Genomic DNA, 113095 nt, shown 5'->3' with positions numbered 1-113095 from the left:
CAAGCGCTATATAGAAGGCAAGCGTGGCGAGGTGCAGTGGATAGATGCGGGCGAGGCGACGCCAGAGGAAGCGGCCGATCGATGCGGCGTCGTTGACGCGGCCGAAATACTGCCGGGCGATGACAAAGCCGGAGACGACAAAGAACAGGTCCACGAACAGGTTGAAATGCCAGGTGCGCGCGACCATGAATTGGCCGACGCCCGCGTCCTTGAAGTAATCGGAATAGTGAAGGATCACCACGGCGCTGGCCGCAATGATGCGCAACCCGTCCTGATGCCTTGTGGCGCTGGTGTCATGCAAGGCTGCGGTACTCCGGACCTGAATTTCCTGGAACGCGAGTGTCAGGCGGCAAGGCTGGCGATCAGGCTGATGACCGTGTCGCGGTCGCCGCGCGCCAGGTCGTTCCAGCGCGCCAGATTCCGCACCGCCAGCGCCACGTATCGGGCACGCCAGTCTTCGTTCGACAGGGCAGCCGCGATCCGCGCGGCCGCGCTGGAAGGATCGGCGGGATCGACATGGATGCCGGACTCGCCGAGCACCTCGCGGAAAATGGCGGCGTCGGGGGCGATGATCGGCAGGCCGGCGTATTGCGCCTCCAGCAGCGGCAGTCCCAGCCCTTCGTCATGGGAGGTGCAGATGAACAGGTCGGCGGCGTCAAGTAACTGATTGACCCGTTCAGCGGACTGATATCCGTGCAGCGTGACGCCCGGTTGGCTCTCAAGCGCTTGCCAGTCGTCGCTCCATCCCGGTCTACCGACGATGTCCAGCGTCGCTTCCGGAAATCCCTGCACGCGCAACGCATCGAGGATTTTCGCCGCGGCCCTGAAATTCTTGCGCGGCTCCACCGTGCCCAGCGCGATCAGTCGAAGCGGTTGCGGCTGCGCACTGCGTTCGCCGCGTTGTCCGGTGTCGAGGCCGAACACGTTGCGGACCGAAGGCCGATAGAGCGTCACCTCGGCATCTGGCCGGCAATGCGCGGCAAGTTTGCGTCTTGTGTCGCCGGAATTTGCCAGAAAGCGCGGGTAGTGGCGCAACGCGAGCTTGAAGGGCCCGGCCATATAGAGCCGCGCCCGCATATTGAGCTCGGCGCGCCGCGTGATCAGAAAGTCATCGTGGATATAGGGCAGCACCCGCGATGCGAACGGCCGTAGCAGCGGACTGGGCGGAAAGCCGGGGCATAGCAGGATGGAGGACGAAGCGGCGAGCCGCATCGGCAATCCCAGGGTCTGCGTCGTCACCATCTGGCGAACACCCTGCGCCCTCACCGGAACGACGTCGAGCGGCGCCAGCGCGGCCTCGGAGAACAGCTCGAGCGTGATGCGTTCGAGACCGGTGACGTGACGTCCGAGATGGGTGTTGTCGACATAGATGGTCATGCGAAAGGGAATCCCGAGTTATGCCGGAACGGACCGGTAGCTGATGGGGGTGCGGACTTGCGCGGGCGCGGCGCCGCGCCGCGGCTCGCGCGGCAGCAAGACCGAAATGAGGATCACGAACTGCGCGAGTTGAATGTTCTTCGACGAGAAGCTCACCGAACTGGCGGCGATGATGACGATCAGCAGCACGATCGCCCATGCCGCGGGGTTCGAGCGGCGCAGCAACTCGACGAAGAAACAGACCAGTCCGACCGTCAGCAGGATGGTGTGGACGAGACCGAACTGGACGACGGAGGCAATCCAGAAGTTTTCGATGCCGTAGTTGAGGCCGAGCTGCGACTGCAGCGCATTCACCCGAACCGGGTTGGGGCCGAGGATCAGTTCATGCCAGTCGAAATGCGAGAGCAGGCTGAAGGTGGCATAGCGCGCCAGCGTGCTGCCCTTGTCGGAAGAGAAGCGCAGCAGCATCTTGTCGAAAATGCCGAGGTCGAGCGCGGCGAATACGATGGCGCCTGCGGCAAACAGCACGCAGATTGCCAGTATTGCCGCGGGAAGCGGCATTCGCCTTCCCCGCATCAGGCGGAACGCCTCAAAGGCCCCGAGCAGCCCGATCATCGCCAGCACGGTGACCAGCGACGTTCTGCCACCAAAGGCCATCAGCGATCCGAGGCTGAATGCGATCAGCGGCAGCCGCAGCAGGATCGGCGGACAAATCGCCGGACGAAGCACCAGCGCCAGAACATAGGCGCCGACAACGCCGGATGCCGTGAGCGGGTGGCCCAGCAGCGCCGCGGAGCGCCATTCCCCCACCACCACGACGTCGCCGAGCGTCAACGGGATCAGCCGATGGCCGGAGAAATACTCGTAGTAGCCGATCACGACGTTCAGCAGGATGGTGAAATGAACGGCCCAGGCCAGCGAATGTTTTCGCGACGCTGACAGTTGCCACATCACCATTGCGATCAGGATCGGCAGCAGAAACGTGTCGATGATGACCGTGAACGGGCGTTCGAGCACGAACACCTGGATCAAGAGAAACAGCCAGCAGAGCAGATACGCCAGCAGCAGTTTCGATTCGGAAAACATCCGGTTGATCTCGCCGACCGGGCCGCGGCTGCGCAGCAACAGCAGAGAGAATGCAAGCAAGCTGAAATAGGTTGCGGGGTGCAGTTTTTCGTAAAAATTGCCGCCTGCCGTCAAATAGTGGATTTTCCAGTTGGTCAGAACGGAGGAGGAGAGCGTGAACGTTGCAATCACGGCCAGCAGCAACAGGCCGGCTGCGATCCGTTCGATGAATGCGTCGGCATTCGCCATGCGCCCATGCGCATAGGAAGCCGGCCGCACTGCCGGTGACGCAAGGGGGCGGCGATGCACCTGTGCGATGCCGGCCGGTCCGTGCAACGGTCCACGCACTCTCACCGCGCCGCTCCGGCATGGAGGCTCGCGGCGCCGTATGGCTTGAGATAGGCCGAGCTGCGGTAATAGTCGTAGAACTGCAGGCGGCTGAGATCCACTCGTGTGAGCACCGTCCCCATGATCCGGTCGCTGACCGGGGACAGCAAGTCCATGGCATGGGACAGCACTTCGCCGGGGGTCTGATCCCATGCCAGCGCCAGGATGATGCGATCTGCGAGTTCGGCGAGCGCGCGGCCATCGACCAAAGGCACCAGCGGCGGCGAGTCGATCACGATCAATTCGTAGCGGTGACGGAAGTGATCGAGAACGTCGACGATCCGGTCGGAGAACATCAACTCCGTGATGTATTCGACCTCCTTGATCCTGGTCGACGGCAGAATCGAAAGCCCGGTGCTGTGATCCACCAGAATGGCCTGTTCAGGCGCGGTCTGGCCGATTGCGACTTCGAGCAGCCCCGCGTCAGCGCGCGGACAGAGTGCGCGGGTCACTTGCGGGTTGCGGAGGTCGCCATCAATCAGGAGCGTTCGGATGCCGAGCATGGCCAGCGACTGCGCCAGGTTGATGGCCAGCGTGGTCTTGCCTTCGCTGTCGAGCGCGGAGGTGACCTGTACGACCTTTACCGGCTGCGATCGCATCGTCCGTTGCAGCGCAAGGCGAACGGCACGAATCGCTTCCGCGAAGAACGTGCCGGGCTCGTCGATTGCGTAGCGCGTCAAGGGTGGCTGTAGCGGCGCCGGCAGCAACTTCGTGCTCTTCGGATCGTAGCGGCCGAGTTCGTTGCGTCCGCGCCGGGCGAGGCGGGCGAGCTCGCGCGCACCGACTAATGGAACCGCCGCAAGCACGGGCACGCCCGATATGGCTTCGGCCTGTTCGAGCGTCTTGACGCGGCCGTCGAGATAGTCGACGAGGAACGCCAGCACGCTGCCGGCGCCGAGCCCGAGCATCACCGCAAGACCCAGGATCAGCATCGTCTTGGGAGACGACGGCCTGATCGGAATGCTGGCCTTGGTCACGATCCGGGAATCCGGCATCTCGAGGCTCTCTTGCGCCGTCGTTTCCTTGGACCGCGCCAGATAGGATTCATACTGCGTGCGGTTGGCCTCGGCCTCGCGCTGCAGTTCGCGCAAGCGCACCTGCGCCTGGCCAGAGGAAGTGGACACGCCCTGAAGCTTGTCGAGGCTTTGCTGCAGCGACGTCTCGCGGGAACGCGCCACGTCGTAGTCGTGCTTGGTGCTCTCCAGTATCCGCCGGATTTCCTCGTTGATCAGTCTTTGGGTATCACGCCGCTGCGCCCGCACATTGGCGACGAGGGGGTGACGCGCGCCATACTTGCTCGACAAATCGGCTTCGTTCTTGGCGATGTCGGCATATTGGGTACGCAGTTTGGTGATCATTTCCGAGGAAATGGCCGCGTTGATGCCGCCGGGATCGCCGCCGGATTTCGCGATGTCCTGGATCTGCTCATACTTGGCCCGCGCCTCCGCGGTTTGCGCGCGCGCGGCGATCAGCTTGCCGTTGAGGTCGGTGATCTGCTGGTCGTTGAGCGTGACGCCCTGCGACACCATCAGATTATTGGCGGAACGATAATCCTCGACCGCCTTTTCGGAGGCGACAACCTTCGACTTCAACTCGTCGATCTGGCTGTTGAGCCAGGTGGCGGCAATGCGCGTCGCATCGTATTTGGCGCGTACCTGTTCATTGAAATACGCATCCGCAATCGCGTTGGCGATGGTCGCGGCCTTCTGCGGCGATTGAGAACTGACGGCGACGTCGACGAGGAAAGTGGTGCCCTGCCGCGTCACTTTCATCCGCTTCTGAAGGATATCGACCGATCGAGACCTGGCGGCGTCCTCCGGGCTGGCTCCGTCGCTCGGCCCGCTGCTGCGGAATAGCCCCTTGATCGGATCGAGCAGGCCGGGCTTCGGTGTGAATTCCTCGTCTTCGGTCAGCTTCAGCTTGTCAACGACGCGCGTCAGAATCGCGACCGACTGGATCAGCAGCGTCTGGCTTTCGATCGTTGCATCATCCGTGCCGAAGTTTGACAGCACGGACTGGTTGGTCTCGACGACATTGGCACGGCGCGGATCGACCAGCACGGTCGATGTCGCTGTATAGAGAGTGGTGGCGAACATCAAATAGGTCAGCGCCAGCCCGAGCAGCGCCAAGGCCGGCAGCGCCAGCAGCCGGTAGCGACGGCGCAGGATGCGACCCATCTCGCGCAGATCGACGGTCGGATACTGCCAGCTTTCCGCGGCGGGGCGGGCAGGAGGTTCGTCGGGGATCACATAGGGCAGGTCAGAATTGCGCTGTAACATTCATTCCTACCAGGTGTTTGTCGAAGGTGAAGACGGGAATGTCGCTGTCGCGCTTGGTGTAGCGGTAGTAGGCGGAAACGGCCGCGAAACGATTGACGAGGTATTTGACGCGGGTGTCTGATGTCAGCACGTTGTCCTTGCGGAGCTGACCGAAGAACTTGTCGTTCTCGTAACCGCCGGCGAGCGAGACGATGATGTTGCGCCGCAGCTCGTAATCGAGGCCGAGCTGCACCGCGTTCGCGAGCACGCCGGTGGCGCTGGTGTCGGTGGTCTGCGTGACAAGCTGTTCGGCGTTGAAGTGCACGTCGAGCAGGCGCGTCGGCCGCCATGTCAGCCGTGCGCGGTAGGAAGGGCCTTCGATGTTGCCGATCGACGGGTCGTCGAAGCGCTGCTGAACATAGCCGGCGCCGAATTCGCCGGTCACCAGATTGCTTAAGCCGACCGTGATGCCGGTCAGCGCGCGATAGCCCTGCGAGTCCAGCGTATGGCCCGGCGTTCCCCTGATGTCGCGCTGATTGCCTTCCACGCCACCGAACCAGCCGAGGGTGGAAGAGATCGCATAGTCGATCCGGCTGTGCAGCGCGTAGACCTGCCCATCGCGGGCGTCCTGGTTGATGACGGTGCCGTCCTGCGCGCGCGTCGATCCGTAGTCGTAGGAATCGGTGCGGAAGCCGACCGATGTCGTCAGCCGGTTGAACTCCTTGCGCAGCGTGACGTCGCCGGACATCAAATTGTATGGCGTCGGCGATATGGCGTTGGCGGGGGAAGTGAGCGTGCCGACGCCTTCGTTCAGATGTGCGATCTGAAAGCTGCCGAGCAGCATCGTGTCGTTTGTGATGTCCAGCCAACCGTTGCCCTTCAGGCTGGCGTTGGTCTGGTTCAGGCTCGAAAACTGGTTATAGGTCGTCGACTGCGCGTCCAGTTTCAGGTCCAGGCCATGCCGTCCCCATAATGAGTGCGCACGCAGCGTCGGCTCGATCACCGCCGCGATGTCGGAACGCGGCGCGGTGTTCGAAGCAAAGATGTTGCTGTCGTAAAAAGTTCCGGCGGTCAGCGACGGGTTGAACATCCAGGAACCGGAGCGAATGCCGACGGGTTCATAGCCAGGCTGTTGTCGCTTCTTCACCGGCATGTCTTCGGGCGGGATCTCTTCGCGATTGTTCGGATCGGTCCGGTCCGGCAGCGATGACGGCTCAAAGATCTTCTGTGCGTTCCAGGGGGAGGCGAATTCTCCGCTGGTCCACGGAATGGCCTGGGCATTCGCCGACGATCCAAGACCGAGCAGGATGACAGCCGCCGGGGCGGGCAACAGGCTGAAGCGGCATCGGCCGGGCACGCGTATGGAGCGGAATCGTTCGCCGCTTCCTTCGGATGCATTCAGCGATGCAAGTGTTAACTCGAATCCCATCACCGATCCCTTGCGGGAACACGAAGGCGGCGAACACTTAACGGGCGAAGCCCATCGCTCAGAAAATGATCGTCGACTGCGCATAAGAAAGGCATGCCTCATACTCGGTACGCGGGCGCAAGTTTTTGAATTGTGAGATTGAAGTGATGCGCTCGCTTGCAACGCGCCTTGCCGGAAAAAGTTTTCCTCGCGCCGCAAAATATTTCGCAATGCAAAACGCTTGTGACGACAACGCAACACATACGTCGTCATCCGCACGCAAGCGGCATGCATCTCATCTGCGGTTCCGCGACGCTAGAAGTAGCGTTCCGGAATCCGAATGTTGTCGCCCGGGAAAACCGGAACAGGAGCATTGAGAGGCAAAATCTCTTCCGCACTGGCGCCTGAGCGGCGCAGAAAGACCTTGTTCTCATTGGCCCGGTACGTGAACCCGCCGGCGCTTGCGACCGCGTCCATCACCGTCAACCCATGACGATACGGGTATTCGCCGCTCTTCTTCACTTCGCCGAGGATGTAATACGGGCGATACTGCGCGATCTCGACGTTCACGCGCGGATCGCGCACGATTCCCTTTGCAAGGGCGGATGCGATCGATTTCTCGAGCTGCCGCGTCGTGGCGCCCGCAGCCTTTATATGGCCCGCGAGTGGAATCGAGACCTGACCGGTGTTGTCGATCTCATATTCGCCGGTGATGTCGCTCTCGCCGTAGACCTTCAGCCTGATTCGGTCGTTCGGGCCAAGGATGTAACTTTCCGCAGACGCTGCGGATGGAGGCGTCTGTGCTGAAGCATGAACCGAAAGGCCGGCACTGATGCCGGCGATCGCAAAGACGAAAAGAAGTAAGTGAAGCGTCAGGCCGGCGCTGGGCGACCGTTGCTGCATGGCTGCATCTCCATGAATGCACGTACAGCCGTCGATCATTGAGAAGAAAAAAAGGCGAAAGAATGTGATGCGCGAGTTCCACTTGATCAGGAGCACACGTTCGCACTTCACAAAAAGAGGATCGTCGATCCTTCGATCGCAATGCAGGTCAGGGTTCCCGTTCGCCACGCAGCGGTGTCGATATTGATCCGGTTGGAACGGATGTCGGGATGCGGCACCGGCGTATGGCCGTGCACGACGAATCGTTCGTGGTTCCGCGTGCAGTCGAGAAACTCATCTCGAATCCAGATCAGATCGTTGGGATCCTGATCATCGAGTGGAACGTCCGGACGAATGCCGGCGTGAACGAACAGAAAATCTCCGCAGCTGAACTGGTTACGCAAGCACTGCATGACCAGTTCGTGTTCACGCGGGAACGCATCGAGAAAGCGGCGATGCAGATCGTTCGCCGTCTCGGTTCCGTTGCGCAGCTCGACACCATAGGACGCAAGCGTCTGCATGCCGCCCAGTTGCTGCCAATATTGCAGGATGGCCGGATCCTGAAGGAATCCTTCCATCACAGCCTCGTGGTTGCCGCGCAGGCACACCGCGCGATTGGCGACGAGTCGAACCGCGAGCAAATCCATCACCGTCCTGGAGTGCGGTCCGCGGTCGATGTAGTCGCCGAGATAGATCTCGACCGTATGCGCGACCGGTCGGCGCCGGATGTCGTCATCGATGCGCGCCGTGATTTCGCTCAGCAGGTCGGCCCGGCCGTGGATGTCACCGACCGCATAGATGCGTGTAGCGGCGGGCGCTGAAGCGTTAACGGAGCGCGAGGGTGCCGCGGACATCTGGTGCATGGTGTGCGATGTCGATCATGGAACCGGGTGGCGGTCAATCCATCACGCAGTACGAAGGCGAGGTGTCTAGAAAAAGAGCAGAGCGATCAGGATAACGATCACCACCCACGCTATCACATTCCCGATGATGATTCGGTTCCTGAGCTTGCGGTCAGGCAGCACTCTGTCATGCGGCACCAGCGCGCGGCTGTGCAAACGTTCGGCCATCATGGGCGCCTCCCCGGAAGCGTTCCGCGAGGTGGACGGCTCGCGAATCGCTGCCGTCTCTGTTTTTCTTCGAAGCCTGGCGATCATCGCACCAGCTCGTGCGCTTCAATCTCCGTCTGTCGTCAGGCTGTGGTGGATCGCTAGCTTTCGATGAACGATCTCGTTCAAGACAACGGCGTGACGGCCATTTGTTGCCCTTATAGCGGCGCTGCATTGTTCAATTTTATGTCGAGAATCGAACAGACGATTTTGTTCCGCGATTTTCGAATATGCATAGCTGCGTCGAGTCACACGCAGCCCGTTAACCGGGCAAATCGAAACTAAGCGCTTCCGAACAAACCGGAATATCGCGTCGCACAAATCACGGTAAAGATTCCGTTGCGTTGTTCCACGCGACATTTTCGCTTTCGCGCCAAATTTCGCTCAAGATTGTGGAAAGTCTTACCGACCGGCGAGCGTTCGCGCTCGCGGAAAGTGCTGACGTTCGCTGCTGCGAAGTCGTCACGCGCGGTGCCGAGCGACTCTAATCGCTCGATCACAGTCCGGTTTCAGCAGAGAGGAGAGTCATGACCTCGATCGTGACAGCCAACTTCGATCGGAACAACGTCACGCCGATTCGGAGAGAGCGGACTCAGATTTCGGTCCGTCCTGTCGAGTTTGCCGGCGGCGGTACGCATCGTGCGTATCGAGGCCGCCGGCGTTCGCGCCGTGCCGCGCGGACTGAGCCGTCGTCGTCGATCGCAAAGCGCGTCTTCGATATCGCCGCGGCAGGCGGCGCATTGCTGTTTTTCGCGCCTCTCCTGATTGCGATTGCCGTGGCGATCAAGACGACGTCGCCGGGCCCGGTGCTGTTCTTTCAATACCGCTACGGCTATCGAAACCGCCGCTTCAAGATCTACAAGTTCCGCACCATGCGTAACGATGCCGGTGATGTGCGCGGCGTAAGGCAGACGGTCCAGGGCGATGCGCGCGTGACGCCGGTGGGGCGAATTCTGCGCAAGACCAGCCTCGACGAGATTCCGCAACTGATCAACGTGATCAAGGGCGACATGTCGCTGGTCGGGCCGCGGCCGCACGTTCCGGGAATGCTGGCCGCGGATCTGCCCTATGAAGACCTCGTGCCATATTATTTTCAGCGCCATACGGCGCGGCCCGGCATTACCGGGCTCGCGCAGGTCAGCGGCTGCAGGGGCAGCACGGCCGAGTTCGGGCCTGCGGTCTCGCGGATCGATTACGACCTGCATTACATCGAGCAGTGGTCACTGCGCATGGACGTCATGATCATCATCCGCACCATCCGCAAGGAATTCCTGTCGGGAAGCGGATTCTGACCAACGTCAAGACATCGAAGGACCATGCCATGGCGATGATCGAGCCGCGCGGCCGTATCGTACCCGTTCTCCTGTCAGGTGGCGCCGGCTCGCGGCTGTGGCCGCTGTCGCGCGAGACCTACCCCAAGCAATTGCTTTCGCTGCTCGGCGAGAACACCCTGCTGCAGCAAACGGCGCTGCGGGTCGATGATCGCTCGCTATTTACCGATCCGATGGTGATCGCCAACGCCGAGCATCGCTTTGCGATCGGCGAACAATTACGCGCGGTCGGCGTCGATTGTCCGACCATCGTGCTCGAACCGTTCGGAAGAAACACCGCGCCTGCGGTCGCGACTGCAGCGCTGCTCGCCAGTGAAAGCGATCCTGACGCCGTGATACTGGCGATGCCGGTGGATCACTGGGTGCGCGATCACGCCGCGTTTCGCGCCGCCATATCGGCGGGCGTCACGGCCGCGCGATACGGCCGATTCGTCCTGTTCGGCGTCCGGCCCTCATCGGCGGCGACCGGCTTCGGCTATATCCGGATGGGCGACGAGTGGGAGGCCGCTTCGTCGATTCGCAGTGTAGCCAGCTTCGTCGAGAAGCCGGATCTGGTGACGGTGGAGCGCCTGCTGGCCTGCGACCAGCATGTCTGGAACAGCGGTATATTTCTGCTGCCGGCCCGCCAGTTCATCGACGAGTTGGCGCAACGGGCGCCGGACGTGCTCGCCGCCTGCCGCAAGGCGTTGACCGGCGCGACCCGCGATCTCGATTTTCTTCGCCTCGAGGAACGGGCGTTCGAGGCCTGCCCGGCCATCTCGATGGACTACGCGATCATGGAAAAGACCGACAATGCCGTGGTCGTGCCCGCGACGTTCGACTGGAGCGATGTCGGAAGTTGGTCGGCCTTGTGGTCGATGGCGGAAAAGGATCCGTCGGGCAATGTGGTGATTGGCGATGCGGTGATGGAAGACACCTCGGGTTGCTATGTCCGCGGCGATGGGCCGCTGGTCGCGGCGCTCGGGGTCGAGGATCTCGTCATCGCTACCTCGCCAGATGTGGTGCTGGTGACCAGCCGCAAGCGCGACCAGGATGTCGGAAAGCTGGTGGAGCGCCTGAAGGCAAACGGCCACCGGTCGGCGACCCAGACTCACAGCGTCCATCGTCCCTGGGGCTACTATCAGTCGATCCATTCAGGCGACCGGTTTCAGGTCAAGCGGATCACGGTCAATCCCGGCGCCAAGCTGTCGCTGCAGAAACATTATCACCGCGCCGAGCATTGGGTCGTGGTGAACGGCACCGCGATCGTCACGCGCGACGACGAGGAAATCCTCTTGCGCGAGAACGAGTCGATCTTCGTGCCCCTGGGATGCATACATCGTCTGGAAAATCCCGGCAAGGTTCCGCTCAATCTGATCGAAGTCCAGTCGGGCGCCTATCTCGGCGAGGACGACATCGTTCGCGTGCAGGACATCTATGACCGTGTCTGAGGTGCGGCTGGGTGGGAGGCAGCATCCGCATCGAGGACGACGCACGCCGCGGCGAATTCTGTGCGTGCGACACCAAGGGAGGCGGCGATGAACGCAAAGCAACAGGTCAAGGAACTGGTGAAGGACGCGTTTCCCTCGATATGGCTGCAATGGCATTTCATGAAGCGGCCCAAATCGGCGGAGCGGGAACTGTCCTATCTCGAGAAGGTGATACCCGATGACGCGGTGACGGTCGACGTCGGCGCCAATTGCGGGCTGTACACACGGCGGCTGGCGCGCCTATCCAGGCAAGTTCATGCCTTCGAGCCTTCGCAGCAGATGGCAAGGCTGCTGCGCCGAACCTCGGCGCGGAATGTGAGCATCCACGAGATAGCGCTGTCGGATCATGACGGCGATGCCGAGCTGTTCATCCCGCAGGGCGATGACGGCCTGGTCTATGGGCTTGCCTCGCTGGAGGCGCGAAACGATTCATCGGCCAAGATAGTCTCGGCCCATGTGCCGATCGCGCGGCTCGACGCTGTCATCGACCAGGACGTGGCGTTCGTGAAGATCGACGTCGAAGGCCACGAGTTGAATGTCCTGAACGGCGCCGTCGAACTTCTGGAGCGGTGCCAGCCGGTATTTCTGGTGGAGGCGGAAGACCGCCATCGCGCCGAAGCGACGCGCCTGGTGTTCGAATTCTTCCGAGATAAATCCTATCGTGGCTTCTTCCTGAAAGACAACGAGGTGATCGGCGTAGAGCAGTTCGATTCCCGCAGGCTCCAGGATGCCGGCGCGCTGCGGCCGGATGGCGGCCGCAAGGACGGACGGTTCTACGTCAACAACTTCTTTTTCTTTCCCCGTCATCTCGATGGCGAATCGATATTGAGCAGTTAGCTCATCGTCTCACCGCCATCTTTTGTCGGCGCGGCCAACGCTGCGCGCGGCTTTTCAGACAGGAACCGTAATGCATATAGCGATGATTGGCGCCGGCTATGTCGGGCTGGTGTCAGGGGCGTGTTTTTCCGATTTCGGGCATCAGGTCGTCTGTATCGACAGCAACGCGGAAAAGGTTGACAGCCTCAACAACGGAGAGATGCCGATTCACGAGCCGGGGCTGGCCGAACTGGTGGCGCGAAATGTTGAACAAGGTCGCCTTTCATTCGCGAGCGATCTGAAGTCGGCCGTCAGCGAAGCGGAAGTGGTGTTCATCGCGGTCGGCACGCCGTCGCGCCGCGGCGACGGCCATGCCGATCTGTCCTATGTCTATGCGGCAGCGCGCGAGATCGCGGCCGTGCTTCCGGAGCGGGCGGTGGTGGTCACCAAGTCGACGGTTCCGGTCGGCACCGGCGACGAGGTCGAGCGCATCATTCGCGAAGAGAATCCCGCCGCCACGGTCGCCGTCGTCTCGAATCCCGAGTTCCTGCGCGAAGGCGCCGCGATCCGCGACTTCAAGCATCCGGACCGGATCGTGATCGGAACGGATGACGCGCGCGCCCGCGGCGTGATGGCCGAGGTCTACCGGCCGCTTCACCTCAACGCTTCGCCGATCCTCTATACTGATCGCCGCACGGCCGAGCTGACGAAATATGCCGCGAATTCCTTTCTCGCCACCAAGATCGCCTTCATCAACGAGATCGCGGACCTTGCAGAAAAGGTCGGTGCCAATGTGCAGGAAGTCGCGCGCGGCATCGGCCTCGACAACCGGATCGGTCAGAAATTCCTGCATGCGGGGCCGGGTTTTGGCGGATCCTGCTTTCCGAAGGATGCGATGGCGCTGATCAAGACCGGCCAGGACAATGAATCGCCGGTGCGAATCGTGGAAACGGTGGTCGCCGTCAACGATCAGCGCAAACGGGCGATGGCGCGCAAGGTCGCCAACGCGTTCGGCGGCAATCTGCGCGGAAAATCGATCGCGGTGCTTGGCGTAACCTTCAAGCCAGATACCGACGACATGCGCGACGCGCCGTCGATTCCGCTGATCACCGCGCTGCAGGACATGGGCGCCGAGGTTCGCGTTTTCGATCCCGTCGGCATGGAGCAGGCGAAGAAGGTGTTCGAGAACGTCACCTTTAGCGAAAACGCCTATCGTTGCGCCAAAGGATGTCACGCGCTCGTCATCGTCACGGAATGGGAGCAGTTTCGCGCGCTGGATCTGAAGGAATTGTCCACCATCATGGCCTGCCCGGTCATCGTCGATCTGCGCAACATCTACTCCCCGGAAGAGGTGGAGCGGAACGGCTTTCTGTACTGCGGCGTGGGTCGGCCGAAATCGGTGGCGTACTGATGCGTAGAGGCCGTCATGACATCGGATAGGGTGCGCGCATGATGTCGGATCAGGCAATTCTGGTAACGGGGGCGGCGGGGTTCATCGGATTCCACGTGGCGCAGCGGTTGCTGCAGTCCGGCCACCGCGTCGTCGGGGTCGACAATCTCAACACATACTACGATCCGCGGCTGAAGGCGGCCCGGCTCGATATCCTCCGCAACGACCCGCGCTTTCAGTTCGAAAGGCTTGACGTGGCGGATCGCGTGGCGATACCGGCGCTGTTTGCGCGGTATCGCTTTCCCGTCGTCATCCATCTGGCCGCGCAAGCCGGCGTACGATACTCGCTCAGGGATCCGCACGCCTATGTCGACGCCAATCTGGTCGGCTTCACCAATATTCTGGAGGGATGCCGGCACAATGGCTGCCGTCATCTGCTGTTCGCATCCTCGTCGTCCGTCTACGGGGCCAACAGGAAGCTGCCGTTTTCGGTGCACGACAACGTCGATCACCCGATCAGCCTTTATGCCGCGAGCAAGAAGGCGAACGAGTTGATGGCGCATTCGTACAGCCATCTTTACGGGATACCGTGCACCGGCTTGCGGTTCTTTACGGTGTACGGCCCCTGGTATCGTCCCGATATGGCGCTGTTCGTGTTTGCGGATGCGATCGTCCGCGGCGATCCGGTCAAGCTGTTCAACGGGGGGCGGATGCTTCGCGACTTCACCTATGTCGACGATGTGACGGAAGCGCTGGTCCGCCTGATCGAGCTCCCGCCGCAGGTTGGGCAAGTCGGGTTGAACGGAATTCAGGACCCGGGATCGAGCATTGCCCCTTGGCGCATCTATAATGTCGGCAACAACAAGCCGCAGGAATTGATGCTCGTGCTCGGTCTCCTCGAGCAGGAGCTGGGGCGCAAGGCCAACAAGGAACTGCTGCCGATGCAGCCGGGCGACGTGCCGACGACCTATGCCGATGTTGATGATCTCGTGCGTGACGTAGGCTTCCGCCCGGCAACTCCGATCGAGGACGGCATCCACCGGTTCGCCAGCTGGTATCGCAGCTATTGCGAGGCTTAGCCGGTTGGTGGGCTAGCGCGAAAATCCCGTGGCGTGGCGCCAAATCTGTCCTTGAACGTGCGCGTGGCGTGGGCGGCATCGGCGAAGCCGCATTGATGCGCAAGCCTTGCGATCGGAACGCTTGCCAGCGAAGCCTGCCGCAGCAGTTCTTTGAACGATTCGACACGCAGGTGAAGGACATGGCGTTCGAACGTGGTCGCGCGGTCGGCGAAGATGCGATGAAAGGTTCGCTCCGAAATGCCAAACTCGGCGGCAAGCGCCGGCGCCGGTCGGATCGTGGCGATGTTTGCCCTCAGGTAAGTGTCGATCAGCCTGAACAGGCCGGGGCGGCTCAGCTCATGGCTTGCGCCGGCGGCAAGGCGCAGTATCGCCGACAGATAAGCGACGATGTCAGGCTCGCTTTGTCTTGCCGGTGCGTCCGGCACGGAGATCGCGTCGCGTACCAGCGCGGCAATCGCGCGCGCAATCGTCCCGGACAAGGGGATAGGTTTCGCGCATAGTCGCGCCGCTTCGGGGACGGATCGCAACAGCGACGAGGCGGGGACGGTGGCGATCAGCAGCTCCACGCGCTGCTCGGGACCGAACAGCCGATCCTCGAACGGACGCCGCGCGTCGTAGAGCACGCCGTATCCCGGTTCGATCGTGCTTTCGTTTCCGGCTTGCACGATCGAGCTTCGGCCGCGCCGTTGGAAATCGAACATGAATTCGTCCGAACCGGCCATGTTCACGAGCCGGGCATCGCGGGTGTAGCATTGTGGACTGCTGTCGAAGCGGACCAGCTTCGCGCCGCCGATTTCGACGAATTCGAAATGACCGCTGACGACCGCAGAGCCGAGCGGCTTGGTTTCGACACTGGCGAATGACCGGCAGATCGCCTCGGTCCAATAGGCTGTTCGCTCGGCCGGGCGGATCGGGTCGGTGGAGACGCTGATCGGCATCGTGCGAACAAGATCCGGTTTGTGGTCCGCCAGCGTCGCCCAGGACCGGTCGCTCTGGCAAGGGCCAAACCGCCGGACGTGGCAGGTTCATTCAAGACGCAGCGGCTCGGGCCGCCGTAGCCTGCGGCCAAATTCTGGAGAATTCGGTCCGATATGGTACGCACAAAGCCATCCGCCGGCACAGATGCCGGCCATCCGCTCGATCCGCTCAGCGAGACCGAAGTCGCGCTGGCGTCCGAGATATTGAGGACGGAAAAGCGGCTCGGCCCGCACGCGCGATTTACGCACGTGCAGCTCGAAGAGCCGGCCAAGTCCGACGTCCTCGGATGGAAGCCGGCAGCCGGGCTCCTGCGACGGGCCGCCGTCACCCTGTTCGACAGCAAGACCGGCGCGACGCATGTCGCGACGGTAGATCTCGATTCCAAGCGCGTGACGGCGTGGCGCGAGTATCCGACCAAGCTCCATCCCTACGGCCAGCCGCCGATCACGATCGAGGAAGTGTTCAAGGTCGGCGACATCGTCAAGGCCGACGCGGACTGGCGGCGTGCGATGAAGCGGCGGGGCCTGAATGATGAGGACATCGAGCTGGTTCAGGTCGACCCGTTTTCGGCCGGCTATTTCGACCGCGAGGTGGAGAAGGGGCGCAGGCTGGTCAGCGCCGTTTCCTATTGGCGCAAGGATCTCAAGGACAACGGCTACGCGCACCCGATCGAAGGCGTGGTCGCGCTCGTCGACCTGATCGAGAACAGGATCGTCCATCTGGTCGATGAGCCCGACGTGATTCCGATCCCGAAGAAATCGCGCAACTACGACCGGGCATCGATCCCGCAGACGCGCAAGGACGTGAAGCCGCTGGATGTGGTGCAAAAGGACGGCCCGAGCTTTACGGTCGAGGGATGGAAGGTCAATTGGCAGAACTGGTCGTTCCGTGTCGGCTGGACCGCGCGCGAGGGACTGGTGCTGCACCAGATCTCGTTTCGCGATCGTGAGCGCGAACGGCCGATCATCTACCGGGCCAGCGTCACCGACATGATCGTTCCCTATGCCGATCCGACCGCGAATCATTTCTGGAAATGCGCGTTCGACGCCGGGGAGTATGGACTGGGCAAGCTCGCCAACGCACTCGAACTCGGCTGCGATTGCCTCGGCCATATCCATTATTTCGATGTGCCGGTCGCCGACGATTACGGCAAGCCGGCCGTCATGAGGAATGCGATCTGCCTGCACGAGGAGGATTACGGTATCCTCTGGAAGCATTACGAATTCCGCAACGAAACGTTCGAGGTGCGGCGGTCACGGCGGCTCGTCATCTCGTTCTTCACCACCGTCGGAAATTACGATTACGGGTTCTTCTGGTACTTCTACCAGGACGGCACCATTCAGCTCGAGGTCAAGCTTACCGGCATCATCCAGACGGCGGCGATCGCGCCGGGCAAGCCCTATCCGTGGGGCGGCATGGTCGCTGAAGATCTCGGCGGTCCGACCCACCAGCATTTCTTCAATGCCCGCCTCCACATGATGCTGGATGGTGAGGGCAATAGCGTCACCGAGCACGAGTTCCGGCCACGGCCATGGGGGACGGACAATCCCTACGGCAACGTGTTCGATACCACGTCGCGGGTTCTCTCACGCGAGCGCGACGCGGTCCGCGAGGCCGACGGGCGGACCGGACGCTACTGGAAGATCACCAATCCCAATCAAAAGAACAGCGTCGGCGGCGCGACGGCCTACAAGCTCCTGGCGCACAGCGCGCCCGTGATGCTTGCGCAGAAGGGCTGCTACATGACCGAGCGTGGCGGCTTTGCGACCAAGCATATCTGGGTGACGCGCTACGCGCCCGACGAGCGTTATGCGAGCGGCGAATTCCCAAACCAGCATGCCGGCGGCGACGGCCTGCCGAAATATGTTGCGAAAAACCGTTCGATCGAAAACCAGGATATCGTCGTCTGGCACAGTTTCGGGGCCACGCATGTCTGCCGTCCCGAAGATTTTCCGGTGATGCCGGTCGAATATGTCGGCTTCGCGCTGAAGCCGAACGGCTTCTTTGCCGAGAATCCGGCGATGGACCTGCCGCCCGACCGAAACAGCGCGAGCCGGGATAACCGCGGGCCATGCTGCGGCTGACGGTCCACGCGTTCGCTTCTCATCTCACTACGCAAGGAGACTGACCATGAATCGCAGGAAGCTCCTCAAGGCAGCCGGTGCCGCGGTCGCCACTGGCGCCGTCGCCGCACCCGCCATCGCGTAGTCCGCGCCCGCCGTGCGCTGGCGGCTCACGACATGCGAGGCCATCTACGACAATCACATGATCAGACGGATCCGCGCCTGATCGGCGTCTGAGCAGATTCGGGGGCTTGAATTGGACATTCGTACCGGCCGGCCCGTCACGCTTGCCTCGAACGGCATGGTGACGTCGCCGCATTCGCTCGCCTCCGCGGCCGGCCTTGACGTGCTTCGCGCCGGCGGCTCCGCCATCGACGCGGCGATCGCGGCCAGCGCGGTGCTGTCGGTTGTCTACCCGCACATGACCGGTCTCGGCGGCGATGCGTTCTGGCTCGTTCACGACGGCGCGAGCGGCGAGATCCGCTCCCTCAACGGCGGCGGCAAGGCGGCGGAGGGCGCCACGCTGTCGTCCTTTGAAGCGCGCGGGCTGAATGGAATCCCGCTACGGGGCATCGTGCCGGCGACCTTGACGGTGCCGGGTGGAGTAGCGAGCTGGATCGAGGCGCACGATGCCTATGGAAGGCTTCCGCTGCGGCGTGTTCTGGAAAGCGCTATCCGGTATGCAAGCGACGGCTTTCCGGTCACCGGCCGCCTTGCAAGCTTCATCGAGATGACGCGCGATGATCTGGCGCGAGATCAAGCGGCCGCGGCGCTTTTCTTTGCCGATGGGGCGGCAGCGCGGCCGGGCACCAAGCTTGCCAACGCAAACCTGGCGCGCACGTTGCAATCGATCGCGGATGACGGGTGGTCCGGCTTTTATGCTGGGCCGGTCGCCGCCGAGATGGCACGCTTCTCCAGGGAAAACGGCGGCCTGTTTCGCCTTGCCGATTTCGGCCGGCAAAGGGCCGTCTGGGCCGCTCCCCTTGTTGGCCGCTACCGCGACGTTACGGTCTTCAACACGCCGCCGCCGACGCAGGGTTTTACCGTGCTCGAAATGCTCAATCTCGTCGAGCCCCACCAACTGCACCGAAAGGATTTCCTCGGGCCCGACCATGTCCATTTGCTGGTACAGGCCAAGCAGATCGCCTACCACGACCGCGACCAGGTGCTCGCCGATCCCGCCTTTGCCGATGTGCCGGTCGAGCGGCTGATATCGAAAGAATACGCAGCCGAGCGCGGCCGGCTGATCGACGCGAGGTCGGCATTGAAGTGGGACATGGTGCCGTCTTTCGGCAGCCTGTCCGGCGATACGGTCTATGTCGCCGCTGTCGATTGCGACGGCAATGCGGCGTCGCTGATTCAAAGCCTGTATGGCGCCTTCGGCTCCTGCGTGGTTGCGGGAAACACCGGCGTCATCCTGCAAAACCGCGGCGCGTATTTCTCGCTCGATCGCAACCATCCCAATCGTCTCGAGCCGGGCAAGATCCCGATGCATACACTGATCGCCTCGATGGCCAAGCGCGACGGCAAGATCTGGAGCGTGCTCGGCTGCATGGGCGCGGACGGCCAGCCGCAAATCCAGATGCAGCTCTATTCGGCGATGATCGATTTCGGTCTCGATATCCAGGAGGCGATCGAGATGCCGCGGTTTCTTTCCGGCCGCTTCGCCCTCGGCGAAGCGCGCGACACGCTGCATATCGAGAGCCGCTTCCCCGAAGCTACGATCGACGCGCTCGCGCAACGCGGCCACGCGATCAACCGCTGGGACGCCTGGAACGAAATGGCCGGTCACGCGCACGGCATCACCATCGACCGGCGGAACGGCACATTGAGCGGCGGCTCGGATCCGCGCAGCGATGGGGCGGCTATCGGGTATTAGGTCATCGGGTATCAGGTCAATGGATCAACGGCCCGCTCGGTCGGGCACAGCCATTGGACGGAACGACCCGCTATCGCAATGAGGTCGTCAATGGTGGTTCGACAGGACGCCATTCGCCGCAGCGTCTCTTCTTCGTCATCGGCGACCAACCTGCCGTAGTCGGCGATGTGGGCTACCAGAATTGCGGCGATCTTGCGCCTCATGAAGATGGCATCCCGCATAACTCGGTCGCAGCAAAATGCTCCCAGGTTAGGACAACCGGGACGATTAAAATCCGGTCGGCGTCAAGCGAAGCCTATCTGCCGACCATCCAGGCCGCAATACCCAAACTTCCCGTAACGTGCCAGAATCCTTAACATTTGGACCGATTGGTCTAGCGGTCGCGGGTTCTGTCGCAGCCCGAACACGCCTCGAATAGGAGCAACGCCATGCCGCTGTGGACGTGCGAACAATGTGGTGCCCAGTTTCCCGAAAGCGCTGCGCCGCCGCGGGCCTGCCCGGTTTGCGAGGACGAGCGGCAATTTGTGAACTGGAAGGGCCAGGCGTGGCTCACGCGCGAGGAATTGGCGAAACGTTACAAGCTCGTCTGGCGTGACGACCTCGACATTCCCGGCATCAGCATGCAGCCGGGTTTTGCGATCGGGCAGCGCGCGCTCCTGGTGCGTGAAGCCGATGGCTGCGTGATGTGGGACTGTGTGCCGCTGGCCACCCGCGAAGCCATCGACTACGTCCGCTCGCTCGGCGGCCTGAAGGCGATTGCCGTCTCGCACCCGCATTACTATGGCGCGGTCGCCGATTGGAGTGAGGCGTTCGGTGGCGCGCCGGTCTATCTGCATGGCGACGATCGCGCTCTTGTCACACGGCCGCATTCGGCCATCGTGCCATGGACCGGCGACAGCCACCGGCTCTCCGACGACATTGTTCTGGTGCGAACCGGCGGACATTTCGCCGGCGGCACGATCCTGCACTGGCGCGCGGGCGCGGCGGGCAGGGGTGCATTGCTTACCGGCGATGTCGCGATGGTGGCGATGGACCGCCGCTCGCTCAGCTTCATGTACAGTTTTCCGAACTACATTCCGCTCAATGCGTCAGCCGTGCGGCGGATCTGGGCTGCGGTCGAGCCGCTGGCGTTCGACCGCATCTATGGCGCATGGTGGGGCCGCAACATCGCCGACAATGCAAAGGCGGCGTTCGAGATGTCCGTCCAGCGCTATATCGCGGCGATCTCCGGCTGAGGAATAGGGCAAGCTCGACTGCGCCGCGCGGCAAGCGTGTCGTCGATCATCGCAGACACCGGATGCGAGAGCCTGCTGGCTCCCGCAGCCGCAGCATGACCATGAACTAGAGCGGGATGACTTTTCTTCGAATCGTCATCCCACTCTATCTCTTTGATTTACGCATGATCTTTTCGGAAAACCGGTACCCACTTTTCCGGATCATGCTCTAGCTAGCGGTTGCCGGCGCCGACTGCGGCTACGCCTCGGGTCATGGGCGCCGCCTTTCGCGCCGGCTGCGGCGGAATAGTTCCGCTTTTGGACTCGTTGAGCCAGCCGCTGAGGCGCGACATCAACCCTGATTGTTCGGCAGTCCGCGGCTCCTGCACGAAGGGGTCGGTGTAGCACCTTGCGCCCGCGGCCTTGGCAATCCGCGCCACCGCGTCGGTCATCGCCGGCGCGCCCGCGGTATAAACCACATCGTCCGGCGACAGCTTTGGCAAATGATCGGTCGGCCGGCCGCTCTGAATCGCGTGCGAGATTTGCTGCGGCTCCGACACCATCGGGATCAGCCTGACATTGGGAAACAGCGCCAGGCGGCACAGCGCGGCATGCATGTAGAGCGAGCGGATGCTGCGGGCCTGCACGATGAAGACCATTTCGCGCTGCGGCTGCTCCATGATCGCGGCGACCGCGACCGACCACATCGGGGCGAAGCCGGTACCGCTGGCGACGAGAACGATGCGGCCTGCGTGGCCTTGCCTGAAAAAGGCGCGGCCATACGGTCCCGTCAGCTTGACGCGGTGCCCGGGGCGGATTTCCTGGCCGAGCGCCGAGGATACCAGCCCGTCCGTAACCTTTCGGATGTGAAAGTGCAGCATGTGATCGTGGGGAGCGCCTTCCAGCGGAAAAGTCGGGCTGTAGGACCTCGCCGGAAAGCCCTGAAACTGCAGCTTGCAATATTGGCCGGGAAGATAGTCGAGCGGCTTCGGCAGTTCGATGTCGACGCCCACCACGTCGGGCGCGAGCTGCACGGTCTGCGCCACTTCCGCCGACAGCGCCACCGGTTCGGGAGCGGCCTCGATCGCAATCTCGAGATCGGAAACGATCCGGGCCTGGCAGGCATGGATCATGTCGTCGCCGCGGCTGTGGCCGCCGAACACCTGGCCGTCGACCAGGCGCACGCGGCAGGCGCCGCAGATTCCGGCGCGGCAATCGTGCGGAAGATCGACGCCGTTCATCAATGCCCAATCGAGCAGAAGCTCGCCGCGATTCGCCAGAAACGGCTCGTCGTTGATCGTGACTTTGCAAATCTTTGACATTTATTCCACCTCGATACGAATCGGCCGAACGTGCCGTGTATGTCTGATCTGGCTGTGGTCGAAAGCGGCGACCCGCATGAAGACGCCGGTCTTGATCGGCACGTCAAACTGGCTTGTGGTGTCAAGCCGGCGTCGCACCTCGAGCGCCCAGAGGCCGGAGGCCCAGCGGGCTGCGCATCGAACGTCGGCACGGTCGCCGGAAAATTCGCCGCCCACGATGACGCCCGGGATCACGGTTCCGGTCGGGATGCGGGCGTCGACATCGGTCGAATAGGCAACTGAATCCTTCTCGGGCATGAACCAGCGCGCGCCGTCGCTCTCGCCATGATTGGGATCGAGGTCGATATCGCCCATCGCGTCCGTCGTGGCGGCGACGACTTTGGGCAGGCGCAGCGGGGCGATCAGGCGGCTGCGGCGCGGGCCGCCTGACACGTCGGCCTCGATGGTGAAGTTGTCCCGGTAGTTTGCCGTTCCAGGGTCGGCTGCGAAGCCGCCCTTGTAGGGAACGACGTTGGCCGCCTGCATCGGGGTCGGATTCAACGGAGGCCCGAAATGGGCGTCGTCCATCCATCCGGTCGCGCCGCTTGTGGCCTTCCACTGCCAGACGTCGGCGTAGCCGGACGCCGTGTAATGCAGTCCACGGCCGCTCATGGTGGCCGGCGCGCCGGCAACCGGCTGCGGCCCCGGATGAAAGGTTCGGCCGCCGGCCAGCGTGACATCCGATGTGGTCAGCAGCACCGAAAACTTGTCTTCGTTGTATTGATGCTCGTCGCCGAGCTGAAAGCCGGAATGGAGCAGATGCCATCCATCGGCTTCCTTGACGAGCGGGAGGTGCTTCAGCGAGCGCGTCGAATCCTGCCAGGTGAATAGGAAGTACGCATAGGTGCCGTCATGCACCGCGCGGACCTCGATTCTGGCTTCGCCTTTGCCGTCGAAGTTTCCGCCTTCTCCGGTCAGCAGCGAAAACGGCTTGACGCCACGCCAGGCCCGATCGGACGTGTCGCCGTCGAGGGTCGGTGCGTCGGCGGCGTTGATGCGGCGAATCTGCACACTGTCCACCGCCAGCCGGTCGGTAGCTACGATGAGCGAGGCGCCAGTGATCGCGGCGGCGGCCGCGACCACGAACGCATTGGCCTGCAGGGTCGGGTTTCGCGATCGCGCAGGCCCGGCCGGGGGGCGGGGCGCCGGATCCGGCTCAGCCGTTCGACCGCGGCGCATCTCTGCGCGCGGCTGCAGCGGGTGGGACGAGGCATCGGGCGGCGCGTCCGGGTTTTCAGGTCCTTGCGAACGCGCCGACTGCTCGGCCAGCATGCCCAGCAGTTCGACGGCATCGAGCCGCGGCGGCGGCGCAGGCAGCGGGGCGGGACGAAAAATGCGCAGCAGTTGCGAAGCGCCGCCGCTTTTGAACTGGGTCAAGACATGCAGGACGACAAAGGCGAGGATCACCCAGGTCCCCACCCAGTGCAGCATCGCCACGTCATAGCCGGAGTAGAAACCGAAATAGAGCGCGCCGCCGCTGACCAATAGCCCGGCCATCGTGACAAAGAAAATCCAGTACATCAGGGCGATCACGGCGCTCAACCTCGCCTGCCCGCGGCAGACAAACAGCCCGCGCAGGCGAACTTTGTCGATCTGAACGCGGCGGCCGAGTCCGGAGCGGAGCATGTAGACGATGTAGCCGATCGCCACCGCGACCAGGACGATGGCGGCCTGCATATGGGCGATCCATACGCTGTCACGCGGCAGAACGGCGTCGAACCAGTTGATCCAGGTACGGTCGGGTGTTTCGGTCGCGATACGCAAGCCGGTAACGAGCGCAACGGCGAAGGCTGCCACGAACGTCCAGTGTAGAATGATGGTCCCATAGTCCGTCTTACGCTGCCTCACGCATACGCCCCGCTACTTCACTTCCGAGGCAGCAACCGCGCCGATTTCCTCCAAACCGCCGATGTCGCCGCCGTACTAATGATGGTCCCCAGAGCCGTCATTGAGGCCATCGTCTAAAGATTTGCGGCGCAGGCCGGCTAAAACCTGTTCTCTGCGCCCGCTGCGTGCGCCGGATCGGCGAACGCGTTCTTTGCTCGATGTGTCGGCCTCCAGCATCCCCGGGACATGGGGACGGCTGGAGGCCGCGCCGCGCGCCGCTATCCCCACGTGTGATGTAAATGATGTGTCAATTCGGGCATGCCCGATTGGCTGTGATCGACGACGGTCGTGGGGGCTTCCGTCGTAACAATGGTGACCGGCACATCGCCGGTCGCGATGGTGGAAACTGGCGGCGAGGCCTGGGTTTCGCTGGCGCCGACGATGTTGACGGCCTGCTGTCCAGGCGAGTTCGGCGGGCCCTGCGCAGTCATGCTTGCCAGATCGATATCCCCCGTAACGATATCGGTGATATCGCCACTGATGTGCTGTGCCGCACCAGGAGGGACCTCCCCCTTGTGGATATGGCTGAGTTCGAGCTGGATCTGCTGCACGATCTCGTCGGCATCGTCGACGGTCAACCCAACGAACAGATCGGGGTTTGCAGCTATCAACGCTTCCATCTCCGCTATCGCAGCATCGAGGTTCTCGTCGATCTGCGCCGTGTTTTCGGCATCGCCGGCCTCCGCCAGATGGGTGGTCTCCGCCGAATTGGCGTCCGGCGCGGTGGCCTCCGTCTTGTCAGCGGGGGCATCCTCGCGCGCCGGGATTGGTTCGGTTACCCCGTTCTGCGTCCCCGGATTCGCCAGCACGGGATCGGTATTGACGGTGTTGAGAATACTGAGATGGCTGGCGCGGAGCGTTTGTTCTGCGCCGGGCATGCCTCCTCCACTCACCGAGGCGTTGGCTGCCGAGATGGCGGTGGTGATGTCGGACAAGATCGCCTGAACATGGCCGAGCGCGGCGCCGGAAAACTGCCCCGCATTGATCCCGGCCAGCAATCCGCTCTGAGCCGCCGCGAGATCGTTCGTATGGGGCGTCACGCTTCCGGATACCTTGCCGCCCTCCTCGGGGCCGTTCTGCCAAACGTCGCCGACCAGCGACCGCGTCGTACCATTGAAGGTCGTGCCGAGGTCGAGAAGATTCGGAGGGGTTGAGGAGCCGGGCGCATGCCTGGCAGGCGGCGTTTCGTCGGGAGGGGGCACGGCGGACGGCGATTCCGGAGCGGCTTGCGGACTCGCGACCTCATCGATCGGCAAATCGGCGTCGCGAAGATACTCCTTGTCAGCGAAGCCCGCCATCATTCGTCCCCTGCTATTCACTCAGTTTCATGACGTATGGGCGCAATCCTCCGCCAGAAAGCAGGATGTGCGCACGATGAAGGATCACGGAGCTTCGTGGCGTCATTCGGCCGACACAGCGACCAATGAGCGCCGAAGCAAGGTTATAGACGGACGAATCCATGACGCGCGGCGCGCCGAAAAACGGCGAATTAGACGCGTTCGAAAGAGGGATATCGCAGCCCATGTCGGCGTCCATCGCGCAAATCCGGGACGCTGTCCCTCCCGTGCCGGAATTTTGCTCGGCCGCGCACACCGGATAGGCGACAACGAGGCCTTTGCCACCGTTCTACCCAGGAGCGAACTTGAACAATCGGCATTCGTCGCATTCTCGCCGAAAAATGGTCTGCATCGCGCGTCAAGGAGACTTGCAGGGAGACCCGCTCGAGCGGGTCGAAGGGCAGTTCAATGAGTATCGCTCAGGGTCAGGCACAGAGCCGAGCGCGGGCAGCACCGACGCCCCGCGCAATTTCCGGCCTGTTATCGACGCTGGCTGCCGACGATCCCGTCGCGACCGCGATGCGCGCGAGCGCGCGCCGCATGATCGGCGTCGCCGTCTTCAGCGGCGTCATCAACATCCTGATGCTGTCAGGCTCGCTTTATATGTTGCAGGTGTACGATCGGGTGATTCCGAGCCGTAACCTCGCGACCCTGTTCGGCCTGTCCTTGATGGTGCTGATCGCCTACGTGGTGCAGGGATATTTCGATGCGATGCGGTCGCGGATGCTTTGCCGGATCGCAACGCTGTTCGATGGCGCGCTGCAGGGGTCGATCCATTGGGCGCTCGCCACCTTGCCGCTGCGCGGGGTGAAGCCGGTCTTGATGCAGCAGCCGCTGCGCGATCTCGATCAGGTGCGCACCTTCATGTCGGGCCTGGGGCCGACGGCGTTCCTGGACATGCCGTGGATCCCGGTCTTCCTGATCGGGCTGTTTCTGTTTCATCCGCTGATCGGCTTCACGGCGCTGCTTGGCACCGCGGCGATCATTGCCATGACGTTGGTGACCGAGCGGATCTCGCGCGGCGCGACCAAGGCGGCAATGGACCTGAACGCGCAGCGGCAGGTGCTGGCGGATGCGACTCAGCGCAACGCGGAAATCGTGCGCGCCCTCGGCATGACGGATCGCCTGACGGCGCGCTGGTCGCAAGCCAACGAGCGGTACCTGCAGGAAAACATCCGCGCGACCGACGTCTATGCCAATCTCGGCTCGAGCGCGAAAGTGCTGCGCTACGTCCTGCAATCGGGAATGCTGGGCATGGGCGCCTATCTCGTCATCGCCGACAAGGCGTCGGGCGGCATCATGATCGCGTCCTCGATCCTGATGGGGCGCGCGCTCGCGCCTGTCGAAATCGCGCTTGGCACCTGGAAGCAACTGTCCGCAGCCCGCCAGGGCCTGGCGCGCCTGCGCGACATCTGCAAGGCGACCGCTCAGCCTCCGGCGCCGCCGGTCATGCTGCCGCGTCCCGTCCGCGAATTGTCCGTGCAGAATCTCGCGGTGGCAGCACCGGGCTTCGACATGCCGATCGTGTCGGGTGTCACGTTTTCGCTCAAGGCCGGCTCCGGGCTGGCGCTGTTGGGCGCGAGTGCGTCAGGCAAGACCTCGCTCTCGAAGGCGCTGGTTGGAATCTGGCCGGCGCATCGGGGCGCCGTGCGGCTCGACGGCGCGTCGCTCGATCAATGGCGCAACGAAGATCTCGGCCGGCACATCGGCTATCTCCCGCAGGATGTTGGCCTGTTCGACGGTACCGTGGCGGAGAACATCTGCCGCTTCGACGAGCACGCGAGTTCGGATGCCATCCTGAAGGCCGCGCAGATCGCAGGTGTCCATGACATCATCCTGCGCCTGCCGGAGGGCTATGCGACGCGAATAGGGCAGGGCGGCATGTCGCTGTCGGCTGGCCAGAAGCAGCGGGTAGGGCTGGCGCGGGCGGTGTTCGGCGATCCCTTCCTGCTCGTGCTCGACGAACCCAACGCCAATCTGGATGCCGACGGTGAGAACGCCTTGACGCGCGCTATCGGGATCATGCGCCAGAACAAATCCATCGTCGTCGTCATCTCGCATCGCCCGAGCGCGCTCTCCGCGCTCGATATGACGATGGTGCTCTACGAAGGCAAGGCGATCGCGTTCGGCCCGAGCGCAGAAGTGTTCGCTCGCGTCCGCAACGCTGGCGGCAAGGGGCCGTCGGGATCGCCGCAGCCCCCGCCGCAGGCCAAGGCAGAACAGCGCGCATCGCTTGCCGAGAGTGTTTCATCATGAGGGGTTTTGACCACGTGCATGCCGATGAAAGAGTTGCGCGCCAGCGGTTCGGCGGAACGGATGACGACGTCGCGGCGCCGCAAGGCCAGGCGCTGATCCTCGAACTGCAACGATTGCGACAGGCTTTCGAGCAAGACCAGCGGCCGCCGCTTCGCCGCCCGGCGAATGACGAACCAGGTCCGGGCGCGCGGCGTTCGCGCCAGGCCCGGCCGAAGCGGTCGAAGAAAAAGGGCAAGATGGGACGGGTGCTGGATTGGCTCGGCCCCTTCGGATCCCAGTCCGAGGTTCTCGATCCCGAGCCTCCGGCGCCGCGGGGCGGACGCAGCGCGCGCGAGCCGCAGTTCATGGCCCCGCCACCGGCGAGCGGCATGCGCGGCCCCGCGGGCAATGCTCCCTCAAGCAATGCTCCTTTAGGCAATGCTCCCTCAAGCAATTCCTGGCGGAATGAACGGCAGGCGCGCGGTCCGATCATCGCGCCCGATGATCCGTCGCTCATGAACATGCCGAGGTCGCGGCCGGAGGTTTTGTCGATCGACGACACACGGCTGCCACCGCGCATCGAGGCTCCCCAATTGGCGCCGCCGAGCCCGGCGGGCCCGGTGCCGCGCGAACGTTCCGTGACGGGGGTCGTCCGCAATGGCCTGACCGCCGGCGTCGCATTCCTTGCCAATCGCGATGGATCGGCGGATGTGGCGGGCGCGCCCGGCGAAAGTATCGTAGTCCGGGCGGCGCGCGCCTTTGAGGGCGAATTGCGCACCGGCTTGCGGGCGCTGATCGTTGTCGGCGGGTTGGCAGGTGGCTGGATGGCGCTGGTGCCGTTGTCGGGCGCCGTCGTGGTGCCGGGCAATCTGGTGGTGCAGTCCAACGTCAAGGCCATCCAGCATCCGACCGGCGGCGTGGTCGCGCAGATCCCGGTCCATAACGGCATGCGGGTCACCGCCGGCGATCTGCTGCTGCGGCTGGACGCGACGCAGGCGCAGGCCAGCCTTCAGGTGGTCAGCAAGCAGCTCGACGATATGCGGGCGAAGATCGCGCGGCTGGTCGCCGAGCGCGACGGTCAGCCCCGGCCGGCGATTCCGCCGGAAATGTCGGCGCGGCTGGACGACCCCAATGTCAAGACGCTGCTTGCTTCGGAGGCGTCGCTGTTCAGGGCGCGGGTGACGGCACGCGAGAGTCAGAAGGAGCTGCTCAAGAGCAAGGTATCGCAGCTTGGCGAGGAGATCGTGGGCCTGGAGGCGCAGGTCGCATCCAAGGCCAAGCAACTGGAACTGATCACCGGCGAACTCACGGGCGTGCAGGAGCTGTTCGACAAGCGCCTCGTGCCAATCGCGCGGCTCACCGCCTTGCAGCGCGAGAGCGCCAGGATAGAAGGTGAACGTGGCCAGTTGATCTCAACCATCGCCGAGACCAAAACAAAGGTCGACGAGGCGAAGCTTCAGATGGTCAGGCTCGACCAGGATGTGCGGACGGAAGTGGTCAAGGAGCTCGGCGAGGCGCAGGGCAAGGAAGCAGAACTCAGCGAACGAAGCGTCGCAGCGCGCGATGTCCTCGAGCGCATCGAGATGCGCGCGCCGACGTCGGGTGTGATCCATCAGCTAAACGCGCACACCATCGGCGGCGTCATTCGCGCCGGCGACACCGTCATGGAGGTGGTGCCGGATTCCGATGATCTGCAGATCGAGGCGCGGTTGCAGCCGAACGACATCGACCAGGTGCGGAAAGGCCAGCAGGCTTTCGTCCGCTTCTCGGCCTTCAACCAGCGGGTAACGCCGCAGTTGATCGGTCAGGTGTCGTATGTCTCGCCCGACACCACCCGCGACCAGCAGACCAGCATGTCCTATTTCACGGTCCGGATCATGCTGCCGGAAGAAGAGCGCCGGCGGCTGGCCGGGCTGCAGCTCTCCTCGGGCATGCCCGCGGAAGTGTTCATGCAGACCGGCAGCCGGACCATGCTGAGCTATCTGTTCAAGCCGATTCTAGATCAATTCCAACGCGCTTTTATCGAGCGGTAAGGGGGCGGGCACAGGCGTCTGGCGGGGCCCGGCAAAGCTTGCCACCCCGGATGGCATCGTTATATCAGGGCTTTCCTTTGGCCCTGTTCCCTGCGAGCCCCGTATGACCACCACCACTGCGCCCGAATCCCAGCCGTTCCAGGCCGAGGTCGCCGAGCTTCTGAATCTGATGGTGCACTCGGTCTATTCGGAGACCGACATCTTCCTGCGTGAGCTGATTTCAAACGCATCGGATGCCTGCGACAAGCTGCGCTATGAGGCGATATCGGCGCCTGAGCTGATCACGGACGGCGCGCCGCCCAAAATCCGCATCGCGCCGGACAAGAAGGCCAATACGCTTTCCGTCGTCGACAGCGGCATAGGCATGGACCGGCAGGAACTGATCGACAATCTCGGCACCATCGCACGCTCCGGCACAAAATCCTTTCTCTCCCGCCTGACCGAGGCCAAGGACGGCACCAATCTGATCGGCCAGTTCGGCGTCGGCTTCTATGCGGCGTTCATGGTCGCCGAGCGCATCGTCGTCACCAGCCGCCGCGCCGGTTCCGATCAAGTTTTTGTCTGGTCGTCCTCGGGCGGCAGCGGGTTTGAAATCGCGCCGGCCAGCGACGAGGAAGCCGCCCGCGTCACGCGCGGAACCGAGATCGTCCTGCATCTGAAGAAGGATGCAGCGAAATATCTCGAGACGCACGAGATCGAGCGCATCGTCCGCGCCTGGTCCGACAACATCCAGTTCCCGATCGAACTGGTGCCGGAGGAGGGCGAGCCGCGCCAGATCAACTCGGCCAGCGCGCTATGGCAGCGGCCGAAATCGGAGCTCTCGCCGGAGGACTACAAGCAGGCCTATCAACAGATCGCCGGCGCCTTCGACGAGCCGGCGATGACGCTGCATTATCGCGCCGAGGGTCGGCAGTCCTATGCGGTGCTGCTGTTCGCGCCGTCGACCAAGCCGTTCGATCTGTTCGATCAGGCGCGCAAGGGCAAGGTCAAGCTTTATGTCCGCCGTGTCTTCATCGCCGACGACGCCGATGTCTTGCCGGCTTATTTGCGCTTCATCCGCGGCGTGATCGACAGCGAGGATCTGCCGCTCAACATCTCCAGAGAGATGCTGCAGAACAATCCGCAACTCACCCAGATCCGCAAAGCCGTCACCGGCCGCGTGATATCGGAGCTGGAAAGCCTCGGTGAAAAGGAGCCGGAAGCGTTCGTCAAAATCTGGGACGCGTTCGGCCCCGTGATCAAGGAAGGCATCTGGGAGGATTTTGAGCGCCGCGAGAAATTGTTGGGCTTGTCGCGCTTCACCACGACCAAGGGCGAGAAGCGCGCGCTCAAGCAATATGTCGAAGATCTCAAGCCGAACCAGACCGACATCTATTACCTGACCGGCGACAGCATCGAACGGCTGAAGGCGAACCCGAAACTGGAGTCGGCAACCGCCCGCGGCATCGAGGTGCTGCTGCTGACCGATCCGGTCGATGCGTTCTGGACCTCAGGCCAGCTCGATTTCGGCGGCAAGCCGCTGAAGTCGCTGAGCCAGGGCGATATCGATTTCGCCCTGATCCCGCTATTGGATGACAAGGCCGAGGACAAGAAGGAAGATTCCGGCGCAGATGAAGCCACGACGATTGCGCTGATCAAGGACGCGCTCGGCGAGCGCGTCTCCGACGTGCGCGCCTCGCAGCGGCTGACGGCGAGCGCGTCGTGTCTCGTTGCCGGCGGCGACGCGCATGACCGCATGCTCGAACGGCTGCTGGCGATGCAGAACAAGGCGCCCACCACCAGGCCGATCCTGGAGATCAACATGCGCCATCCCCTGGTCGCGGCGATTGCCGGCGACAAGGAGGCGGCCAAAGATCTGTCGTTCCTGCTGTTGGAGCAGGCGCAGATCCTCGACGGCGAGTTGCCGGAAGACCCGGCCGCGTTTGCCAGCCGGCTCAATCAGCTGGTGCTGCGGGGGCTGGCGAAGGGGTAGGACGATCTGTCGCGAACCGGATTTCAAAATCGACCGTATCTGCTGGAAAGCTGGAACCCCGGGGGGTCTCACTGCCATGACGACGCCTGACGGCACCGACATTTTCTACGGCGCGATCCCGGTCTTTCGCGGCTTTGGCAGCCTGATGGACCCGGCGATGTACTCGCCATTGCCTGATGACTGGACCGTCGGCGTCGCCGACATCGTGGAATCGACCAAGGCGATCGCGAACCAGCGCTACAAGGCGGTCAACATGGCCGGCGCCGCCGTCATCGCGGCCGTCACCAACGCGCTTGACGGGCGCGAATTTCCGTTCGTGTTCGGCGGCGATGGCGCCAGCTTTGCGGTGTCGCCCTCAGACCTCGCGCGCGCCCGCGACGCGCTGGCGGCGACGGCGGCATGGGTCAGCCACGATCTCGATCTGGTGATGCGGGTGGCGCTGGTGCCGGTCAAGGACATCCGCGCGCAGGGCCTCGATATCAAGGTCGCCCGCTTCGGCCCGTCGGCCAATCTGTCCTATGCGATGTTTTCCGGCGGCGGGCTTGGCTGGGCAGATGCCGCGATGAAGCGCGGCGAGTTTGCGGTGCCGGCGGCGGCGCCGGGCACGCAGCCCGATCTGTCCGGGCTTTCTTGCCGGTTCGAGGAAATTCCCTCCGCGCGCGGGCTCATTCTGTCCGTGCTGGTGGTACCGGCCAGGGGCGCCGATCCGCTCGCCTTCCGCAAGGTGATCGAGGACATCATCAGGCGGGTCGAACAGTCGCCGGATGCCGGGCGGCCGGTGCCGCCGGGCGGGCCGCCGCTGCGCTGGCCGCCGGCCGGCGTCGAGTTTGAAGCGCGCGCGGCGCGCGGCGGGCCGCTGTTGAAGCGGCGCACCGTCGTGCTCGCGGTGACGCTGTGGGCCTATGTCGTGATGCGCTTCGGCATCAAGGTCGGCAATTTCGTACCGAAGAATTATGTACAGCAGGTGGTGGAGAATTCCGACTTCCGCAAATATGACGACGGCCTGCGGATGATCCTCGATTGCACGGAGGAGCTGGAGCGCGCGCTGGCGGAGCTTCTGGCCAACGCAGCTTCAGAGCGGATCGTGCGCTACGGCCTGCACCGGCAGGACGCGGCGATGATGACCTGCTTCACGCCCTCGGTGATGCGCAGCGATCACGTCCACTTCATCGACGGCGCCCGCGGCGGCTACGCCTCCGCGGCGACGGCGCTCAAGGCGATGGCGGCTTAAGCGAAGATCTGTAGGGTGGGCAAAGCCACCGGGTCGCGCGAATGCGCGCCCGATGACAGGCTCCGCGTGCCCACCATTCAAAGCAACGGTCTGGAGAGATGGTGGCCACGCTGCGCTTTGCCCACCCTACGGAACGGCGATTGATCGAGCCTACCGCCCCACACGCGTCCAGTTTTCGCTGCCGCAGAGTGCGCCGACGCAGCCTTCGACTTTCAGCGTATCCGTCCCCGTCACCGAGACGCTGCTCGCGTAGGTGCCGCCGTCATCGGCGTTGTAGATCTGGCCCGACCATTTGTTGGGCGCTACCGGCTGCATGCCGCTGAACAGCGGCAGGCCGATCATCGGACGCTTCTTCAGCGCCGGATTGGGATTTTTGTCATCGACCTGGGGCTTGCCGGTTGATGGATCGATCGGGTCTTTCAACCCAACGATCACGCCGCAGATGCCGCCGCCGCATTTGCTGACTTTCACCCGCGCGTCGCCGGCCTGGGTCTGCCAGACGCCGGTCGGCTCGCCGGCGCCCTGTGCGCGAGCCGATGGGGCGGCCAGCAATGCCGTCGAGATCGCGATGATGAAAGCCGTTCTGCAAGCCATGAATCATTTCCCCAAAAAAGCAGGCCTGCATAACAACAAATCAGATTTGTGCAATGTCGGATTGCGCGAACACGATCATTTGCTCCAGCGGGTGAGGCGGATCGACAATGCCGTACCGAGGCCGTAAACGACCATCGCCGCGCCCACCAGCGCGAACAATGTCCATGCCGGCGCGCCCGCGGAGGCCAGCCACGCGCCGCCGCCGCCGACGATCAGCAATCGCGCGGTGCCGGCCATCACGGGGCCGCCGACCTTTGCAGCCCCCTGCGACGAGAAATAGAGGCAGGCGCCCATCCCGAAAAAGGCGAACGCCGGGCCTGCCCAGACCAGATAGGAAGAAGCCGCGGCGGTGACGCCGGGATCGCTGGTGAACAGCGAAACCCAGAGCGACGGCATCGCGGCGACGATCAGTCCGATGGCGCCCACGGCGATGCCGGCAGCTATGCCCGCGGTCCACGCCACCTGCCGCGCGCGCGTCACCAGCCCCGCGCCAACAGCCATGCCGACCATCGGCACCGAGGCGACGCCGAAGGCGAACGCGATAGGCGTCAGCAGAAATTCCAGCCGCGAGCCCATGCCATAGCCGGCCAATGTCGCGGTGCCGTAGCCGGCCAGGATTTTGGTGAAGATCAGCACCGTCAGCACGGTCTGCAGCGGCGACAGGCAGGCCACCGCACCGACCCTGAGAATGTCGAAGAACATGTCGCGCTGGAATTTAAAGCCCTTGAAGTTCAGCGCCAGCCGGCTGCGGCCGCTGACGAGATACCAGATCAGAAAGATCGCCCCGAGCGTGAAGGCGGTGAGCTGACCTGCGGCAACGCCAGCCATGCCGAGCCTGGGCAGGCCGAACAGCCCAAGGCCCAGCGCGCCGCCGACCGCGATCTGCACCAGCGCGGTGCCGATCAGCGTCACCGACGGAATCCGCATGTCGCCGGTACCGCGCACCACCGAGGCCAGTGTGTTAACCAGCCAGATCGCCATCGCGCCGGAGAACAGCACGTGCGAATATTGCATGGCCTGTTCGAGCACGCCGCCGCGCCCGCCGAGCAGCGTGTAGAACGCGCGGCCGAAAATCAGCATCGTAACCGTGAAAAAGATTCCGGCGCAGGCACCGATCATTGCCGCATGCAGCGCCAGATCAGCGGCGCGGTCGCGATTCCCCGCGCCGATCGCGCGGCTGATCGCAGACGATACGCCGCCGCCCATCGCACCCGCCGACATCATCTGCGTCAGCATCACGAAGGGAAACACCAGCGCGATGCCGGCGAGCGGCTCGGTGCCGAGCCGGCCGATATAGGCAGTTTCGGCGACGGCAACCAACGTCGTGCCCACCATGGCGATCGCATTGGGCAGCGCCAGGTTCAGCAGCGTCGGCAGGATCGGCGAGGTCAGCAGGCCGTTGGCCGGCGCGGGCGGAACTGCGGTGGTAGGACGCATGTCGAGCGGGGCGTCAATGGTCATGCGTCACGATCATCCAAATCGAATAAATTATGGATGACATATTATCCGGCTAGACCAGCGCTAGCCACCCGCGTCCCGTGCAGGGGTCACCACGGCAGGCCGCATAGGTCGATGATTCCGTCGCGCGGCTTGCGGGTAAAATCGAACACGAACGGCGCCATCGCCTCGAAACGCACGCGCCCCTCCGGCTGTTCGGCATAGACCTCGCCCAGGAAGCGTTGCCAGCCGCGCGCCTGGTAGAACGCTTCATTGTGCGGCTCGCAGAACAGCATCGCAAACCGCACCGCTTCGTGGTCGCGCATGGTCCTGATGGCGGCGTTCAGCGCCAGCGAGGCATAGCCGCGCCCCCGGCAGTCCGGGCGCGTCGAGACGCCGCCAACGCCGCCGATATGGACCTTGCGCCCGTCCCAGGTCGCGTCGCGGAAGAAGATGCCGACATGGCAGGCGAGACCCGGCTGAGCTGCGTCCTCCGGCGCGTCGATCAGCACGCGCAGATCGGCATGGGCCCATTTGACGTGACCCCACGACAGCTTTTCAACCACATGCGCCGGCCACACCGCCTGCATCAGCGGTTCGGCCCGTGGCCATGATGCGTCCCCGTTCAGAACGTCGATCTCGATGCTCATTTCATTACCTCATCGCGCCAAAAACCGTCGGCACCATATCCGTCATACGCTGGACGCGGAGGGGCGTTACCCAGAACCTTGCGCGTTCTTGCCAAATTGCGATGTTTATGCGCATTGGAACCTTCTATAAGAGTTCCCGTTAGACCAGACCAAGTCTCCCATCAGTTCGGACATCACCCCATGACCTTCACGCTACCCAATCTGCCCTATTCCCACGACGCCCTTGCGCCCCACATGTCCAAGGAAACGCTGGAATACCACCACGACAAGCATCACCAGGCTTACGTGACCAACGGAAACAACGCGATCAAGGGGACCGAATTCGAAGGCAAGTCCCTGGAGGAGATCGTCAAGGGTTCGTTCGGCAAGAATCCGGCCGTGTTCAACAATGCCGGCCAGCACTACAATCACCTGCATTTCTGGAACTGGATGAAGCCGAACGGCGGCGGCAGCAAGCTGCCCGGCCGTCTGGAAAAGAAGATCACCGAAGACCTCGGCGGTCTCGACAAGTTCAAGGCCGATTTCGCCGCCGCCGGCGTCGGTCAGTTCGGCTCCGGCTGGTGCTGGCTGTCGGTCAAGAACGGCAAGCTCGAAATCTCCAAGACCGCGAACGGCGAAAGCCCGCTGGTCCATGGCGCCACGCCGATCCTCGGCTGCGACGTCTGGGAGCACTCCTACTACATCGACTACCGCAACCGCCGTCCCGACTATCTGAAGGCGTTCTGCGATAATCTGATCAACTGGGACTATGTCGACGAGCTGTTCGGCAAGGCTGGTTGATCTGTCGACGCCATACGACTCTTCACCCTCCCCTGGAGGGGGAGGGTCGGTTCGCATGCAGCGAAGCGGAATGCGAACGGGGTGGGGTGATCTCTCAACTCTGGCACTGTTCGGGTGGAGAGACTTTCACCCCGCCCCGCCGCTCATTTCATTCGCGTCGACCCTCCCCCTCCAGGGGAGGGTGAGCACGGGGCAACAGTGGGTAACGCGGCAAGCTATCTACTCGTCTTTCTCGGTGGGGGGCTTGGCGCGAGTCTCCGCCATCTCATCAATCTCACCTGCGCCCGCGCTTTCGGCACCGGCTTTCCCTGGGGCACCTTCATCATCAACATCACGGGCTCGACCGTGATGGGGCTGATCGCGGGCTATCTCGCCTTCAAGGGCGAGGCGTCGCAGCCCTGGCGGCTGTTTTTGATGACCGGCATCCTCGGCGGTTACACGACGTTTTCGGCCTACTCGCTCGATGCGGCGCTGCTCTACGAGCGCGGCGAACTCACATCCGCGGCGCTCTACGTCGTTGGCTCGGTGGTGCTCTCGATTGCCGGGTTGTTTGCCGGCCTTGCGCTGGTCCGCCAGTTCGCCTGAACGAATGGCCCGGGGCGGGCAGGGCTGCGTGACGCCCTCACATGGGCATGCCTGAGATGCGCATGGCTATCGTTGCGTCGCCACCATGGCGGGACTAAGCAGGATGGATTCGTATCACCCGCCGAACCCATCGTCCTTGTCAGAAGATCAGATAAAAGACCCGGCGCCTGCCGATGACGCCGAGCCGAAGCCCCGGCGCGCCCGCAAGCCGGTCGGCTGGTCGATGATCGTGATCGGCGCGCTGGTTGCGGTTTGCGCAGGCCTGGTCTGGCGGCGCGACGGCATCGACGGCGTGCTCAGGATCCTCACGCATGATCTCTGGCTGTTTGGTGAGATCATGCCGCGCGTGCTGGCCGGCTGCCTGCTCGGCGGCTTCATTGCGGAAATTCTGCCGCACGACAAAGTCTCGCGAGCGCTCGGGCCGAACTCGGGCCTGAAGGGCCTTTTGATCGGAACGGCGTTCGGCGCGATCCTGCCGGGCGGTCCCTTCACCGCCTATCCGGTGGCGGCGGCGCTGCTCACGGTCGGCGCCGATTTCGGCGCCACCATCGCCATGGTCGTGAGCTGGACGCTGATCGGCTACGGCCGCGCGGTCGCCTGGGAGCTGCCGATCCTGGGCACGGAGTTCACGCTGTGGCGGATCGTGATCTCGCTGCCGATCCCGGTGCTGGCCGGCGCGCTCGGCCGCTTCGTCTTCGTGCGGATGTACCCGAAGGGCGAGCCGGAGCCGCCGGCATGACCCTCTCCGCGCTGATCATCGACATCACCTTGTGGGGCTCGGTCGCCATCCTCGGCTTCATGGCCTGGCAGCGCGGCCGCGTCGTGCTGGTGTCGTCAGTGCGCGAAGGTAGTATGGATTTCATCAACATCGTGCCGCGCATTGCGCTCGGCGTGATCGGCTCCGGCTACATCGCCGCCGTGATCCCGCCGGAAGTCATCACCGGCTGGCTCGGCCCTGATAGCGGCTGGTTCGGCGTCTTGACCGCGGTCATCGCCGGCGCAGCCACCCCCGGCGGCCCGGTGGTCGGTTTCTCGATCGGCGCGGTGGCGCTGAAGGTCGGCGGCGGCCCGCCGCAGGTGATCGCCTATGTCGTCGCCTGGGCGCTGTTCGCCTTCCAGCGCATGATCCTCTGGGAAATTCCGTTCATGCCGGCCCGGTTCGTCTGGTTTCGCGCGGCGGTGTCGGTGCCGTTTCCGTTCCTGGCTGCCGCGATCGCGATGGTGATCGGGAAGCCGTGAGATCAGGTGCACACGTCCGAGGTTGAATTTGGAGCTGTCCTCATTCAGTTTAGGTCCATGCAGCTTGAATCGACGCTGACCTGTCCCTCGTGCGGGAACGAAGCAACCGAGACGATGCCGACAAACGCCTGCCAGTTTTTCTACGACTGTCGGCGTTGCGGCACCCGGCTCAAGCCCAAGCCGGGCGATTGCTGCGTTTACTGCTCGTACGGAACCATGCGGTGCCCGCCGGTCCAGGACGGCAAGGGAATGTGTTGCACGTGATTGTGTAACGTTGCTGCCTGCGACTATCTTCCGGTCATGGCGGATCACTGCTGCGCACCACCACCGTTGAATCTCGGCCCGCGCCAGGACGTGAGCGCGTTCCGGCGCGTCTTATGGGCCGTGCTCGGCATCAATGCTGCGATGTTCATGGTCGAGATCGGCGCGGGCCTGGCTGCGGGCTCTGCCTCACTCCAGGCCGACGCGCTCGACTTTCTGGGCGATGCGGCGAACTACGCGATCAGCCTGTTCGTGGTCGGCATGGCCTTGCGCTATCGGGCCAGCGCTGCGCTTGCCAAGGGCGCCACGATGGGCGTCTTCGGGCTGTGGGTTATCGGCGTCACCGGCTGGCATGCCCTGCACGGCACGCTGCCGCAGGCCATCACCATGGGCAGCGTCGGCTTTGCCGCGCTGGTCGCCAACGCGCTGTCCTTTTACCTGTTGTGGCGGCACCGCACGGGTGACGCCAACATGCGGTCGGCCTGGATTTGCACGCGCAATGACGTGTTGGGCAATCTGGCTGTGCTGCTGGCTGCGCTTGGCGTGTTCGGCACCGGCACCGGCTGGCCCGACATTATCGTCGCCGCGATCATGGCCATGCTTGCGCTGCAAGGCGCAGTGACCGTCGTGCGGCACGCTCTGGCCGAATTGAAGCCGCCCGCCGCAGCGACGGCTTAAGCCGCGGCCTCACCTCGGGCCCGCGAATTGCACAACGCTACCTCCCAGCACCTGCTGCCATAGCCCCAACCGAACGAGCTGGGCGCTTGATCTATGTCAAAGGGCGCTCCACCGGCAAAAGCACGGTTTAAGCCGCGGGGATTAGCAATGGAGGAGATCATGAAAATGACTTTGAGAACGGTGGCCGTTGCTGCGTCGACGTTCGCATGCGCGGCGTTGTTTTCGCCTGGCTGGTCCGATCAAGGCGGGATATCGCTGTCGATCAATAAAGCCGAGGCGCAGAAGCGGGTCTATATCACGCGTGGTTACGCCGCGAGGGCTGTCTATGTCGAGCCGGGCTCCTGGTACGCCGTGAGGGCCTACTACTTCGGTGGCCCCTGGAGTGGGCGTGGGTACAGCTACACCGGCTGGTCTGACTACGCAGCGCGCAATGGTATTGGCTGCACGCCCGGTACTGCGACCAAGGGCGGCGACAGCATCATGTACGTCTGTCAGTAGGGTTTATTTTATACGTGGGGCCAGGTTGCGAGATGGCGACCTGGCCCAACACCTGTGTTGTTCAGCCGGCAAAGCACTGGTGAACGCGGTTATGTCTGCTGCGAGGGTAACCCGCACGATTGATCCGTCTCACCGCCTCGTCTCTCGCTGACAACCACGTTATCGCGACGCAGGCCCGGAACATGTTCCGTATCCTCATCGTTAATAATTTATGAAAGCAGTCACCGCCGCATTTGTTGCTGTGTTCGTTTTGTGGGTTGTTGATGTCAATTTCAACGGTGGCCGTTACACCGGCGCTGCCGTACAGATGATCCGGCTGGCGGCCTCATCGATGGGTATTCGAATTTGAGGCTGCCCCGGCCGGCGGCCGTGTTGAAGCGGCGGGTCCGAGAAGCCGCGGCGTACCGGATGCCCCGCCTTCGCGGCGCATGACGGGCCGGGTGTTTTGGGGAGGGCCGGTCTACGGCCGCGCCACCACGTGGACTCCCTTAATGTTATAATGTAACATTTTCCCATGCCTCGCGACCATTCCCACGATCCCGGCCATCACCACGGCCACGCCCATTCCCATGGCCCGGCGACGCCGCATCCGGCGCAGCCGGCCCCCTGGTCGATCCTGCGCATGACCGTGACCGCGCGCCTTGCCGCGGCGCTGGCCGTCAGCGCCGGGCTATGGGTCGTCGTGCTGGTGGCGATGAGGTGAGCATGGCGGCGCAGCTCAAGTTCCACAACGTTACGCTCGGCTACGACCGGCACCCGGCCGTGCATCACCTCAAGGGTGAGGTCGCGCAAGGCGCGCTGCTGGCGGTGATCGGACCGAACGGTGCCGGCAAGTCGACGCTGTTTCGCGGGCTCGCCGGCATTTTGAAACCGCTCTCGGGATCGATCGATCTCGGCGGCCTCGACATCCGCGACATCGCCTATCTGCCGCAGACCGTCGACATCGACCGGACTTTCCCGATTTCGGTGTTCGATCTGGTCGGCACCGGCCTGTGGCGCTCGACCGGGTTTTTCGGCGGCATGGGCAAATCAGCGCGGGACAAGATCACCAAGGCGCTCGCCGCCGTCGGCCTCAACGGTTTTGAAAACCGCTCGATCGGCACGCTGTCCGGCGGGCAGATGCAGCGCATGCTGTTCGCGCGCGTGCTGCTGCAGGACACGCGCCTGATCGTGCTCGACGAGCCGTTCAACGCCATCGACGCGAAAACCTCGGCCGACCTGCTGGCGCTGGTGAAGCGCTGGCACGGCGAGGGCCGCACGGTGCTGGCCGCCCTGCACGACATGGAGCTGGTGCGCGACCATTTCCCGGAAACCTTGCTGCTCGCGCGCGGACCGGTGGCCTGGGGCCCGACCGCGGAAGTGCTGACCGCCGAAAACCTGATGGTGGCCTTGCGGATGTGCGAGGCGTTCGACGATACCGCCGCCGCCTGCGCGGACGACATGCCATCGCGGGCCGCCTGATGCTGTACGACGCGCTGATCGCGCCCTTCACCGAATTCGAGTTCATGCGCCGCGCGCTCGCCGCCGTAATCGCGCTGGCGCTGGGCGCAGCACCGATTGGCGTATTTTTGATGCTGCGGCGGATGAGCCTCGTCGGCGACGCCATGGCGCATGCGATCCTGCCGGGGGCTGCGATCGGCTTCCTCGTATCGGGCCTCAATTTGTTCGCGATGACGACCGGCGGGCTGATCGCGGGCTTTACGGTCGCGCTGCTCGCGGGTCTCGTCGCGCGCAATACGGAGCTGAAGGAGGACGCTTCGCTTGCGACCTTCTATCTGGTGTCGCTCGCGCTCGGCGTCACCATCGTTTCCGTCAAGGGCACCAATATCGATCTGCTGCACGTGCTGTTCGGCAACATTCTCGCAATGGACGACCAGACGCTGCTCGTCATCGCCTTCAACGCCACCCTCACGCTGCTGGTGATGGCGGTGATCTTCCGGCCGCTGGTGATCGAATGCGTCGATCCGCTGTTCCTGCGCACGGTCTCTCGCGCCGGCGCGCCCGCGCATCTTGCGTTTCTGGCGCTGGTCGTGATCAACCTCGTCAACGGCTTTCATGCGCTCGGCACGCTGCTCGGCGTCGGGTTGATGATCCTGCCCGCCGGCATCGCGCGGTTCTGGTCGCGCGACATTACCGGTATGATCTGCATCGCGGTCGCCAGCGCCACTGTCTCCGGCTATGCCGGGCTGGTGCTGTCGTTCCAGACCCGGATTCCCTCGGGGCCGGCGATCATACTCGTGGCGGCAGGGCTCTATCTTGCGTCGCTGTTGTTCGGCAATGTCAGCGGACTGGTACGGCAATTGTTTCCCGGCCGTCACCTCGAGGCGTGAAGATGCGGCGACTGTGTTGGCTTATCTGTTTAGGATTGATCGCGGTCAGCGGCCCAGTGCAAGCGCAGGACCGGCTCAACGTCGTCGCCAGCTTCTCGATCCTCGGCGATTTCGTCCGCAATGTTGGCGGCGACCGGGTCAACGTCACCACGCTGGTCGGCCCCAACAGCGATGCACATGTCTATGTGCCGACGCCGGCGGATGCAAAGAGGGTGGCGGATGCGAAGCTCGTCTTCGTCAACGGCCTCGGGTTCGAGGGCTGGATGCAGCGGCTGGTGCAATCATCCGGCAGCAAGGCAACGGTTGTTGTTGCAAGCACCAACATTACGCCGCTCAAGCTCGGCTCCAGTACCGACCCGCATGCATGGCAAACAGTCACCAATGCCAAAACATACGTCTACAATATTCGTAATGCGCTCAGCGCAGCAGCTCCCGCAGATGCGGCGCTTTTCGAGGCCAATGCCGAAGCCTATCGGGTGAAGCTCGAAGCCCTTGAGGGCGAGATAAGCCCGTGGGTCGGGTCAATCCCGCCGGAGCATCGCAAGGTGATCTCGACCCATACTGCCTTTGGCTATTTCGCAAAAGCCTACGGTATCGAGTTCATCGCGCCGCGCGGCGTCTCAACCGAGTCCGAGCCGAGTGCCCGGGATATTGCCGGGATCATCACCCAGATCAAAACCAGGAAAATTCCGGCTGTTTTTCTGGAAAATATCAGCGATCCGCGCCTGATCGAGCGGATCTCCGCGGAGACAGGCGCCAGGGTCGGTGGCACCCTTTACTCGGACAGTTTGACTGACGAAAAGGGCGACGCCCCCACTTACATTGATATGGTAAGGCACAATATAAGGACCCTGAGGAACGGGATTGGGTATGGTCCTGGCCCAATACGCTGAATATCTCCGGAGCCGTTATGTCTGAACCTTCGTCCCAGAAAATTCCAGTGACCGTGCTGACGGGCTATCTCGGCGCCGGCAAGACCACGCTTTTGAACCGCATCCTGTCGGAAAACCACGGCAAGAAATACGCCGTCATCGTCAACGAATTCGGCGAGATCGGCATCGACAACGACCTCATCATCGGTGCGGACGAGGAAGTGTTCGAGATGAACAATGGCTGCGTCTGCTGCACGGTGCGCGGCGACCTTGTCCGCATCATGGACGGCCTGATGAAGCGCAAGGGCAAGTTCGACGCCATCATCGTCGAGACGACTGGGTTGGCGGACCCGGCCCCGGTGGCGCAGACCTTTTTCGTGGACGAGGACGTGCAGAAGAACGCCCGCCTCGACGCGGTGGTGACGGTGGCTGATGCAAAGTGGCTGAGCGACCGCCTGAAGGATGCGCCGGAAGCCAAGAACCAGATCGCATTCGCCGACGTGATCGTGCTGAACAAGACGGACCTCGTCTCCAAGCCAGAGCTGGCCGAAGTGGAGGCCCGCATCCGCGGCATCAACCCTTACGCAAAGCTGCACCGCACCGAGCGCTGCAAGGTGGCGCTGTCGGATGTGCTGGAACGCGGCGCGTTCGACCTGGATCGCATCCTGGAGATCGAGCCGGAATTCCTCGATGCCGGCAATGGCCATGATCATCACCACGACCACGATCATCATCATGGGCACGACCACCATGACCACAGCCACAGCCATGGCGGGTTGAAGCATTACCACGACGAGGACATGCAATCGCTGTCGCTGCGGTCGGACAAGCCGCTCGACCCGACCCTGTTCATGCCGTGGCTGCAGAACCTCGTCGCCACCGAGGGCCAGAAGATCCTGCGCTCGAAAGGCATCCTCGCCTTCACCGACGACGATGACCGCTACGTCTTCCAGGGCGTCCACATGATGCTGGAGGGCGATCACCAGCGGAAGTGGAAGGACGGCGAGGCGCGCGAAAGCCGCGTCGTCTTCATCGGCCGCGAATTGCCGGAGCAGATGATCCGCGACGGCTTTGAAAGCTGTATCGTCACGTGATGAAAGAGTTCGATCCGGGCGAAGCGCCCTCCATCGCTTCCATCACCGACCAGGTGCGGGCGTTGCCTGTCGGCATGCCCGTCAGCTCGATCTATTTCCTCGGCGATACCGCAGTGTTTGTCGGTGCCGAGGAGCACGCGGCGATGGTGGACCAGGCGGGCGAAGTCTCGAAAGTCGCCATCCATGGCGGTGCCATCCTATGTGCGGCCTCTGACGGCAAGCGCATCGTCACCGGCGGCGATGACGGCAAGGTCGTTGCGTTGAACGCAAAAGGCGAGACGTCGGTGCTGGTAACCGACGCAAAACGGCGCTGGATCGATAACGTCGCGCTGCATCCCGATGGCGCGGTGGCCTGGTCGGCCGGCAAGACCGCGTTCGTCCGCAGCGGCAAGGGCGAGGAAAAGAGTTTTGATGCACCGTCGACCGTCGGCGGTCTGGCCTTCGCGCCAAAAGGCCTGCGCGTGGCGGTCGCCCACTACAACGGCGTGACGCTGTGGTTTCCCAACATGGCGGCGAAGCCGGAATTTCTGGAATGGGCCGGCTCGCATCTCGCCGTCACCTTCAGCCCGGACAACAAATTCCTCGTCACCGCGATGCACGAGCCGGCGCTGCACGGCTGGCGGCTTGCCGATAACAGGCACATGCGGATGAGCGGCTATCCCGGCCGCGTCCGCTCGATGTCGTGGAGCACGGGCGGCAAGGGGCTCGCCACCTCGGGCGCCGACACCGTGATCATCTGGCCGTTCGCCAGCAAGGACGGCCCGATGGGCAAGGAGCCTGCGATGTTGGCACCGCTGCAGGCGCGCGTCTCCATGGTCGCCTGTCATCCGAAGCAGGACATCATGGCCGCAGGCTATGGCGACGGTACCGTGCTGATCGTGCGGCTCGAGGACGGCGCGGAAATCCTGGTGCGCCGCAATGGCAGCGAGCCGGTCTCGGCGCTGGCCTGGAACGCCAAGGGCACGCTGCTGGCCTTCGGCACCGAGGATGGCGACGCCGGGATGCTTGAGTTTTAATCGATCCGTCGTATTCAGCCGCTATGTGGGGCCATGCGGTTTCTAACGACCTTCCAGATTCACGATTTTCTCGACACGCTGGTCAGTTTGACCGCGGCGTTCGTGCTCGGCACCTTGATCGGTGCGGAGCGGCAATATCGGCAGCGCACCGCGGGCTTGCGTACCAATGTGCTGGTCGCCATTGGCGCAGCGGCCTTCGTCGACCCATGCACCTGACCGCTGCCGAGGGTGCGGTGCGCGTGATTGCCTACGTCGTGTCGGGGATCGGCTTCCTCGGCGCCGGCGTCATCATGAAGCAGGGCATGGACGTGCGCGGCCTCAACACCGCGGCGACGCTGTGGGCATCGGCCGCGGTCGGATCCTGCGCCGGCGCCGACATGGTCGCCCAGGCGGTGGCGCTGACGGTCTTCGTGATCGCCGGCAATACGTTGCTGCGTCCCCTCGTGAACGCGATCAATCGGATTCCGCTCAACGAGCAGTCGTCGGAAGCAACCTATTATTTCAAGCTCGCGGTCACCCCGGAAGCGCTGCCCGATATGCGCGATCGCCTGGTGGAGAGGCTGGAAGCCGCCAACTATCCGGTGGCCGATGTCAATGTGGTCGAACTCGGCGACGATCTCCTGGAGATCGTGGCACACTGGTCAGCACCAGAGAAGTGAGCACGACGGATTAGTTCCGCCATGCATGAGCCGGCACCGTGCTGATCGTGCGGCTCGAGGACGGCGCGGAAATCCCGGTGCGATGCTGGAATCCTCGAATTTTAGGTGTTTCGAGCGGGCGCTGGTTCCCCGCGGAACCATGCGCCCCGCTGGCCGTTGAAGCTTACGAACAAATTCGTGGGGTTGAACGATGCCTGCCGATGACCGCCAACGCGAATACCGACGGGAAATGTTGCTCGCGTCCCTGCTGATCGCGGCGGGACTGGCCGCCTCAGCGCTTGCACTGACCGCGCTCACCTCGCGCGATGCCCAGAAAATCGCGCAGGCGACGCCGCCTACGCAATCGACGCCGGGCGCGGAAACGAAGCCGCCTGCGCCGCCCGAGCCGGGCACGACCGGCCAACGGCCGTCAGGCGTGCCGCCGCAACCGGCCCGGCCCGACCCGGATGCGCAGAAGCAGGGCGCTCAGCCCGCGCTGCCGCCGGCGCCGGCGGAGAAGGTTGCGCCGCCGATCCGGGAGAAATGATCCCACTTGCGCGGTCCTGATTGTGCAATCGCAAAATCGTGGGCCGCCGAAATCTGCGGTGCGCTCTGACGCATCATTGTGCAGCCAAGCGCCCCCATCGCCTCGTATCAATTCGTAGGAGGGGGCGCACGCGCCACCTCCGAACGCCTTGTGTTGATCCCCAACAAGCGGTTAGGCTTGCTGCAATAACAGCCGGCGGGTCGAATAACCGCCGGCAGCTCAGGGAGTGACGCATGCGTGAGTTAACGCCTGAAACGATCACGGACGCCGTGCTCGACCAGATGGCGACAACGCCGGACCCGCGCCTGAAGACGATCATGGCGTCGGCGGTCAAGCACCTCCATGCCTTCGCCCGCGAGGTCAATCTGACGCCGGCGGAATGGATCAAGGGCATCGAATTCATGACCGCCGCCGGCAAGATGTGCTCGCCGGAACGGCAGGAATTCATCCTGCTGTCCGACACGCTCGGCCTTTCCGCGCTCGTTAACGGCCTGCACGATGCCACCGCGCTGGAGGAAGCCACCCATACCAGCCTGCTCGGCCCATTTTACCGCGAGGCCACGCCGACGCTGGCGGCCGGCAGCTCGATCGCCAAAAATCCGAAGCCGGGCAGCGAATGCGTGCTTTACGGCCGCGTCACCGATGCCACCGGCAAGCCGGTCGCCAACGCCACTGTCTCGATCTGGCAAACCGGCGCCGACGGCCTCTACGACATTCAGGCCAGCGCGACGTCGGTCGATTATCGCGGCGTGTTCGCAACCGATGCCGATGGGCTCTATGTGCTGCGCACCGTGAAACCACTCGGATATTCGATCCCGATGGATGGACCGGTCGGCACCATGGTGAAGGCGCAGGCACGGCATGGCATGCGGCCGGCGCATATTCACTTCCTGGTCGGCGCGCCCGGGTATCGTGAACTCGTCACCGCGCTCTATCTGCGCGACGATCCGCATCTCGCCGACGATGTCGTATTCGGCTCGTCGGGCGATCTCGCCGTCGACGTGGCGGCAAACGATCCGGACTGCCCGATCAAGGGGATGCCGAGCATCCGCTTCGACATGCGGGTTTCGCGCGAAAGCGAGGCCGACAAGACCAGCGGGCGCGTCGGCGCCGATCCGTCGGCGATCATGAAAAAATCCACCAAAAATGAACCCGCGCCGGTGGGAGCCAAATAGCCTCGGTCTGACCTAACCATTCGCAGCGACCGGACGGAGATCCGGCGGAGCCGTAATGACTGACAACAACGACAAATGAGGGGGATTCAATGAAGCGCAGGACGTTCCTTGGCGGCGCGATGGCCGTCGCGGTGGTTGGGCGGGGCTCGCGCGCGCTGGCGCAGCAGCCGCCCATCAAGATCGGCATGTCGATGCCGCAAACCGGCGGTCTCGCCGGCGGCGGCAAGGCTTCGCTGCTCGGCATCGAAATCTGGCGCGACGATATTAACGCCAAGGGCGGGCTGCTCGGCCGCAAGGTCGAACTGGTCGTCTATGACGACAAGTCGAGCGCATCAGAGACGCCGGCGATCTACGCCAAGCTGGTCGATGTCGACAAGGTCGACCTGCTGTTCGCGCCCTATGCAACGGTGCCTACTGCGCCAATCATGCCGTTCGTCAAGCAGCGCGGCCTGCTGCTGATGGGTAATTTCTCGTTCCAGGTGAACAGCAAGGTCGGCCACGACATGTGGTTCAACAATGCGCCCTGGGGTCCGGCCGATAGCTGGGCGGCCTCGTTCCTCGATCTGGCGCAGAAGGCCGGCGGCAAGAGCATGGCGCTGCTCACAGCGGATCAGGAATTCGCACAGAACCTCGCGCTGACCGCGCGCGACGTCGCCAAGAAGCGCAACATCCCGGTTGTCTTCGACCAGAGCTATCCGCCGAACACGGTGGAATTCGCTTCCATCATCCGCGCGCTCAAGGCCGCCAAGCCCGACATCGTCTATGTCGCGTCATATCCGCCCGACTCGGCCGGCATCCTGCGCGCCGTGAACGAGATCGGAATCGGCGACGACGTCAAGATTTTCGGCGGCGGCATGGTCGGCCTGCAGTTCGCGGCCGTGATGTCCAATCTCGGTTCGCTGCTCAACGGTGTCGTCAACTACAACACCTGGCTGCCGGAACCGAGCATGTATTTCGACGGCACCAAGGACTTTTTCGAGAAATACACCAAGCGCGCGGTGGAGGCCAAGGTCGATCCGCTCGGCTATTACCTGGCCCCGTTCGGCTATGCGATGGGCCAGATGATCGACGCGGCGGTCAATTCAACCAAGTCGCTCGACCAGAAGGGCATCGCCAAATATCTGCGCGAGAACGAGCACAAGACCATCGTCGGGCCGATCGCGTTTTCTGCCGATGGCGAGCGCAAGGAAACCGCGACGCTGCAGGCGCAGTTCCGCGGCGTGAAGGACAAGGATATCGAACAGTTCCGGTCCTCCGGCAAACAGGTGATCCTGTTCCCGGATAAACTGAAGACTGGAAATCTCATCAGTCCCTTCGAGGCGGCCCGCAAATAGGCTAGCGGCCTTTTTTTCCGGTCCAGAACGGGCCAAGGGGGATCTGAATTGTTTTCGATGGACCTGCTGCTAGGTGCTGTCGTGCTTGGGGTGCTGCTCGGCTGCTTCTATGCAGCCGTCAGCGTCGGGCTGTCCGTCTCGTTCGGACTGCTCGACGTTCCCCATGTCGCGCATCCGGCATTCCTGGTGCTCGCCTCCTACGGCGTGTACCAGCTCAACGAAAGCTACGACATCGATCCGTTGCTGGCGGGGCTCGCCATCACGCCGCTGTTTTTCCTGTTCGGCCTGCTCGCCTACCGCGTTTATTACGAGACCTTCGAGCGGCGCGGCAGCGACGCAGGCGTGCGCGGCATCGCGTTTTTCTTCGGCATCGCCTTCATCATCGAGGTGCTGATCATCCTTCAGTTCGGCGTCGACCAGCGCTCGGTCTCGGCGACCTATATCGGCAAGTCCTGGCGGTTCGGCGAGTTTCGGATCCCGATCCGGCAACTCGTCGCGTTCGCGGTCGCTCTGGCGCTGACGGTGCTGCTGGCGGTGTATCTGTCGAAAACCTTCATGGGCCGCGCGATCCGTGCCGTCGCGCAGGACGAGGAGGCGCTGCGGCTGATGGGCGCCAATCCGGTCCGTATCAAGCAATTTGCCTTCGGCATCGCTACCGCCGTGCTCGGGATCGCCGGCGCGCTCCTGATCATCGTTGCTCCCGTAGAGCCGACGCTCGACCGCGCCTATATCGGGCGGACCTTCTGCGTCGTCGTCATGGCCGGACTCGGCAGCATCAGCGGCACGCTGATCGCCGCCATCATCCTCGGCGTCGCCGAATCGATCGTGCTGACGATGTTCGGCGCTTCCTGGGCGCCGGCGATCTCGTTCGCGATGCTGCTCGGCGTGCTCGCCGTCCGGCCGCAAGGTCTGCTCGGCCGATGACGAAGCACCGCAACACCATCGTATTCTGCGCGGGCGTGGCCGTCTTCCTCGTCGCCGTGCTTTCGATGACCCAGATCGTCCGCAACGAATATCCGTTTTTCGCCGGCTACGTCATCCTGCAGTTCATCGCGCTCGCGGTCGCCTGGAGCATCCTCGGCGGCTATGCCGGCTACGTCAATTTCGGCACCAACGCCTTTTTCGGCGTCGGCGTCTACACGGCGGTCGCCTTGTTCAAGGCGACGGGCGCGCCGCTGGTGGTGCAGATCGGCGCTGCCGCTGTTATCGGAATGCTGCTTGGCTTTGGGGTCGGTCTCCTGACCCTGCGGATGCGGGGAATCTTTTTCTCGATCGCGACCATTGCGCTGGCGATCATCATCGAAACCTTCGTGATGAACTGGCGGTTCGTCGGCGGTGCGGCCGGCATCCAGTTGCAGCGACCGCCGGTGATGGCGCCGTTCGACAGTTATGTGAAGATGCTGTTTTTCGTGCAGGCGCTCTTGGTCGTCATTGCCGTTTCGATCGCGCGCTACATCCAGAATTCCCGGATCGGCCGCGGCCTGCAGGCGCTGAGGGACGACGAACTCGCCGCCGAATGCACGGGCGTGCCGACCCTGAAGCTGAAACTGGTCGCCTGCATGATATCGGGCGCGCTGATTTCCGCGGCCGGAGCGCCGGCGGCCATGTATCTGCAATATGCCGATCCCTCATCGGCATTCAATTTGAGCTACTCGGTGTCGGCGCTGGCGATGGCGCTGATCGGCGGAACCGCCCACTGGATCGGCCCGGTGCTCGGCGCCATCCTGCTCGGATCGACGCAGCAGCTTCTCGCCGTGACCATCTCCTCGGAAGTCAACGTGCTGGTGCTCGGCATCATGCTGGTGCTGTTTGTGGTCGGCGCGCCCAAGGGCATCATCGGGCTGCTGCGGCCGCGCTATCGTCTGCGCGCGGGAGGCAAGCCATGACGGTACCCGCCGCGCCGGACGCGCCCCCTGCTGCAGGTCGGAACCCTTACCAAGACCTTCGGCGGCTTCACCGCGCTCGACAATATCAGTGTCGATATCAGGAAAGGCGAACGCTTCGGCCTGATCGGGCCGAACGGCTCCGGCAAGACCACGCTGATCAACTGCATTTCCGGCGCGCTGCGTCCGCAGACCGGCAGCGTGGTGTTCTGCGGCGAGGACATCACCCAATTGCCGCCGCACTTACGCGCGCGCCGCGGCATCGCCCGCAGCTTCCAGATTCCGCGGCCGTTCAAGAGCATGACGGTGCTCGAAAACCTCATGGTCGGGCTCGATTTTGCCACCGTCGGTTCGAGCCTGCCGGAGGAAGACATAGCCATGTCGATCCTGACGCGGATGGGCCTTGCCGCCAAGGCCGGCGCGCCGACCGATACGCTGAGCCAGGTGGAATTACGCAAGATGGAGCTCGCGCGCGCGATGGCGGTGCGGCCAAAACTTTTGATTTCGGACGAGGCCATGGCGGGGCTGTCCTCTTCCGAGGTCGACGAGGTGCTGGATCTCCTGATCAGCCTCGGCGAGGAGGACATCACCATCATCATGATCGAGCACATCATGCAGGCGGTGATGCGCTTCTCGGAGCGGGTGATGTGCCTCGATGCCGGAAAGATCATCGCGATCGGCGCGCCGGCCGAAGTGATGGCCAACAAGCGGGTGCAGGAGGCCTATCTTGGCACTTAGCCTTGCCATCGAGGGCCTCGATGCCGGCTACGGCGCCGTCAAGGCGCTGCGCGGCGTGACGCTCCATGTCGAGGCCGGCGAGACCGTCGCCTTGCTCGGCACCAACGGCAACGGCAAGAGCACGCTGATGAAGTGCATCATGGGCCTGGTCCGCCCGGACCATGGCCGGCTGTCGCTTTCGATCGACGGGCAGGTGCACGATCTGACCAAACTCTCGCCCGAGATGATCGTCGATCTCGGCGTGGCGCTGGTGCCGGAGGGACGGCGGCTGTTTCCCAAGCTGACGGTGACGGAAAACCTGATGCTGGGCGCTTTCCGCAAATTGGCCCGCGGCGCCATCCGGCAAAATCTCGCGCTGGCATTCGAGACTTTTCCGGCCCTGAAGGAGCGCCGCAACCAGCTCGCCGGCACCATGTCCGGCGGACAGCAGCAGATGCTCGCGATTGCGCGCGCGCTGATGTCCTCGCCGCGCCTGCTGCTGATCGACGAGCCCTCGGTCGGGCTGTCGCCGCTATTGGTGTCGCAGACGATTACCAAGATCGGCGAGCTCAAGCAGCGCGTCGGACTTACGGTGCTGATGGCGGAGCAGAATTTCAACCAGGCGATCCGGATCGCCGACCGCGGCTACATCATCGTCCATGGCGAGATCGCGGTAGCGGCGCAGTCGGTCGACGAGTTGAAGGCCAACGACATCGTCAAGCGGCTCTATCTCGGCGGCGTCGTCTGAGGGAAATGACGGCATCGTGACGGTGTCTGCACCGTTCTGCCGGTTTTACAGCCTCGCCTGTTGCCGTTGGCTGCCCCATAATCTGTCATCGTGTCCGTGCAGATGACAGATGAGGCAAGCGATGAAGATCGATGACGTCAGGCGAACCGCCTATTCGATGCCGCTGACCAACCCGTCGTTCCCGCCGGGGCCGTATCGTTTCTTCAACCGCGAATATTTCATCATCACCTATCGCACCGACCCCGATGCGCTCGCCGCCGTGGTGCCCGAGCCGCTTGAGGCGACGGAGCCCGTCGTCAAATACGAATTTATCCGGATGCCCGACTCAACCGGCTTCGGCGATTACACCGAAACCGGGCAGGTGATCCCGGTCCGCTTCAAGGGCGAGGAGGGCGTCTACGTTCATTCGATGTATCTGGACGACGAGGGACCGATCGCCGGCGGCCGCGAGCTCTGGGGCTTTCCGAAGAAACTGGCTTCGCCGAAGATCGCCGTCGAGAGCGACGTGCTGGTCGGCACCTTGCACTACGGCTCGGTGCTGTGCGCCTCCGCGACCATGGGCTACAAGCACCGCCCGGTCGATCACGACGCGGTGCTAGAGGCGATGAAGGCGCCGAACTTCATGCTGAAGATCATCCCGCATGTCGACGGCAGCCCGCGGATCTGCGAACTGGTGCGCTATTATCTGGAAGACATCACGCTGAAGGAAGCATGGACCGGTCCCGCCGCGCTCGGCCTGTTTCCGCACGCGCTCGCTGACGTGGCACGGCTGCCGGTGCGCGAAGTGGTCTCCGCGCTGCATTTCAAGGCGGACCTGACGCTGGGGCTAGGCACGGTGGCGTTCGACTATATGACGAAGTGAGCACGGGCATTTGCCCGCGCTTACTGCGCGCCCCTCAGCGTGCAGGCGGTCGAGCAGGTCGTGGTCACGCCGCGCTCGCAGGCGATGCACACCGCGACGCACTGTTTCTTGTCCTTGGGATTGTACTGGCTGTAAAGCTTGCGGACGCAGTTGTCGATCGAGCCCGTGACGTCGTTGCTGCTCTCAGGCGTGCACGCAGCCAGGGCCGCGGCCGCCAGGACGATGGCAAGAATGACGCGCATGTTGGTCGCTCCAACCGGGAGCCCTCGCTCATAAAGCTGCGGGCGACGGCCCTGGGCCCTCGCAGAAAATTACCCTTTCAGGATGGCGCGATTGAATTAATCGAGTGTTACGCGGTCTCGAGGTTCCCTTGCGTAGTTCTACGCCCGGATTCGAGCCGCAGCTGTGCACTGCAGCGAGAACCGCCGGGACCGCGTGCCCTCTCTGGCTATGCCGTGTCGGCGCGGTTACCGCACCAGCACGTTGCGGAATTGCCAGGGATCCGACGTGTCGATGTCTTCCGGGAATAGTCCTGGCCGGTCCGACAGCGGCGTCCAGTCGGTGTAAAAACCCTTCACCGGGCCGAGATACGGCATTTGGATTTCGAGGCAGCGGCGGAAATCCATCTCGTCGGCCTCGACGATTCCTGCTTCGGGATTCTCCAGCGCCCACACCATGCCGGCGAGCACCGCTGACGACACCTGCATGCCGGTGGCGTTCTGGTAGGGGCAGATGCGCCGGGTTTCCTCGATCGAGAGCTGCGAGCCGTACCAATAGGCGTTCTTGCCGTGGCCGTAGACCAGCACGCCGAGCTCGTCGATGCCGTCCTCGATCTCGTTCTCATCCAGGATGTGCCACGAGGGCTGCATCTTGCCGGTCGCGCCGAAAATCTCGTGCAGCGACAGCACGGCGTCGTTGGCCGGGTGATAAGCGTAGTGGCAGGTCGGGCGGTAGACCACCTTCGACCCGTCGCGCACGGTGAAATAGTCCGCGATCGAGATCGACTCGTTATGGGTGACGAGGAAGCCATATTGCGCGCCCGGCGTCGGACACCAGGACCGCACGCGCGTGTTGGCGCCGGGCTGCAGCAGATAGATAGCTGCCCCACAGCCCTCGGTGTGCGCCCGGCCGTTCTCCGGCATCCACGTCTCGTGCGTGCCCCAGCCGAGTTCGGCCGGCTGCATGCCCTCGGAAACAAAGCCTTCAACCGACCAGGTGTTGACGAACACGTTCATCGGCTTCGGCTTCTTCGAGCGCTGGGTGTCGCGCTCGGCGATATGAATGCCCTTGACGCCGAGCTTGTGCGCGAGCTGGCCCCAGCCTTCGCGGCTCTTCGGCTCGTTGACCTCAACGCCCGTGTCGCGGGCGATGTCGAGCAGCGCCTGCTTGACGAACCACGACACCATGCCGGGATTGGCGCCGCAGGTGGAAACCGCCGTGGTTCCGCCAGGGCTCTTGTGCTTGGCCGCCAAGAGCGTCTCGCGCAGCGCGTAGTTGGAGCGCTTCTCGGGGCCGATGTTCTTGTCGAAATAGAAGCCGAGCCACGGCTCCACGACGGTGTCGATGTAGAGCGCGCCGATCTCGCGGCACAGCGTCATGATGTCGACCGACGAAGTATCGACCGAAAGGTTGACGCAAAAGCCCTGGCCGCCGCCTGCGGTGAGCAGCGGCACCAGCACCTCGCGGTAGTTCTCGCGGGTGATGCCCTCCTTGATGAAGCGCACGCCGTGCTGCCTGGCGAGCTCGCCATCCTCATGCGGGTCGATGATCACAAAGCGCGACTTGTCATAATCGAAGTGGCGTTCGATCAGGGGCAGCGTGCCTTTGCCGATCGAGCCGAAGCCGATCATGACAATGGGGCCGGAAATTTTCGCATGGATTTGCGCGGACGGGCTCATAAGTGGGTCTCCGGAAAAATACGATCTGTCGTGAAGGTGGGATCAGGCGGTGCGGCGCTTCGCGGTGACTTCAATCTCGACCTTCATCTCGGGTCTTGCGAGGCCAACGACGATCAGCAACGTCGCCGCGGGGCGAATGTCGCCAAGAACTTCACCACAGACGGCGAAGTGGGCATCCACGTCCTTGGCGTCAGTGACGTAGTAGGTCGCGCGGACGATATCGGCCATCGCGAAGCCGCCCTCTTTCAGGGCGGCCTCGATGGTCCTGAAGCAGTTCCGTGACTGGCTCGTGACATCCGCCGGCATCGTCATGGTGGCGTAATCGTAGCCGGTGGTGCCGGCGACGAAGGCGAAGTCGCCGTCGATGACGGCGCGGCTGTAGCCGACGGTCTTCTCAAGGGGCGAGCCGGTGGAGATCAGGCGACGGGGCATCGGAACCTCGATCATGGGAAGGACTGGGGATGATCCGGGCGGGGGTTGGCGCGGTTTAAGGGCTTTTCGCCCGTGCGCGCAACCCCTCGCGGGCCTAGCGGGATGGCCTGACAACGTCGGAGGCCGGGGGCGCGGAGCCGCCCCAACGGCGCACCAGGAAGTCCCGCACGATCAGGACCGAGATCACGATCAGGAGCACCGTGGTGATGACGCTGCGGAAGCGTGGGCGGGCGCCGGCGCTCGGCTTGGGAAGAGGGTTCTCCGGCATGGCATCAAGCCACGCGCGGCACGAGCAGCGACTTCCTGGCGCGGCCTGCCTTGGGTTTAGGCAGCGGCGCGCCAGTCGCGGCGATCATGCCCCAGGCGCTATCGAGCGCGCCCTCACACAGCTCCAGGCCGAGCAGCCGGTCGCGCTCGAATGCGCCCGGCAGCCGCAGCTCGCCGGTCTTGGCGGCCGAGAAGCCGAAGCGGGCGTAATAGGGCTCATCGCCCAGCAAAATTACCGCGCGATGGCCACGCGCCTTCGCCGCCGCGAGCGCGTGGTCCATCAGCGCAGCCCCGACGCCGAGCTGACGGGAGGATGCCTCCACCGCCAGCGGGCCGAGCATGAGCGCCGGGATGCCCCCGGCGCTGACGTGCCACAACCGCACAGACCCGATCACCCGGCCCTGGCGCACGGCCGACAAGGCAAGGCCTTCGGCGGGCGCGCGTCCGTCGCGCAGGCGCTGGCAGGTGCGCGTATGGCGGTTGTCGCCAAAGCAGGCATCCAGCAGCGCTTCACGCGCGGCGACGTCCGAGGCCCGCTCCGCACGGATCGCGAATGGAGCGGCATCGGAGATGAGGGCAGCAGTGGTCTTCCGCAAAGCAGTCATGACACGTCAGTCCCCGCTCGCAACGGCTGTATGCCGCGCCAAGCGTTGTCAGAAAATCGGCAAATGACGGGGAGGGAGCCGGCGCACCGGCTCCCGTTATTCGAGCCTCAAACGAGGCTGTTTAGATGTGGTAGGTCCGCAGCGGCGGGATGCCGTTAAACGCCACCGACGAGTAGGTCGACGTGTACGCCCCGGTGCCTTCGATCAGCAGCTTGTCGCCGATCTCGAGCGTCACCGGGAGCGGATACGGCAGCTTCTCGTACAGCACGTCGGCGCTATCGCAGGTGGGACCCGCGAGCACGCACGGCGTCATGTCCGCGCCGTCATGCGGCGTGCGGATGGCGTAGCGGATCGACTCGTCCATCGTCTCGGCGAGACCGCCGAACTTGCCGATGTCGAGATACACCCAGCGCACCTCGTCCTCGTCGCTCTTCCTGGAGATCAGGACGACTTCGGTCTCGATGACGCCCGCATTTCCGACCATGCCGCGGCCCGGCTCGATGATGGTCTCCGGGATCTGGTTGCCGAAATGCTTGCGCAGCGCACGGAAGATCGACCGGCCATATTGCAGGACCGGAGGAACGTCCTTGAGGTATTTGGTCGGGAAGCCGCCGCCCATGTTGACCATGGACAGGTTGATCCCGCGCTCGGCGCAGTCCCGGAACACCGTCGAGGCCATCGCCAGCGCGCGGTCCCACGCCTTCACCTTGCGCTGCTGCGAGCCGACATGGAACGAGATGCCGCACGGCTCCAGGCCCAGGCGCTTGGCGAGGTCGAGCACCTCGACCGCCATCTCCGGATCGCAGCCGAACTTGCGCGACAGCGGCCACTCGGCGCCTGCGCAGTCATAGAGAATGCGGCAGAACACCTTGGCGCCGGGGGCGGCACGAGCGACCTTTTCGACCTCTGCAGCGCAGTCGACCGCGAACAGGCGAATGCCGAGCGCGAAGGCGCGCGCGATGTCGCGCTCCTTCTTGATCGTATTGCCATAGGAGATGCGGTCAGCCGTCGCACCGGCAGCCAGCGCCATTTCGATCTCGGCGACGGTAGCCGTGTCGAAGCACGAGCCCATCGAGGCCAAAAGCGACAGCACTTCCGGCGCCGGGTTTGCCTTCACCGCGTAGAACACGCGGCTGTCCGGCAAGGCCTTCGCGAAGGTCTGGTAATTGTCGCGCACGACTTCGAGGTCGACCACGAGGCACGGCTCGGTGTCCTGGCCCTCGCTGCGGCGGTTGCGCAGGAATTCCTGAATACGTTCGGTCATAGCACCCTCCAAACGGCCCAGCGACGGGACCCGTTCAAATGTGATCTCGGACATGAGTTTGCTGGCGTTGCCGCACGATGGAGACGCGACAAGGCCTTGAACTCAGACCGAATTGTGCTGCCGTGGATTGGTCGGGAATTCTCCCGCCCGCACACCTGGCAATGAAGGACAAGCCTTTTCAGTAGCCCGCGCCGGCGTTGGAATGCCGGTAGAGACCAAAAAAGCCCGATCCGTCGTTGCTTTAAGTCGCGTCCCCCGTTGAGAGCGGGGTGCGCCGGTTCGCCTCCGGCTGCCAGTCACGGTTGCAAAGGATGGCGAGACCTTCGACGGCATCTCTTGAGAGAGATGCTGGCCGCTTATGGAGCGACCCTCGGTTCTTCCATCCCTTGGCGGCTGTCCGGCCTCTTGTCCGGATACCTACCGACTGACACACGACCACAGGCACGTGCGAAATTGGGCAAGGCTGGAAATAAGACTTTTGATTCTGCTTCGCAACAATTTTTTTAGGCTGGGGACAAATTTCCCCGACGTGTGCTTACAAATTGGTTCTCGGCGCGCGCGGCCGATCAACAAACATGAACGTACGTTAAGATTTCTGGAAAGATGCGCGAGCGCTTCAGCGCCTGTGCCGCAGCGCTTTCTTGAACGCGCGTCAGGCGCGCTTGAAGAACGGCTCGATGCGTTGCGCGGCGCGGATGAACGCCACCATGATCAGCACGCCGATCCCGAACAGCACCGCCTGGAGGATATGTGCGGCGGTGTCGTCGAGGCCGAACAGGATCGCGAGCGCCCAGCCGCCGGCAAACGCCGCGCCGAACACTTCGGCACCGATCAGGATCGCCGCCGAGATGACGGTGATGACGCTCGGCCAGACGATCGCGCGGGAGGAAGTGGAAGCGGGCTGTGGGCTCATGGAAAAGGTCCTGTTCAAGGGGCGCAATCTCTCCGAAAAGGGCCGATCTATCAAGCGCAAAAGGCCCAAAAATGCCGCATCGCGTGATATAGATTGCCGCATGTTCCAGAGCGTTTTTCGGGCGAAGTGGTGACCGGTTCGCGCTAAAGAAAACGCGTCAAACCAAAGTTGGAGCCCGGCCCTGATCAATCAGGGCCGAGAGGGCTCCAGAGGAAAAGACGGGATTTGTGATGTCAGAAACCCTGCAGACGGCAGCCGCTCCGGAAGCCGGAGCAAATCCGCTGCTCCAGCCGTGGCAGACGCCGTTCGAGACGCCGCCTTTCGCTGAGATCGAGCCGGAGCACTTCCTGCCCGCCTTCGAGCGGGCCTTTGCCGACCATGCCGCCGAGATCGCGGCGATCACCCATGATCCCACCCTGCCGGACTTCGCCAACACCATCACGGCGCTGGAGCGCTCCGGCAAGCTGCTCTCCAAGGTCGCGGCCGTGTTCTACGACCTGGTCTCGGCGCACTCCAATCCGGCGATCCTGGAGATCGACAAGGAAGTCTCCTTGCGGATGGCGCGGCACTGGAACCCGATCATGATGAACGCGGTGCTGTTCGGCCGCATCGCGATGCTGCACGAGAAGCGCGCCCAGCTCGGCCTGACGGCTGAACAGATGCGGCTGCTGGAGCGCACCTACACCAATTTCTACCGCGCCGGCGCCGGCCTCGACGAGGCCGCCAAGAAGCGGCGGGCCGAGATCAACGAGCGGCTGGCCCAGCTCGGCACCTCGTTCAGCCACCATCTGCTCGGCGACGAGCAGGACTGGTTCATGGAGCTCGGCGAGGACGACCGCGCCGGTCTCCCCGAAGCCTTCGTCGCCGCGGCCAAGGCGACCGCCGAAGAGCGGGGCATGGCAGGCAAGGCGATCGTGACGCTGTCGCGCTCCTCGGTGGAGCCGTTCTTGAAGAGCTCGTCGCGCCGCGACCTGCGCGAGAAGGTCTTCAAGGCCTTCACCGCGCGGGGCGACAATGGCAACGCCAACGACAACAACGCCACCATCGTGGAGATCCTCGCGCTCCGCGAGGAGGCCGCCAAGATCATGGGCTTTGCGACCTACGCCGCCTACCGGCTGGAGGATTCCATGGCCAAGACGCCGGAAGCGGTGCGCGGCCTGCTGGAGCGGGTCTGGAAGCCGGCCCGGGCGCGGGCGCTTGCCGACCGCGACGCCCTGCAGGAACTGATCACAGAGGAGGGCGGCAATTTCAGTCTCGCTCCCTGGGACTGGCGCTACTACGCCGAGAAGCTTCGCCAGCGCCGCGCCGATTTCGACGATGCGGCTATAAAACCCTATCTGGTCCTCGACCACATGATCGAGGCCGCCTTCGACTGCGCCACCCGCCTGTTCGGGATCACCTTCGCCGAGCGCAAGGACGTCCCGGTCTGGCATCCGGACGTCCGGGTCTGGGAGGTCAAGGACGCCGCCGGCCAGCACAAGGCGCTGTTCTACGGCGATTACTTTGCGAGGTCCTCAAAACGCTCCGGCGCCTGGATGACCTCGCTGCGCGACCAGCAGAAGCTCGACGGCGAGATCGCCCCGCTGATCATCAATGTCTGCAACTTCGCCCGGGGCGCCAATGGCGAGCCGTCGCTGCTGTCGCCGGACGATGCGCGGACGCTATTCCACGAATTCGGCCATGGCCTGCACGGCATGCTGTCCAACGTGACCTATCCCTCGCTGTCGGGGACCTCCGTGTTCACCGATTTCGTCGAACTGCCCTCGCAGCTCTACGAGCACTGGCAGGAGCAGCCGCAGGTGTTGCGGCAGTTCGCAAAGCACTACCAGACCGGCGAGCCGCTGCCGGACGACCTGCTGCAGCGCTTCCTCGCCGCCCGCAAGTTCAATCAGGGCTTCGCCACCGTGGAGTTCGTCTCCTCGGCGCTGATCGACCTCGAATTCCACACCCAGCCGGCCGAGGCCAGCCGCGACGTCGGCGCGTTCGAGAAGGCCGAACTGGAGAAGATCGGCATGCCCGCGGAAATCGCGCTGCGGCACCGGCCCACGCAATTCGGCCATATCTTCTCCGGCGATCACTATGCGTCCGGCTATTACAGCTATATGTGGTCGGAAGTGATGGACGCCGACGCCTTCGGCGCCTTTGAGGAGGCTGGCGACATCTTCGATCCCGCCACCGCCAAACGCCTGCATGACGACATCTATTCGTCGGGCGGTTCGCGCGACCCGGAGGATGCCTATGTCGCGTTCCGCGGTCGCGAGCCGGAGGCGGACGCGCTGTTGCGGCGGCGGGGACTGCTCGAAGCGACACCGGCGGCCTGAGGTGACATCAACGATGCACAGGTTATTCGGTTTGCTCCTCCTCGCTGCTGGCATCGCGCTTGGCACGGCCACCGCCGAGGCGCATCCGCACGTCTGGATTACTGCGAAGAGCGAAGTGGTCTATGCGCCCGATGGCTCGATCACGGGCGTCCGCCACGCCTGGACCTTTGACGAAATGTTCACGACCTACGCGCTGCAGGGGCTCGCGACCAAGACCAAGGGCGTCTACACCCGCGAAGAACTGGCGCCGCTGGCGCAGACCAATGTCGAATCGCTGAAGGAGTTCAACTTCTTCACCTTCGCCAAGGGCGACGGCAAGAAGGAGAAGTTTGTCGAGCCGGTGGACTATTTCCTCGAATACAAGGACAGCGAATTGACGCTGCATTTCATGCTGCCGGTCAAGACGCCGTTCAAGGCGAAGCAGACGGCGCTTGAAGTCTTCGATCCGTCCTACTTCATCGACTTCAAGTTCGACGACAAGGACCCGATCAAGCTCAACGGTGCGCCCGCCGCCTGCAAGATGCAATTCCAGCGGCCGAATGACGGCACCGCCAATGCCCAGCGCCTCAACGAAAACAATTTCATGAACGGCGACAATTCCAACTATGGCGCGATGTTCGCCAACAAGATCATGGTTGATTGCCCGTGAGGCGGGCGCCGGCACGCCTTGCGCAAGGCATAGCGATCACACTTGCCGCGCTTGCGGCCGTCATGGTGTTCGACGCCGCCGTGCACGCCTTGATGGCGCAAAATCCGTTCGGCGGCCCGCGGCCTCCTGCCGAGCCGCAGGTCGGCGGCATCATCGGATGGATCCTCGCCAAGCAAGCCGAATTCTATCGCGAGATGTCGGCGACGATACGCGCCGCGAAGTCGGACGGCAGCGCGGTCTGGACGCTGCTTGGGATTTCCTTTGCCTACGGCATCTTTCACGCCGCCGGCCCCGGCCACGGCAAGGCGGTGATTTCGTCCTATCTCGTCGCCAACGAGGAAACCGCGCGGCGCGGCATCGTGCTGTCGTTCGCCTCGGCGCTGCTGCAGGCGCTGGTGGCGGTGGCGCTGGTTGCGGTTCTCGCCTGGCTGCTTAGTTCTACCGCCAAGACGATGTGCTCCGCGGAGAAGGCGATCGAGATCGCAAGCTACGCCTTGATCGCGGCGTTCGGCGTCCGGCTGGTCTGGACCAAGGGCGGCGGTTTTATGCGGGCGTTGCAGGCAAAGCCACAGCCTGCGATGGCGGCTGCGCATCATCATGATCACAGCCACGATCATGGCCATCATCACCATGATCACTACCACGGCCCTGACCACGCTCACAGCCACGACCACTCTCACGGTCATGGTCACGTTCACGACGAGCATTGCGGCCATTCGCACGGGCCGACGCCGGATCAACTCGCCGGCCCCGGCGGCTGGCGGCGCGGCCTGGGCGCGATCTTCGCCGTCGGCATGCGGCCCTGCTCGGGCGCGATCCTGGTGCTGGTGTTTTCGCTGGCGCAGGGCCTGTTCCTGGCCGGCATCGCCGCGACGTTCGTGATGGGGCTCGGCACCGCCATCACGGTCGCAACCATCGCCGTGATCGCCGTATCCGCAAAGGGCCTCGCGCGGCGGCTCAGCGCCGGACGCGAAGGCGGCGGTGCGCTCATCATGCGCGGCATCGAGTTCGGCGCGGCTGGCCTCGTGCTGCTGTTCGGCCTCGGCCTGTTGTTCGGCTATCTCGCCGCCGAACGTGCGACGTGTTTGTGACTGTGTGGTCGTAGCCCGGATGGAGCGAAGCGTAATCCGGGGGCCGTAGAGCCCGCGGGCGCACCAGTCCCGGATTGCGCTGCGCTCCATCCGGGCTACAAGCGGCCAGCTTTATCATACAGGTTCGGTAAGCTATGCATGCAGCCGAACATGCATAGCCGGGAATCCCATGTCACGCGAACAATTCTGGTTCTTTCACCCGTTCCGGGTGCGCTATTCCGAGATCGACGGTCAGGGCGTCGTCTTCAACGCGCACTACCTGACCTATTTCGACACCACCATTACCGAGTATTTTCGGGCGCTCGGCTACGATCAATATGCCGACGCCAAGCAGACCGGCGAGGATTTCCACGTCGTCAAATCGGTCATTGAATACAAGGCGCCGGTCCGGTTCGACTGGGAATTGGACGTCGGCGCGCGCGTGGCACGGATCGGCAATTCAAGCCTCACCTTCGAACTCGCCATCTTCCTGAAGGGCGGCATGGAAGCGCTCGTGACCGCTGAGATCGTCTGGGTCAATACCAGCCAAGAAACCCATCGCCCGGTCCCGATATCGAAGGCGATCCGGGACCTGATCGCGACGCGCGAACATCATCTTGGAGCATGATGCTGCGGTTGATTTGCCGGCAGCGTCATTCGAATCTCGCCGTTGCAGTCTTGCCGTCCGGCGCTGTGAGCTGAACCGCACCTTTGGGATTGGCCGGCAGGGCCGTGGCCGCTGTTCCGCTCAGGCTACTCTTCTCCGAAGGCACGAGCGGGATGCGTTCGGCCTTTCCTCCCAGACTGAAAATAGCGACTGCCTTGAAGCCTTTCGGATCAACTGGCTTGTCGTTTTCGCCGAGGAGGAAGATTTCAATCGCCGTGCCCTTCGCGACCAGTTCCACATGGTATGGACCGGCTTCGGCGAGACGTCCGCCATGGGCAGCTTTCGGCTCGTGTGCGGAGGCGGGCAGACCGGCCAGCAAGGCAACGCCGAGAGTGAGATATCTGAACTTCATGCGTAGTCTCCTTTGGGAAGATAGGAACGATCAATAAGAATGCGAAGCAGCATGATCTGCGAGTTGCTCCTCGGATTGGCGTTGCATCAGTCGCATGAGCGGCTTCCTGCCGAACGTGAGGAACAGCACGGGCGTGATCAGGGCATCGAGCAATGTCGCGCTGACAAGTCCGCCGAAGATCGTCACGGCGACCGGGTGCAATATCTCCTTGCCCGGATCGTCAGCCGCGATCAGCAGCGGCAGCAGCGCCAGCCCCGCGGACAGCGCGGTCATCAGGACGGGGGTCATGCGCTCGAGGCTTCCGCGGATGACAAGCGCCGGCCCGAATTCCATTTGCTCCTGCAAGGCGAGATTGATGTAGTGGCTTATCTTGAGAATGCCGTTGCGTGTCGCGATTCCCGCCAGCGTGATGAAGCCAACCATGCTGGCGACAGACAGCGGCTGGTCGGCGAGCGCCAGTGCCGCGACCGAGCCGATCAGCGCCAGCGGCACCCCGCCCATGATGATCAAGGCGAGCACGGCAGAGCGGTAGCGGCTGTAGAGAATTGCGAAGATCAGCGCGAGAGAAATAACCGAAAGGATACCGATCCTGAGGCTGGCTTCCTCCTGCGCCTGGAATGTGCCTTCAAGGCTCGCAGTGACGCCCTGCGGCAGGCTCGCTGCATTCAGTTCCGCGCGAATGCGCCGCACGATCTCGGCCATGTCGGTCTTGCCATCCGAATTCGCGAGTACGACGATGCGCCTGCGGCCGTTCTCTCTGAGGATCTGATTTGGCCCATCGGTCTCCTTCACATCCGCGATCTGACGCGCCGGTATCCACCCCGATGGGGTCTTGATCAAGAGGTCGCCGAGCTTCTCGGTGGTGCGAAGCCGGTCGGGTAGCCTCATGACGACGTCGTAGCGCTTGTAGCCGTCGACCACGCGCGAGATGACGCGCCCGCTCGACAGGCGCGACAACTGATCGGTCACGGCGCCCGGCTGCACGCCGTACAAAGCGGCCCGCGTATAATCGACGCGGATCTCGAGTTGCGGAATCCGAACCTGCTTTTCGACCTGCAGGTCCTGGATGCCTTCGATTTTCGAGAGTCGCAGACGGAGTTCTTCCGCGCTGTTTCGCAGCGTATCGAGGTCGTCGCCGAACAGTTTCAGGGCGAGCTCGGCACGGACGCCCGAGAGCAGATGATCGAGCCTGTGCGATATCGGCTGCCCGACATTGACCGAGAGCGGCAGTACCGCAAGCCGGGAGCGTATATCCGCGATGATCTCGGGCTTGGGCCGCGGCGAGGGCTTGAGATCGACTTCGAGGTCGGACGAATGGACGCCTTCCGCATGCTCGTCCAGCTCCGCGCGCCCCGTGCGCCGCCCGACGCTGATCACTTCCGGCACATCGAGCAGAAGGCGTTCGGCGATCGACCCGACCCGGGTCGATTCGGAAAGCGAAACGCCGGGATTGAACGCAAGATTGATGGTGAATGTACCTTCGTTGAAGGCCGGAAGGAACGCGCGGTTCAGGCCGAACGCGCCCGCACCGGCGCCCAGCACCGCCAGCGCCGTGACGCCGAGCAGCAATCCCTTGTGAGCGAAGGCAAACCCGAGCGCCGCATGGTTCGCGGACTTGAGCTTGCGGACCAGCCAACTCTCTCGCTGCGCGAGGCGTTTCATCCCCGGCAGCAAGTAATAGGCCATCACGGGCGTGAGGGTGATCGAAACGAGCAGGCTGGCGAGGATCGAGATGATGTAGGCGTGACCGAGCGGTGCGAACAGCCGTCCCTCGATGCCCGAAAGCGCAAACAGCGGCACGAACACGAGAACGATGATCATCGTGGCGTAGACGATGCCCGACCGCACTTCGTTGGATGCCGAAACCACTACGTCGAACACGGATCGGGGGCTGCCTTGCTCCCTGTTTTCGCGCAGCCGGCGGAAGATGTTCTCGACATCGACCACCGCGTCATCGACCAGCTCGCCGATGGCGATCGCGAGGCCGCCGAGCGTCATCGTATTGATCGACAGGCCAAGCAGCTTGAAGATGATCGCCGTGGTCAGGATCGAGACCGGGATCGCCGTCAGCGAAATGGCCGTCGTGCGCCAGTTGAGGAGAAACGCGAACAGGATGACGGCCACGACGAGGGCTGCTTCGAGCAACACCCGCTCCACGTTCTGAATCGAGTTTTCGATGAAACTCGCCTGCCTGAATATGATCTCGTTGGCCTTGACGCCGGACGGCAGGCTGGGCTCCAGCTCCGCAAGCACCTGCGTGATCTGCTGCGTCAGTTGCACCGTGTCGACATTGGGCTGCTTCTCGACCGAGACGACCACGGCGGGCCTACTCATATAGCCGGCGTCGCCGCGCTTGACCTTGGGCGCGAAGTCGATGTTCGCCAGCTGGCGCAGCAGGATGGGGCGTCCTTCGATGGTGGTAACGACGATGTTGCGCAGGTCTTCCAGGCTCGTCGTGCGTCCGATATTGCGGATGAGAAACTCGCGGGCATTCTGATCAGTGAAACCGCCGCCGGTGTTGGTGCCGAACTGCCTTAGCGCCAGCTCTATTTGCTCATAGCCCACGCCGAGCGCGCGTAGCGCCGAAGGCAGCGGCGCGATCCGGTACTGACGAACCTCGCCGCCAATCGGGATCACTTGCGCGACACCCGGTATCGCGAGCAGCCGGGGCCTGATCGTGAAGTCGGCGATCTCGCGCACCTCCATCGGCGATGCGGTCTTTGACGTCACCGCGATCAGGAGAATCTGGCCCATGATCGAACTGATCGGGCCGATCTGCGGAGTGACGTTCAATGGGAGTTGGCTCTGCACTTGCGCGAGACGTTCCGCGACCAGCTGGCGGTTGCGGAAGATATCGGTTCCCCAATCGAACTCGACGTAGACGATCGAAAGTCCGATGCCCGAGACCGATCGAACCCGGCTGACGCCCGGCACGCCGTTCATCTGGGTTTCGATCGGGAAGCTGACGAGCTGCTCGACTTCCGGCGGGGCGTAACCTTCGGATTCCGTCATGATGGTAACGGTCGGACGGTTGAGGTCCGGGAACACATCGACGGGCAACTGGCGCGCGGTATAGGCGCCCAGAAGAACGAGGATACTCGCCATCGCAAGAACAAGGAGGCGATTGCGGAGCGAGGCGCTGACCAGGAATGTGAACATGAGCGTGCCTCCTCAGCGGACGTGATCGAGAAGGTCTGCGCCTTGCGACACGATCCGCTTGCCGGGCGTGAAGCCGGACACGATCAGCACACGATCGCCGTCGAGCGGCTCCGTGCGCACGCTCCTTGCCATGAACCGCTCGGGGGCTGTGTGCTCGTACACAAAATCCTGGCCGTTTGAGCCACGAACGACGCTGCTGCGCGGCACCGCAAGGCCGTCCTTGGTATCGTCGGTCGTGACCAGCACGGTCAGGAACTGGCCGGCCCTAAGCCCTGCCGTGTCGCCCGTCACGGCAAAATGCACCGGCACCGATTGGCTGCGATCGGCGAAGCCGGTGCCCTGATAAACAAGGTCGTAATTCCTGCCCGTATATGTCGACGCTCGCGCGCCGCGTGACGGTTCGAGGCTCTCGAAACTCAGCGCCTCGACCCACAGCCGCGAGGGATCGATGATGTTGAAGACGATGGAGCTCGGCTGAACGATCTGGCCAGCCACGGCGCTGCCTTCGGCGATCACGCCTGCAACCGGCGCGATCAGCGCTTCGGGATCGCGGCGCGATTTTTCGATCGATGCGCGCCGTTCGCGCAGCCCTTCAAGCTCGAGCCGCGTGTCCTCGAGTTGGGTCCGCGATATGGCGCCCGACGGCGCGAGTTGTTCATAGCGGGCGAATCTGCGTTCGACGATCGAGATCTGCTGATCCAGTTCGCCCTGGCGCTGCCGCATGTCGGAAACATCGATCGCCGCAATAGGTGGCGTGACATAGCCCAAGATGTCGCCTTGCTTCACCCGCGTGCCCAATCGGGGAAAGCCGCCCGACGGCGCGGAAAGACGGCCGCCGACTGCGGATTGCACATACCCGCTGGCGTTGGGATCGGGGATGATCCTCCCCGGCAGTTCAGTGATTTTCTTGTGCTCCGCGTTTTCGGCGACCAGCGTCCGCACCGCAAATATCCGTTGCACCGTCTTAGGCACAAAAACCGCGCCATCCGGAAGGCGCTGGGCGCGCTCGCCCGAGACGGTGTTGATCGCGACTTGCGCCTTTTCTTCCTCATGGCCATGGCCTTCATGCGCTTCCGGTTCGCGCGCACCCAAGAACATGGAAAAGATCGCAACAAGAGCTGCCGCCTTGCGCCCACCGCGCAGGGCAATGGCAGCAAGCAGCGCCCCGATGAGAGCGCCGCCCAGGACGAGAAGAACCGAAACCTTGCTGATATGCCCGCCGGCAGCCGCTTCCTGTTGTGCTACGCTTTGCGCGGCGTCTGGCGCCGTCTGAATCGTCAGCGGCAGAATGTCGGTGGTGTCTCCCGCCGTAACCGTGAAAATCAGGTCCGTGCGTCCGCTCTTTGCGAGCCACGGCGCTGCCACCCGGTATGTGCCGTCGGCACCCGCCGCGGCTTTTACGGGACCACCAGGGGATTCGACTTCAATCGTTGCGCCGGTTACCGGCTCATTCGTGGCGAACCGGTCGAGATAGATCTCGAGATTTTCGCCGCGGGCAATCGCAACGATCTCGAACGCGTCGGAATCGGCCTCGCCGCGTGGCAGCGCGCCTGCCGAGACGGGCGGCTGTTCCCCATGGTCATGGCCCTCGTGGGCGGAAGCGGGGGCAATCGCAGCGCATAGAACTGCGGTCACCGCGAGAGCACGCAGGGCACGCCCGAAATGGGAAAGCATACTGGTCGTCCTTCAATCTGAATTGCCGTCGCTCGCGGGCAGCCCGCGGCATGCCTCGCAAACACACTGTTCGGTTGGATTCAGACGAAGTGTTTGGGAGGCCGCCTGAGCGACTCAGGCTCGCGGTCCGGCCATACCTGTGACGGCACAAACGCAACACGCGTTATCGACCGGGGAAACGGGACGAACCCCACGGCGCTCGGCAACCCGGCCGCACAGCAGGCGGCACATGCGGACAAGCAGCAGTCGCCGGTACAATTCCGGTCCGAAGCCGGCGGCATCTTGTCCTGCTTCCATTGAGCCTGCTGCAACGATGCAGACCTGGCCGACCGTCCGTATTCATGAAGAACGGCTTGAGATGCGACCTGGCTCTGGCCGCCATGAACGGATGCCTGGTGCTGATGGCCGATATGGGCCTGGGCAACGGACGGTGCGAATGAAAGCGCGATCAGGACGATCGCCGCTCCCAGAATTCGCATGATCAGTTGCTTTGGCATGATGGCTCTATTGTAGCACAGGTATTCCCTAGATACCGCCGGGGAACCAGGAATTCAAGGTCCCCGAGAGAGCCCGGCCCAGGCCATCATATGACGACCTTACGCCGGCAGATAAGCTCTGATCGCCGGCAGAAAGAAAATCGCGATGTTGATCGCGAACCCGATGCTCCAGAGAATCGAGCGCAGCGTCGGGCGATTGCCGAGATAGGTGAAGACATAGGCGATCCGCACGATCAGGAAGAGCACCGCGAGCTCGTCGATCAGGTGCTGCGGCCCGAGACGGAATTCCGCCAGCAGGACGGCGACCGCAAAGAACGGAAACGCCTCGATGCCGTTCTGATGGGCGCCGAGCGCGCGGGCGCGGATCGCGTCCTCGTAGAAGGCGGGATCGCGCGGTCTGGCATTGTCGAAATGGCGATACCCGGCCCATTTGACCGAGGCGATCGTCAGCAAATAGAGCATCAGCGTTCCGAAAACGCACCATTCGGCGACCGTCATGGTTCCTCCCGCCCGCAGGATATGGGCAAAGCGTATCGAACCGGCCATTATCTTGACAAGGATAGTGCAACGCGCGAAGCCATCGAAATCATGACCGCGGTCGCCCCCATCGGACATCCCAGGCCGGCATCGGCAGCCCAGCCGCAACGCGTCGGCGTGCTGCTGGTCAATCTCGGCACGCCTGACACCGCCGACGCCCGGGGTGTGCGGGTTTATCTCAAGGAGTTTCTGTCCGATCCGCGCGTGATCGAGGATCAGGGCCTGCGCTGGCAGCTGATCCTCAACGGCATCATCCTGCGCGTGCGTCCCGGTCGCAAGGCGCGCGACTACCGGAAGATCTGGAATACCGAGAGAGACGAATCCCCGCTCAAGACGATTACGCGCGCCCAGGCCGAAAAGCTTGCAGACGCCATCGCCGATCACGACCACGTCGTGGTCGATTGGGCGATGCGCTACGGCAACCCGTCGATCCGCTCGCGCATCGATACGCTGACCGCGCAGGGCTGCGACCGGTTGCTGGTCGTGCCGCTCTATCCCCAATATTCCGCCGCTACCTCGGCAACCGTATGCGACGAGGTGTTTCGCGCGTTAGCTGACATGCGCGCGCAGCCGACGCTGCGGGTGAGCCCGCCTTATTACGACGATCCCGATTACATCGACGCGCTCGCCGTTTCCATGTCGGCGCATCTGGCGACCTTGCCGTTTCAGCCCGAACTGATCGTGGCGTCGTTTCACGGCATGCCGCAGAAATATGTCGACGAGGGCGATCCCTATTACGCCCAGTGCGTTGCAACAACGGAAAGCTTGCGCAAGCGCCTGGGGCTTGATGCCGCAAAGCTGATCCTTACGTTTCAGTCGCGCTTCGGCTTCGGCGCGTGGCTGCAGCCCTATACGGACAAGACCATCGAAAAGCTTGCGAAAGATGGGGTCAAGCGCATTGCCGTCGTGACCCCCGGCTTCTCCGCCGATTGCCTGGAGACGCTGGAGGAGATCGCGCAGGAAAACGCCGAGATCTTCAAGCACAATGGCGGTGAGCAATTTTCCGCCATTCCCTGCCTCAACGACAGCGATCCCGGCATGGACGTCATCCGCCAGCTCGTTTTGCGCGAGCTTCAAGGCTGGATATAGCCCTTCGAAAATTTGCCGATAGCTTGCCGCCGTTCGGACATGCGAACATCTGGCCGCCAAACCGTTGCCTGGCTATATAACCATAACTTGAGAACAGCCGGCTGAACCGGCGCCGCGGCCTTGCTGACAGAAAGATATATCGCGTCCGGTAACGCCCTTGCCGGCTTTGGAGGACTTCATGACGGGTTTCGACATTTTCGCGATCGCATTTGTTCTGCTCGTCATTGTCACGCTGTTTGCGGGCGTCAAGACGGTGCCGCAGGGCTATGACTGGACCATCGAGCGGTTCGGCAAATACACCCGCACGTTGGCGCCGGGGCTCAACCTCATCATTCCCTATTTCGACCGCGTCGGCCGCAAGATGAACATGATGGAGCAGGTGATCAACATTCCCGAGCAGGAGGTGATCACCAAGGACAACGCCACCGTGACCGTGGACGGCGTCGCGTTCTTCCAGGTGTTCGACGCGGCGAAAGCAAGTTACGAGGTTGCCAATCTCGAGCAGGCGATCATCGTCTTGACCATGACCAACATCCGCTCGGTGATGGGATCGATGGACCTCGACCAGGTGCTGTCGCATCGCGACGAGATCAACGAGCGCCTGTTGCGCGTGGTCGATGCCGCGGTGTCGCCGTGGGGGCTGAAGGTCAACCGCATCGAGATCAAGGATATCGTGCCGCCGGCCGATCTGGTCGAGGCAATGGGACGGCAGATGAAAGCCGAGCGCGTCAAGCGTGCCGACATCCTGCAGGCCGAGGGCCAGCGCCAGTCCGAGATTCTTCGTGCGGAAGGCGCCAAGCAGGGCCAGATTTTGCAGGCCGAAGGCCGCAAGGAAGCCGCGTTCCGTGACGCTGAAGCGCGCGAACGCTCGGCCGAAGCCGAGGCCAAGGCGACGCAGATGGTCTCCGAGGCCATCGCCAAGGGCGACGTCGCCGCGCTGAACTATTTTATCGCCGACAAATACATCAAGGCGTTCGGGCAGCTTGCGGATTCGCCGAACCAGAAGATCATCATGCTGCCGATTGAAGCGATGAGCATTTTGGGGTCGCTTGCCGGCATCGGCGAGATCGCCAAGGCCACCTTTGGCGAAAGTGCGGCCTCCGCGGCAGCCGCCGCACGGCGGACGTCCTCGGTGCCGAACACCGGTCCGACGCCGCCGCCGGTCGCGCCGCAGCGGTAGGGGCGGGTCCGGAAGGTCATTCTGTTTGATTAGAGGTTCGTGTCATGGCCGAAATTTTCTCTACGTTAGGCACCTGGAACTGGCTGATCTTCGGCTTCATCCTGATGGCGCTGGAGCTGCTCGCGCCGGGCATTTTTCTGTTCTGGCTCGGGCTTGCGGCGCTGTTGGTCGGATTGCTCTCGTTTGTGATCAACCCGTCCTGGCAGACGCAACTCCTGTTGTTCGCCATCTTCACAGTCGCCGCCGTGCCGGCGTGGCGACACTTCGCGCGCAGCGCAGGAAGCCGCAGCCAGAGCAACCCATTTCTCAACAAGCGGACCGAGGCGCTGATCGGCCGGGAATTCACCCTGGAAAAGCCGATCGTCGACGGCACGGGCACAGTGCGGATCGACGACACGATCTGGCGTGTCGCCGGCCCCGACGCGCCGGCCGGTAGCCGCGTCAAGGTGGTGCAGGCCGATGGCGCGAGCCTGACGGTGGCGGCGGCTTAGCTCAAGGCTTCTCTTTTGACGCGTTTTCTTCACGCGAACCGGTATCCACTTCGCTCGAAAACGCTATGCCCCGCGCTTGCTCCATCGCTCGGCAAAGTGATGCAGGGGCAGGAAGCTTTCCATCAGCTCCCTGCCCAGCGGTGTAAGGCGATAGCCGTCGCCGGCCAGGAGTTCGACGAGACCGGCCTCGCGCAGCTCCGACAGCCGGGCCTGCATCACGGTCGGCGAGGCGTCGTCGCAGGCGGTGCGCAGCGCGCGCGAGGTCAGCGGGCCGTCGCGCAGCTCCCAGATGATCCGCAAGGTCCAGCGGCGGCCGAGCAGATCGAGCAGCGCCATGACCGGCCGGCCGGTTCTAGAGCCGCGAACGGCAGTTTTCCCCGGGACGGCGGCCGGTTTCGGCATCGAAAGCCCTCTTGCATGGCGCTACAGATAATGTAGCATTTCGCTACGTTATTTGTAGCACAGGAGTTGGCCATGTCCCAGACCGCGCCGCGCATCGCGCCGCTTGAGCCGCCTTATGCACCTGACATTGCCGAGCAGTTCGACCGCATCATGCGCGGCGCGCCGCCGCTGGTGCTGTTTCGCGTCATGGCCGGCAACGCCCGGGCCTGGGAGAAATTCCGCGCCGGCAGTCTGCTGGATCGCGGGCCGCTGTCGTTGAGGGAGCGCGAGATCGTCATCGATCGCACCTGCGCGCGAACCGGATGCGAGTACGAATGGGGCGTGCACATCGCGGCGTTTGCGGCTGCTGCAAAACTGACCGATGAACAGGTCCGCGCCACCGTGCGCGGCGCGGTCACCGAGGCCTGCTGGTCGGAGGCCGAGCAGGCGCTGATCGCCGTCGTCGATGCGCTGCACGACCGCGCAACGCTGAGCGATGCCGAATTCGCGGCGCTGTCGGCGCATTACGACGAGGCGCAGATATTCGAGATCATCCTGCTCTGCGGATTCTATCACACCGTATCGTATCTCGCGAACGGACTGGCGCTGCCGCTGGAGGCGAAGGCGGCAAGGTTTCCGAAGGCCTGAACCGTCATTGCGAGGATTTGTAGGGTGGGCAAAGCGAAGCGTGCCCACCATTCCTGGCGGAGTGGGTGATGGTGGGCACGGCGCAAGTGCGCCTTTGCCCACCCTACGGGACCGTCCAGTCTACGCCACGCCTGCGCGCAAAAAATCGTGCAGATGCACGATGCCGACCGGCTTGCCGGCGTCGGTGACGATCAGCGTCGTGATCTTCGAGGAGTTGAGGATCTCCAGCGCCTCGCCGGCCAGCACGTCGCGGTCGATCGTCTTCGGATTTTTCGTCATCACCTCGTCGACGGTGGCCGCCATCAGATCGGGCCCCATGTCCATGTGGCGGCGCAAATCGCCGTCGGTGACGATGCCGACGATATGCCCGCGTGCGTCGACGATGCCGACGCAGCCAAAGCCCTTTGAGGTCATCTCGACCAGCGCGTCGGACATTTTGGTGCCCAGCGGCTTCAGCGGCACGGCGTCGCCCGCGTGCATGAGATCGCGGGTATATTTCAGCATTGCACCCAGCTTGCCGCCCGGATGCAGCACGCTGAAATCGACCGACGTAAAGCCGCGGCCTTCCAGCAGCGCGATCGCCAGCGTATCGCCGAGCGCCAGCATCATCAGCGAGGAGGTGGTCGGCGCGAGATTGTGCGGGCAGGCCTCGCGCGCCTTCGGCAGCGTCAGCGCGACGTCGGCAGCCTTGCTGAGCGAGGATTCCCGCTCCGCCGTCATCGCGATCACGGAAATCCGGAACCGCGCGGCGTAGCTGATCAGGTTTTTCATCTCCGGCTGCTCGCCGGACCAGGACAGCGCCAGGATGACGTCCTCGGCCGTGATCATGCCGAGGTCGCCATGGCTGGCTTCGGCGGCATGAACGAAGAACGCCGGCGTGCCGGTGGAGGCAAAGGTCGCGGCGATCTTGCGGCCGATATGGCCGGACTTGCCCAAGCCAGTGACGATCAGCCGTCCCTTGGCGTTCCGGATCAGGTCGGTGGCGGCAGTGAAGGGGGCGCGGAGATCGGACTGCAGTGCCGCCGATAGCGCGGCGATCCCGCCGGCCTCGGCGTCGAGCGTGCGCAGGGCCGATTGGACGGCAGCATCAGCGGGATCGGTGCCGGATGATTTTGCCATCAGCGGGTTCGGATTGGCCATATCTGTTTCCAGGGAAGAGGGGCGTTGCCCCCGGGCCTTTCCTTAGCATGACCCGTCCCGCGATGCGACGCGCATGGGGCGCTCTCAACGGCTCATTAACCATAATTGTTTTAACTCCTTAACGACGTGTTCCGCGAGGGCTCGGCGCGCGTCCATGAAGTATTTGTTTTTGTTGGGGTATTTTTTATCGTGATGGCGGGGCCAGCAGCCGGCCGGAACAGCCGCGCGCGCGTCTTTCGCGCGGCCTTGCCGTGCCTTGCGCTGATCGCTCTCGCGGGAACCGCGGCGCAAGCGCAGGTCGTCACGCCGGACCTGTTCAGCTCAAAGCGCACCAGCCAGGCGACGTCGCCGGATTCGCCGCTGCGCCGGACCGCGGCGGAGGCGAACGATCCGCTCAATAATCCGAAGCTGCAGGAACGTGACAAGCCCGCGCCGTCGCGGATCGGACAGATCCCGAAATACGGCCTGCCGGCCGCCAGCGGCGCCGCCGATTCCGGATACGACTCGCTCAATCGCAAGCGCAAGAAACCGAAATACTATCCCGGGCAGGCGAAGCCGAAGCCGCCGGTCGGTCCCGGCAGCCCGCCGCCGCCTATTGCGTCGAACACGCGGTTGCGGCTTTCGATTCCCCCGTCGGAATCGGCGCACAAAACGCCGATCCCGCCCGCAATGGCGGGCACGGTGGTGGGACAGCCGCCACGCAAGCGCCTGCGGATCGACGACGATCCGTTCGGCGCGGTCGGCGATTACGCCGGCAGTTTCCTGATCAAATCCGCGGTCGAATTCTCCGGCGGCTACGATACCAATCCCGGCCGGCTCGTCCCGGCGCAAGGCAAGCCGTTCTATGTGATCGCGCCGGAATTCGTTGCGTTCTCCGACTGGGAGCGTCACGCGCTGGTGGCCGATCTGCGCGGCTCCTTCACCGGCTATACCAGCAACCTCACGCCGAACGCCGACGGTACGCCGCTGTCGGCGCCGCTCGATATCGATCGGCCCAGCTTCATCGGCCATGTGGACGGCCGGCTCGATGTCAGCCGCGACACCAGGCTGTTGGCGCAAGGTCGGTTGTTTGTCTCGACCGACAATCCCGGCAGCCCGAACGTTCAGGCGGGCCTCGCCAGATATCCGATCTACACCACGGTCGGCGGCACCGTCGGCGTCGACCAGAGCTTCAACCGGCTGCAGGTTTCCGCCGGCGCCACCGTCGACCGCACCGACTACACCAACTCAAAACTCACCGACGGCACGTCGACCACCAACGACGACCGCAACTTCAGCCAATACGGTGGCGTCGGCCGCGTCAGCTATGATTTGAGGCCTGGCCTGAAGCCGTTCGTGGAAGTGCAGGGCGACAGCCGCGTGCATGACGTCAGGCTCGACCGCGCCGGCTTTGCGCGCGATTCCGCGGGCGGCTACGTCAAGGGCGGCACCAGCTTCGAATTCTCGCGGCTGTTGACCGGTGAGATCGGCGTCGGCTACGCCGCGCGCGATTATGTCGATCCGAGGCTGGACCGCCTGGAAGGCCTGCTCGTCTCGTCCTCGCTGGTCTGGACCGCGACGCCGCTCACGACGGCAAAGTTCTATTCGGATACCACGATCACGGAAACCACGCTGCCCGGCACGTCGGGCGTGCTGACGCACATCTACACCGTCGAAGTCGACCACGATTTCCGCCGCTGGCTGACCGCGATCGGCAAGTTCACCTGGGGGGATCTCGACTATCAGGGCAATCCCAGGCGCGACAAGATCTATGCGGTGTCGGGCGAAGCGATCTACAAGATGAACCGCAACGTCTGGCTCAGGGGCACGCTGCGCCGCGACTGGCTGGATTCGAATTTGCCGGGCAACAGCACGGTGTCGACGGTGATGATGCTGGGGGTGAGGTTGCAGCATTAAAGGCGGATGATCTTTTCCGATTGCGGGAAAGGCGACTCTTGGCCCACGGCGCCCCCAAACAAAAACCCCGGCACTTCGGCCGGGGTCCTGAAATATCGTGACAGACAGTCGTCTTCTACGGGCAGGAACGGCGGAGGCCGTCGCGGCCGAGATAGGTCATGCTCTCGGGATCGAACGAACGATAGCGCTGCATGCAATAGCTGACGGCATCGCGCCGCTGCTGCTCGGCGGCGCTCGCCGCAATCGCGCCGCCGATGATGGCCGCGCCGACCCCGATCCCGATTGCTGCGCCGACACCGTCACCTCGACCTCGGCCCCAGCCGCCGCCCCGGCCTCGCCCCCGGCCGCGTTGCGCGAAGGCCGGAGATACGCCCGCTGCAACAAAGGCGCCGGTCGTGGCAATCATGCCGAATGCGTACATGAATAGCAGAGCGCCGGCCGCCAATACGCGTGTGATGCGCTGGCGAACGGAATTGCCCGTTCCCTGAGTTCTCATATTGCCGCCTTTCCCTATGATTCCGGATAGTAATGCGCACCGGAGGAACGGTGAGCGCTGATCCGAACCAGGCGAGGTTGCGGGCAATACGATGAGGTGTCCATACACATCGCGGCATACGTGGGCTGACCCACGCTTCCATCGATCTTCGCCGGGATTCCCGTTCGCCGGGAGTGAGCCCGGCGATGGCGGCCGTTACCGCGGCAGCGTCGTCGTCCCCATCAGATACTGATCGATCGCCCGCGCGCACAGCCGGCCTTCGCGGATCGCCCAAACCACCAGCGACTGGCCGCGGCGCATGTCGCCGGCGGAGAAGACGTTGGGAAGCGAGGTCTGGTAGTCATGGGTGTTGGCGCGGACGTTGCCGCGCTGGTCGAGATCGACGCCGAGGTTCTTCAGCATGCCCTCGTGCACCGGATGCACGAAACCCATGGCGAGCAGCACGAGCTGCGCCTCGAGTTCGAATTCGGTACCGGCGATCGGCTTGAACTTGTCGTCGACCTGCACGCAATGCAGCTTTTGCACCTTGCCGTCGACGCCGGAGAATTTCTGCGTCAGCACCGCGAATTCGCGCTTGGCGCCTTCGGCCTGGCTCGACGAAGTCCGCATCTTCAAGGGCCAGTTCGGCCAGGTCAGGCCCTTGTTCTCGTGCTCGGGCGGCGCCGGCATGATTTCAAGTTGCGTGACGGATTTTGCGCCCTGCCGGAATGAAGTTCCGATGCAGTCCGAACCGGTGTCGCCGCCGCCGATCACGACGACATGCTTGCCTTCGGCGAGAATCTCCTTGGCGTCGCCGAGCGGCTCGGAGGAGACGCGGCGATTTTGTTGCGGCAGGAAATCCATCGCAAAGTGGATGCCGTCGAGGTCGCGGCCGGGGATCGGCAGATCGCGGCCGGCTTCGGCGCCGCCGGTCAATGCCACCGCGTCATACTGGTTGAGCAACTCGCGCGGATCGACAGAGCCCGGCGAAGTGCCGCCGACATGGACGCCGTAATGGAACGTCACGCCCTCGGCTTCCATCTGCGCCACGCGGCGGTCGATGATGTGCTTTTCCATCTTGAAGTCGGGGATGCCATAACGAAGCAAACCGCCGGCCTTGGCGAACTTTTCGTAGACATGGACGTCGTGGCCGGCGCGCGCGAGCTGCTGCGCGGCCGCTAATCCCGCCGGGCCGGAGCCGACGATCGCGACCTTCTTGCCGGTCCTGGCAGGCGCGATCTCCGGCTGCAGCCAGCCATTGTCCCAGGCGCGATCCACAATGGCGCATTCGATGGTCTTGATGGTGACCGGGTTGTCGTCGATGTTGAGCGTGCAGGATGCCTCGCACGGGGCGGGGCAGATGCGGCCGGTGAACTCGGGGAAATTGTTGGTCGAGTGCAGGTTGCGCGAGGCTTCTTCCCAGTTGCCCTGATAGACGAGGTCGTTGAAGTCTGGGATCTGGTTGTTGACCGGGCAGCCCGGCGTACCCGGCGCCACCGAACCGGTGCCGTGGCAATAGGGGATGCCGCAATTCATGCAGCGCGCGGCCTGATCGCGGGTGTCCTTCTCGCTCAGGGGAATGACGAATTCGCGATAATGCTTCAAACGCTCGGCGACCGGTGAGTACTTGCGCTCATTCCGGTCGATCTCGAGAAAACCTGTGATCTTGCCCATTTGAACCTGACGCCCTTGCATCTTCTTGGCCCTATGGTTCGAGACGGCCTCGCGCCTTCTCACCATGAGGAACGTTCAGTCTTTTCTCCTCATCCCGAGCGGCGGCGCGTTGCGCCGCGTCTCGAAGGATGAGGCCTCGATTCCCTAAGCCCCGATTGCGATTTTGGGTTCGGCGTCGGCGTTCGCCTTCAATTCCTTCAGTGCGCGGCGGTACTCCACCGGCATCACCTTGCGGAATTTCAGGAGCCACGTCTTCCAGTCGGCGAGGATCTCGGCCGCTTTCTTCGAGCCGGTCAGCTTGGCGTGGCGCGTGATCAGGATGTGCAGCCGCTCGATATCGGACTCCAGCAGATTGGCGAACACGTCGACCCGGCCATGCGCCTCGAGATCGCCGGAGTGGTTGTAAGTGCCCGCATTGATCAGCTCTTCCGACAATACCGGCTCGAGCTCGACCATCGCGAGGTTGCAGAGCTTTTCGAAGTCGCCGGCCTCGTCCAGCACATAGGCGACGCCGCCCGACATGCCGGCCGCGAAGTTGCGCCCGGTCTTGCCCAGCACCACGACGATGCCGCCGGTCATGTACTCGCAGCAATGATCGCCGGCGCCTTCGACGACCGCGACCGCACCTGAGTTACGCACCGCGAAGCGCTCGCCGGCGATGCCGCGGAAATAGCATTCGCCCTCGATCGCGCCGTACATCACCGTGTTGCCGACGATGATGGACTCTTCCGGCACGATGCCGGAATTCCTCGGCGGCTTGACGATGATGCGGCCGCCGGACAGGCCCTTGCCGACATAGTCGTTGCCTTCGCCTTCGAGATCGAAAGTGACGCCGCGCGCCAGCCACGCGCCGAACGCCTGCCCCGCGGTGCCCTTCAGGCTGACATGGATGCTGTCATGCGGCAGCCCGGCATGGCCGTAGATCTTTGCGACCTGACCCGACAGCATCGCACCCGCCGAGCGGTCGGTGTTGTTGATCTCTTCCTCGATTCTGACCGGCGCGCCGCGGTCGAGCGCGGCCTGCGCCTTCTCGATCAGGCGGCGGTCGAGCACCTTCTCCAGATGATGGTTCTGGGCCTCGGCGTGATAGATCTTCTGGCCCTTTTCTTCCTTCTGGCGGACGAAAAGCTTTGAGAAGTCGAGGCCCTTGGCCTTCCAGTGCGCCACCAGAGTGGATTGGTCGAGCATCTGGGTCTGGCCGACCATCTCGTCGAACTTCCTGTAACCGAGTTGCGCCATGATCTCGCGCACCTCTTCGGCAACGAAGAAGAAGTAGTTGATGACGTGCTCGGGCTGGCCGGTGAAGCGCTTGCGCAGCACCGGATCCTGCGTCGCGACGCCGACCGGGCAGGTGTTGAGGTGGCACTTGCGCATCATGATGCAGCCGGCCGCGATCAGCGGCGCGGTGGCAAAGCCGAACTCGTCGGCGCCCAGGAGCGCACCGATCACGACGTCGCGCCCGGTGCGGAAGCCGCCGTCGACCTGGACCACGATGCGGCTGCGCAGCCGCTCGCGCACCAGCGTCTGATGGGTTTCGGCAAGGCCGATTTCCCACGGGCTACCTGCGTGCTTGATCGAGGTGAGGGGGGAGGCGCCGGTGCCGCCCTCGAAGCCTGCGATGGTGACGTGGTCGGCGCGCGCTTTCGCAACGCCCGCGGCCACCGTGCCGACGCCGATTTCGGAAACCAGCTTGACCGAGACCTGGCCGTCCGGATTGACGTTCTTGAGGTCGTAGATCAGCTGCGCCAGATCCTCGATCGAATAGATGTCGTGATGCGGCGGCGGCGAAATGAGACCGACGCCGGGCGTCGAATGCCGCACGCGCGCAATGGTCGCGTCGACCTTGTGGCCGGGCAACTGGCCGCCTTCGCCGGGCTTGGCACCCTGCGCCATCTTGATCTGCATCATGTCGGAGTTGACGAGATATTCCGTCGTCACGCCGAAACGGCCCGAGGCGACCTGCTTGATCGCCGAACGCATGCTGTCGCCGTTCGGCAGCGGCTTGAAGCGATCGGCCTCTTCGCCGCCTTCGCCGGTGTTCGACTTGCCGCCGATCCGGTTCATAGCGATCGCGAGCGTGGTGTGCGCCTCGCGCGAGATCGAGCCGAAGCTCATCGCACCGGTGGCGAAACGCTTGACGATCTCGGCGGCCGGCTCGACTTGGTCGAGCTTCACCGGCTTGCGCTTCTCGTCCTCGGCGGTCTTGATCCGGAACAGGCCGCGCAGCGTCAAGAGCCGCTCGGACTGCTCGTTGAGGATTTTTGCGAACGCGCGGTAACGCTCCTGCGAATTGCCGCGCACGGCATGCTGCAGCGTCGAGACGGATTCGGCCGTCCATGCATGTTCCTCGCCGCGGGTGCGGTAAGCGTACTCGCCGCCGACGTCGAGCGCAGTCTTGTAGACCTGCGCATCGCCGAACGCGTCCGTATGGCGGCGCGCGGTTTCCTCGGCGATCTCGGCAAGCCCCACGCCTTCGATGCGGGTATGGGTGCCGGCGAAATACTTCGCGACGAAATCGGCCTTCAGCCCGACGGCGTCAAAAATCTGCGCGCCGCAATAGGACTGGTAGGTCGAGATGCCCATCTTGGACATCACCTTCAAGAGGCCCTTGCCGATCGACTTGATGTAGCGCTTGACGATCTCATAGTCGTCGAGCGCGCCCGGCAGGCGGTCCTTCATCGCGATGATGGTCTCGAACGCCAGATACGGGTTGATCGCCTCGGCGCCGTAACCGGCCAGGCACGCAAAATGATGCACTTCGCGCGGTTCGCCGGACTCGACGACGATCCCGACCGAGGTGCGCAATCCCGTGCGGATCAGATGATGATGCACAGCGGCGCAGGCCAGCAGCGAGGGAATCGGAATCCGGTCCGAGCCGGCCATGCGGTCCGACAGGATGATGATGTTGACGCCTTCGCGCACCGCGCCCTCGGCGCGCGCGCACAATTCGTCAAGCACCTGCTCCATCCCCGCCGCGCCGAAGCCGGCGTGGAAGGTGGTGTCGAGCGTGCGCGACTTGAAATGGGTGTCCGCGACATCGGAGATCGAGCGGATCTTTTCCAGGTCCGCATCCGTCAGAATCGGCTGGCGCACTTCGAGCCGCTTGGTCGAGGCCATGCCCTGCAGGTCGAACAGGTTCGGCCGCGGCCCGATGATCGAGACGAGGCTCATGACGAGCTCCTCGCGGATCGGATCGATCGGCGGGTTGGTGACCTGCGCGAAGTTCTGCTTGAAGTAGGTGAAGAGCGGCTTCGGCCGGTCCGACAGCGCCGAGATCGGGGTGTCGTTGCCCATCGAGCCCGCGGCTTCTTCGCCGGTGGCCGCCATCGGCGTCATCAGGATGGTGACGTCTTCCTGCGAATAGCCGAACGCCTGCTGCCGGTCGAGCAGCGGCAGGTTCGAGCGGATGCCCTTGGTGGGCGCGTCGGGCAGTTCCTCCAGCACGAGCTGGGTGCGATGCAGCCAGTCGCTGTAGGGATGGCTCTTGGCCAGCGTCGCCTTGATCTCGTCGTCGGGAATGAGACGTCCCTGTTCGAGGTCGACCAGCAGCATCTTGCCGGGCTGCAGCCGCCACTTGGTGACGATCTGGTCCTCGGGGATCTTCAGCACGCCCATTTCGGACGCCATCACGATGCGGTCGTCCTTGGTGACGAGATAGCGCGCCGGGCGCAGCCCGTTGCGGTCTAGTGTTGCGCCGATCTGGCGGCCGTCGGTAAAGGCGATCGCGGCGGGGCCGTCCCACGGCTCCATCAGGGCGGCGTGATATTCGTAGAAGGCGCGGCGCTGCTCATCCATCAACGGATTGCCGGCCCACGCTTCCGGTATCATCATCATCACCGCGTGCGGCAGCGAGTAGCCGCCCTGCACCAGGAATTCGAGCGCGTTGTCGAAGCAGGCGGTGTCGCTCTGGCCTTCATAGGAGATCGGCCAGAGCCGGCTGATGTCCTTGCCGTAGAGCTCCGAATGCACGGAAGCCTGGCGCGCCGCCATCCAGTTGACGTTGCCGCGCAGCGTGTTGATTTCGCCGTTATGGGCGATCATCCGGTAGGGATGCGCCAGCGACCAGGTCGGGAAGGTGTTGGTCGAGAAGCGCTGATGCACCAGCGCCAGCGCGCTCTCGAAATCCTCTTCATGCAGGTCGGGATAGTACTTGCCGAGCTGGTCGGCGAGGAACATGCCTTTGTAGATCACGGTGCGGCACGACAGCGAGACCGGGTAGTAGCCGGCCATGCCGCGGTCGCGGCGCTGATAGATCGCCTGCGAGATCGACTTGCGCAGGATGTAGAGCCTGCGCTCGAACTCTTCCTCGGTCTTCGCCGTGCCGTTGCGGCCGATGAACACCTGCATATGATAGGGCTCGGTCGGCTTGACGGTTACGCCGAGCGAGGCGTTGTCGGACGGCACGTCGCGCCAGCCGAGCAAAACCAGGCCTTCTTCCTTGATCTGTTCGGCGATGATGCTCTGGATCACCTTTCGCCATGCCGTCTCCTTTGGCATGAACAGCGCGCCGATCGCGTATTGGCCGGGCTCCGGCAGCTTGAAGCCGAGCGCTGCGGTCTTGCGGGCGAAGAACGCATGCGGGATCTGCACGAGAATGCCGGCGCCGTCGCCGGCGCGCGGATCGGCGCCGACTGCGCCGCGATGCTCGAGGTTGCAGAGAATGCTGATCGCGTCGGAGACGATCTGGTGTGACTTCTTGCCCTTGATGTTGGCGATGAAGCCGACGCCGCAGGAATCCTTTTCCATGCCGAGGTCGTAGAGTCCCACGGCTGGCGGACGCCAGTCATGTTCGCGCTGAACATCTTCAAGCAAAGTGTCGGCCGGTTTCGAAACCGCGGTCGCCGACAGTGCTTCTGCCACGATGTTTTCGCGCTCGAATTCCGACCCGCTCATCTTATTCCTCTCAAAAAAGGCTAAGGGCCTCACCGCATCGTCGGCGCACCTTGGACGCTTGCGGCACCCACCGGGCCACCGCTCGTCCTCCGCGAGCCGCAATTTCTTAAATTCAGGCTTGGGCGTTCAACGTCCCTGAGGAACGGCCTTGCCTGCACTGCCCTGGAGCTCGTGGCGCCACGGTTTCGTTGCAATCCCTGTGCCGGGACCGCCCCGCAATTGAGACAGTGATGCTGTCCTAACTTCGACCATGCCAAATTTTTGTCTATCACACAAGCACGTGAAAGTCCCCGCCCACGTGCGAATCGGCGCTTGGCGGCCGGGAAAAAACCGCCAGCGGGCGTTTGCGGCAACGGCGCCCCGATCCGGCCCAAGGACCGCCGGATTTCGCCATGAAATTCCAGTCCGGGCCGGCAGGCGTGAGCGCAGAAGTGCTCCCGCTCAGGCCCGGCGGCTGCGGGGCTTACAGGAGCTTTCGGTGATGAAGTTGTTCACGGGATCTTTGGCGGCGGGACTGGTCCTTCTGGCGGGCAGCGCGCAGGCGCAGGTGCCCGGGCGTTACACTGCGGCATCGGATTTCGCCGCCCCCTATGCAGTGGCACCGCCCCCGGTTCCCGGGCCGCAATACGGATACGGCCCCGGTCCGGGCCTGTTGCCGTCGACAGAAGTCTATTCCGTGCTGCGCGACAACGGATTCTTGCCGCTCGGCATCCCCAGGCTCCGCGGCTTCGTCTACACGATCGCGGCGATCGACCGCGGCGGCGAGGGCGGGCGGCTGGTGATCGACGCGCGCAACGGCCGGATCATCCGCTTCGTGCCGGCCCGCGGGATGGGCGACAATTACGACGAAGACCAGAGCGCTCTCGGCGCACCCTCCGCCGCTCCGCCGCCACAGGCCCAAGCGCCGGCCCATGTTCAGGCAGCGGCGCCGCCATCACGGCCAGTGCCTCACGTTGCGAGCCGCACCGTGCCGGTGCCGAAGGCAAAGCCGCTGGCCGCCAAACCCGCCGCCGCACCGATCAAACAGGCAGCAGTGCCGGCCCCGAAGCCGGCCGAGGTGCCGGCAGCCGCTCCGGTGACAACCGGCTCGGCTGCAGAAAAGCCCGCTCCGCAGATTGCGCCGACCCAAGACATGCCGACGGTGCAGGGGCTGGAATGAATGCGTAGCCCGGAGGAGCCAACGGGTCGCGCGAACGCGCGCCCGATGACAGGCTCAGCGCAATCCGGGGACCTTGCGAGCGGATAGAGTTATCCCGGATTGCGCTGCGCTCCATCCAGGCTACGAACCTACCAACCAAAAACGCCCCGGTTTTCCGGGGCGTTTTCATTGTGCCGGGTTATTCGCGCTGGCCTGCGGCGGCCAGGATCAGGTCGGCGACCTTGTCCGGCTGCGACACCAGCGACAGATGGCCGGCATCCAGTTCGACCGTCGTCGCGTTCATGCGCTTGGCGAGAAACCGCTCAAGGTCGGGATTGATGGTGTAGTCCTGCTTCGACACTGCGTACCAACTCGGCTTGCTGCGCCAGGCGGCAGCGGTAGTGCGGCCGGCGAAAATGGAAGCCGCGGTCGGCCACTGCACGGCGTAGAGGACTTTCGCAGTCGTCGGATCGACCCCGTTGGCAAAATATTTCAGGAAGGCGTCCTCGGATAATTTGGTGAAGCCGTCATGCTCCTGCACGCCGGCTCGCGCGGGGCCTGCCGGAAACTTCCGCGAAAGGGCGACGAAATCCTCGCCGGCATCGGGCGCGCGCGCTGCGACATACACTAGCCCGGTGACCTTCGGATCGGTGCCTACTTCGCTGATTACGGTGCCACCCCAGGAATGCGCCACCAAAACCGTCGGGCCGTCCTGTTGCGCCAAAACGCGGCGTGTCTCGGCAACGGAATCTGCCAGCGAGGTCAGTGGGTTCTGTACGGCAGTGACGTGAAGGCCCGCCGCCTGAAGCTTTGGAATCACCTGCGCCCAGCTCGATCCGTCGGCCCACGCGCCGTGTACCAGCACGACATTCTTCGCCTTGACGGGACTGGCGGCCAGCGCCGGCGCGGCTTGCACGCCGAGCGATCCCGCAAGGACGCCGGCCACGATTGTCAGTGTTCGTAAGATGCTCATCGGTCTGCTCCATGATCGGCTTGATAAGCGGCTCGCCCGCTCCAGTTCGAAATTCGAGGAGAGCGGCGGCATCGTTACACAACCTCACGGCGACGTGACTGAGCACAACGCTGCAAAATTGCAGATCAGGATTGCGCAAAAAAACGCCCCGGTTTCCCGGGGCGTTTTCGCATTCAGCCAATATCGGCCGAAGACTTGACCTGCGTTACGCAGCGACCGAAGCGTCGACCACCTGCGGAGCGTTGGCGCCGGAATTAATCGGAATGCTGCGCGGCTTCTTGGCCTCGGGGATCTCGCGGACGAGATCGACGTGGAGCAGACCGTTCTCGAGCGAGGCGTCCTTCACCTGCACGAAATCGGCAAGCTGGAAGATGCGCTCGAAGGCGCGCGCCGCAATGCCGCGGTAGAGCACCTCGGAATTGTCCTTGCCGTTCTCGTTGGCTGACTTCTCGCCCTTGATCGTCAGCGTGTTTTCCTTCGCGACGATCGAAAGCTCGCCTTGCGAGAAGCCGGAGACCGCAACGCTGATGCGGTAGGCGTTCTCACCGGTGCGCTCGATATTGTAGGGGGGATAACCGGGGCTGCCGTCTGAGGTCGCCTGATCGAGCAGGTTGAAGAAGCGGTCGAAGCCGACGGTGGAACGATAAAACGGGGTGAGATCGTAGGTACGCATGGTAGTCCTCCATTGAGCGACTGTTTCAGTTACCCGCCCGCCATCGGGCCGGGCTTTCGCACTTGTGCAGCCTTCATGTTTCGGTTCCGAAACACTGGTAGCGGCCTGCACAGAAATGATATGGGAGGGGTGAAACGGCGTTCAAGAGGGGCCAAACGGGCCCGTTTTCGACGCTCCCACCCTTGAATTCCAGCCCTTTTCACCTGGCCGGTTCCTCTTCATGACGCTCGTCTCTATCCCCGCCAATCCGGTTCCGGAGGACGTCGTCTCAGGCACCATCAAGACGCCCGACGGCGCGGAATTGCGGTTCGCGCGCTGGGCGCCGCCGGCGGGACGCAAGGGCACGGTCTGCGTCTTCACCGGGCGCAGCGAGCCGATCGAAAAGTATTTCGAGACGGTGCGGGACTTGCGCGATCGCGGTTTTGCGGTGGCGATGATCGACTGGCGCGGCCAGGGGCATTCCTCGCGCCGCCTGCGCGATCCGCGCAAGGGCTATGTCCGCGACTTCTCCGATTTCGAAGTCGACGTCGAAACCTTCGTGCAGCAGGTGGTGCTGCCGGATTGCCCGCCGCCCTATTTCGCGCTGGCGCATTCGATGGGCGGGGCGGTGATGCTGCGGGTGGCGCGTGCGGGAAAGCGCTGGTTCGACCGCATGGTGCTGACGGCGCCGATGATCGACCTGCCGGGGCGCAGGACCGCGTTTCCGTCGCGGGCGTTGCTGCGGGTCATGCGGCTGATGGGGCAGGGCGGCCGCTACGTGCCCGGCGGCAGCGACGCGCTGACCGGAACGGAATCCTTCATCAACAATCCCTTCACCAGCGATCCCGTGCGTTACGCCCGCAACGCCGCGATCCTGGAAGAAGACCCGACGCTGGGTATCGGCTCGCCGACGGTGGCCTGGGCCGATACCGCGTTCAGGGCGATGAATACGTTTCGTGGCATGAACTACCCGTCCGAAATCCGCCAGCCGATCCTGATGCTGGCCGCCAGCAACGACACCATTGTTTCCACGGCCGCGATCGAGGAATTCGCCTACCATCTGCGCGCCGGCTCGCATCTGGTGATCGCGGGCTCCAGGCACGAGATCCTGCAGGAGCAGGATCGCTACCGCTCGCAATTCTGGGCGGCGTTCGACGCCTTCGTGCCGGGCACGCCGCTGTTCAAATAGTTGCTTGCCGTGATTTGATCCGGTTCAATCGGACGCGAACCGCGCTGGCGGTACTTCGGGTCTGGAGAATGCCGTCATGATTCGTGGAAGCTGCCTGTGCGGTACCGTCAGGTTTGAAGTCGATGAGGTACGCTCGATCACACACTGCCATTGTGCCAATTGCCGCAAGCTTACCGGCGCGGCATTCATACGCTCACGTCGAAGTTGACAAGTTCCGATTTTCGGCAGGCGAGGACATGACCGTGCGCTATGAATCCGCGCCCGGCAGTTTCCGCTATCGTTGCAAGATCTGCGGCTGCCTGACTCCAGGCAAGGCAAGTTATCTGGAGACGGTCAGTATCCCCGCCGGTCTGTTCGACGACGATCCAAAGGTTCGGCCGCGCCTGCACGTATTTACGTCGTCGCGCGCGCCCTGGTGGACGATTCAGGACGACTTGCCCCAGCACGAAAAATGGGTTCCGGGCTACGGGCCGAAGCCGTAGCGAATGCGTGGTCGGACGCACCAGCCTTCGGCAGTTATCTTCCAGCCGAAGGCTTCGGCAACCGTGCCGTGATCCGCTCGGGCAGCCGCTTCTCGACGAACAGGGTCCTGACTTCGCCGACGCTGAGGTAACGCTCCTCGCCTTCGCCCTTGCCGAGGATCTTCAGCAGCACAGGCCATTCGCCCTTCATGAGCATGGGGTAGTACCAGTGCGCCGCATCGCCGTCGCGCTTGATATTGGCCTTCATGAAGGTGTCGATCTCTTTCGCCGTCAGGCCGCGCTCGATGCCGCCGGCAGGATCCTTGCGGTCCTTGCCGAAGCCGGCGAGCCGGGCGATTTCGTCTTCATGGACCTTCGCATCGACGTCGAGAATGCGCGAGCCGCCGCCATGCTTGTCCAGCGGTCCATCGCGCAGTTCGTCGAGAACCGCGCCGGTGGTTGCGCTCTTCAACACGCGCAGCGGCCCGAGACCGTTCGCAATGACGGCGACCATCCAGGTTTTCATCCGCACATTTTTTTGGGCCGAGCCGGTTTCGCCGCTCGCGAGGCCGATTAATTCGGTGAGCTGCGCAAGCGGCACGTCGTGGCCGCCGACGTAGCCATTGGCGACCAGCGCGCGCAAAAACGGGCAGGGATTGTTGGGTGAAACGGGGATCTGCCCGCCCGGGGCGGTGCCGATGCTGTGGTCAGGCATGGGTTAAATCCTCAAAGGCATCGAATATGAAAAAAGCATCCCGCTCCGATCAGGAGCGACGGTCTGAAAAGGCAATTCAGTAGCGAACTACTTCAGCGTGTAGGGAAGTTTTGGCGGAATCCGACGCGGTGTCAACCGACAGCCTCACTCGCACTCAGGAATCTGCGGCGAGCTTTGGGGAGGATTCGACGAGCGTCAATCTACTGAAGGGGATGCCGGCCTTCACAAGGCCGTCCCGGTAGTGGGCGATGTCCTCAGGCATCTTCCAGTGGAAGTTCCGCAAATGCCGTTCGACAGTAAGGCTGGGATAGTTGTTGAGCAGAGCCTCGGCCGCCGTTGCCGCCTCCGAAGTTCGTCCCAATTGGGCGAGCGCTGCCGCGCGGATCGCGAGTGCCTGAAGCATATTGGGATTGGTATAGAGCTGCTCGCGAGCCCAGGACAGCGACGCGTCATATTGTCCGAGCAGGTAGTGGCTGAACGCGTTCACGGCTGCCCATTGATACCGGGGATCGTTGTTGCCGCTCTGCGCCGCCATCGTAAACAGTTCGATTGCGGGCCGGTGTTGCCCGGACACGAGATGACAAATCCCAAGCACGCCGCGGGCGCCCATATCGTATGGATTGAGCCCGACCGCCCGCTTGGCGGCATCCATCGCCGTCTCGTGGTGCCCTTCCGCCGCGTTCAGATAGGCGAGAGTCTGGAACGCAAAGGACGAACGGGGATCGAGCCGGACACTGCTTTCCGCCAGACTCATTGCGTAATCAAACATTTCGCGCGTGCTCCGGATCCATCCGAACTGGATGCCCTGGATCTGGATCGTGGCGAGATAGGCACGGGCGATCGACAACGTCGGATCGAGCGCGATGGCTTCCTTGAACAAGCTGATCGAGGTTTCGAGATCGGCCTGCGTCTGCAGATAATAGTAGGACAGTCCCTTAAGGAAGCGATCCCAGGCGGTGAGGTCGTTCGAGTTCGAGCGCGGCGGGGCGGAGGCTTCAGCGCGGTAGATCTCGGCCGCAATCGCCGCCGACAGGCTGGTGGTGAGTTCGTCCTGCATCGCGAACAGGTCGCCGATGTCCCGGTCGAACCGGCCGGTCCATAATTGCTCGCCGGTTTCGGGTGCGATCAGCTCGGCGGTGACGCGAATCTTGTTGGCGGCGCGGCGTACGGAGCCCTGGATCAGATAGCTCGCATCGATCTCGCGCGCGATCAGGCGCGTGCTCACGCTCTTGCCCTTGAACGAGAACGTCGAGTTGCGGCTCAGCACCCGGTAGAACGATTGCAGCGAAAGCGCGTGGATCAGGTCCTCGGTCAGTCCGTCGGAAAAATACTCGTCGGCGCTCTCGCTCAGATTCGCGAACGGCAGCACGCCCACGATCGCCGTCCGATACTGGGCCGGAAGATTGGTGACCGATGTTTCGGTCGAGGCTTTGTGCGCCGGGCCGCTGGCGTCGGCGCCTTCGGGTTGCCAGGTCCAGACCTGGATCGGCTCGTCGATGTTCTTGAACCGGTGAGGGCCGGCATCGGCCAGCGCGACGCTGAGGCGTTTGCCTGCTTCATGACAAGCCTTGCCCGAAACCGCCACGCCGCCGGGAGCGGCAACCGATTCGAGGCGGACGGCGATGTTGACGTCGTCGCCGAACACCTCGTCCTCGTCGGCCATCACGTCGCCCATGTGGATGCCCATGCGGAACTGCATGAGGCGGTCGGCGGGGAGGTGCTCGTTGCGCTCCGCCATCACCATCTGCATCGCGACTGCCGCCTCGATGGCGCCGACGATAGAGGGAAATTCCAGGAGGAAGCCGTCGCCGGTGTTCTTCACCAGGCGGCCGCCGTGATTGAGAATGATCGGATAGATCGCGGACCTGTGCGCCTTGAACGTGGCGTGCGTCCCCGCCTCGTCGGCCCCCATCATGCGGGAATAGCCGGCGACGTCAGCGCAGACGATGGCTGCCAGGCGTCTCTCCATGTCCCCAGTATATCCCTAACGGCGCCGGAATGCGCTGGATAACCACTACGCGGTCGCTCAAACGATTCCAATGTTTATAAAATATGCGCAATCTGGTGGAAGCCCGATTTGCTCATGATAGTACTGCAATCCCTCAGGGGTCAGGATGTGCATAATTAAGGCTCAGGACGCCAGGGGAACCGGTCGAATGATGACAGAGACGCTCGGCATTCACGAACTTTGGCTGTTTATCCTCTCCGGTCTGCTGCTCAACGTTACCCCGGGGCCGGACACGGCCTATATTCTCGGCCGCAGCATCCAGTTCGGATGGCGCGGCGGGGTGGCGGCGGTGATCGGCATCTGCTGCGGCTGTCTGGTCCATGTCTTCGGCGCCGCCATCGGCCTGTCGGCGCTGTTGATGGCGTCATCGACGGCCTTCGCGGTCCTGAAACTGGTCGGCGCGGCCTATCTCCTGTTGACGGGCATCCAGATGCTGCTGTCGCGGCCGCAGCCGATTGCCGAGGCGGCGGCCGTCACCGAAACGTCACTTTCCCGCGTGTTCTGGCAGGGTGCGCTGACCAACGTGCTCAATCCGAAAGTGGCGCTGTTCTTCCTGGCCTTCCTGCCGCAATTCGTGGCCGCGGACTCCAGCCATAAGACGCTGGCCTTCCTGGCCCTGGGCATGATCTTCATCTCCACCGGCACGCTGTGGTGCCTCGGGATCGCAGCCTTTGCGGCGAGGGCGGCCGGCCGAATCAGGCGATCGGCCAATGTGATGGCCTGGATCAACCGCATGCTCGGCGGGCTGTTCGTCTATCTCGGCATCCGCGTTGCGATGCTGGAGGCGCGCTAAAGCGTTTTCCAGCGAAAGCCTGCCCCGGACTTGATCCGGGGTGGAGACCGGTTCGCGTCAAGAAAACGCGTCAAATCAAAAATCTAGAGCCCTGTTCCGATTCCATCCGGACGGGCTCTTGGTTCGGCTGTCCGCCTGTCTGGAGGTATTCCTCTACAAGGAATTCGCGGGCCTTCCAGTGCGGCTTCGCGGGGAAGTTACGACATCAGTTTCGCAAGCGCATTGGTGGCGAGGTAGAGGCCGAGAACAATCATGCCGATCTGGAACCAGCGCCGAAAGATATCCGGCTGCAGCCGCGTCCGCACCGCCTGCCCGATGAACATGCCGGCAAAGGACGCTGCCATGGCGACCGCGCCCGGCAGTGCGGTTGCAGCCGTCAGCAGACCGGCGCCGGTGAGGTTGAGGCCAAGCGCCAAGGTCGCGACCGTGAAGAACACGCCCAATGCCTGGATCAGCTCTTCCTTCTCCATGCCAATCGCCTGCAGGAACGGCACCGACGGAATGACCTGCACGCCGGTTGCCGCCGAAATCATGCCGGTGATCAGCCCGACGATGCCGCCGGCCCATTTTTCGTTTCGGCGGGCAATGGTGAAATTGAATTTGCAGAGGCCGATGATGGCATTGATCGCCAGCAACAGGCCGAGCGCGATTGTGGTGTAGCGCGCATAGGGCCCGGTCAGCGACCCCGCGTTCAGCCAGACGCCGGCGGCCGTTCCGGCCAGCAACGGCCATAGCCGCCGGAAAATATCGCGCAAGTACGGACCGCCGAAGGTTTGCCAGATGTTGGTGACGATCGCCGGCACGATGACGATGGCGATTGCCTGGGCCGGCGGCATCGACACTGCAAGCAGGCCCATCGACACCGTCGGCAGGCCGAGCCCGAGTGCGCCCTTCACGAAGCCCGCGAGCAGGAAGGTGGCGGTGACGAGGAGAAGCAGGGAATCGAACATGGGGCGACCTTGACCGATCGACGCATCGGGCACAATCTGGAGGTTCCGGAGATAGCCTTCGGAGAAGGCGAAGGCTATCTGTCTCCTCGTCATTGCGAGCGAAGCGAAGCAATCCATGTCAAAGCACAAAGAAGGAATGGATTGCTTCCGCCTTCGCTCGTTGAGCTACGGCGGACAAGTCGTCGCGGAGCCTGTCATCACAGTGCGAGCGCATTGCGCTCGTCGCTGGGCGCGCATTCGCGCGACCCGTTCGCTCCCTTGCGCAAACGCTTCGCGTTTGTCGCAGGCAATGACGGCTTACGCGCGCGCGAAGTCGTAGGGAATCCCGATGCGTTTCGATCTGGTCGATCTTCAGCTCTTCGTCGCGGTGGCCGAGACGCGCAGCATCACCAATGGCGCGGGGCGGGTTCATCTCGCGCTGGCGTCGGCGAGCGAGCGGATCAAGGGACTGGAGGAGGCGCTGGGCGTTGCGCTGCTGACGCGCGGCCGTCGCGGCGTCGATCTGACGCCGGCCGGTGAAAGCCTGCTCGATCATGCCAGGATCGTGCTCCATAATGTGGAGGCGATGCGCGGCGATCTCTTGGCCTTTGCCCGTGGCGCGAAGGCCACCGTCCGCTTCCTCGCCAACACGTCGGGGCTTTCGGAATATCTGCCGAAGGCACTGGCTGCCTTCCTGGCCGCACATCCTAACATTTCGATCGACGTCGAGGAGCGCGAAAGCGCCGAAATCGCCCGAGCGATCGTAACTGGCGCTGCCGATCTCGGGCTCGCCGCCGAGCACGCGCTTGCAGACAATATCGAACGGAGCCCGTTCAGCGAAGATCGCCTGGTGCTGGTCGCCGCGCGGAGCGATGAACTTGCGAACCGGCGGCAGGTCGATTTCAGCGAAGTAGTGGAGCGCGAATTCGTCGGCCTGATCAGCTCGATTGCGCTGCACACCCATATCAGTGGACATGCGGCTCGTCTCGGCGCGCGCCTTCGCTTTCGTGCACGGCTGAACAGTTTTGATGCGATCGGCCAGATGGTCGCCGCCGGCATCGGGATTGGCGTGATGCCTGAAGTGGCGGCAAAACGATGCGCGCGATCAATGAAGATCAATGTCATCAGGATCAGGGATTCCTGGGCCAACCGGCGGCTTGTGATCTGCGCCCGCAGTTTCAAGTCGCTGCCGAGGCCTGCGCAGCAACTGGCGGAGCACCTCCGCAAATCCGCGCCACGCTGAACATGTGAGGGAGAGCGAAAATGCTGAAGGTCCGGGGACGCCGCAGGTGTGCTTTAAAGCGAACTACGAGTCTGGCGGAGCATGAAGGCCAATACTTTCAAGTCGGCCTGACAAACGGATTTGGAGTCTAGTTTAAGTAGATTACGAGTCCCCGGCGTCCGACGTCGTCGAATTCTGAGTCCCGTCAGTGCGGTCGGTTTTGCCGCATTCCGGACATTGGAAGGGACTCGCAGGTCACTGAAGGGCCAATAGCGGAAGTATCAGGGAGGCCGCGCCACTTTGCATTCGTGCCAACAGGAAAAATTCTTTCAAGCATCGACTTCTCACTCTCGCTCGAGCGGTTTCTCTTGCGCGTCGAGCCGCATGACGTACAGCGTTGCCAGCAAGCCCATTCCCGAGGACAGCAGCATCATTGCCAACAGGGTTGGGGCGGCATTCGCTTGGGTCAGAACCATGCCCGTGATCGCGGACAGGAATGCCCCGCCGCCGACCGTCAACGCAGCTGACAGTCCCGATGCGCTGCCTGCCATTTCCGGCCGAACCGAGACGACACCCGCATTGCTGCTCGGGATCGCCAACCCGTTGCCGAGACCAACGCAACCACAGGCGCCGAAATAGATCGGCAAACTCACCACGCCATAAAGGCAAAGCAGGATTCCCAGAATCAAGCCCGCACATGCGACCAATCCGCCCGTCAGCATCATGGTCGTGAGCCCATAGTGTTCGGAGAAGCGGCCGCACAGAAAACTACCGAGAACAAAACCGGCTGTGATGGTTCCCATATAGAAACCAAGCTGTGCGGCGGAAATCCGGAACGTGGAGACAGCGACAAGCGACGCTCCACCAATGAAGACGAAGAACGCCCCCCTGGAAAACGTCATGCACAGCGCGTAACCCCAAAAGCGCTCTGATCCCACGAGCGTCCCGTACGATCGAACTTGCCGAGTAAACGTAGCTGCGGGCGTTTTGTTGGTCTCCCGCAGATCGACCCAGCACAGCGCGAGAGTCGCGCCGCCCATGACGAGAAAAGCCCAGAAACTGGCCCTCCATCCGTACAGATCATCGAGCGCGCCACCAAGCATCGGGGCCAGCATGGGAGCGATGGCCGAGGTCATGGCCACGTAGCCGATGGAGCTCGCTGCTTTGCTGCCGGCGGAGACATCCCGAATAATGGCAACAGAAACGGCGTAGGCGGGGGCGATAACCGCCTGCATCAGGCGGAAGGTGAGAAACGCCCGGACGTTGGACGCCAACAGGCAGCCCAGCGATGCGACAAGGAAAAGCAGCAAGGCGGCAAGGATCACAGGCCGCCTGCCCACGCGATCCGACAACGGCCCCATCACGAGCTGCAGCACGCAGCTCACGGCCGCATATCCGGCGATACACAGATTGACGAGCGCATAGTCCGCCTGAAACTCACTGGCGATGTTTGCCAATGAGGGCAGGAACATGTTGAGAGATACCACCGACAGGCCGCTCAGCACGATCAAGGTCATCAGGGCCGGCGGGTCTGCGGCTTTTCCAGGCATGGTATCCTCTTCTCAATCTGACAGGCCGGCCAGAAATTTGCTCAAAAAAAAGCCCCCGAACTTGTCGGGGGCGCACAGGGTACCGGCATTGGTGCCGTTACCGGTCCATGCGCCAGCGCCCTACTACGACGGTTGCGATCGTCATCTCGAATATCTCCAATGATCTGCGCCCAGTGTAGAAACTCGCTCTGTGAGTGTCAACGATCGGCGAGGCAGCGCCTAACGGGTGTGCGTTTGGTCGATGATGTCGGCCCCCGGACAGAGATGCGATGCTCTGCCGCCTCACTAACGGTGGAGGCAGGCCAACAGCGGGCATTCAGGAAGGGGGCGTCGTGCTTAGCACCGAACCGACAATTCCAAGCCGCCTTGGAAGGGCAATGTCATTGTGGTGAAGCCGTTGACCGGATCATTAAGAAACGCGAAATAATCTGCATAGGACGCTCGATGATCTTTTGTGTTGTCGCATACCACAACCGCACCGTCTGAAAGATGCGGCGCGATCAATTCTATTGCGGGGCGTGCCATGGCGATCCAAACGTCCATGAGGACGAAGTCGATTGGCCTGTCGATCTGCTTTAGGGTCTCGCGAAGATCGCCTTCGCGGAGATTGATAAATCGCCCCAAGCCTGCCTGCGCAAAGTTTGCCCGTGCCGCGGCCGCTTTGTTCGGTTCATACTCGGTTCCGATCACCACTCCTTCCCCGCCGAATAGACTAACATTGTCGCGCACCGCTGCGGCAAGATAGATTGTCGACACACCATACGATGTACCAACCTCGATGATCGTGGAGGCTTTTTTGGCGCGGCATAGCTGGTAACAAAACTCTGCCTTATCGCGATCAAGCGCGACAAGCTTATCGCTCCGAAAGGCTCTAATTTCTACTACGCTTGGTGCATGTTCATTGGTGTCCGGGTCCTCGAATGCCCGGATCAACGCAGCTTGCTCGTCGCTCTTAGCATGAAGAACATCAAGAAGATCCTGCAAATATTGATCGCCGACAACGGACATCGCTTGCTCCCTTCGTTGGCATTACCCACACAGGTTCAACGGGTATGATCTCAGCCCGCACAGCAGGCACCCCGGACGCACGAAGCGTTTCAGCCCGACGGGCCGCCGTCAAGCACCGCAATCAAATGTCTGTTTTGGGTCAATAGCTCTCGTTTGACCCTCCGCCGTCCACTTCCGATCTACCTCAGCGGACATCAACAGACCGGCCCAGTTAGTCCGTTCCGTGCCAAGAGCCGACATCGCTGATGCCTTACTCAATCACTTCGTCTGCGACGCCCAGCGCGGGCGGTATCGTTACCCCCGCGCCTTCGGGCCCTTGCGGAAATTAGCGCGTGTATTTGTAGTAAGTGAACGCCGCCGAAGTGACCGTAAGCAATGCCGAAGCAATCCAGATCGGCCCCAGCACAAAGATGGCTATCGCACCCTGCCCACAGGCACCGCATGCAACCCAAAACAATATTGGAAAAAGACATAGTAGGATGACGACGGCAAATCCCGTACTGAGCCAAACTCCTCTCAACCCCCATCGCGCACCAAAAAACCATGGGATGGCGGGAAAGCCGAAAGACAGAATAACCAAGAGGGTCATCAGATCGTCGAACATGATTGGCTCTTGGTCGTTAACACGAGGCAGATGGTTCAAACTCATACGAAAACCGCGCGAGCCTTTGTCATCGCTGCTATCCTGACTCTGGGCGCATAAGTCGAATACCAATTGACATTGCCAGTTGACGACTGCTTTGGGTGAAAACGCGACTTGCGTTCTACGTCGGCTTCCTGGGCGGGACCGGACTTTCGCGGCGAGCGGGCGGGTGACGCCGGCGCCGCAACGTTCTGGTGGACTCGTTATTGCCTTAAACCGACTCGTTTCTGCTCTTAGGGCACAGCAGGGGAATTGCGCGGACGCCTGGCTGATGCCTGACAGGGAAGCCGGACGTTACTTGCCCGTGGCAAGGCCGGCGGCCTTGATGACGCGCGCCCACTTCTGGGTCTCCGCTCCGATGTAGTTGCGAAAATGCCCCGGCGTGTCGCCGGCGACCGTCAGGCCCTGATCGGCGAGCTTCTGCTTCACCTGCGGGTCGTTCATCGCCTCGTTGGCGAGGCGGTTCAGGATGGCGACGATCGGCTCGGGCGTTCCGCCCGGTGCGACCATGCCGTACCAGTTTTCGATCAGGAGGTCCGGCATGCCGACCTCCGCGGTGGTCGGCACGTCAGGCGAGGTGGGCGCGCGTTTCGGAGCGCCGAGGGCAATCGGGCGCAGGGTGCCGGCCTTGATATGCGGCAGCAGCACCGGCAAATCGAGGAACGCCATCTGCACCTGCTGGCCGAGCAGATCGTTGATGGCGGGCGCAGCGCCGCGATAGGGCACGTGCACGATGTCGATCCTGGCCGTCTGCTTGAGCAATTCACCGGCAAGATGCGGCATACCGCCGACGCCGGCAGATGCGAAATTGAGTTTCCCCGGCTGCGCCTTGGCGAGCGCGACCAGCTCCTTCATGTCGCTGGCGGGAACGTTGCTGGCGACGACAAGCATTTCCGGCACCGTCGTTACCAGCGTGACGGGCGTAAAGTCCTTCGTCACGTCGTAAGGCACCTTTTCCATTGTCGGGTTGATGACCAGCGCGCTCGCGCTCACGATCCCGATCGTGTAGCCGTCGGGGGCTGCCTTCGCGACCGCATCGGTGCCGAGCACGCCGGCCTGGCCGCCGCGATTGTCGATTACAACCGGCTGCTTCGTGATTTCCGACATGCGCTGACCGACCAGGCGCGCGATGATGTCGTTGGGGCCGCCGGGTGGGAACGGCACGATCAGCTTGATCGGTTTGCTTGGGAAATCTTGTGCGGTTGCCGCTACCGGTACCAGCGACAGCGCTAATGCGGCCAACAGCGTGCGTGCCGTTTTCATGCAAGCCCCCCTGATCCGGATCTGTTTTGGCGCGGGGCTCGCAAGAAGCGCCGCGCGTTCGTCCGTGATGGGGCGAGTATGCCGCTTGTTGCGCGTCGGTGCCAGAGGTTGCGGCCGATTCAGCCGGTTGCACCCCGTCCCGCCACGCGTGGATCAAGGCAGCAATTCATCTGTCGCAGCGACCTTGATGGAACGCCGGGTGATCAGGTTGCTCCAGACCCAATTGTGATGGCGAATGATGCTGAGGGCATCGAGGTGAGGACGGTCGCTCAGGGTGTGGCCGTCGGCTACCGCCACAACATCGTAATGATGTGCAACCGTCGAACGAACCGTGGAATCAACGCAGAAATCAGTTGCCCATCCGGTGATCAGGACCCGGTCGGGCTGGAGCTCCTTCAAACGCGCCTGCAGGTCCGTGCCGGCAAAAGGATCGTTCAGAGTAGTCGGGACGATAATGTCGGCAGCTTCCCGGACAACTTCGGGAAGAAACTGCCATCCCGGCGTTAGCGGCTCAAAGGCGTCTCCCGTGCCGCCGCAATGCTGGATCAAAATTACCTTGCCGGTTTGGGCACGGACCCTGGCGGCCAGCCGGTTGATGCGATCCACGACGCCGTGCAAATCATGTTTGGGCATGCCGCCGAGGAGCCCGACCTGCATATGGACGACCAACATCGCGTCCATCGAGGCCCTAGCTGTTCAAGAGCTTCAGTGCCGCCTCGTGCACGCGGGCGTCGCCGGCAGCGATGATGCGGCCGCCGCTCTGGGCGGGCTTGCCCTCCCAGTTGGTGACGACGCCGCCGGCGCCGGTGACGATCGGGATCAATGCGGCGATGTCGTAAGGCTTGAGTTCGGTCTCGACCACGAGGTCGAGATGGCCGGCCGCCAGCATGCAGTAGGAATAGCAGTCACCGCCATAGCGCGTCAGCCGCACCGCTGCCTCGACCCGGCCGAAAGCTTCGCGGTCCGCGGCGTTCATCAGCAGGGGACTGGTGGTAAAAGAGGTCGCTTTCTTCAGCGTCGCGCAGCGCCGCACGGTGAGCCGCCGCTCACCGGACGGCCCGGAATAATGCGCCGAGCCAGAATCGCCTGAAAAGCGCTCGCCGATATAGGGCTGGTGCATCATGCCGAACACCGGCGTGCCCTTGTGCAGCAGCGCGATCAGCGTGCCCCAGATCGGAAATCCCGCGATGAAGGATTTGGTGCCGTCGATGGGATCGAGCACCCAGACATATTCGGCGTCCTGGCGCTCGTTGCCGAATTCCTCGCCGACGATGCCGTGCTGGGGAAAGTTGGCCTTGATCAGGCGGCGCATGACAGCTTCGGCGGCGCGGTCGGCCTCGGTGACCGGATCGAAATCGCTCGCGCTCTTGTTGTCGATGGAGAGTGAGGTCCGGAAGAACGGCAGGATGGTTTCGCCGGACGCAGTCGCGAGGCGGCCTATGAAGGCTGTGAAATCGATGACCGTCACGACTATCCCTTACCGCCAATCGAGAAAGAATACCGCCTCTTGCCTAGCCCAATCCGGGCTGCCGCGCACCGCCAACGGCGCGTTATTCCCATTCGTATTGCGAACTGGCTTTCGAATCGGCTTTCGAAAAGGCTTCGTTTAAGCGTGGATTTTTGGTTAGCCGTGCCATCACGAAGTTGCGAGTTTTGGCATACCAGCACTGCACGGAGGCCGTGGCTCAACCAGAAATCTATCTAAGATATTGATTTTACTTATATAATAGCCGTACATCGGAAGTGTTGCCGATCCGCCAGTCTGTTCCACTTTGGACCGGAACCGAGCCAAAAACCCTTGCGTTTTGTGCAGCGCGGCCGCATATTGTTGCGGTGCGGTAGGGCCTCGCCCTATCGCTGCCCTCCTTGGGCGTTTCCTCCCTAGACTTGGGCCGCTTGTTCATTCAAGCGGCCCTTTTTTCTTTTGCCCCCGCTGAGCACCTTCGGTCTCCGACGAGGGCGCCTCAAGCTGGGCGAACCCTTCTTTGCATGGGGTTGATTTCAAGATTTTTCATTCGGCCTTGCGGTCCTCCGTCCAGGACGCACGTGAACGCGTTGGCGAAGACGTTGCGGCTGATCGGTCTGGCCTCTACTCCGCCGCCGCCTGGAACGGGCCGAGATCCCCGAGCGGCACCTGGGCCAGCGCGTCGGCGAGCGCGGCGAAATCGGTGGCCACTTGCGCAAAGCGCGGGCTGCGTTCCCGACGCCGCTCGTCCATATAGATCGCGCGGTTGAGTTCGAGCTGCACGGTGTGCAGTCCGCTCGCCGGGTTGCCGTAATGCTCGGTGATGAACCCGCCGGCATAGGGCTTGTTGCGGCCGATCGAATAGCCGAGCCCGCTCATGATTTCCTCGACGACATCGGGCAGCAGGCTCGCGCAACTGGTGCCGTAGCGGTCGCCGATCACGATGTCGGGCCGCCGCGGCTCGTCCCGCGACACGCCGACCGAGGGCATCGAATGGCAATCCACCAGGATCACGGTTCCGAACGCCTGATGGGCCTTGTTGATCAGCCGCCGCAGCGCCCGGTGATACGGCTTGTAGAGCGCCTCGATCCGCCCCAGCGCGTCGTCGACGGAAAGCCGCTCGCGATAGATTTCCTGCCCGTCGCCGACCACGCGCGGGATGGTGCCGAGGCCGCCGGCCACTCGCATCGAGCGGGTATTGGCGAAGCTCGGCAGGCGTCCGGTGAACATCCGCGGATCGAGCTCATAAGGCTCGCGGTTCACGTCGACATAGGAGCGAGGAAAATTGACCCGCACCGTCGGAAAGCCCTGCTCGCTCAGGCCGCCGATCAATTCGTCCATGAACGAATCCTCGGAGCGGCGCAGCGCGGCGAGGTCGATCCGGGAGGCGTTGAGGAATTCGGACGAGTAGACCGAGCCGGAATGGGGCGAGTTGAAGATGATCGGCGCCCGCCAGCTGGCCGGCTCCACGATCTCGAAGGGAGGCGACAGTTCGCCATCAAACTGGGTCATCGTCGGGCGCCGTCCCTTGAATGTCCGCATTTCCCGTCGGCCGGTCGATCAAGCGACCGATTCTACCGGGAGGGGCAGGGGTTTTGTAAGGATGCATTGTCCGTAATCGTAATCATTCTGCCAAGCGAAAAAAGCCGCCGTTCTCGTGGAAGGTGTCGCAACCGCCCGAAAAGCGCCGCCTTGATCGATCTTGGTACATGCCGCTACAAAAATAGCGCCGCCCGCCATCGCCAAGAAGCCGTTACCTTTTAACTGAAATTTACCCTCTGTCGGGCTTAGTGGGCGGAACGATCCTCCAAGCTGGAAGCGACGACCGACCGCCATGCACAAGATCCTGCTCGCCGAAGACGACAACGACATGCGCCGCTTCCTGGTCAAGGCACTGGAAAATGCCGGGTTTCAGGTCTCGCCCCACGATAACGGCATGTCGGCCTATCAGCGGCTGCGCGAGGAGCCGTTCGAGATGCTGCTGACCGATATCGTGATGCCGGAAATGGACGGTATCGAGCTGGCGCGCCGCGCCTCGGAACTCGACCCCGACATCAAGATCATGTTCATCACCGGCTTTGCGGCCGTCGCCCTGAATTCCGATTCGGAAGCGCCCAAGAACGCCAAGGTGCTGGCCAAGCCGGTTCACCTCCGCGAGCTGGTCAGTGAAGTGAACAAGATGCTGGCGGCCTGATTCGGCCTCCTTTTTGGTCCGAAAACACTCCGGAAATTACGTCCAAGCATCCTTGCGGGGGCGCTTTGGAGCCGATATACGGACCCCACCCAATACGATTAAAGCTGGAGCGGGATGATCGATCATCCCATTTCCAGGGCGCGTAGCTCAGCGGGAGAGCACTACCTTGACATGGTAGGGGTCACAGGTTCGATCCCTGTCGCGCCCACCAGCCTTCGCTTGCTTCGCAAGCTACGGCTCGGCAAGCCAAACCCAACTCTATCGTAGCGAAGCAAGCGAAGGCTGCCGCGCCGAAGCCACTTGGCGAAGGCGGGCTTGTGCCGCAAATCGCGCCAACCTCACACCGGCAATCCCGCCTTGAGCAGACCGGCCTCATGCCGCCGGCGGTCGGCCTCATGCTTGTAGTGCTGGGTGGCGAGATAGCTCGTCACCGAGAAGCCCGGTTCGAGCTTCACGACCTCGGCCGCATGCGCCGCGGCCGCAACGCCATTGCCCATCTGCGCGAAGATGGCGGCGAGGAAGGCGTGATGCGTGAAATCGGGCCGCGTGATCCGCGCGAAGGCTTCGGCGGCCTCCGCGTATTTCTCGGCGCAGTAGAACGCGCGGCCGAGGTGATTCCAAAAACGCTCGGGGTGGTAGGGGTTGAGGCGCATCGCCTTCCTGATCCAGTCGATGCCTTCCTCGGGCCGGCCCAGCCAGGTCAGAAACTCGCCTTGCTGTACCACCACAAGGTCGTAATTGGGATTGAGGGCCAGCGCGCGCTCCTGGTGATATGCGGCGCTGTCGTGATCGTCGCGGGTCAAATTCACCGCGGCCAGGATGCGATGAACGTCGCTGTCGTTATCGTCGAGCGCCAGCGCAAGCTGCAACTCGGCGGCCACCTCTTGGAAGGTGGCGTCGCGATCCGCGCACCAGCCATAGACCCATGTCTGGCCCAGCACGCACGCCCTCCAGGCATGGGCGTGCGCATAGTCCGGATCGAGCGCAAGCGCGCGTTCGAGCAGGGCCTGTGCCTCGGCGTTGGCTTCCCGTTGCGAGCGGTGGTGCAGCACCTTCGCGGCCAGGACGTACTCATAGGCCGCCATGTTGTCGGTCCGCTTGCGCTTCGCCCGCTCGTGCGTGGCAGCCTCGACGCGGCCGGGGAGGGTGGCAACGATCGCGCCGGTCACTTCGTCCTGAATGGCGAAGATGTCCTCGAGCTTGCGGTCGTAGCGTTCCGCCCAGACGTGCCGGTCGGTTTGTGCGTCGATCAGCTGCACGGTGACACGGACGCGATCGCCGACCTTGCGCACGCTTCCCTCGAGCACGTATTCGACGTCGAGCTCGCGGGCAATTTCCTGCACCTTCACCGCCTTACCCTTGTGCACGAAGGTCGAGTTGCGCGAGATGACGAGAAGATCGCGGAAGCGCGACAGCTCGGTGATGATGTCCTCGGTGAGGCCGTCGGCAAAGAATTCCTGCTCCGGGTCGCCGCTCATGTTGACCAGCGGCAGCACCGCGATGGACGGCTTCCTGGTCGCGATGGTCGCTGCCGCGCCGTCCTTGCCGCTCATCGGCGTCTCGGCGGCTTCCGGCTCGAAGCGCACCCGAAAGACGTGGATCGGGCGGGTGATGTTCTTGACGTTCTGGTTGCCGAGATCCTCAAAGGCGATGTCGTCGAGCCGGTCGCCGACCTGATCGCGCACGGCGCCGGAGACGCAGATGCCGCCTGGCTCGGCGAGCACCTCGAGACGCGCCGCAACGTTGACGCCGTCGCCGAAGATGTCGTTCTCCTCGATGATGATATCGCCCAGATTGATGCCGATGCGGAATTGGATCCACCGCGCCGGCGACACGTCGGCATTGCGCCGCGCCATCCGCCGCTGCACTTCGGCCGCGCACGACACCGCATCAACGACGCTATGGAATTCCACCAGCATGCCGTCGCCGGTGGTCTTGATGATGCGGCCGCGGTTCTTGGCAATCAAGGGATCGATGAGCTCAAGCCGGTGGGTTTTCAGGCGGGCAAGCGTCCCCGCCTCGTCAACCTCCATCAGCCGGCTGTAGCCGACCATGTCGGCGGCAAGGACCGCAGCGAGTCTTCGCTCGGGTCCAGGCGCGTGCATTTTCGCCTCTCCGGCAAGCAGTCTAGCAGATTTGCTGCGCTGGCCAAGGTTGCTTATCGGATGGCCGCCGAGCCGCGGCTCAATCTGGAGCAGCAGGAGTCTCGGTCCGGCAACTATACCGTTTCCGGCAGGGCGAACACCATTGCGAGAACGGCAGGCGAATTGAGTGCCGCGAGCTTTTCCCGCGCACTGAGAAAACCCGTCGCATCCTCGAAAGTCTCCGCATCTTCGATTTTGGCGCGTGCGATTGCCAGATTCGCATCGACCTCGCCGCGCTTTCTGGGTTTTGGGGCGGACAGGTTGTTCAGATGCGCCTCGCGCAAGCCGGCGTCGTGGCGCAATTCGTGCAGCGGACAGGCGAGGGGCGAATGCGGTGCGTTGGCGAGTTCATTGGCTCTCTGCAGGACGCGCGGCGGCGCAGTCTGCTCGGGCGTTTTGAACAGTCGCGGCGTCCGGTTTGAACCGGTGGACGACGACAGCATGGCCATCGGAACAGCCAGCAACAGGCCAATGATCACCGGCGTCATCCAAAGCAGCAGCGGCAGCGACACGGCATAGGCACTGATGGCCATGACGACGCCAATCAACGTCGGCACCGAATAGGTGCTGACGATGTCGCGGTGCGAGACCGCGCCGTCGTCCCGACGCTGAACCTGCCATCCCGCATCGCGCCCGAACAGGATTTCAGCAACGGCGGACGACTGGAAGATCATCATGATGGGCGCGGCCAGGCCCGAAAGAACCGTCTCGGCGATGATGCCCGCGAACACGAGGAGGCTGCCGCCGAACTTCCTTCGCGCCTCGCTATCCCCAAGCAGCACAATGAAGGCCAGCAGCTTTGGCGCGATCAGCATGCCCATCGTGCCGACGAACACCCACGCCGCCAGGATCGGGTCCTGCGCCGGCCAGGTCGGAAACAGCGAATATCCTTTCGGGAAGTATTCGGGCCTGACGAACTGTGCCTGCAGCGATACCAGAATTCCAAACACCAGAAAGATCAGCCAAAGCGGCGCGGTGAGATATGATCCAATTCCGGTCAGCAAATGAAGCCGCGATACCCAGTGAAAGCCGCGCGTCGGCAACAGCGCCAGATGCTGCAGATTGCCCTGGCACCAGCGCCGGTCGCGTGCGGCAAAATCCGAAAGCGTGGGCGGAGATTCCTCGTAGCTGCCTCGAAGCGTCGGCGCCATGTGAATGGCCCAGCCGCCCCGCCGCATCAGCGCGGCCTCAATGAAGTCGTGGCTCAGAACATGCCCGCCGAACGGCTTGCGTCCCCCGAGTTCGGGCAGCCCCGCATACTGCGCAAAGGCCCGGACACGAATGATCGCGTTATGTCCCCAGTAATTGCCTTCGGAGCCGTGCCACCATGCAATCCCTGCGGCCAGCATCGGGCCGTACAGCCTTCCTGCGAACTGCTGCCACCGCGCAAACAGCGATCTTGCATTGACGATAACCGGCAGCGTCTGAATCAGCGCGACCTTGGGATGCGCCTCCATCGCGGCGGCGAGCCTGACGATGGTGTCGCCGGTCATCAAGCTGTCGGCGTCGAGGATCAGCATGCTCTCATAGCCGGCGCCGAACCGCTTCACCCAGTCCTCGATATTGCCTGACTTGCGCGCGGTGTTCTCGGGGCGATGGCGATAGAAGATCGGAGCCGCGTGGCCGATGTTCTGTCGAAGTCCAAGAAAGCATTTCTCCTCGGCGATCCAGATCGCGGGGTCGGTGGTGTCGCTCAGCACGAACCAGTCGAACTGCGAGCCGTGTCCGGTTTCCTCGACCGATTCATAAATCGCGCGCAATCTCGCCAGCACGCGATAGGGATCCTCATTGTAGGTCGGCAGGAGCATTGCGGTCCGGCCGTGGATCGCCGGCAGGGGAATGCCGGGGTCGATGCCGAGCTCGTTTTTCTTCCTCGCCAGCAGCACGAAGAAGCCGGCAAGCGCCGACATGAAGGAAAAGGCAATCCAGGCAAACAGCAGCACGAACAGCAGGAGGATGATCGATTCCAGGACCGTGACGCCTCCGACCTGGAGAACCCGGTACATCTCGTAACAGCCCGCCGCAGTCAGGATCGCGGTGCCGGTCAGGATGAAACCGCGCCGGATCCACATCGGTGCAAAGTCGGGCGCCGGCGGTGGTTCGAACCGCCGCAATGGCTGCACCGCCATATCGATCGGCGCTTCCCGGGGAAGGAATTCGTGCAGCGGGATATCGCCGGGCCCGGACGCTCCACCGGCTTTCGCTAAGGTGTCCATCGGTAAATCCAGATCTCCGATATCGCCTCATTGTCCTGCATGAGCGATGCGCGGAGTTCGACCGGGGTCTTTTCCTTCAGCAGCTCGAAGCTCAACCGCCAACCGCCGGTCGCCGGATTTGGCTGGGTGACGATGTTCTGGATCTTGGCCTTCTCGGCCGTCACGTCCCCGCGCAGCTTTTTCGGATCGACGGATTTCAGTTTATCGCCGGTCACGTCGAGCACGAAGATCGTGGCGTTGTCGCCTCTCGCGCCGATGCCGGTTCGGGAAAACCGCGCCAATGACGTCGGCTTCGGAGTATCCGGTCCCCAGTGCAAACGATAGGTGTAAGTGTGCTCGCCCTTGGCCGGCAACGGAGCTTTGGGAAGCCAGAACGAGGCGATGTTGTCGTGAATTTCTTCCTTGGTCGGGATTTCGAGCAGCTTAACCGCGCCTTCGCCCCAATCGCCGATCGGCTCCGCCCACAGGCTTGGCCGCCGCTCGAAATTGGATTCCAGGTCCTGAAAGGCGGAAAAATCCTTCTGGCGCTGCATCAGGCCGAAGCCGCGCGGGTTGAGGTCGGAAAACGAGGAAACCTGCAAATCCCTCGGATTATGCAGCGGCCGCCACAGCTCCTCGCCGCGGCCGTTGAAGACGGCAAGGCCATCTGAATCGTGAACTGCGGGGCGGAAGTCCTCGACGTCCTTGCGGTCGTTCGGTCCGAAGAAGAACATGCTGGTCATCGGCGCGAGGCCCGCATGAGTTAGATCCACGCGCGGATAGATTGCCATCTCCACATCGAACACCGTGGTGTCGCCGGGCCGGATGGTGAAACGATAGGCCGCGGCGGCGCTCTCGCTGTCGAGCAGCGCATGCACGACGATGGAATTGGCGCCTGCTGCCGGCTTCTCGATCCAGAACGTCTTGAAGAATGGAAACTCTTCGCCTTTGGCTTCGCCGGTGTTGATCGAAAGACCGCGTGCCGAAAGTCCGTAGAGTTGGCCCTTGGCCACCGCGCGGAAATAGCTCGCGCCGAGAAACACACAGACCTCGTCATAATAGTCGGGCTTGTTGATCGGCGCATGCAGCCGGAAGCCGGCAAAGCCGAGGTCTACCGCCGGACCCGGCGGCGCCAGATCGCCGAACGAAAACAGCTCGGGCTGGTAGGGGATTTTCGTCGCCTGGCCGTCCTTCACCTCGAAGATGTCGACCCGGTTCTTGTAGAAGAACCCGCGATGGAAGAATTGCGCCTCGAAGGGCAATTTTTCGCCGCGCCAGAGCGCGCGCTCCGGCAAGAACCGGATTGCGCGATAATGGTCGTAATCGATGTTGGCGAGATTATCGGGCAACTTCTCGCTCGGCGCCTTGTACGGCTTGCTGGCGAGATCCCGCGCCATTTGCCGGACGATGGATCGATCGAACGGCGCCGGCTGGGCATGTGCGGCGGACAGAAGCCCGGGCGCCACGCCGGTTACCAACGGCAACGCGGAAGCAGCGAGGAAATTCCTGCGATTCACGAAACAACCTCGCGGTTACTAACGACGACCCCTCGGCAACGCAGTGACACCCCGACGGTTCCTCACTTCGGAACAGAACTGCCGTTTTTCCAGGTTGCCTAAAATCCGGTCATGCGGACCGTGCTAGCTTCGCAATGTGTGGCTTATCCGGGTGACCACGCCATCCCACTGGCGTTTTTCCGCAACGGGATAATTAATCATCACGCAGTCCATGGTGCCGTTGCCGCGGTTGCAGCGGTTGTACCAGATCCGGTCGTTGCGAATGCTGGACACGACAAAGAAATCAGACGTGATCCGTTTGTAGATGATGCCGGCAGGCGGCCGCTTCTTGGCCAGGAACGTGGCGGGTGAATCGTTGTCGGGATTGGGAACGGACTGCACGGTGAGATCCGCGCGATTGTCGTTGGTGAAAAAGCGCCGTCCTGTTCCGCCTTCCGGTTGTCCGGCATCCCGGGTGAAGATCGAGACCGGCATGTCGACGCTGGTCCCGGTGCTCGGGATCTCGTAGCGCCGCCATTCCGCGTCGCCGGCAAAGGCGAGCGGCGGAAGGAAGACCAACAGGGCGAGAGCAGCAGACAAGCGCGACGCACGCATTGAACGATCTCCGGTTCGATTCGAGATAATCGAATCGATCGATCTTCGTTCCAGCTCCCGACATTTCTAGGGCGCAGCTTTGTCGCAGATATGCTTGCCTGCGATATATCCAAATGTCAGCGCAGGCCCCAGCGTGATGCCGGCGCCGGGATAATTGCCGCCCATGATGCTCGCCATGTCGTTGCCGGCGGCATAGAGGCCTGTGATCGGCTGGCCGTGTTCGTCCAGCGCACGGGCGTGTTCGTCGGTCCTGATGCCGGCATAGGTGCCGAGATCGCCGATCACCATTTTGATCGCGTAGAATGGCCCGTCCTTGATCGGGGCGACGCAGGGGTTCGGGCCGTGCAGCGCATCGCCCTGATAGCGGTTATAAGCGCGCGAGCCCTTGCCGAAGGCGGGATCGCGGCCTTCCGCGGCTGGGGCATTGAACTCGGCGATCGTCGCCTCGAGCCCTTGCCGGTCGATGCCGGTGCGGTCGGCGAGTTCGGCGAGGGTGGTGCCGCGCTTGAGATAGCCGGTCGCGAGATGATGGCGCAGCGGCATCGGAAACGGTGGTACGCATCCAAGGCCATATTTTCGCAAGGCGCGGTGATCGCACACCAGAAACGCGGTGATCTCTTCGCCCAGCTTCGCCGCCTTCACCATCGCCTGCACGAAGTCGTGGTACGAATTGCCTTCATTGGCAAAGCGCTTGCCGTCGCGCATCACGGCGATGACACCGGGCTTGGCGCGGTCGATGAAATGCGGCATCACGCCCTTGCTGCCGTCCTTGCGCTCGGTGATCGAGACCGGCACCCAGGCCGCAGCGTTCGGCAAATTGTCCTCGATACGGCCACCGGCGGCTTCCGCCAATCGCAAGCCGTCACCGGTGTTGCCGGCAGGACCCGGCGAGAAATGTTCGGTGCCATCGCCCGCGTGCGGGAACATCGCCTTGCGCCTTGCGACGTCGTGCGGGAAGCCGCCGCAGGCCAGCACGACGCCGCGCTTGGCATTGACACGGACCAGCTTGCCACGGCGTTCGACGACCGCGCCGCGCACCGCGCCGTCCTCCACGATCAGTTCGTGCACCGGCGAGGACAGCCACAGCGGAATTTTCAGGTCGAACGCCGATTTGGCGAGGCGGCCTGCGAGCGCATTGCCGTTGGTCAGCGTCATGCCGCGGCCGTGGCGCAGCACGTCCATTGCATGCTTCGACAGGCGCTTTGCCACATAGATCGCCGAGGTCAGCGATTTGGTCGCGCGCATGAAGTGGACGATGTCCTTTCCCGATCCCAGCATCATGCCGAACACCGTGAGTTCGGGGAGGGGGCTGCCGAGGGTCTTGACGTGCTCGCCCAATTCGCGGCCGTCGAACGGCCGCGTCACCATCGAGCGGCCGCCCTGCGCGCCGCCCGGGGCTTCCGCATGATAATCCGGAAAGGTCAGCGGCATGTCGAAGCGCACCGCCGTTTTGCTGGTAAAAAAATCCACCGCTTCGGGACCAGTGGAGAGAAACGCATCGACGCGCGCGGCGTCAAAGCTGTTGCCGGCCTCATGCCGCAGATAGGTCCGCGCCTGGTCCGGGCTTTCCTCGATACCCCAGCCGCGCGCCAGCGAGGTGCCGGGAATCCAGAGCCAGCCGCCGGAGCGCGCGGTGGTGCCGCCAAAGCGGGGCTCCTTCTCGACGATCAGAACATTGAGCCCGTGATGTCCCGCAGTGACCGCCGCCGACATTCCGGCGCAGCCCGAGCCGACCACCAGCACGTCGCATTCGTAAGTTTCTTGTTCGTTGCCTGCCACGCGATCTGTCCTGCTTGCTTATTCTTGGTCGGGCATTTGGGTTGGGATCGGCCGGCCTGTCAATCACGCGGCGATGGTGCCTGCTTCCCTTCAATTCCCCGTCTCGAAGGAGCACGTCGCGCCGCCGCCCGCTTTCTGCCTGATCTCGGCCGGGTCGAGCGTGCAGTTGAGCTTCGAGAGGCTTTCGAACACCGATCCGGCAGCGCCGTCGGCGGGAACGCCGGCCATGGCTTCGGTCGCAAAGATCTCGCTGGCCCGCCGCCCTGTTACGGTTTGCTTGGCGCCCTTGAAGGTCAGTTCGCAGGAGCGCGCGGTGATGTCGACATTGCTGACGCGGCAGACGATCTTGTCCGCGGTAACCGAAATCTTCTTGGCGTAACGCACGCCGCTCTGTCCGACGAAAAATGCGCTGACGGCTTCGCGTTCATCCGCCGTCAGCAGCGGCGAATACAGCGCCACGACGCCGGCCAGCGCCAGAGCTGCCGGTCCGCTGGCCGTTGCCGGTGCGGCGGAGGCGGTGGAAGCGCCGGCGGTAAGAAGCGAGACGACAACAACCGCCAGCCTGCCGGATTTCATTTTCATCGCCCTGCGTGATGCGCGCTCGCATTCCGTACCACAGCAGGCTTGCTTCGCCAGTGGCGAATATTTCGCTCGCGAACGGCAGGCTCGATGCGCTGTGCAGTTCGGGCAGGGCGGCCCCCCAAGTTATGCGCTTGCGCCGCCTTCGCATCGGCGGCACATTTGCGGGCGCGACGCCAAGATCGCCGAGACGAAAACCCGAGGAAGCTCCATGGCGGCCACGCGGATCGACTGCGATATTCATCCCGCGGTGGACGGAACCCGCACCACGCTGCTGCCCTATCTCGACGACCACTGGAAAGAGCAGGTGGTCAGCCGCGCCATCGATGGCCTCGACCTCAACTCCTATCCGCCCAACATGCCGTTCTCGGGCCGCGCCGACTGGCGGCCGGCCAATGGCAAGCCGGGCAGCGAGCTTGCGATGGTGCAGCGCGGCGCGTTCGACCAGCTCGGTGCGAGCCACGCGATCTGCAACGTCGTCTATGGCGCGCAGGCGGTGTTCGATTCCTATATGGCCGCCGGCTTCTGCAAGGCGATCAACGACTGGATCGCGGCCGAATGGCTTTCAAAAGATCCGCGGCTGAGCGCCTCGATCGTGGTGCCCTTGCAGGCGCCTGATCTGGCGGTGGAGGAAATCGAGCGCAGAGCCGGCGACAACCGCTTCGTCTCCGTGCTGGTGCTGGCGCAGGGCGAAACGCTGCTCGGACGACGGCATTACTGGCCGGTGTGGCAGGCGGCTGCGAAACACAAGCTGCCGGTCGCGATCCATGCCGGCAGCGCCTACCGCACCGCGCCGAGTTCGATCGGCTGGCCGTCCTATCGCTACGAATATTATCTGGCCGAAGCGCAGGCGTTTCAGGCCCAGATAATGAGCCTGATCTATGAAGGCGTGTTCGGCAAATTCCCCGACCTCAAAGTGGTGCTGATGGAATCAGGCGTGAGCTGGCTGCCGGCCTTCATGTGGCGCGCCAACAAGACCTGGCGCGGCGTGCGCGTCGAGGTGCCGTGGGTCGAGCGCGAACCGGCGTCGATCATCCGCGATCATGTTCGCGTCACTATGCAGCCGTTCGACGGCCCACCGGATGCCGCAGGCATAGCCGACGTGATCGAGCAGATCGGCTCGGACAAGATGTTCCTGTTCGCGTCGGACTATCCGCACTGGCAGTTCGACGGCGACGATCCGATGCCGCCGCATCTGCCGGCCAGTATCGTTACGCGCATGTGCGCCGACAATCCGCTTGAAACCTTTCCGCGGCTGAAGCTCGCCGCATAGGACCTAAATACAAGGAGGATCGCATGAGTGATGTCATCGACCGCCCTATCCTTGCCGAGGAAGAAGCCGCCAGGAGCCGGCTGCGCATCATCGATTGCGACGTGCATCCGAGCATTCATGCGCACAGCGACCTCGATCAGTTCCTGCCGAAACGCTGGCAGCAGCATCTTCGGACCTACGGAAGCCATCTGCGCACGCCCTATATCGGCACCACGCCGTATCCGCGCTCCTCGCCGCTGATCGCGCGCCGCGACGCCTGGCCGCCGACCGGCGGGCCGCCAGGCTCGGATCTCGATTTCATGCGCAAGCAGCATCTCGATCCGCTCGACGTCGAGTACGGCATTTTGCAGGTGCTCGACCTTTTCATCTTCTCGCAGCAGAACCTGGAATTCGGCGCCGCGATCCAGCGCGCCATCAATGACTGGCAGCTCGCGTTCTGGTCCGACCGCGATCCGCGGCTGAAGGCCTCGATCCTCGCCGGCCAGGACGATACGCAGTTCGCGATCGCCGAGATCGAGCGCTGTGCAAAAATCGGCCGCTATGTGCAGATCAATGTCTGCCCGCGCGCCAACGAGCCGCTCGGCCGCCGCCGCTACTGGCCGATCTACGCACGCGCGCAAGAGCTCGGCCTGCCGCTCGGCATTCACGTCGGCGGCTATGGCGGGCATGCGCCGACCGGCGGCGGCTGGCCGTCTTATTATGTCGAGGAACACCAGTCGAACGCGCACACCATGGCGGCGCAACTCACCAGCCTCGTGCTCGAAGGCGTGCCGGAACGCTTCCCTGATCTCAAGATCGTGTTCATCGAAGGTGGATTTGGCTGGATCCCGTCGGCCACCTGGCGGATGGATCGGCATTTCGAGGCGTTCCGCAGCGAGGTGCCGCATCTCAAGCGCCGCCCGTCCGAGTATGTGAAAGAGCATTTCTGGTTCACAACGCAGCCGATCGACGAACCCGATGAAGCAAAACATCTGCGCTCGCTGATCGAATGGGTCGGCGCCGATCGCCTGCTGTTCTCGTCGGATTATCCGCACTGGGATTTCGACGATCCGCGCTTTGCCTTCAAGACGCCGCTGAGCGAGACCGAGCGCCGGAAAATCTTCAACGGCAACGCGCGTGCGCTCTACAAGCTCTGAGCGACGACAAGGATAGCATGGCCCGTCACATCGTCGCCCGCACGTCCGACATCCCGCCCGGCGGCAACAAGGTGTTTGGCGTCGAGGGCCGCGACATCGTCGTGTTCCACGTCAACGGCGAGTTCTTCGCGCTGCTCAATCGCTGCCCGCACGAGGGCGCGCCGCTGGAAAAGGCCGCCTGCGTCGCGCGGCTGACCTCGCCGGAGCCCGGCGTCTACCAGCGCTCGCGCGTCGGCGAGCTGTTGCGCTGCCCGTGGCACGGCTGGGAGTTCGACATGCGCAACGGACAATCTTATTTCGATCCGAAGCGCGTCAAGGTCCGCTCCTATCCGGTGGCGATCGAAAACGGCGAAGCACTGCAGAAGGGGCCTTACGTCGCCGAGACGTTTCCGGTGCTTGTCGAGGACAGCTATGTCATCATCGAGACCTGAGCCACATCGGTTCTGATTGAATCAGAGCCAGGCTCTGATGTTCTGACGCGCTTTTCCTTGCGGTATTCACCTTCGGATCAAGTCGCATGCTTCGCCCGAAACGCGATGGCGGCGATCTCAGTGCGAGATTGCACTGAGATCATTTGACGCCGCCAACACGGCCTCAACCGCAGACCTGAACGGGCTGCCGCCGCCAGCCATGCCTCGTGTGCACGCGGCGCTGAACCACATAGCAGCCGCCGTCATTGTAATAGGCGTAGGGGTCGTAGGCGTAATCATTGTAGTAGCCATACGGGTAGAAGCCGTAGCCTAGCCCCGAGCCGTACACGAAGCGGCGTCCATAACCGCCATGGAATCCGCGACCGAAGCCGCC

106 protein-coding genes, 1 tRNA gene, 3 pseudogenes and 1 riboswitch (2 of these 111 only partly in view) are annotated in these 113095 nt (G+C 63.3%); of the genes and pseudogenes, 56 read left to right on the top strand and 54 right to left on the bottom strand.

Annotated features, from left to right (window positions below; genetic code table 11):
• The 8 genes from V1286_RS29600 to V1286_RS29565 all read right to left on the bottom strand — a co-directional run.
• A protein-coding gene (locus tag V1286_RS29600) for an acyltransferase family protein (protein WP_334485626.1) crosses the window boundary here: on the bottom strand, positions 1–301 show its 5' portion. It extends 806 nt beyond the left edge of the window; the window shows 301 of its 1107 coding nt (coding positions 1–301); its start codon is at positions 299–301; its stop codon lies beyond the left edge, outside the window.
• A 41-nt stretch (positions 302–342) separates the two neighbouring features.
• On the bottom strand, positions 343–1377 hold the full coding sequence (locus V1286_RS29595; RefSeq protein ID WP_334485624.1) for a glycosyltransferase: 1035 nt from the start codon (positions 1375–1377) through the stop codon (positions 343–345).
• A gap of 18 nt (positions 1378–1395) precedes the next feature.
• Positions 1396–2691: a VpsF family polysaccharide biosynthesis protein gene (locus V1286_RS29590; RefSeq protein WP_334485622.1), complete on the bottom strand. Its 1296-nt coding sequence runs from the start codon at positions 2689–2691 to the stop codon at positions 1396–1398.
• A gap of 101 nt (positions 2692–2792) precedes the next feature.
• Positions 2793–5108 carry an AAA family ATPase gene (locus tag V1286_RS29585; RefSeq protein WP_334485620.1) on the bottom strand — a complete coding sequence of 772 codons (2316 nt, stop codon included), beginning with the start codon at positions 5106–5108 and terminating at the stop codon, positions 2793–2795.
• Positions 5089–6516 carry an outer membrane beta-barrel protein gene (locus V1286_RS29580; protein WP_334485618.1) on the bottom strand — a complete coding sequence of 476 codons (1428 nt, stop codon included), beginning with the start codon at positions 6514–6516 and terminating at the stop codon, positions 5089–5091. Before V1286_RS29580 ends, V1286_RS29585 begins: the two co-directional genes overlap by 20 nt.
• A gap of 294 nt (positions 6517–6810) precedes the next feature.
• Positions 6811–7494 (bottom strand): polysaccharide biosynthesis/export family protein, encoded by a 684-nt coding sequence (locus V1286_RS29575; protein WP_334485616.1) that lies wholly within the window; start codon positions 7492–7494, stop codon positions 6811–6813.
• A gap of 11 nt (positions 7495–7505) precedes the next feature.
• Positions 7506–8240: a metallophosphoesterase family protein gene (locus tag V1286_RS29570; protein WP_334485614.1), complete on the bottom strand. Its 735-nt coding sequence runs from the start codon at positions 8238–8240 to the stop codon at positions 7506–7508.
• Between the two features lie 66 nt (positions 8241–8306).
• The gene (locus V1286_RS29565) at positions 8307–8450 is read right to left on the bottom strand and encodes a hypothetical protein (protein WP_334485612.1); all 144 of its coding nucleotides are present in this window, start codon (positions 8448–8450) and stop codon (positions 8307–8309) included.
• Positions 8451–9013: 563 nt separating this feature from the next.
• Here V1286_RS29565 and V1286_RS29560 point away from each other — a divergent pair.
• From V1286_RS29560 to V1286_RS29540, 5 genes are all read left to right on the top strand, one after another.
• Entirely contained in the window at positions 9014–9778 is a 765-nt protein-coding gene (locus V1286_RS29560) for a sugar transferase (RefSeq protein ID WP_334485610.1), read from the top strand.
• A 35-nt stretch (positions 9779–9813) separates the two neighbouring features.
• On the top strand, positions 9814–11247 hold the full coding sequence (locus V1286_RS29555; RefSeq protein ID WP_334489990.1) for a mannose-1-phosphate guanylyltransferase/mannose-6-phosphate isomerase: 1434 nt from the start codon (positions 9814–9816) through the stop codon (positions 11245–11247).
• A gap of 87 nt (positions 11248–11334) precedes the next feature.
• Positions 11335–12123 carry an FkbM family methyltransferase gene (locus tag V1286_RS29550; protein ID WP_334485608.1) on the top strand — a complete coding sequence of 263 codons (789 nt, stop codon included), beginning with the start codon at positions 11335–11337 and terminating at the stop codon, positions 12121–12123.
• 70 nt (positions 12124–12193) lie between these two features.
• Complete coding sequence (locus V1286_RS29545; protein WP_334485606.1) at positions 12194–13513, top strand: UDP-glucose dehydrogenase family protein; 1320 nt, start codon at positions 12194–12196, stop codon at positions 13511–13513.
• A 41-nt stretch (positions 13514–13554) separates the two neighbouring features.
• Positions 13555–14571, top strand: a complete 1017-nt coding sequence (locus V1286_RS29540; RefSeq protein ID WP_108521086.1) for an NAD-dependent epimerase — start codon at positions 13555–13557, stop codon at positions 14569–14571.
• On the opposite strand, the gene V1286_RS29535 is transcribed toward V1286_RS29540, so the two are convergent.
• Positions 14568–15509 carry a helix-turn-helix domain-containing protein gene (locus tag V1286_RS29535; protein ID WP_334485604.1) on the bottom strand — a complete coding sequence of 314 codons (942 nt, stop codon included), beginning with the start codon at positions 15507–15509 and terminating at the stop codon, positions 14568–14570. The two genes, V1286_RS29540 and V1286_RS29535, sit on opposite strands and share 4 nt — an antisense overlap.
• A gap of 153 nt (positions 15510–15662) precedes the next feature.
• Between V1286_RS29535 and V1286_RS29530 the strand changes: the two genes are divergently transcribed.
• From V1286_RS29530 to ggt, 3 genes are all read left to right on the top strand, one after another.
• Positions 15663–17633, top strand: a complete 1971-nt coding sequence (locus V1286_RS29530) for a primary-amine oxidase (RefSeq protein WP_334485602.1) — start codon at positions 15663–15665, stop codon at positions 17631–17633.
• 46 nt (positions 17634–17679) lie between these two features.
• The gene (locus V1286_RS39055) at positions 17680–17757 is read left to right on the top strand and encodes a twin-arginine translocation signal domain-containing protein (protein ID WP_417021289.1); all 78 of its coding nucleotides are present in this window, start codon (positions 17680–17682) and stop codon (positions 17755–17757) included.
• Between the two features lie 111 nt (positions 17758–17868).
• Entirely contained in the window at positions 17869–19491 is a 1623-nt protein-coding gene (ggt, locus tag V1286_RS29525; RefSeq protein WP_334485600.1) for a gamma-glutamyltransferase, read from the top strand.
• Positions 19492–19502: 11 nt separating this feature from the next.
• Here ggt and V1286_RS29520 read toward each other — a convergent pair whose 3' ends face one another.
• On the bottom strand, positions 19503–19694 hold the full coding sequence (locus V1286_RS29520; RefSeq protein WP_334485598.1) for a hypothetical protein: 192 nt from the start codon (positions 19692–19694) through the stop codon (positions 19503–19505).
• Between the two features lie 225 nt (positions 19695–19919).
• Here V1286_RS29520 and V1286_RS29515 point away from each other — a divergent pair, with 225 nt between their 5' ends.
• Positions 19920–20726 carry an MBL fold metallo-hydrolase gene (locus tag V1286_RS29515; RefSeq protein ID WP_334485596.1) on the top strand — a complete coding sequence of 269 codons (807 nt, stop codon included), beginning with the start codon at positions 19920–19922 and terminating at the stop codon, positions 20724–20726.
• A gap of 212 nt (positions 20727–20938) precedes the next feature.
• On the opposite strand, the gene V1286_RS29510 is transcribed toward V1286_RS29515, so the two are convergent.
• The 4 genes from V1286_RS29510 to V1286_RS29495 form a co-directional block, all read right to left on the bottom strand.
• Complete coding sequence (locus V1286_RS29510) at positions 20939–22027, bottom strand: 2Fe-2S iron-sulfur cluster-binding protein (RefSeq protein ID WP_334485594.1); 1089 nt, start codon at positions 22025–22027, stop codon at positions 20939–20941.
• The gene (locus V1286_RS29505; protein WP_334485592.1) at positions 22028–23914 is read right to left on the bottom strand and encodes an ethylbenzene dehydrogenase-related protein; all 1887 of its coding nucleotides are present in this window, start codon (positions 23912–23914) and stop codon (positions 22028–22030) included.
• A 257-nt stretch (positions 23915–24171) separates the two neighbouring features.
• Positions 24172–25251, bottom strand: a complete 1080-nt coding sequence (locus tag V1286_RS29500) for a hypothetical protein (protein ID WP_334485590.1) — start codon at positions 25249–25251, stop codon at positions 24172–24174.
• Between the two features lie 13 nt (positions 25252–25264).
• Positions 25265–25489 (bottom strand): hypothetical protein, encoded by a 225-nt coding sequence (locus tag V1286_RS29495; protein WP_334485588.1) that lies wholly within the window; start codon positions 25487–25489, stop codon positions 25265–25267.
• 341 nt (positions 25490–25830) lie between these two features.
• Between V1286_RS29495 and V1286_RS29490 the strand changes: the two genes are divergently transcribed.
• From V1286_RS29490 to V1286_RS29475, 4 genes are all read left to right on the top strand, one after another.
• A complete protein-coding gene (locus V1286_RS29490) occupies positions 25831–27546 on the top strand; it encodes a type I secretion system permease/ATPase (protein ID WP_334489985.1) in 1716 nt (571 codons plus the stop codon).
• A complete protein-coding gene (locus V1286_RS29485) occupies positions 27543–29558 on the top strand; it encodes an HlyD family type I secretion periplasmic adaptor subunit (protein ID WP_334485586.1) in 2016 nt (671 codons plus the stop codon). The genes V1286_RS29490 and V1286_RS29485 overlap by 4 nt, the downstream gene beginning before the upstream one ends.
• A gap of 103 nt (positions 29559–29661) precedes the next feature.
• Entirely contained in the window at positions 29662–31530 is a 1869-nt protein-coding gene (htpG, locus tag V1286_RS29480; protein ID WP_334485584.1) for a molecular chaperone HtpG, read from the top strand.
• A gap of 76 nt (positions 31531–31606) precedes the next feature.
• On the top strand, positions 31607–32761 hold the full coding sequence (locus V1286_RS29475) for a DUF3095 domain-containing protein (protein ID WP_334485582.1): 1155 nt from the start codon (positions 31607–31609) through the stop codon (positions 32759–32761).
• A 150-nt stretch (positions 32762–32911) separates the two neighbouring features.
• On the opposite strand, the gene V1286_RS29470 is transcribed toward V1286_RS29475, so the two are convergent.
• From V1286_RS29470 to V1286_RS29460, 3 genes are all read right to left on the bottom strand, one after another.
• Positions 32912–33355, bottom strand: a complete 444-nt coding sequence (locus V1286_RS29470; protein WP_334485580.1) for a DUF2147 domain-containing protein — start codon at positions 33353–33355, stop codon at positions 32912–32914.
• 75 nt (positions 33356–33430) lie between these two features.
• The gene (locus V1286_RS29465; RefSeq protein ID WP_334485578.1) at positions 33431–34816 is read right to left on the bottom strand and encodes an MATE family efflux transporter; all 1386 of its coding nucleotides are present in this window, start codon (positions 34814–34816) and stop codon (positions 33431–33433) included.
• A gap of 86 nt (positions 34817–34902) precedes the next feature.
• Positions 34903–35442 carry a GNAT family N-acetyltransferase gene (locus V1286_RS29460; RefSeq protein ID WP_334485575.1) on the bottom strand — a complete coding sequence of 180 codons (540 nt, stop codon included), beginning with the start codon at positions 35440–35442 and terminating at the stop codon, positions 34903–34905.
• Between the two features lie 180 nt (positions 35443–35622).
• Between V1286_RS29460 and V1286_RS29455 the strand changes: the two genes are divergently transcribed.
• The 23 genes and pseudogenes from V1286_RS29455 (at position 35623) to V1286_RS29345 (ending at position 52699) form a co-directional block, all read left to right on the top strand.
• The gene (locus tag V1286_RS29455; RefSeq protein WP_334485574.1) at positions 35623–36222 is read left to right on the top strand and encodes a superoxide dismutase; all 600 of its coding nucleotides are present in this window, start codon (positions 35623–35625) and stop codon (positions 36220–36222) included.
• A gap of 198 nt (positions 36223–36420) precedes the next feature.
• Complete coding sequence (crcB, locus tag V1286_RS29450; protein ID WP_334485572.1) at positions 36421–36807, top strand: fluoride efflux transporter CrcB; 387 nt, start codon at positions 36421–36423, stop codon at positions 36805–36807.
• Positions 36808–36910: 103 nt separating this feature from the next.
• Positions 36911–37546, top strand: coding sequence for a permease (locus tag V1286_RS29445; RefSeq protein WP_417021193.1), 636 nt, complete (start codon positions 36911–36913; stop codon positions 37544–37546).
• Positions 37543–38046, top strand: a complete 504-nt coding sequence (locus V1286_RS29440) for a hypothetical protein (protein ID WP_334485571.1) — start codon at positions 37543–37545, stop codon at positions 38044–38046. The genes V1286_RS29445 and V1286_RS29440 overlap by 4 nt, the downstream gene beginning before the upstream one ends.
• Positions 38047–38103: 57 nt before the next feature.
• Positions 38104–38310: a GDCCVxC domain-containing (seleno)protein gene (locus V1286_RS29435; protein ID WP_334485570.1), complete on the top strand. Its 207-nt coding sequence runs from the start codon at positions 38104–38106 to the stop codon at positions 38308–38310.
• 36 nt (positions 38311–38346) lie between these two features.
• Positions 38347–38985, top strand: a complete 639-nt coding sequence (locus tag V1286_RS29430) for a cation efflux transmembrane domain-containing protein (protein ID WP_334489980.1) — start codon at positions 38347–38349, stop codon at positions 38983–38985.
• Between the two features lie 165 nt (positions 38986–39150).
• A complete protein-coding gene (locus V1286_RS29425; protein ID WP_334485568.1) occupies positions 39151–39483 on the top strand; it encodes a hypothetical protein in 333 nt (110 codons plus the stop codon).
• A 211-nt stretch (positions 39484–39694) separates the two neighbouring features.
• Positions 39695–39832, top strand: coding sequence for a hypothetical protein (locus V1286_RS29420; RefSeq protein WP_190242038.1), 138 nt, complete (start codon positions 39695–39697; stop codon positions 39830–39832).
• Positions 39833–39997: 165 nt separating this feature from the next.
• Entirely contained in the window at positions 39998–40186 is a 189-nt protein-coding gene (locus tag V1286_RS29415; protein ID WP_334485566.1) for a hypothetical protein, read from the top strand.
• A gap of 2 nt (positions 40187–40188) precedes the next feature.
• The gene (locus V1286_RS29410) at positions 40189–40944 is read left to right on the top strand and encodes a metal ABC transporter ATP-binding protein (RefSeq protein WP_334485564.1); all 756 of its coding nucleotides are present in this window, start codon (positions 40189–40191) and stop codon (positions 40942–40944) included.
• Positions 40944–41813: a metal ABC transporter permease gene (locus V1286_RS29405; protein ID WP_334485562.1), complete on the top strand. Its 870-nt coding sequence runs from the start codon at positions 40944–40946 to the stop codon at positions 41811–41813. Before V1286_RS29410 ends, V1286_RS29405 begins: the two co-directional genes overlap by 1 nt.
• Positions 41814–41815: 2 nt before the next feature.
• Positions 41816–42706, top strand: coding sequence for a metal ABC transporter substrate-binding protein (locus V1286_RS29400; protein ID WP_334485560.1), 891 nt, complete (start codon positions 41816–41818; stop codon positions 42704–42706).
• A gap of 17 nt (positions 42707–42723) precedes the next feature.
• Entirely contained in the window at positions 42724–43779 is a 1056-nt protein-coding gene (locus V1286_RS29395) for a CobW family GTP-binding protein (protein WP_334485558.1), read from the top strand.
• Entirely contained in the window at positions 43779–44795 is a 1017-nt protein-coding gene (locus tag V1286_RS29390; RefSeq protein WP_334485556.1) for a WD40 repeat domain-containing protein, read from the top strand. The genes V1286_RS29395 and V1286_RS29390 overlap by 1 nt, the downstream gene beginning before the upstream one ends.
• 33 nt (positions 44796–44828) lie before the next feature.
• Positions 44829–45430, top strand: a pseudogene (locus tag V1286_RS29385) (MgtC/SapB family protein); the annotation flags it as partial.
• A gap of 214 nt (positions 45431–45644) precedes the next feature.
• Complete coding sequence (locus tag V1286_RS29380; protein WP_334485554.1) at positions 45645–45980, top strand: hypothetical protein; 336 nt, start codon at positions 45645–45647, stop codon at positions 45978–45980.
• 233 nt (positions 45981–46213) lie between these two features.
• On the top strand, positions 46214–47155 hold the full coding sequence (locus V1286_RS29375; protein ID WP_334485552.1) for a dioxygenase family protein: 942 nt from the start codon (positions 46214–46216) through the stop codon (positions 47153–47155).
• 89 nt (positions 47156–47244) lie between these two features.
• On the top strand, positions 47245–48489 hold the full coding sequence (locus tag V1286_RS29370) for an amino acid ABC transporter substrate-binding protein (RefSeq protein ID WP_334485548.1): 1245 nt from the start codon (positions 47245–47247) through the stop codon (positions 48487–48489).
• Between the two features lie 57 nt (positions 48490–48546).
• Positions 48547–49413 (top strand): branched-chain amino acid ABC transporter permease, encoded by an 867-nt coding sequence (locus tag V1286_RS29365; protein WP_249129504.1) that lies wholly within the window; start codon positions 48547–48549, stop codon positions 49411–49413.
• Entirely contained in the window at positions 49410–50375 is a 966-nt protein-coding gene (locus V1286_RS29360) for a branched-chain amino acid ABC transporter permease (protein WP_334485542.1), read from the top strand. Before V1286_RS29365 ends, V1286_RS29360 begins: the two co-directional genes overlap by 4 nt.
• Positions 50376–50402: 27 nt before the next feature.
• The gene (locus tag V1286_RS29355) at positions 50403–51110 is read left to right on the top strand and encodes an ABC transporter ATP-binding protein (RefSeq protein WP_334489979.1); all 708 of its coding nucleotides are present in this window, start codon (positions 50403–50405) and stop codon (positions 51108–51110) included.
• Positions 51100–51837, top strand: a complete 738-nt coding sequence (locus V1286_RS29350; RefSeq protein WP_334485540.1) for an ABC transporter ATP-binding protein — start codon at positions 51100–51102, stop codon at positions 51835–51837. Before V1286_RS29355 ends, V1286_RS29350 begins: the two co-directional genes overlap by 11 nt.
• A 121-nt stretch (positions 51838–51958) precedes the next feature.
• Positions 51959–52699, top strand: a complete 741-nt coding sequence (locus V1286_RS29345) for an acetoacetate decarboxylase (protein ID WP_334485538.1) — start codon at positions 51959–51961, stop codon at positions 52697–52699.
• 20 nt (positions 52700–52719) lie between these two features.
• Here V1286_RS29345 and V1286_RS29340 read toward each other — a convergent pair whose 3' ends face one another.
• The 7 genes from V1286_RS29340 to V1286_RS29310 all read right to left on the bottom strand — a co-directional run bounded on the left by V1286_RS29340 (position 52720) and on the right by V1286_RS29310 (position 58078).
• The gene (locus V1286_RS29340) at positions 52720–52941 is read right to left on the bottom strand and encodes a hypothetical protein (protein WP_334485536.1); all 222 of its coding nucleotides are present in this window, start codon (positions 52939–52941) and stop codon (positions 52720–52722) included.
• A 225-nt stretch (positions 52942–53166) separates the two neighbouring features.
• Positions 53167–54597 (bottom strand): homospermidine synthase, encoded by a 1431-nt coding sequence (locus tag V1286_RS29335; protein WP_334485534.1) that lies wholly within the window; start codon positions 54595–54597, stop codon positions 53167–53169.
• Between the two features lie 42 nt (positions 54598–54639).
• Entirely contained in the window at positions 54640–55029 is a 390-nt protein-coding gene (locus tag V1286_RS29330) for a RidA family protein (RefSeq protein WP_057855534.1), read from the bottom strand.
• A 94-nt stretch (positions 55030–55123) separates the two neighbouring features.
• Positions 55124–55297, bottom strand: coding sequence for a hypothetical protein (locus V1286_RS29325; protein ID WP_334485532.1), 174 nt, complete (start codon positions 55295–55297; stop codon positions 55124–55126).
• A gap of 4 nt (positions 55298–55301) precedes the next feature.
• A complete protein-coding gene (locus V1286_RS29320) occupies positions 55302–55901 on the bottom strand; it encodes a GNAT family N-acetyltransferase (RefSeq protein WP_334485530.1) in 600 nt (199 codons plus the stop codon).
• 121 nt (positions 55902–56022) lie between these two features.
• Positions 56023–57165, bottom strand: a complete 1143-nt coding sequence (locus tag V1286_RS29315) for a type III PLP-dependent enzyme (RefSeq protein ID WP_334485528.1) — start codon at positions 57163–57165, stop codon at positions 56023–56025.
• Positions 57166–57817: 652 nt separating this feature from the next.
• Entirely contained in the window at positions 57818–58078 is a 261-nt protein-coding gene (locus tag V1286_RS29310; protein WP_108521008.1) for a hypothetical protein, read from the bottom strand.
• A gap of 230 nt (positions 58079–58308) precedes the next feature.
• On the opposite strand from V1286_RS29310, the gene V1286_RS29305 reads away from it, so the two are divergent.
• The 4 genes from V1286_RS29305 (at position 58309) to V1286_RS29290 (ending at position 62746) form a co-directional block, all read left to right on the top strand.
• The gene (locus tag V1286_RS29305; RefSeq protein ID WP_334485526.1) at positions 58309–60399 is read left to right on the top strand and encodes a M3 family metallopeptidase; all 2091 of its coding nucleotides are present in this window, start codon (positions 58309–58311) and stop codon (positions 60397–60399) included.
• A 13-nt stretch (positions 60400–60412) separates the two neighbouring features.
• Entirely contained in the window at positions 60413–61048 is a 636-nt protein-coding gene (locus tag V1286_RS29300; RefSeq protein WP_334485524.1) for a DUF1007 family protein, read from the top strand.
• A 62-nt stretch (positions 61049–61110) separates the two neighbouring features.
• Complete coding sequence (locus tag V1286_RS29295) at positions 61111–62139, top strand: nickel/cobalt transporter (protein WP_417021288.1); 1029 nt, start codon at positions 61111–61113, stop codon at positions 62137–62139.
• A 169-nt stretch (positions 62140–62308) separates the two neighbouring features.
• On the top strand, positions 62309–62746 hold the full coding sequence (locus V1286_RS29290; RefSeq protein ID WP_334485521.1) for an acyl-CoA thioesterase: 438 nt from the start codon (positions 62309–62311) through the stop codon (positions 62744–62746).
• A gap of 25 nt (positions 62747–62771) precedes the next feature.
• On the opposite strand, the gene V1286_RS29285 is transcribed toward V1286_RS29290, so the two are convergent.
• From V1286_RS29285 to V1286_RS29265, 5 genes are all read right to left on the bottom strand, one after another.
• Complete coding sequence (locus V1286_RS29285) at positions 62772–63137, bottom strand: hypothetical protein (protein WP_334485520.1); 366 nt, start codon at positions 63135–63137, stop codon at positions 62772–62774.
• A gap of 30 nt (positions 63138–63167) precedes the next feature.
• Complete coding sequence (locus V1286_RS29280; protein ID WP_334485519.1) at positions 63168–66296, bottom strand: efflux RND transporter permease subunit; 3129 nt, start codon at positions 66294–66296, stop codon at positions 63168–63170.
• A 12-nt stretch (positions 66297–66308) separates the two neighbouring features.
• Positions 66309–67970 carry an efflux RND transporter periplasmic adaptor subunit gene (locus V1286_RS29275; protein WP_334485517.1) on the bottom strand — a complete coding sequence of 554 codons (1662 nt, stop codon included), beginning with the start codon at positions 67968–67970 and terminating at the stop codon, positions 66309–66311.
• An 80-nt stretch (positions 67971–68050) separates the two neighbouring features.
• A complete protein-coding gene (locus V1286_RS29270) occupies positions 68051–68467 on the bottom strand; it encodes a hypothetical protein (protein WP_334485515.1) in 417 nt (138 codons plus the stop codon).
• Between the two features lie 99 nt (positions 68468–68566).
• Complete coding sequence (locus V1286_RS29265) at positions 68567–68965, bottom strand: MAPEG family protein (protein ID WP_334485514.1); 399 nt, start codon at positions 68963–68965, stop codon at positions 68567–68569.
• A 90-nt stretch (positions 68966–69055) separates the two neighbouring features.
• Here V1286_RS29265 and hemH point away from each other — a divergent pair, with 90 nt between their 5' ends.
• The 3 genes from hemH to V1286_RS29250 all read left to right on the top strand — a co-directional run bounded on the left by hemH (position 69056) and on the right by V1286_RS29250 (position 71764).
• Positions 69056–70093: a ferrochelatase gene (gene hemH / locus V1286_RS29260; RefSeq protein WP_334485513.1), complete on the top strand. Its 1038-nt coding sequence runs from the start codon at positions 69056–69058 to the stop codon at positions 70091–70093.
• Between the two features lie 178 nt (positions 70094–70271).
• A complete protein-coding gene (locus V1286_RS29255) occupies positions 70272–71273 on the top strand; it encodes an SPFH domain-containing protein (protein WP_334485512.1) in 1002 nt (333 codons plus the stop codon).
• A gap of 44 nt (positions 71274–71317) precedes the next feature.
• Complete coding sequence (locus V1286_RS29250) at positions 71318–71764, top strand: NfeD family protein (protein WP_334485511.1); 447 nt, start codon at positions 71318–71320, stop codon at positions 71762–71764.
• Positions 71765–71827: 63 nt separating this feature from the next.
• On the opposite strand, the gene V1286_RS29245 is transcribed toward V1286_RS29250, so the two are convergent.
• On the bottom strand, positions 71828–72166 hold the full coding sequence (locus V1286_RS29245; RefSeq protein WP_334485509.1) for a winged helix-turn-helix transcriptional regulator: 339 nt from the start codon (positions 72164–72166) through the stop codon (positions 71828–71830).
• Positions 72167–72238: 72 nt separating this feature from the next.
• Here V1286_RS29245 and V1286_RS29240 point away from each other — a divergent pair, with 72 nt between their 5' ends.
• The gene (locus tag V1286_RS29240; RefSeq protein ID WP_334485507.1) at positions 72239–72793 is read left to right on the top strand and encodes a carboxymuconolactone decarboxylase family protein; all 555 of its coding nucleotides are present in this window, start codon (positions 72239–72241) and stop codon (positions 72791–72793) included.
• Positions 72794–72913: 120 nt separating this feature from the next.
• Here the strand turns inward: V1286_RS29240 and V1286_RS29235 are convergent, their stop codons facing one another.
• Positions 72914–73933, bottom strand: a complete 1020-nt coding sequence (locus V1286_RS29235; protein ID WP_334485505.1) for a KpsF/GutQ family sugar-phosphate isomerase — start codon at positions 73931–73933, stop codon at positions 72914–72916.
• A 192-nt stretch (positions 73934–74125) separates the two neighbouring features.
• Between V1286_RS29235 and V1286_RS29230 the strand changes: the two genes are divergently transcribed.
• Entirely contained in the window at positions 74126–75829 is a 1704-nt protein-coding gene (locus V1286_RS29230; protein WP_334485503.1) for an outer membrane beta-barrel protein, read from the top strand.
• A 115-nt stretch (positions 75830–75944) separates the two neighbouring features.
• Here V1286_RS29230 and V1286_RS29225 read toward each other — a convergent pair whose 3' ends face one another.
• From V1286_RS29225 to gltB, 3 genes are all read right to left on the bottom strand, one after another.
• A complete protein-coding gene (locus tag V1286_RS29225) occupies positions 75945–76325 on the bottom strand; it encodes a BA14K family protein (protein WP_334485501.1) in 381 nt (126 codons plus the stop codon).
• 195 nt (positions 76326–76520) lie between these two features.
• Positions 76521–77978, bottom strand: coding sequence for a glutamate synthase subunit beta (locus V1286_RS29220; protein ID WP_334485499.1), 1458 nt, complete (start codon positions 77976–77978; stop codon positions 76521–76523).
• A gap of 144 nt (positions 77979–78122) precedes the next feature.
• Positions 78123–82871 carry a glutamate synthase large subunit gene (gltB, locus tag V1286_RS29215; protein ID WP_334485497.1) on the bottom strand — a complete coding sequence of 1583 codons (4749 nt, stop codon included), beginning with the start codon at positions 82869–82871 and terminating at the stop codon, positions 78123–78125.
• 481 nt (positions 82872–83352) lie between these two features.
• On the opposite strand from gltB, the gene V1286_RS29210 reads away from it, so the two are divergent.
• A complete protein-coding gene (locus tag V1286_RS29210; RefSeq protein WP_334485495.1) occupies positions 83353–84030 on the top strand; it encodes a hypothetical protein in 678 nt (225 codons plus the stop codon).
• Between the two features lie 178 nt (positions 84031–84208).
• Here V1286_RS29210 and V1286_RS29205 read toward each other — a convergent pair whose 3' ends face one another.
• On the bottom strand, positions 84209–84982 hold the full coding sequence (locus V1286_RS29205; protein WP_334485493.1) for an alpha/beta fold hydrolase: 774 nt from the start codon (positions 84980–84982) through the stop codon (positions 84209–84211).
• Between V1286_RS29205 and V1286_RS29200 the strand changes: the two genes are divergently transcribed.
• Positions 84975–85181, top strand: a complete 207-nt coding sequence (locus V1286_RS29200; protein ID WP_334485491.1) for a hypothetical protein — start codon at positions 84975–84977, stop codon at positions 85179–85181. The genes V1286_RS29205 and V1286_RS29200 overlap by 8 nt on opposite strands.
• Before the next feature lie 6 nt (positions 85182–85187).
• Here V1286_RS29200 and V1286_RS29195 read toward each other — a convergent pair whose 3' ends face one another.
• Positions 85188–85655 carry an Hsp20 family protein gene (locus tag V1286_RS29195; RefSeq protein ID WP_334485489.1) on the bottom strand — a complete coding sequence of 156 codons (468 nt, stop codon included), beginning with the start codon at positions 85653–85655 and terminating at the stop codon, positions 85188–85190.
• Positions 85656–85875: 220 nt separating this feature from the next.
• Between V1286_RS29195 and V1286_RS29190 the strand changes: the two genes are divergently transcribed.
• Together V1286_RS29190 and V1286_RS39160 are read left to right on the top strand one after the other, a co-directional pair.
• On the top strand, positions 85876–86823 hold the full coding sequence (locus tag V1286_RS29190; protein WP_334485487.1) for an alpha/beta hydrolase: 948 nt from the start codon (positions 85876–85878) through the stop codon (positions 86821–86823).
• Positions 86824–86899: 76 nt separating this feature from the next.
• A pseudogene (locus tag V1286_RS39160) lies at positions 86900–87305 on the top strand (GFA family protein).
• A gap of 46 nt (positions 87306–87351) precedes the next feature.
• Here V1286_RS39160 and V1286_RS29180 read toward each other — a convergent pair.
• Positions 87352–87999, bottom strand: a pseudogene (locus tag V1286_RS29180) (di-heme-cytochrome C peroxidase); the annotation flags it as partial.
• A 154-nt stretch (positions 88000–88153) separates the two neighbouring features.
• Entirely contained in the window at positions 88154–89968 is a 1815-nt protein-coding gene (locus V1286_RS29175) for an adenylate/guanylate cyclase domain-containing protein (protein WP_334485480.1), read from the bottom strand.
• Positions 89969–90155: 187 nt separating this feature from the next.
• Here V1286_RS29175 and V1286_RS29170 point away from each other — a divergent pair, with 187 nt between their 5' ends.
• Positions 90156–90800: a LysE family translocator gene (locus V1286_RS29170; RefSeq protein WP_334485478.1), complete on the top strand. Its 645-nt coding sequence runs from the start codon at positions 90156–90158 to the stop codon at positions 90798–90800.
• Between the two features lie 197 nt (positions 90801–90997).
• Here the strand turns inward: V1286_RS29170 and V1286_RS29165 are convergent, their stop codons facing one another.
• The gene (locus V1286_RS29165; protein ID WP_334485476.1) at positions 90998–91750 is read right to left on the bottom strand and encodes a sulfite exporter TauE/SafE family protein; all 753 of its coding nucleotides are present in this window, start codon (positions 91748–91750) and stop codon (positions 90998–91000) included.
• A gap of 328 nt (positions 91751–92078) precedes the next feature.
• Here V1286_RS29165 and V1286_RS29160 point away from each other — a divergent pair, with 328 nt between their 5' ends.
• Entirely contained in the window at positions 92079–92972 is an 894-nt protein-coding gene (locus V1286_RS29160) for a LysR substrate-binding domain-containing protein (protein ID WP_334485474.1), read from the top strand.
• A 323-nt stretch (positions 92973–93295) separates the two neighbouring features.
• Here the strand turns inward: V1286_RS29160 and V1286_RS29155 are convergent, their stop codons facing one another.
• The 8 genes from V1286_RS29155 to V1286_RS29120 all read right to left on the bottom strand — a co-directional run bounded on the left by V1286_RS29155 (position 93296) and on the right by V1286_RS29120 (position 100716).
• Positions 93296–94501 carry a Bcr/CflA family efflux MFS transporter gene (locus V1286_RS29155; protein WP_334485472.1) on the bottom strand — a complete coding sequence of 402 codons (1206 nt, stop codon included), beginning with the start codon at positions 94499–94501 and terminating at the stop codon, positions 93296–93298.
• A 336-nt stretch (positions 94502–94837) separates the two neighbouring features.
• Positions 94838–95509 carry an O-methyltransferase gene (locus tag V1286_RS29150; protein WP_247514253.1) on the bottom strand — a complete coding sequence of 224 codons (672 nt, stop codon included), beginning with the start codon at positions 95507–95509 and terminating at the stop codon, positions 94838–94840.
• Positions 95499–95593: riboswitch (TPP riboswitch) on the bottom strand. It overlaps the preceding gene by 11 nt.
• Positions 95594–95834: 241 nt before the next feature.
• Complete coding sequence (locus V1286_RS29145) at positions 95835–96113, bottom strand: hypothetical protein (protein ID WP_334485469.1); 279 nt, start codon at positions 96111–96113, stop codon at positions 95835–95837.
• A 333-nt stretch (positions 96114–96446) separates the two neighbouring features.
• Positions 96447–97415 (bottom strand): Bug family tripartite tricarboxylate transporter substrate binding protein, encoded by a 969-nt coding sequence (locus V1286_RS29140; RefSeq protein ID WP_334485467.1) that lies wholly within the window; start codon positions 97413–97415, stop codon positions 96447–96449.
• A gap of 153 nt (positions 97416–97568) precedes the next feature.
• Complete coding sequence (locus tag V1286_RS29135; protein WP_334485466.1) at positions 97569–98096, bottom strand: isochorismatase family protein; 528 nt, start codon at positions 98094–98096, stop codon at positions 97569–97571.
• 7 nt (positions 98097–98103) lie between these two features.
• On the bottom strand, positions 98104–98883 hold the full coding sequence (gene hisN, locus V1286_RS29130; RefSeq protein WP_334485464.1) for a histidinol-phosphatase: 780 nt from the start codon (positions 98881–98883) through the stop codon (positions 98104–98106).
• Between the two features lie 621 nt (positions 98884–99504).
• Entirely contained in the window at positions 99505–100392 is an 888-nt protein-coding gene (locus V1286_RS29125) for an N-formylglutamate amidohydrolase (RefSeq protein WP_334485462.1), read from the bottom strand.
• Positions 100393–100440: 48 nt separating this feature from the next.
• Positions 100441–100716 carry a hypothetical protein gene (locus V1286_RS29120; protein ID WP_334485460.1) on the bottom strand — a complete coding sequence of 92 codons (276 nt, stop codon included), beginning with the start codon at positions 100714–100716 and terminating at the stop codon, positions 100441–100443.
• On the opposite strand from V1286_RS29120, the gene cpdR reads away from it, so the two are divergent.
• Positions 100715–101074, top strand: a complete 360-nt coding sequence (gene cpdR / locus V1286_RS29115; protein ID WP_027539837.1) for a cell cycle two-component system response regulator CpdR — start codon at positions 100715–100717, stop codon at positions 101072–101074. The genes V1286_RS29120 and cpdR overlap by 2 nt on opposite strands.
• 136 nt (positions 101075–101210) lie before the next feature.
• A tRNA-Val gene (locus V1286_RS29110) sits at positions 101211–101285 on the top strand.
• Between the two features lie 127 nt (positions 101286–101412).
• Here V1286_RS29110 and V1286_RS29105 read toward each other — a convergent pair.
• The 6 genes from V1286_RS29105 to V1286_RS29080 form a co-directional block, all read right to left on the bottom strand.
• Positions 101413–103179 carry an adenylate/guanylate cyclase domain-containing protein gene (locus tag V1286_RS29105; protein ID WP_334485458.1) on the bottom strand — a complete coding sequence of 589 codons (1767 nt, stop codon included), beginning with the start codon at positions 103177–103179 and terminating at the stop codon, positions 101413–101415.
• Positions 103180–103292: 113 nt separating this feature from the next.
• Entirely contained in the window at positions 103293–105434 is a 2142-nt protein-coding gene (gene mdoH / locus V1286_RS29100; protein WP_334485456.1) for a glucans biosynthesis glucosyltransferase MdoH, read from the bottom strand.
• Positions 105422–106930 carry a glucan biosynthesis protein G gene (locus tag V1286_RS29095; RefSeq protein ID WP_334485455.1) on the bottom strand — a complete coding sequence of 503 codons (1509 nt, stop codon included), beginning with the start codon at positions 106928–106930 and terminating at the stop codon, positions 105422–105424. Before V1286_RS29095 ends, mdoH begins: the two co-directional genes overlap by 13 nt.
• A 123-nt stretch (positions 106931–107053) precedes the next feature.
• Entirely contained in the window at positions 107054–107524 is a 471-nt protein-coding gene (locus V1286_RS29090) for a hypothetical protein (RefSeq protein ID WP_334485453.1), read from the bottom strand.
• Positions 107525–107590: 66 nt separating this feature from the next.
• The gene (locus V1286_RS29085) at positions 107591–109303 is read right to left on the bottom strand and encodes an FAD-dependent oxidoreductase (protein WP_334485451.1); all 1713 of its coding nucleotides are present in this window, start codon (positions 109301–109303) and stop codon (positions 107591–107593) included.
• Positions 109304–109393: 90 nt separating this feature from the next.
• Positions 109394–109879 carry a hypothetical protein gene (locus V1286_RS29080; protein WP_334485448.1) on the bottom strand — a complete coding sequence of 162 codons (486 nt, stop codon included), beginning with the start codon at positions 109877–109879 and terminating at the stop codon, positions 109394–109396.
• A gap of 214 nt (positions 109880–110093) precedes the next feature.
• On the opposite strand from V1286_RS29080, the gene V1286_RS29075 reads away from it, so the two are divergent.
• From V1286_RS29075 to V1286_RS29065, 3 genes are read left to right on the top strand one after another with little or no spacing between them, the layout of a single operon-like run.
• Complete coding sequence (locus V1286_RS29075; RefSeq protein ID WP_334485446.1) at positions 110094–111155, top strand: amidohydrolase family protein; 1062 nt, start codon at positions 110094–110096, stop codon at positions 111153–111155.
• 23 nt (positions 111156–111178) lie between these two features.
• Entirely contained in the window at positions 111179–112291 is a 1113-nt protein-coding gene (locus V1286_RS29070; RefSeq protein WP_334485444.1) for an amidohydrolase family protein, read from the top strand.
• Positions 112292–112308: 17 nt separating this feature from the next.
• Positions 112309–112722, top strand: a complete 414-nt coding sequence (locus V1286_RS29065; RefSeq protein WP_334485442.1) for a Rieske (2Fe-2S) protein — start codon at positions 112309–112311, stop codon at positions 112720–112722.
• Positions 112723–112885: 163 nt separating this feature from the next.
• Here the strand turns inward: V1286_RS29065 and V1286_RS29060 are convergent, their stop codons facing one another.
• Positions 112886–113095, bottom strand: the 3' portion of a protein-coding gene (locus V1286_RS29060; RefSeq protein ID WP_334485440.1) for a hypothetical protein. Its footprint extends 240 nt past the window's final position; 210 of the gene's 450 nt are visible here — the last part of the coding sequence; its start codon lies beyond the right edge, outside the window; the stop codon is at positions 112886–112888.

Source organism: Bradyrhizobium algeriense (assembly GCF_036924595.1).
Classification (GTDB): Bacteria; Pseudomonadota; Alphaproteobacteria; order Rhizobiales; family Xanthobacteraceae; genus Bradyrhizobium; species Bradyrhizobium algeriense.
This window is presented reverse-complemented; position numbering and strand designations above follow the sequence as displayed.

What these genes read in the sequence shown, in the direction of transcription:
- V1286_RS29595 (WP_334485624.1), bottom strand. Translation starts at nt 1,377, where the DNA reads ATGACCATCTATGTCGACAACACCCATCTCGGACGTCACGTCACCGGT.
- V1286_RS29590 (WP_334485622.1), bottom strand. Translation starts at nt 2,691, where the DNA reads ATGGCGAATGCCGACGCATTCATCGAACGGATCGCAGCCGGCCTGTTG.
- V1286_RS29585 (WP_334485620.1), bottom strand. Translation starts at nt 5,108, where the DNA reads ATGTTACAGCGCAATTCTGACCTGCCCTATGTGATCCCCGACGAACCT.
- V1286_RS29580 (WP_334485618.1), bottom strand. Translation starts at nt 6,516, where the DNA reads ATGGGATTCGAGTTAACACTTGCATCGCTGAATGCATCCGAAGGAAGC.
- V1286_RS29570 (WP_334485614.1), bottom strand. Translation starts at nt 8,240, where the DNA reads ATGCACCAGATGTCCGCGGCACCCTCGCGCTCCGTTAACGCTTCAGCG.
- V1286_RS29565 (WP_334485612.1), bottom strand. Translation starts at nt 8,450, where the DNA reads ATGATGGCCGAACGTTTGCACAGCCGCGCGCTGGTGCCGCATGACAGA.
- V1286_RS29560 (WP_334485610.1), top strand. Translation starts at nt 9,014, where the DNA reads ATGACCTCGATCGTGACAGCCAACTTCGATCGGAACAACGTCACGCCG.
- V1286_RS29555 (WP_334489990.1), top strand. Translation starts at nt 9,814, where the DNA reads ATGATCGAGCCGCGCGGCCGTATCGTACCCGTTCTCCTGTCAGGTGGC.
- V1286_RS29550 (WP_334485608.1), top strand. Translation starts at nt 11,335, where the DNA reads ATGAACGCAAAGCAACAGGTCAAGGAACTGGTGAAGGACGCGTTTCCC.
- V1286_RS29545 (WP_334485606.1), top strand. Translation starts at nt 12,194, where the DNA reads ATGCATATAGCGATGATTGGCGCCGGCTATGTCGGGCTGGTGTCAGGG.
- V1286_RS29540 (WP_108521086.1), top strand. Translation starts at nt 13,555, where the DNA reads ATGTCGGATCAGGCAATTCTGGTAACGGGGGCGGCGGGGTTCATCGGA.
- V1286_RS29535 (WP_334485604.1), bottom strand. Translation starts at nt 15,509, where the DNA reads ATGCCGATCAGCGTCTCCACCGACCCGATCCGCCCGGCCGAGCGAACA.
- V1286_RS29530 (WP_334485602.1), top strand. Translation starts at nt 15,663, where the DNA reads ATGGTACGCACAAAGCCATCCGCCGGCACAGATGCCGGCCATCCGCTC.
- V1286_RS39055 (WP_417021289.1), top strand. Translation starts at nt 17,680, where the DNA reads ATGAATCGCAGGAAGCTCCTCAAGGCAGCCGGTGCCGCGGTCGCCACT.
- V1286_RS29520 (WP_334485598.1), bottom strand. Translation starts at nt 19,694, where the DNA reads ATGAGGCGCAAGATCGCCGCAATTCTGGTAGCCCACATCGCCGACTAC.
- V1286_RS29515 (WP_334485596.1), top strand. Translation starts at nt 19,920, where the DNA reads ATGCCGCTGTGGACGTGCGAACAATGTGGTGCCCAGTTTCCCGAAAGC.
- V1286_RS29510 (WP_334485594.1), bottom strand. Translation starts at nt 22,027, where the DNA reads ATGTCAAAGATTTGCAAAGTCACGATCAACGACGAGCCGTTTCTGGCG.
- V1286_RS29500 (WP_334485590.1), bottom strand. Translation starts at nt 25,251, where the DNA reads ATGGCGGGCTTCGCTGACAAGGAGTATCTTCGCGACGCCGATTTGCCG.
- V1286_RS29495 (WP_334485588.1), bottom strand. Translation starts at nt 25,489, where the DNA reads ATGGACGCCGACATGGGCTGCGATATCCCTCTTTCGAACGCGTCTAAT.
- V1286_RS29490 (WP_334489985.1), top strand. Translation starts at nt 25,831, where the DNA reads ATGATCGGCGTCGCCGTCTTCAGCGGCGTCATCAACATCCTGATGCTG.
- V1286_RS29485 (WP_334485586.1), top strand. Translation starts at nt 27,543, where the DNA reads ATGAGGGGTTTTGACCACGTGCATGCCGATGAAAGAGTTGCGCGCCAG.
- htpG (WP_334485584.1), top strand. Translation starts at nt 29,662, where the DNA reads ATGACCACCACCACTGCGCCCGAATCCCAGCCGTTCCAGGCCGAGGTC.
- V1286_RS29475 (WP_334485582.1), top strand. Translation starts at nt 31,607, where the DNA reads ATGACGACGCCTGACGGCACCGACATTTTCTACGGCGCGATCCCGGTC.
- V1286_RS29470 (WP_334485580.1), bottom strand. Translation starts at nt 33,355, where the DNA reads ATGGCTTGCAGAACGGCTTTCATCATCGCGATCTCGACGGCATTGCTG.
- V1286_RS29465 (WP_334485578.1), bottom strand. Translation starts at nt 34,816, where the DNA reads ATGACCATTGACGCCCCGCTCGACATGCGTCCTACCACCGCAGTTCCG.
- V1286_RS29460 (WP_334485575.1), bottom strand. Translation starts at nt 35,442, where the DNA reads ATGAGCATCGAGATCGACGTTCTGAACGGGGACGCATCATGGCCACGG.
- V1286_RS29455 (WP_334485574.1), top strand. Translation starts at nt 35,623, where the DNA reads ATGACCTTCACGCTACCCAATCTGCCCTATTCCCACGACGCCCTTGCG.
- V1286_RS29445 (WP_417021193.1), top strand. Translation starts at nt 36,911, where the DNA reads ATGGATTCGTATCACCCGCCGAACCCATCGTCCTTGTCAGAAGATCAG.
- V1286_RS29440 (WP_334485571.1), top strand. Translation starts at nt 37,543, where the DNA reads ATGACCCTCTCCGCGCTGATCATCGACATCACCTTGTGGGGCTCGGTC.
- V1286_RS29435 (WP_334485570.1), top strand. Translation starts at nt 38,104, where the DNA reads ATGCAGCTTGAATCGACGCTGACCTGTCCCTCGTGCGGGAACGAAGCA.
- V1286_RS29430 (WP_334489980.1), top strand. Translation starts at nt 38,347, where the DNA reads ATGGCGGATCACTGCTGCGCACCACCACCGTTGAATCTCGGCCCGCGC.
- V1286_RS29425 (WP_334485568.1), top strand. Translation starts at nt 39,151, where the DNA reads ATGACTTTGAGAACGGTGGCCGTTGCTGCGTCGACGTTCGCATGCGCG.
- V1286_RS29420 (WP_190242038.1), top strand. Translation starts at nt 39,695, where the DNA reads ATGAAAGCAGTCACCGCCGCATTTGTTGCTGTGTTCGTTTTGTGGGTT.
- V1286_RS29415 (WP_334485566.1), top strand. Translation starts at nt 39,998, where the DNA reads ATGCCTCGCGACCATTCCCACGATCCCGGCCATCACCACGGCCACGCC.
- V1286_RS29410 (WP_334485564.1), top strand. Translation starts at nt 40,189, where the DNA reads ATGGCGGCGCAGCTCAAGTTCCACAACGTTACGCTCGGCTACGACCGG.
- V1286_RS29405 (WP_334485562.1), top strand. Translation starts at nt 40,944, where the DNA reads ATGCTGTACGACGCGCTGATCGCGCCCTTCACCGAATTCGAGTTCATG.
- V1286_RS29400 (WP_334485560.1), top strand. Translation starts at nt 41,816, where the DNA reads ATGCGGCGACTGTGTTGGCTTATCTGTTTAGGATTGATCGCGGTCAGC.
- V1286_RS29395 (WP_334485558.1), top strand. Translation starts at nt 42,724, where the DNA reads ATGTCTGAACCTTCGTCCCAGAAAATTCCAGTGACCGTGCTGACGGGC.
- V1286_RS29390 (WP_334485556.1), top strand. Translation starts at nt 43,779, where the DNA reads ATGAAAGAGTTCGATCCGGGCGAAGCGCCCTCCATCGCTTCCATCACC.
- V1286_RS29380 (WP_334485554.1), top strand. Translation starts at nt 45,645, where the DNA reads ATGCCTGCCGATGACCGCCAACGCGAATACCGACGGGAAATGTTGCTC.
- V1286_RS29375 (WP_334485552.1), top strand. Translation starts at nt 46,214, where the DNA reads ATGCGTGAGTTAACGCCTGAAACGATCACGGACGCCGTGCTCGACCAG.
- V1286_RS29370 (WP_334485548.1), top strand. Translation starts at nt 47,245, where the DNA reads ATGAAGCGCAGGACGTTCCTTGGCGGCGCGATGGCCGTCGCGGTGGTT.
- V1286_RS29365 (WP_249129504.1), top strand. Translation starts at nt 48,547, where the DNA reads ATGGACCTGCTGCTAGGTGCTGTCGTGCTTGGGGTGCTGCTCGGCTGC.
- V1286_RS29360 (WP_334485542.1), top strand. Translation starts at nt 49,410, where the DNA reads ATGACGAAGCACCGCAACACCATCGTATTCTGCGCGGGCGTGGCCGTC.
- V1286_RS29345 (WP_334485538.1), top strand. Translation starts at nt 51,959, where the DNA reads ATGAAGATCGATGACGTCAGGCGAACCGCCTATTCGATGCCGCTGACC.
- V1286_RS29340 (WP_334485536.1), bottom strand. Translation starts at nt 52,941, where the DNA reads ATGCGCGTCATTCTTGCCATCGTCCTGGCGGCCGCGGCCCTGGCTGCG.
- V1286_RS29335 (WP_334485534.1), bottom strand. Translation starts at nt 54,597, where the DNA reads ATGAGCCCGTCCGCGCAAATCCATGCGAAAATTTCCGGCCCCATTGTC.
- V1286_RS29330 (WP_057855534.1), bottom strand. Translation starts at nt 55,029, where the DNA reads ATGCCCCGTCGCCTGATCTCCACCGGCTCGCCCCTTGAGAAGACCGTC.
- V1286_RS29325 (WP_334485532.1), bottom strand. Translation starts at nt 55,297, where the DNA reads ATGCCGGAGAACCCTCTTCCCAAGCCGAGCGCCGGCGCCCGCCCACGC.
- V1286_RS29320 (WP_334485530.1), bottom strand. Translation starts at nt 55,901, where the DNA reads ATGACTGCTTTGCGGAAGACCACTGCTGCCCTCATCTCCGATGCCGCT.
- V1286_RS29315 (WP_334485528.1), bottom strand. Translation starts at nt 57,165, where the DNA reads ATGACCGAACGTATTCAGGAATTCCTGCGCAACCGCCGCAGCGAGGGC.
- V1286_RS29310 (WP_108521008.1), bottom strand. Translation starts at nt 58,078, where the DNA reads ATGAGCCCACAGCCCGCTTCCACTTCCTCCCGCGCGATCGTCTGGCCG.
- V1286_RS29305 (WP_334485526.1), top strand. Translation starts at nt 58,309, where the DNA reads ATGTCAGAAACCCTGCAGACGGCAGCCGCTCCGGAAGCCGGAGCAAAT.
- V1286_RS29300 (WP_334485524.1), top strand. Translation starts at nt 60,413, where the DNA reads ATGCACAGGTTATTCGGTTTGCTCCTCCTCGCTGCTGGCATCGCGCTT.
- V1286_RS29295 (WP_417021288.1), top strand. Translation starts at nt 61,111, where the DNA reads ATGGTGTTCGACGCCGCCGTGCACGCCTTGATGGCGCAAAATCCGTTC.
- V1286_RS29290 (WP_334485521.1), top strand. Translation starts at nt 62,309, where the DNA reads ATGTCACGCGAACAATTCTGGTTCTTTCACCCGTTCCGGGTGCGCTAT.
- V1286_RS29285 (WP_334485520.1), bottom strand. Translation starts at nt 63,137, where the DNA reads ATGAAGTTCAGATATCTCACTCTCGGCGTTGCCTTGCTGGCCGGTCTG.
- V1286_RS29280 (WP_334485519.1), bottom strand. Translation starts at nt 66,296, where the DNA reads ATGTTCACATTCCTGGTCAGCGCCTCGCTCCGCAATCGCCTCCTTGTT.
- V1286_RS29275 (WP_334485517.1), bottom strand. Translation starts at nt 67,970, where the DNA reads ATGCTTTCCCATTTCGGGCGTGCCCTGCGTGCTCTCGCGGTGACCGCA.
- V1286_RS29270 (WP_334485515.1), bottom strand. Translation starts at nt 68,467, where the DNA reads ATGCCAAAGCAACTGATCATGCGAATTCTGGGAGCGGCGATCGTCCTG.
- V1286_RS29265 (WP_334485514.1), bottom strand. Translation starts at nt 68,965, where the DNA reads ATGACGGTCGCCGAATGGTGCGTTTTCGGAACGCTGATGCTCTATTTG.
- hemH (WP_334485513.1), top strand. Translation starts at nt 69,056, where the DNA reads ATGACCGCGGTCGCCCCCATCGGACATCCCAGGCCGGCATCGGCAGCC.
- V1286_RS29255 (WP_334485512.1), top strand. Translation starts at nt 70,272, where the DNA reads ATGACGGGTTTCGACATTTTCGCGATCGCATTTGTTCTGCTCGTCATT.
- V1286_RS29250 (WP_334485511.1), top strand. Translation starts at nt 71,318, where the DNA reads ATGGCCGAAATTTTCTCTACGTTAGGCACCTGGAACTGGCTGATCTTC.
- V1286_RS29245 (WP_334485509.1), bottom strand. Translation starts at nt 72,166, where the DNA reads ATGCCGAAACCGGCCGCCGTCCCGGGGAAAACTGCCGTTCGCGGCTCT.
- V1286_RS29240 (WP_334485507.1), top strand. Translation starts at nt 72,239, where the DNA reads ATGTCCCAGACCGCGCCGCGCATCGCGCCGCTTGAGCCGCCTTATGCA.
- V1286_RS29235 (WP_334485505.1), bottom strand. Translation starts at nt 73,933, where the DNA reads ATGGCCAATCCGAACCCGCTGATGGCAAAATCATCCGGCACCGATCCC.
- V1286_RS29230 (WP_334485503.1), top strand. Translation starts at nt 74,126, where the DNA reads ATGGCGGGGCCAGCAGCCGGCCGGAACAGCCGCGCGCGCGTCTTTCGC.
- V1286_RS29225 (WP_334485501.1), bottom strand. Translation starts at nt 76,325, where the DNA reads ATGAGAACTCAGGGAACGGGCAATTCCGTTCGCCAGCGCATCACACGC.
- V1286_RS29220 (WP_334485499.1), bottom strand. Translation starts at nt 77,978, where the DNA reads ATGGGCAAGATCACAGGTTTTCTCGAGATCGACCGGAATGAGCGCAAG.
- gltB (WP_334485497.1), bottom strand. Translation starts at nt 82,871, where the DNA reads ATGAGCGGGTCGGAATTCGAGCGCGAAAACATCGTGGCAGAAGCACTG.
- V1286_RS29210 (WP_334485495.1), top strand. Translation starts at nt 83,353, where the DNA reads ATGAAGTTGTTCACGGGATCTTTGGCGGCGGGACTGGTCCTTCTGGCG.
- V1286_RS29200 (WP_334485491.1), top strand. Translation starts at nt 84,975, where the DNA reads ATGCTCATCGGTCTGCTCCATGATCGGCTTGATAAGCGGCTCGCCCGC.
- V1286_RS29205 (WP_334485493.1), bottom strand. Translation starts at nt 84,982, where the DNA reads ATGAGCATCTTACGAACACTGACAATCGTGGCCGGCGTCCTTGCGGGA.
- V1286_RS29195 (WP_334485489.1), bottom strand. Translation starts at nt 85,655, where the DNA reads ATGCGTACCTACGATCTCACCCCGTTTTATCGTTCCACCGTCGGCTTC.
- V1286_RS29190 (WP_334485487.1), top strand. Translation starts at nt 85,876, where the DNA reads ATGACGCTCGTCTCTATCCCCGCCAATCCGGTTCCGGAGGACGTCGTC.
- V1286_RS29175 (WP_334485480.1), bottom strand. Translation starts at nt 89,968, where the DNA reads ATGGAGAGACGCCTGGCAGCCATCGTCTGCGCTGACGTCGCCGGCTAT.
- V1286_RS29170 (WP_334485478.1), top strand. Translation starts at nt 90,156, where the DNA reads ATGATGACAGAGACGCTCGGCATTCACGAACTTTGGCTGTTTATCCTC.
- V1286_RS29165 (WP_334485476.1), bottom strand. Translation starts at nt 91,750, where the DNA reads ATGTTCGATTCCCTGCTTCTCCTCGTCACCGCCACCTTCCTGCTCGCG.
- V1286_RS29160 (WP_334485474.1), top strand. Translation starts at nt 92,079, where the DNA reads ATGCGTTTCGATCTGGTCGATCTTCAGCTCTTCGTCGCGGTGGCCGAG.
- V1286_RS29155 (WP_334485472.1), bottom strand. Translation starts at nt 94,501, where the DNA reads ATGCCTGGAAAAGCCGCAGACCCGCCGGCCCTGATGACCTTGATCGTG.
- V1286_RS29150 (WP_247514253.1), bottom strand. Translation starts at nt 95,509, where the DNA reads ATGTCCGTTGTCGGCGATCAATATTTGCAGGATCTTCTTGATGTTCTT.
- V1286_RS29145 (WP_334485469.1), bottom strand. Translation starts at nt 96,113, where the DNA reads ATGTTCGACGATCTGATGACCCTCTTGGTTATTCTGTCTTTCGGCTTT.
- V1286_RS29140 (WP_334485467.1), bottom strand. Translation starts at nt 97,415, where the DNA reads ATGAAAACGGCACGCACGCTGTTGGCCGCATTAGCGCTGTCGCTGGTA.
- V1286_RS29135 (WP_334485466.1), bottom strand. Translation starts at nt 98,096, where the DNA reads ATGGACGCGATGTTGGTCGTCCATATGCAGGTCGGGCTCCTCGGCGGC.
- V1286_RS29125 (WP_334485462.1), bottom strand. Translation starts at nt 100,392, where the DNA reads ATGACCCAGTTTGATGGCGAACTGTCGCCTCCCTTCGAGATCGTGGAG.
- cpdR (WP_027539837.1), top strand. Translation starts at nt 100,715, where the DNA reads ATGCACAAGATCCTGCTCGCCGAAGACGACAACGACATGCGCCGCTTC.
- V1286_RS29120 (WP_334485460.1), bottom strand. Translation starts at nt 100,716, where the DNA reads ATGGCGGTCGGTCGTCGCTTCCAGCTTGGAGGATCGTTCCGCCCACTA.
- V1286_RS29105 (WP_334485458.1), bottom strand. Translation starts at nt 103,179, where the DNA reads ATGCACGCGCCTGGACCCGAGCGAAGACTCGCTGCGGTCCTTGCCGCC.
- mdoH (WP_334485456.1), bottom strand. Translation starts at nt 105,434, where the DNA reads ATGGACACCTTAGCGAAAGCCGGTGGAGCGTCCGGGCCCGGCGATATC.
- V1286_RS29090 (WP_334485453.1), bottom strand. Translation starts at nt 107,524, where the DNA reads ATGCGTGCGTCGCGCTTGTCTGCTGCTCTCGCCCTGTTGGTCTTCCTT.
- V1286_RS29080 (WP_334485448.1), bottom strand. Translation starts at nt 109,879, where the DNA reads ATGAAATCCGGCAGGCTGGCGGTTGTTGTCGTCTCGCTTCTTACCGCC.
- V1286_RS29075 (WP_334485446.1), top strand. Translation starts at nt 110,094, where the DNA reads ATGGCGGCCACGCGGATCGACTGCGATATTCATCCCGCGGTGGACGGA.
- V1286_RS29070 (WP_334485444.1), top strand. Translation starts at nt 111,179, where the DNA reads ATGAGTGATGTCATCGACCGCCCTATCCTTGCCGAGGAAGAAGCCGCC.
- V1286_RS29065 (WP_334485442.1), top strand. Translation starts at nt 112,309, where the DNA reads ATGGCCCGTCACATCGTCGCCCGCACGTCCGACATCCCGCCCGGCGGC.